The organism is Ruegeria profundi, from assembly GCF_049800715.1.
Classification (GTDB): domain Bacteria; phylum Pseudomonadota; class Alphaproteobacteria; order Rhodobacterales; family Rhodobacteraceae; genus Ruegeria; species Ruegeria profundi_A.
The window spans coordinates 7501-118214 of sequence record NZ_JBNAFO010000005.1; the positions used below are offsets into that span (position 1 = coordinate 7501).

Below are 110714 nucleotides of genomic sequence, written 5' to 3' on the forward strand. Positions count from 1 at the left end.
TCCCACTTTGTTGGGTTGGCCGTCCACGCGCCCTCGATCCCCGAGGTGGTGGTGTCGTCACCCTTGCCCGAGCCGAACTTGTTGATCCAGCCAAAGCCCATCTCTTCAATCGGAGCAGCCTCTGGATCGGGACCAACCAGATCGGGATCACCCGCACCATGCGCCTTACCAAAGGTGTGGCCACCTGCGACCAGAGCGACGGTTTCCTCGTCATTCATCGCCATACGACCAAAGGTGTCGCGGATATCACGGCCTGAGGCAAGCGCGTCGGGCTGTCCGTCCGGACCTTCTGGGTTCACATAGATCAGACCCATCTGCACGGCGGCCAATGGGTTTTCCAGATCACGCTCGCCCGAGTAACGGCTATGTGGGTTGTTCGTCGGGGCCAGCCATTCGGTTTCCGAACCCCAATAGATGTCTTCCTCTGGGGCCCAGATGTCTTCGCGGCCACCTGCGAAACCAAAGGTCTTGCCGCCCATCGACTCGATGGCGCAGTTCCCCGCCAGGATCATCAGGTCGGCCCAGGAAATCTGGTTGCCGTATTTCTGCTTGATCGGCCACAGCAGGCGACGCGCTTTGTCGAGGTTGCCGTTATCCGGCCAGCTATTCAGCGGAGCAAAACGTTGGTTGCCGGTCGAGGCGCCGCCACGGCCATCTGCCGTCCGGTACGTACCAGCACTGTGCCACGCCATCCGAATGAAGAAACCACCATAGTGACCGTAGTCCGCTGGCCACCAGTCCTGAGAATCCGTCATCAGCGCATAGAGGTCTTCTTTCAGCGCTTTGTAGTCCAGCTTCTTGAACTCTTCTTCATAGTCGAAATCTGCGCCCATCGGATTCGATGCCGGTGCATGCTGGTGCAGGATCGAAAGCTTCAGCTGGTTGGGCCACCAGTCGCGATTCGAACGCGTGCCAGCGCCATGCATCACAGGGCAACCGCCTGCTTTGGGGTTATCACTTCCGTCCATATCGATCTCCAATCCTGGCTCAGGTCTTGCGGCTCAGCGCGGTATTAACTGTAACGAACAAGATTACAGAAAGATGTAGCCCTGATGGATTTCAAGGGTCGCTCGCCGAAATTGGCGCAGCCCCCACTCATCAGGGCGACTCTGCACCCTTGTGTCGGGGGAAATCTAGCAAACCAAAGGCATAGAGATAAGTTTTGTTTTCTCATAATAACCATAACCAAATCCTATGGTATACAGATCCTCCGACTCGTAACCTTGGGTCACAACCCCCACAGGCAGATTGTCTTCTTCCCTGTTCGCTTTCAGTCTGGCCCGAATATGCGGCCAAGGACCCCGAGCAGGACATAAGGACAGCAGGATGGAGTTTGACTATGTGATCGTCGGCGGAGGCTCGGCCGGATCGGTTCTGGCCGGTCGCCTGAGCGAGGACCCGAACATCAGCGTCTGCCTGCTTGAGGCCGGTGGTCCCGGAAAACATATCGCCATCCGTATGCCCGCCGCCGTAGTGTCGACCCTTCCCGGACGCCCCAAGATCAGCAATTGGGCGTTCGAGACAGTCCCGCAACCGGGCCTGAACGGGCGGAAAGGATATCAGCCGCGCGGCAAAGCCTTGGGAGGCTCCAGCGCGATCAATGCCATGCTCTATATACGCGGGCAGCGACAGGACTATGACGGTTGGGCCGATCTGGGCTGCGACGGTTGGGATTGGGACAGCGTTCTGCCTTACTTCAAACGCTCGGAAAACAACGAGCAGGGTGCAGATGACCTACATGGCGATAGTGGCCCCCTGCAAGTGTCGGATCAGAAGGAGCCGCGCCCGATCACCAATGCCTTCATCGATGCCGCCAGCCAGATGCAGCACCGCCGCGTCGAGGATTTCAATCGCGGCGATAACGAGGGCGTTGGACTCTATCAGGTGACGCAATTCCACGACCAAGCCCGTAACGGGGAAAGATGTTCAGCCGCAGCGGCCTATGTGCATCCGGTCATGGATCGTCCGAACCTGACCGTCATCACTCATGCCCATGCCAAGGAGCTGACCTTCGACGGCAAACGCGCGACCGGAGTGATCTATAAGAAGAGAGCAAAAGGCGCGGATATCTCGGTCTCGGCCAGACGAGAGGTGTTGATCTGTGCGGGCGCGCTTCAATCACCGCAAATTTTGCAGCTGTCCGGTATCGGCGACGGGGAAGAGTTGCGCCAACACGGAATAGCAGTCCGTCATGACCTGCCTGGCGTTGGTAAAAACCTGCAAGATCATCTGGATTTCATTCTGGCTTATAAAACCAAGGACACCGACAATTTCGGTATCGGCCTGACGGCAGGCATGCGCCTGATGGGGCACCTGTTGCGCTGGCGCAAAAACGGGTCGTCGATGGCCTCGACCCCGTTTGCTGAAGGGGCCGCGTTCTTGAAGACCTCTCCTGAACTGGATCGTCCCGACATTCAGATCCATTTCGCCATTGCTCTGGTCGATGATCACGCCCGCAAGCTGCACTATGGCCATGGTTATAGTTGCCACATCTGCAAGCTAAGGCCCGAAAGCCGGGGCACCGTCGGTCTGCATAGTGCCGATCCTTTCGCCGCACCCGCCATTGATCCCAAGTTTCTATCCGATGACCGCGATCTGCAAACCATGATCAAAGGTGCGCGGATGATGCGCGACATCATGCAGGCCCCCGCCCTCGCCCCTTACCAGTACAAAGAGATGTTCGGGACTGAAACCGCCGAAACCGACGCGGATTGGGAACGCCATATCCGCGCCCGCGCCGATACGATCTATCACCCGGTTGGCACCTGCAAGATGGGGCTGGATGAGATGGCTGTGGTCGACCCAGAGCTAAAGGTTCACGGGATCGAAGGATTGCGTGTCGTCGATGCCTCAGTCATGCCAACTCTGATCTCGGGCAACACCAATGCGCCCACGATCATGATTGCCGAGAAAGCGGCGGACATGATCAAGGCTGCTCAGTGACCTTCATCAGGGCCTCCAGCCCAACGCGGTAATTGGGGTAGAGCAGTTTGACCCCAAGCTCATCCTTGATCCGGTTGTTTCGAACCCGCTTGTTCTCACTGTAGAAACTGCGCGCCATCGGAGTCATTTCGGCCTCTTCAAACGGAACGGCGGGCGGTAGCGGCAGGCCCTGCAGTTCGGCTGCGTAGCCGATTACATCCTGTGGCGGCACCGGCTCATCATCGCAGACGTTATATACAGCGCCGGGATTGGGGGCCGCCATCGAGGCTGCCAGAACCTGCGCGATATCCTCCACATGGATGCGCGAGAACACCTGACCCGGTTTGATGATCCGCCGGGTCCCACCGCCCTTGAGCTTGGAGAACGGCCCGCGACCGGGGCCGTAGATGCCCGCCAGTCGGAAGATATGGATCGGCAGTTTGGGAATGGCCGACCATTGCTCCTCGGCCAGCAAACGCCAGCGCCCGCGCTTGGCTGTTGGCGCAGGTGGCGTGGTCTCATCCACCCAGTTGCCCTGATGATCGCCATAGATCGCCGTGGTCGACAGATATCCAACCCATTTGAACTGCTCCGCGCGCGCGGCGATCTCGGCGCCCAGCGCCGCCAGAACCGGATCGCCATCCTCCTTCGGTGCGGTTGAGATCAGCAGATGCGAGACCCCGTCCAGATTCGGCACTTGTCCGGGCCAGATCAACGGCTCGGCACCCGAGGCGCGAATGGCGTCAGTCCCCTCGGCATCCCGCGTGGTGCCGACAACGCGCCAGCCCTCGGGCGTCAGGCGGCGCGACAGGGCCTGGGCAGAGTATCCGTGGCCAAAGGAAAACAGTGTGTTCGTCATGCCCTTTAGATGATCCGAGCAGACCGGGGATGCAAGCGCCACGTCGACACACTTGATTCGAATCTCGCGATGCGCCTTTCTTTTAGGCATGACCGAGAAAACCCCAGACCTGCACGCGGCCTATGCGCTGACCTCTCCCGACGACAACAAGCGCCTCTATGCCGAATGGGCGGGCGATTATGATGACGGTTTTGCCGCGCGCGAGGACTATCAGCTGCATATCCACACCGCCCGCGCCTTTGTGCGGGCCGGGGGGCAAGGCCCGGTGCTGGATGTCGGCGCAGGCACCGGTCTGTGTGGCGCGGTTTTGGCCGGTCTTGGGGTTGGGCCAATCGACGCCACGGATATCAGCGCCGAAATGCTGGATCAGGCCATGCGCAAGGACACCTATCGCGACGCGATCGAGGCCGACCTGACCCAAGGCATCCCTGTGCCGCGCCATAGCTATTCGGGTATCGTGTCCTCTGGCACCTTCACCCATGGCCATCTGGGCCCAGAGGTCCTGCCCGCCTTGCTGCGCGTCGCGCGCCCGGGTGCGCAATTTGCCATCTCAATTAACGCCAAACATTATGAGGAACTAGGCTTTGCCGACGCCTTCAGGCAGCTTGAGCAGGGTCAGATCATCAACCTGTCCCTGCCCGAGGTCCGCATCTACGGAGACCTCGCCGCTGGTCCGAACAAGGACGACACGGCCTATGTCGCCTTGTTCGAGAGGACCTGATCAGGTCTTCGCCCCGAAACGCTAGGTGTACATCTGTTTCTTGAACGCCCGCGTGCGCGTCGTCGCCTCGGCCGAACCGTCGTGATAAGTGCCGAACCACTTGTCGAACGGGATTTCCGAGGTGCCGTAGTTGCACTCGAAATAGCGGTGGTGCAGCTGATGGAAGAAATCGCCAGCGCGGGCGGCATCCGTTTCTTTCGCCCTCAGCTTTTCGAAACCGGAATGGGATAGAACCGGGCTGATCTGCTGAAAGTAGGTATGGAACAGAAGGTGCAGCGGGTGCGATGGGATGACCAGGTGAATGAAATAGGTCGTGAAGTAGAGGATGTTCTCATACCAATGGTTTGAGATTCCCGACCAGGGCCCGATATTGACATTGCGGTGGTGCACCGCGTGGACGTGTTTGTAGAGCTTCGGGTGATGCTCCAACCGATGCACCCAATAGAAGTGCAGGCCGGACCACATGGGGATCAGCAACATCCACAGGACAAACCAAACCGGCGCGCTGGACCATGTCACGGTGGGCACATAGTCGTTAGCCATCGCCCAAAAGATCACCCAATGATAAACGGTCGCCACTGTCATCGCGCTGCCCAAGGTCCACCAAATGTTGTCGAGGACCTGATTGCGGAAGGTGAAGTTGCCGTTGTCCCGGGTCAGATCACGGCGATCAAACTTTTTGTACATGCCCTGCCCTTTGCGCATGTAAAGCCACCAGTGCAAACCGCCCGCGACCAGAATCTGAGGCACCATGTTCAGCAGCCAAATCCGGAACATCCACCCCGCCGAGAAGCTCTTCATCGCGTCCAATCCGGGGAAGAACAGGACATAAGCGATCACGGCCAGTGTCATGCACAGGGTCAGCGAGGTGATCTGCAACCACGCCCCGCCATACCATTTCACAACCGCCGCGGGGCGGGGCGGCCAAGTGAATAGAGGGTTCAAACCCACCGGTCCTTCGGGGTGATAGTTCCAACGAGCGGCTTCCGGGTCCTGAGCAGTGTCGGTCATAGCAGTCACTTCTGTCTGATGGGTCACGTTGCGTAGTCCGAGCCTTCGGCGTCGAGCAGGGCTTTGATCTCACGAAGATGCGCCTGGGCTTGATCGGGGTAGTCATCCAGCTCTTGCGCGGTCTTTTCGGCGATTTCATCCGACAGCACGCGCAACGGCTGGCCCGTTTGCAGCGCACGGATGTAGGTTTCGGCGGCGCGTTCGAAATAGTAGAGTCTATTAAAGGCATCTGCAGGGTCGCTGCCGATGATCAGAACACCATGGTTGCCCATGATCATGACCTTCTTCTTCGGGTCCGACAGCATTGAGGCGCAGCGTTCCCCCTCGCTTTCAAAAGCCAGACCGCCGAATTCCTCATCAATCACATAACGGTTGTAGAACGTGGCCGTGTTCTGGTCGATCGGGGGCATGTTGCTGTCCGCAAGCGACGCCAACACGGTGGCAAAGATCGAATGTACATGCATGACGCACCGCGCATGCGGGCAATGGCGATGGATTGACCCATGAAGACCCCACGCCGTTGGGTCAGGCGCGCCGGGTTGGCTCATGACATCCGGATCATTGGCATCCAGCAACAACAGGTCCGAGGCCCGGATTCGCCCGAAATACATCTGATTGGGGTTCATCAGGAACTGCGTGCCGTCCTCGTTCACCGCAAGGCTGAAATGGTTGGCAACGGCCTCGTGCAGGTTCAGACGCTCGGTCCAGCGGAACGTCGCGGCCATGTCCACACGCTCGGACCAATGGTCGATATTGGGGCGAAGATTGGCGACACTCATGAGAACGCTCCTTAGGGCAATTGGTTTGAACAAAGCCTGCCTTGGTCCCCTGGATTTGACCAACGAAAAAAACGCATCTATCCCATTAGTAGAACTTATGGTGAGGTTATGCAGATGCAGAATTCCCTGCCTCCTCTGGGCTGGCTGCGCACCTTCGAGGCAGCGGCACGTCATCTGTCATTCACCGGCGCCGCCCGCGATCTGAACATGACGCAAAGCGCTGTAAGCCAGCAGATCAAGTCGCTCGAGGGTCATCTGGGCCAACCCTTGTTCTTGCGACGCCCCAAGGCGCTGGAACTGACCGAGGCCGGAATCACCTATCTGCCCGTCGTGCGAGAGGCATTTCGCACGCTGGTGCGTGGCACACAGGCCGTAACCGGCGCTCAGCAAAACGCGGTTCAGGTTCAGTGCAACATCACCTTTGCCGTAAACTGGCTGGCCCCGCGCCTGCCGGCCTTTCGGGCTGAGCACCCGGATGTCCAACTAAACATCTTCACAGAGCTCTGGGAGCCGCAGGAAATGGCCGAAGGCGCTGCCGTCGAGATTCGCTTTTCCCTGAGGCCCGCCGATACGGTCCGAACCGAGCTGCTGCGGCGTGAACACTATTATCCTGTCTGCGCGCCCGGTTTCAGTGTGGACCTGGAGACGTTGCAGGAAAAGCCTCTGTATAATTGCTCCAACCTGCTTTCAAATTGGGCCAGTTGGGCGGATGATCAGGCTCTAACATGGGGAAAACCGAACATCACTTACGCCACGACCTATCTGGTTTGTTTGTCAGCGGCGATGGCCGGGGGCGGCTTGTGCCTTGCGCATGACACGATCGCAGACAGGTTAATCGAGCAGGGTTTGCTGGTGGCCCCTTTTAAGCATCGCGCAGAGATGCCCGAGGCCTATTACCTGCTGCTTTCCCCTCAAGCAGAGGAAACGCCCGGAGCAGTTGCCTTTGCTAATTGGATTCGGCGCGAGATTGGGTGAGAGGGCTTCTCCCGCCCATTGTCGCGGCCCCTTGCGGGGCAGCTTCTCTGGTTGGGTCGGGCAGCGCTGGCGCGCTGCGGGCGGGATTTATGATGATTTCATGATACGGGATTACCGGGGTTGCACCTGACAACACATTCGGGAAAGTTGAGCCATGGAATACACACCCTTCCCAAGCTGGCCCGATGTCGCCCCCCGTTTAATCGCCGTTGCCGCAGGTCGCGAACCCGCGGATTTGGTGATCCGCGGTGGTATCTGGGTCAATGTTCACAGCCGAGAGCTGCTGCCCGATCACTCCGTCGCCATTGCCGAGGGGCGGATCGCCTTTGTCGGGCCTGACGCCAGCCACTGCATCGGTCCCGACACGCAGATCATTGACGCCAACGGGCGCTACATTCTGCCCGGCCTGTGCGACGCGCACATGCACATCGAATCGGGCATGCTGACACCGGCCGAATTCGCTCGGGCCGTGATCCCGCATGGTACGACCTCGATGTTCACCGACCCGCATGAGATCGCAAATGTGCTGGGTCTCGAAGGCGTGCGCATGATGCATGACGAAGCGATGATGCAGCCGGTGAATATCTTCACTCAGATGCCCTCCTGCGCGCCATCGGCCCCGGGATTGGAGACGACCGGCTATGAAATCTCGCCCGAGGATGTGGCACAGGCGATGAGCTGGCCGGGTATCATCGGGCTGGGTGAGATGATGAATTTCCCCGGTGTGATCAACGGCGACCCGAAGATGTTGGCCGAGATTGCAGCCACTCAACGGGCCGGAAAAACGGTCGGCGGACACTATGCTTCGCCTGATTTAGGGTCTGATTTCTCGGCTTATGTAGCTGGCGGCCCGGCGGATGACCACGAAGGCACCTGTGAGGCTGACGCCATTGCACGGGTTCGGCAGGGGATGCGCTCGATGATGCGGCTGGGGTCTGCCTGGTACGATGTGGAGACCCAGATCACGGCTGTCACTGAGAAAGGTCTGGACCCGCGAAACTTCATTTTGTGTACCGACGATTGCCACTCTGGCACCTTGGTCAATGAGGGCCATATGAACCGGGTGGTGCGCCATGCCATCGCCTGTGGGTGTGAGCCTTTGGTCGCGTTACAAATGGCCACGATCAACACAGCAACGCATTTCGGGCTGGAGCGCGAGATCGGCTCGGTCACGCCGGGGCGGCGCGCGGATATCTTCCTCAGCTCGGATTTGGCCGATTTGCCAATCGAGACGGTCATTGCACGCGGTCAGGTAGTTGCTGAGAACGGCGCTATCACCGTCGAATGCCCGCATCTGAACTGGCCGGACAACGCGCGCAATACGGTGCATCTGGGACATGAGCTGACAGAAAGCGACTTTGAAATCCAGGCCCCCGCAGGCGCGAACCGGGTTCAGGCCAATGTCATCGGTGTAGTCGAAAACCAGGCCCCGACCAAGGCGCTCAAGGCCGAATTGCCGATCATCGGTGGGCTGGTCGAGGGGGAGGGCGAGGTCTGTCAAATCGCTCTGGTGGAACGCCATCGCGCGACCGGAGGGGTTACGAACGCGTTCGTCTCAGGCTTTGGCTATCAGGGCAACATAGCGATGGCCTCAACCGTAGCCCATGACAGCCACCATATGATCGTCGTCGGCACCGACCGCACACAGATGGCGCTGGCTGCCAATCGTCTGGCCGAGGTCGGCGGTGGTATAACTCTGTTTCGAGACGGTCAGGAACTTGCGCTGGTGGAACTGCCCATCGCTGGCCTGATGTCCGACAGCCCTGCCGCCGAGGTCGCGGCCAAAGCCGAAAAAATGGTCGAGGCGATGGAGGCCTGCGGCTGTCACCTGAACAACGCTTACATGCAACACTCTCTGCTGGCCCTCGTCGTGATCCCCGAATTGCGGATCTCGGACCTTGGGCTGGTGGATGTTCGTACGTTTGAAAAGATAGACCTTCTGGAACCCCTGGCATGACAATAATAAAAACACCTGACACACCTGCTGCGGAAGACTTCACCGATCCCGAGGCTGCCGTCGCGCGGCTTGAACTTCTCTACAATCAGGCCACCGAGTTCCTGTGCGAGGGCTTTTCGGCGGCCATGCAGGACGGAGCGCCTTCGGCCCGTATTAGAGCCTATTACCCGGAAATTCGCATCAAGACCTCAAGCTACGCGCAGGTCGATAGCCGCCTGAGTTTCGGGCATGTCTCGGAACCTGGCATCCATGCAACCACCGTAACGCGACCTGACCTCTTCCGCTCTTACCTGACGCAGCAGATCGCGTTGCTAATCAAGAACCACGACCAGCCGGTGACCATCGGAGCATCAGATACGCCGATTCCGGTTCATTTTGCAGTCGCCAACAACCCAGATCTAGTGGTGCCGCATCAAGGTGCTGCTGGTTTCACCTTGCGCGATGTGTTCGACGTGCCCGATCTCACAACAACCAATGACGACATCGTCAATGGCGTGCATGATCATACCGAGGTCGGGCCGCTCGCTTTGTTCACCGCCCAGCGCGTCGACTACTCTCTGGCGCGGCTAGCGCACTATACCGCGACGGATGCGGGGCATTTCCAGAACCACGTTCTGTTCACCAATTACCAGTTCTACGTATCCGAGTTCGAAAACTACGCGCGTGAACAACTCGCCGACCCAGATAGCGGCTACACCAGCTTTGTCTCGACCGGGAATGTCGAGATCACCGAGGCAGATGCAGCGCTGGAGCAGCCGATGAAGCTGCCCCAGATGCCGACCTATCACCTGAAGCGGGCGGATGGATCCGGCATCACTCTGGTCAATATCGGCGTAGGACCGTCGAACGCCAAAACCGCCACCGACCATATCGCGGTCCTGCGCCCGCATGCCTGGTTGATGGTTGGGCACTGCGCCGGTCTGCGCAATACGCAAGCCTTGGGCGATTTCGTACTGGCCCATGCCTACCTGCGCGAAGACAAGGTTCTGGACGATGACCTGCCGGTCTGGGTCCCGATCCCACCGCTGGCTGAGATTCAGGTGGCGCTGGAACGCGCCGTGGCCGAGGTCACCGAACTTGAAGGGTATGAGCTGAAGCGGATCATGCGGACGGGCACTGTCGCATCGGTCGATAACCGCAATTGGGAGCTGCGCGATCAATCCGGCCCGGTGCAGCGGCTTAGCCAATCCCGTGCGATTGCGCTGGATATGGAAAGTGCCACGATTGCTGCAAATGGCTACAGATTCAGGGTTCCCTACGGAACTTTGCTCTGCGTCTCCGACAAACCGCTGCATGGTGAATTGAAGCTTCCCGGCATGGCGTCGTCCTTTTATACAACTCAGGTCAGCCGCCATCTGGCGATCGGAATAAAGGCGATGGAGCATCTGCGCGGCATGCCGTTGGAACGCTTACACAGCCGGAAATTGCGTTCATTTGACGAAACGGCCTTCCTCTGACGTAAAAAAGCAACGTTTTCCCCATATTTTTAGGGTTTTCCGCGCTACTATTCGTTGTGTTCGTCCACAATATCCCGTTACAGTTACGCGGTGAGGCCCTATAGATCGGGCACGTTAAGGAGACCAAGAAATGGCAAAGCCTATGACAAAGACTCAGCTGGTGGCTGCTCTCGCTGAGGAAATGGGAACCGACAAGAAATCCGCGAACGCGGCGCTGGAGGCTGTGACCGGCCTGATCACCCGCGAAGTTTCGGCCGGTGGCGCAGTAACCCTTCCCGGCGTCGGCAAAATCTACTGCCGCGAACGCCCCGAGCGTCAGGTTCGCAACCCGGCCACTGGTGAGACCTTCACCAAAGAAGCCGACAAGGTTGTGAAGATGACCATTGCAAAAGCTCTGAAAGACAGCGTGAACGGCTAAGCCGCTACGTCATGTTGACAGAATGTGGGGCTGCCGGAAGGTGGCCCCTTTTTCTTGTCGGACGACCCGTTTAAGAAAAGCACACCGCCCACCCAAGGAGATGGAAATGGATCTGCGCGCCATCGCAATGGGGCTGACCTTTGCCCTGATCTGGTCGTCGGCTTTTACGTCGGCGCGGATCATCGTTGCGGATGCATCGCCTCTGTTTTCGCTGGCGTTGCGCTTTTTGATTTCCGGCATCATCGGCGTCGCGATCGCGCGGGCCATGGGCCAATCCTGGCACCTCACACGTGAGCAGTGGCGCGCGACCATACTGTTCGGAGTTTGCCAAAATGCCCTTTATTTGGGTCTGAATTTCTATGCGATGCAAACCGTCGAGGCCTCGGTCGCGGCGATCATCGCATCCACCATGCCGCTGCTTGTTGCACTGGCGGGCTGGGCATTCCTGGGGGAGCGTTTGCGCCCCTTGGGGATTATTGGGCTACTGGCTGGATTTGTTGGCGTTGCCCTCATCATGGGCAATCGCATCGGCGCAGGTGTCGATCTGTTCGGAGTGGCCCTTTGTGGAATCGCAGCCCTCGCCCTGACCTTCGCGACTCTCTCCGTGCGCGGGGCCACGTCGGGCGGCAATTTCATGATGGTGGTCGGATTGCAGATGTTCGTGGGTGCTGCGGTTCTGTTTGTCGCAGCCCCGATTTTTGAAACGATCCGCATTCACCTGACAGTGCCGCTGGTTCTGGCGTTTAGCTACACAACGCTGTTCCCCGGCCTTCTGGCGACGTTGATCTGGTTCATGCTACTCAACCGGATCGGGGCGACTCGCGCAGCCACGTTCCACTTCCTCAACCCCGTGTTCGGCGTCGCTATTGCCGCCGTCCTGCTGGGTGAGAAATTGGGGCCTCTGGATGCGCTGGGTGTTGTGATCACCACGCTTGGCATTCTGGCGGTGCAACTGTCGCGTCAGCCTGGTCAGGGTAGCAGCGCCTCGACCTGACGGGTTAGTTTCGGCGATGTCGGCTTGACGCCAGACCCGAAGGTCGCCACGACCTCACCTTCAGAATCCAACAGGATTTTGTTGAAGTTCCACTGCGGCACAAAACCGGTTTGGTCCGCAACGGCCTTGTAGAACGCATGCGCCTTTGGCCCCTTGACTGGCGTGATATCAGCCATCGGCAGTGTCAGGCCGTAGTTCATCTCACAGAAGGCTTTGACTTCGCTTGCCGTTTCCAATTCCTGATTGAAGGAATCCGATGGGACCGCAAGCACCACCAAACCGCGTTTGCCATAGGTTTCATGCATTTCTTGCAAATCCGCGTATTGACCGGTGAAGCCGCATTGCGATGCAGTATTGACCACCAGAACCGGCTGACCGCGCCATGCCTCAAGGGACAAAACACCCCCGTCGATCGACGCAAACTCAGCCGTCAAGGGCGCGGCTTGTACAGCACGGCCGATTAACAAAAGAACGCTCAGCAGCAACATACGAAACATGGCAAAACCTCCTTGGTATGTAAGGTACGGTCAAAACCACCTTCCGGATCAACTGCACATGCGCGCGAGGGGTTTGAAATATGATTTTGATTTCCGAAATTTTATGCCCAAATACTACTCAACCATTCCAATTGATCGGAGGAGCCATGTCCCGCTACACCAAGGACCCCGCGGTCGTTGCCGCTCTGTCCCCCGAGGCGTTTCACGTCACCCAGCGCAGCGGCACCGAACGCCCCGGAACCGGCGCATATCTGGGCAACAAAGAGCCCGGCATCTACGTGGATATCGTATCGGGCGAGCCGCTATTTGCCTCGACGCACAAATACGAATCCGGCTGCGGCTGGCCCAGTTTCACAAAGCCAATCATCCATGAACATGTGGAAGAGTTTCGCGACACCACTCATGGTATGATCCGCACCGAGGTCCGCTCAAAACACGGCGATAGCCATCTGGGCCACGTCTTCCCGGACGGCCCGCGCGAACAAGGTGGTCTGCGCTATTGCATTAACTCCGCCGCCCTGCGGTTCATCCATCGCGACGAGATGGAGGACCAAGGTTACGGCGAATACCTGATCCACGTGGAGGACATCCAATGAGTATCGAACGCGCTGTTCTGGCCGGTGGCTGCTTTTGGGGCATGCAGGATTTGATCCGCAAACTGCCCGGCGTGTCCCGCACGCGTGTCGGATATACCGGCGGCGACGTGCCGAACGCCACCTATCGCAACCACGGCACCCATGCCGAAGGGATCGAGATTTTCTTTGATCCCTCTCAGATCACCTATCGCGATCTGCTGGAGTTCTTCTTTCAGATCCACGACCCGACGACACCGAATCGTCAGGGCAATGATCTTGGCATGAGCTACCGTTCTGCGATCTACTATGTGGATGACGCGCAAAAGCAGGTGGCTCTGGACACAATCGCGGATGTGAACGCCAGCGGATTGTGGCCCGGCAAGGTCGTCACCGAACTTGAACCCGTAGGTGACTTCTGGGACGCCGAACCCGAGCATCAGGATTATCTGGAACGCATTCCAAACGGCTATACCTGCCACTTCCCGCGCCCCGATTGGGTCCTACCCAAACGCGACGCGGCTGAATAACGCTTGGCCCCTTCGGTCTCCGAAGGGGGTTAACCCGTGGCGACCCGAGGTCGACCGCTGGCCTCGACAGTCAACATCGCCTCAACAAACACCTCACGCTCTTCCACGCAGGCGGTTCGGATATCGCGGTCGACAACCACTCGGATGTCTTCAGCACCCGCTTCGCGCACGGCACCTTCCGCCTCATCACGCAGGGTTTGTTCCAACAGCGCCAAAGCCTCATCCGAGGCGTTGAAGTCCTTCGGGCCGTCTTCCAGATGAACACGGTACTGCCCTTCGGCAGGCGAGGTAATGGTTCCCGACCGCCGCAGAGTCAGCCGCCCAACCACCGCCCCGATAGCGTTGGCCACACCAGCATGTTCGGGCAGAACTATTTTGCAACGCAGCCGCTCCCCAACCGCCGGATAGTAGCTTGGGGCCGAGGCACCCAGACCCACCACATCCACATTTAACGCCGCATCCAGCGCCAGCAATCCTCGGTGCTGTGTCAAACCGCGTTGGGTCAGGACATGCCGGGCAAGCTCCTTCGGGGGTAGACCGAAATCTTCTGCCTCTTCGGCAAAAGCGGTCTCTAACAAGGTTAAACTGGTCTGTTCGGTCAGTTGGTCGATGATCATCTGCGCCAGGTGTTCCGGTGTCACCGCAAGCATGTCACCCGATCCAACCCGTTTGCGCGCCACCAGTTCCAGCGCTTTGCGTGCGGCATCTGCATCCCATGCCTCGACCCGACCCAGAACATGGCTGGCATCAGACGGCGTGATCCCCGAAACCTGTAGGATTCCGCGATCCACCAGCCGGGTCAGCGCGCCATTCTCCATCCGCGTCCGTAGCAGACCACTGAGCGGTAGGACCTGATCGCCTAACCTGTCCAGCAACGCCTCCTCTCGCGCGCCAATCCCATCTGCACGCACCCCCGGAACGCGGCGAGCGAACCGTGTGTCATGCTCACCCACTGTGGTTGAGCGAAGTTGCTCGTCCAGTATCGCATGTACCACTTCGGGCGCCTCGGAGGCGATGAGGGAAACCGGCAGCACCCGCCGTGGCCCAAGGAAGACGCCGCCCTTCAAGCCTTCGGTCATGACATGAACCTGGCTGTCGCCGCCCAAACCATGGGTCCGCATCGCGACGGCCTCAACCATTGTGCGGAACCCACCAACCTGTGCGCCCGCCGGATCAATCGCGGGTTTCCCATCGCGGATCAGCGCCACATCGGTCGTCGTACCGCCAATATCCGAGACCAGGGCGTTCTCGGCCCCCGTCAGCCACCGCGCCCCGACGATCGAGGCTGCGGGACCGCTCAGAATCGTTTCAATCGGCCGCTCCCGCGCCTGTTCCGCGCTCATCAAAGCCCCGTCCCCGCGCACGACCATCATCGGAGCGGTAATGTCCAAAGAAAGCAACTGATCCTGAGCGCGCCCGATCAGCCGATCAATCATCCCGATCAACCGCGCATTCAAAACGGCAGTGACGGCGCGCTTTGGCCCGTTCAACTTGGCGGACAATTGGTGCGAGCAGGTAACCGGCGCTCCGGTCTTTTCGGTTATGATCCGCGCCGCTTCCAGCTCATGCGTCGGGTTGCGCGTTGCGAACTGAGCCGCCACGGCAAAGCCGGAAACCCCTGTGTGAGAGTCTAAAAAGGCCTCTAAGGCTTCAACATCCAGCTTTGTGACCTCACCGCCCGCATGGCTGTGTCCACCTGCCACGACAAGCGCCGGATCGCCTTTCAAAGCATCCCTCAGACCATGCTTCTCAAGATCGCTTTCCTTGAACCCGATATAGATCAAGGCCACGCGACCGCCCTGCCCCTCGACCAGAGCATTGGTGGCCAGCGTCGTGGACAGAGACGCCATCGAGATCTGATCCGGCGTCACCTGCGCCTCGTCCAAAACGGCCGAGATCGCCTTACCCACCCCAATCGCCAGATCCGCCCGAGTGGTCAGGGACTTGGCCGAGGCGATCACCTCACGCTCATCCCGGATCAACACCGCATCGGTATAGGTTCCGCCTGTATCTACCCCCAAAGCCAGCGCCATCGGGTCCTCCATCTGTTCGCTGCAGATGGGTGTAGCGGTTTGGACCGACACGTCCAGCCTGTTTGCGGCATTTCAAGCGTTTCGGGTTTTACCTGAATTACCAAGTGACACGAATGTCCCGAGAACGCTGAAAGCGTGACAGGGTATTCGCGTCACAGGTTCAACCCGAAGCGCCATTACTCAGCTGTTCCACAGCCCAGCGCGCGGCGTCAGCCACAGCCGGATCGGGATCATCCGCCAAGCCCTGCGCCACAGCCCGCAGTTCGGCCCTGCCCGAGTTGCCAATGGCATAGAGAACATTGCGAACAAACCGGTCGCGCCCAATCCGCTTGATCGGAGAACCCGAGAATTTCGCCCGAAACGCAGCATCATCCAAAACCGCCAGATCAGCCAGGGCCGGAGCCTTCAGATCCTCCCGCGCTGCATATCGAATGTCGCTGGCCGCCACAGCAAACTTATTCCAAGGGCACGCTGCCAGACAATCATCGCAGCCGTAAATCCGGTTTCCCAGCTTGCCACGCAAGCCTTCGTCAACCGGGCCTCTATGTTCGATGGTCAGGTAGGAAATACACCGCCGCGCATCCAGCTGATAGGGCGCGGGGAAGGCATCCGTCGGACAGACCTCCAGACAGGCCCGGCACGACCCACAATGATCCACCTCGGCCTCATCCGACGGCAGCTCCAAAGTCGTAAAAACAGACCCTATAAAGGCCCAATTGCCCCAATCCCGGCTGACAAGATTGGTGTGCTTGCCCTGCCAGCCCAACCCCGCCGCATGGCCCAACGCCTTTTCCGGCACCGGCGCGGTATCGACGAATACCTTCACCTCGCCCCCGGCCTCGGCAATCAGCCACCGCGCCAGCCGCTTGAGCCGCTTTTTGACCAGGTCATGATAATCCTTGTTCTGCGCATAGACCGAAATCGCCGCGCGGTCCGGATGCTGCAAAACTTCGGTCGGATCATGCTCGGGCGTGTAACTCTCGGCCAACATGATCACCGACCGCGCCTCGGGCCACAGTGCCGCCGGATCTCCGCGCCAATGGGTCCGTTCGGCCATCCACCCCATCTGCCCGTGATACCCGGCCTGCAAAAAGGCTTCCAAGCGCGCAGGCACCTGCGGCACATCCCATGGCCGACACACCCGGCACGAGACAAACCCCTCGGCCAAAGCCTGCGCCACCAGTTTTTCCTTTAAACCCGATCCGCTCTTCATCTGGCCAAAAATATCCTCGGGGGGAATCGCGCCTCTGGCGCGATGGGGGGCAGACAGCCCCCCTTTGCCACCCTATCAGAAATCCAGATCGGCGTAATGGGGCGGAGGTCGAAACCCCGGCACCTGATCAGCCAGAATCGACCGGAACGCCGGCCGCGATTTGATCTTGGCGTACCAATCCTTCACCGCCGCGCTGCGATTCCAATCCACGTCCGAGATATAGTCCAGCGCCGATAAATGCGCCGCGGCCGCGAAATCCGCCAGCGTCATCTGATCCCCGGCCAACCAGCGACGATGATCCAGCAACCATGCCATGTAGTCCAAGTGATACTTGATCGCCCGCGCGCCTTCCTTGACGTTCTTACTGTCCGGATAGCCCTGCCCGGTCATCTTCTTGTTGACCCGCTCATACAGAAGTTTCGAGGTCACCTCGTGATGAAACTTGTCATCGAACCAGCCCACCAAGCGCCGCACCTCATACCGCGCTTCGGCGGTCTTGGGCATCAAGGGCGGTTCTGGGCGCGTGTCCTCGATATACTCACAAATCGCCGCGCTCTCGGACATGATCTGCCCGTCTAACCGCAACACCGGCACTTTGCCAGCCGGGTTTCGGCGCAGAAAATCCGGATCTTGTTCCCAATAACGCTCTTCGACCAGCTCAACTTCGATCTTCTTCTCGGCCAGAGACAGCCGAACCTTGCGACAGTAGGGAGAGAGGGGAACGTGAAACAAACGCGCCATGGACTTCCAATCAAACCAATGAGTACCCCTCAGCTTTAGCCTTGGCAGGGCGTGGGATTCAATCCTCGAAACAATCCGCGCGACCATCTGCGCGGATGGTAGCCGCCCCTTGCAGGATGGCCGCCGCCCGCCTGCGGGTGAAAACCGACGGGTCCGTTACAGATCGCTTGCGGGGTGAGGGCAGGATCGCCGCAAGTCGTGCCGCCTGTGTCGGGGTCAGTTGCGCCGCGCTGACGCCAAAGTTCCGCTGCGCCGCGGCCTCAACCCCGAACAGTCCCGTCCCAGTTTCAGCGACATTCAGATAAACCTCAAGAATGCGCTGTTTGCTCCAGAAAATTTCAACCACTGGCGTGATCGTAGTTTCCATCGCCTTTCGCACCCAACTGCGCCCTTGCCACAGAAAGACATTCTTCACCACCTGCTGCGTGATGGTTGAGGCCCCCCGGGTCCCGCCTCCCTCCAAAGCGTCGCGAATAGCTTCGACGTCAAAACCCCAATGCAGGCAGAAATTTGCATCTTCAGCCGCCACGACCGAACGCGCCATGATCGGAGCGATATCCTCAATCGGAACCCACTCGCGCTCGACCTTTCCATGACGTCGCCATTCAGACCAGATCGTATGCGTGATCGGAGGGTTCACGACCGAATACAGCAGCACCAAGGCCACCAGAAACGCCGCAACGCCCAGCGCGGAATAGATCATCCATCGCCGGATACGGGACCAGAGCGACCGTGTCTTTTGCCCCTTGCCTGCCTTACTTTTTCTGCCGCTTTTCTTGCGGGCTGCTTTCTTTGCCATGGTTTTGCTATACGCCGCCGCGCCGGTCATGGGAACGGCGGAATTCCTGATAGGCGGATTGGGCCGCGCGACTGTGTCCGCCGCGAAATACAAAAAGACCCGCGTTCCACCTCAGAAACGCGGGTCCTTCTTGTTTATCTCTGCACCCGACTTATTCGGCCGGAACCGCAGCCACTTCGTTTGTCAGAGGATGGCTGAGCTTGTTCAGCATTTCTTTCGGGCAGACCTGCAGGAAGTTCGCCTTTTCCACATCCCAATGCTGCAGGATGTCCGAGGCCTTCCGGCTGAAGGTTTCCACCGCGTGACGCTCGATCAGGGATTTCAACTGATCTTCCCAATGATCGACTGTCACCGGACAGGTCACCAGCGTTTCCATGTTCATCAACGCCTGCGCCTTGCCCTCCGGATCATACAGATAGGCCATACCGCCGGTCATACCCGCACCAAAATTGGCCCCGATATCACCCAGGATCACCGCGACACCGCCGGTCATGTATTCACACCCGTTCGATCCACAGCCCTCGATCACCACTTTGGCGCCCGAGTTCCGCACCGCGAACCGCTCACCCGCGCGACCAGCGGCAAACAGCTGCCCATCGGTTGCGCCGTACAGAACGGTGTTACCGATGATCGTGTTGTCATCTGCCTTCAGCGGGCTGACCTGCGGTGGGCGGACAACGATCATGCCTCCCGACAGACCTTTGCCGACATAGTCGTTGGCGTCACCCGACACTTCCAGCTTCAGACCCGGTGCCGCAAAGGCCCCCAGCGACTGACCTGCCGAGCCCTGCAGTTTCACATGCAGGTGGTCGTCTTGGAACGTGTTCCGCATACCGAAGTTCTGAACGATATGGCTGGAGACGCGAGTCCCCACAGTCCGGTGCGTGTTCTGGATCGCGTAAGACAGCTGCATCTTTTCACCGTCTTTCAGGAACCGCGCCGCATCGCGCACGATCTCGGCGTCCAGCGTATCCGGCACCGCATTGCGGTCCTTGCGGCGGTCATAGACGATGTCATGCGCACCATCGACAGTGATCAGCAGCGGGTTCAGATCCAGATCGTCCAGATGCGCCGAGCCGCGGCTGACCTGATCCAGCAGATCGGCCCGACCGATGATCTCATCAATCGAACGCGCGCCGAGGCTGGCCAGCAACTCGCGCACTTCCTGCGCGTAGAAGGTGATCAGGTTGACGACTTTGTCCGCGTTGCCCGTAAACTTGGCGCGCAGGCTTTCGTCCTGCGTACAGACGCCAACCGGGCAGGTGTTCGACTGGCACTGACGCACCATGATACAGCCCATCGCGATCAAGGCGGCGGTGCCGATGCCATACTCCTCGGCCCCCATCATCGCGGCCATGACGATGTCACGACCGGTCCGCAGGCCACCATCGGTCCGCAGGGTTACACGGTCGCGCAGGTTGTTCATCGCCAGAACCTGATGCGCCTCGGTCAGGCCCATTTCCCACGGCAGACCGGCATATTTGATCGATGTCGCAGGCGATGCGCCCGTGCCTCCATTGTGGCCCGAAATCAGGATGATATCCGCCTTCGCCTTGGCCACACCTGCAGCAATCGTACCAACGCCCGAGGACGCCACCAGTTTCACCGTCACCTTGCAGCGCGGGTTGATCTGTTTGAGGTCATAGATCAGCTGCGCCAGATCCTCGATCGAGTAGATGTCGTGGTGCGGCGGTGGCGAGATCAGGGTCACGCCTTTGGTCGAATGCCGCAGACGCGCGATCAAGTCGGTGACCTTCATACCGGGCAGCTGACCGCCTTCACCCGGTTTCGCACCCTGGGCGACCTTGATCTCAAGCTCTTCACACTGGTTCAGGTACTCGGCAGTCACACCGAACCGGCCAGAGGCCACCTGTTTGATCTTGGCCGACGGATTGTCACCATTCGGCTCCGGCACGAAGTGTGCGGGATCTTCCCCACCTTCACCCGAGTCAGACTTTGCGCCAATCCGGTTCATCGCCACGTTCAGCGTCTTATGCGCTTCGGGCGACAACGCGCCCAGCGACATGCCCGGCGTGACGAAGCGTTTGCGGATCGAGGTGATCGATTCGACCTCTTCAATCGGCACCGGTTTGCCCAGCGGTTTGAAATCCATCAGATCACGCAGGTGGATCGGCGGGTTCGACTGCATCTTAGCCGAATACTGCTTCCACAACTCGTAAGACGCCTTGTTACACGCCATCTGCATCATATGCATCGAGGTCGCTTCCCACGCATGGGTCTCGCCCGATTGCCGGGCTTTATAGAACCCACCGATGGGCAGCACGTCCAAGCCGTTGTCCCACGCCTTGGCATGGATTTCCTCTACCTTGGCCTGAATACCCGTGACACCGATGCCGGAAATCCGGCTGGTCATACCGGGGAAGTATTCGGCAACCATGGCACGGCTAAGACCAACAGCCTCGAAGTTCAGACCGCCGCGATAGGATGAGATCACCGAGATGCCCATCTTGGCCATGATCTTCAGCAGACCCTGATCGATGGCCTCGCGATAGCGCACGACGTTTTCCGTCAACGTGCCTTCCAGCAGACCACGGTCAATCCGATCGGCCAGTGAATCCTCGGCCAGATAGGCGTTCACAACGGTTGCACCACAGCCGATCAGAACCGCAAAATAATGCGGATCAACACATTCGGCCGAACGCACGTTCAGCGAGCAGAAGGTCCGAAGTCCTTGCCGCGTCAGATGTGAGTGCACCGCACTTGTCGCCAGGATCATCGGCATGGCCACACGGCCCTGGCCCGAGTTCATGTCGGACAGCACCAGATGCCCAGCGCCCGAGCGCACGGCCTCCTCTGCTTCGGCCCTAACACGAGCCAAAGCGGCGCTCAGCGCGCCACGACCGGGCTCAAAGCTGCAGTCGATTTCTGCCAGAGGAGAGCCAAAGGTCTCAACCAGTTTGTCCCACTGTGCGTTACCAACGAAGGGGCTGCCCAGCACCACGATTTCGGTTTGGCTGCTGTCTTCGTCCAGCACGTTTTTCAGGTTACCGAACCGTGTTTTCAGCGACATCACGCGGTATTCCCGCAGGCTGTCGATGGGCGGGTTTGTCACCTGGCTAAAGTTCTGGCGGAAGAAATGGCTCAGCGGGCGGTACTGTTTGGACAGCACGGCCGAGGGCGTGTCATCCCCCATCGAAGCCAGTGACTCCTTACCATCCTCGGCCATCGGCGCGAGGATCTGCTCCAGCTCTTCGATCGAGTATCCCGCCGCGATCTGACGCTTGCGCAGCTCTTCTCCGCGGAACATGGCTGTCTCGGTCACGCCGGCCAGGGCGTCATCCAGATCATTGATCTTATTGACCCACTCACCAAACGGCAGGGCGCGGGCCAGTTTGTCCTTGATCTGTTTGTCGCGGTAAAGCTTGCCGCGCTTCATATCCACGGCCAGCATCTGACCCGGACCCAGAGCGCCTTTTTCAGTCACCGAGGCCTCATCAATCGGCACCATTCCGGCCTCAGAGCCCGCGATGACCAGACCATCGCCCGTCACCACATAGCGCATCGGGCGCAGACCATTTCGGTCGAGACCGGCACAGACCCAGCGGCCATCGGTCATGGCCAGAGCGGCGGGGCCGTCCCATGGCTCCATCACTGAGTTGCAGTAGGAATACATGTCGCGCCACGCCTGCGGCAGCTCAACTGCCTGCTTAGACCAGCTTTCCGGCACCAGCATGGTTTTCGCCATAGGCGCCGAGCGGCCCGCGCGCACCAGAACCTCAAAAACCGAGTCTAATGCGGCCGAGTCGGACGATCCGCCTGCGATGATCGGCTTGATATCTTCGGCATAGTCACCAAAGGTCGAGGACGCCATGCGGATCTCATGGCTCTTCATCCAGTTGATGTTGCCCTTCAGCGTGTTGATCTCACCGTTATGGGCCAACATCCGGAAAGGCTGGGCCAGCCACCATTGCGGGAAGGTGTTGGTCGAATAGCGCTGATGATAGATCGCAAACGCCGACTCAAAGCGTTCGTCCATCAAGTCGGGGTAGAAGACGGCAACCTGTTCGGCCAGCATCATTCCCTTGTAGATGATCGAGCGGCAGGAGAGCGACGCCAGATAAAGGCCGGAAATCCCTGCAGCCGCAGCCGCTTTTTCGATGCGACGACGGATCACATAAAGCTCACGCTCAAAAGTCTCTTCGTCAACGCCTTTCGAGTTCGAGATCAGGATTTGCTCAATCTCAGGACGGGTCGCGTTGGCCTTGTCGCCCAGACAGGTGACATCAACCGGCACGTGACGCCAGCCATAGATATAGTAGCCCATCCGCAAAACTTCGGTTTCCACGATGGTCCGGCAGCTTTCCTGCGCGCCAAAATCGGTGCGAGGCAGAAAGACCTGACCAACCGCGATCAGCTCATCCAGGTTGGGTTCATGGCCGGTACGGCGGATTTGGTCGTAGAAGAATGGAACCGGGATCTGAACATGGATACCCGCGCCGTCACCTGTCTTGCCATCCGCATCGACAGCGCCCCGGTGCCAGATCGCCTTCAGGGCATCGATCCCCGCATCAACAACCTTACGCGAAGGCTTACCATCGACGGACACCACAAGGCCCACACCGCATGAGGAATGCTCTTCCTCTTCGGAATAAAGACCGTTTTCCGCCATCCACTTGCGCTTGGTTTCCTCGGCGCGCACCCAATCGGCATCAAATTTGGTCATTCGCTGTCTCCTGCTTCCAAGGGGGCACGGATTGCCGGATCCCTGGTTTTGGTCTTTGGCTGGCGTTCTGGATCGAACGCGTATCCCTTCGGGAAGATGTTGAACTTCAACGATGGCGAGGCTTATTCAGCTGCGACCACCGCCTTGGCATTGAACCGCTCGATGATGGCATCGGCGCAGTCACGCCCATCCCGGATCGCCCAGACGACCAGAGAGGCACCGCGCACGATGTCACCAATGGCGTAGACGCCATCCATCTCGGTCTCACCGGTCTGGAATGCCGCTTTGATGGTGCCCCAGCGCGTGACCGGCAGATCGGGCTGACCGAACAGGGTTGGCAAGTCTTCGGGCTCAAAACCCAGCGCCTTGATCACCAGATCGGCGTCCTCGACATAGTCGGCACCTTCGATCACCTCAGGGGCCTGACGGCCCGACGCATCCGGTTGTCCCAGGCGCATCTTCTGCACCATCACGCCGGACACCTTGTCATCACCGACAAAACCTTTTGGCGCGCTGAGCCATTCAAACACCACGCCTTCTTCCTCGGCATTCTGCGTTTCTCGCTGCGAGCCAGGCATGTTGGCACGGTCACGGCGGTACAGACATTTGACCGAGGTCGCGCCCTGTCGGATCGAGGTGCGCACACAGTCCATCGCCGTGTCGCCACCACCGATAACGACAACTTTCTTGCCGTCGGCGTTCAGGCGACCATTGTCGAAATCTTCGACCGCGTCACCAAAGCTTTTGCGGTTCGAGGCGGTCAGGAAGTCGATCGCCTTCTCGATGCCCGTCAATCCGCTGCCCGGCATGGACAGATCACGCGACTTGTAAACGCCGGTTGCGATGATCACGGCGTCATGCTTGGCGCGAATTTCGTCAAATTTGGCGGCGTCCACGTCGCAGTTCAGAACGAACTCCACCCCGCCTTCGGCCAACAGGTCATTGCGGCGCTGGACGATGTCTTTCTCGAGCTTGAAGCCAGGGATACCGTACATCAACAGGCCGCCCGCACGATCATAGCGGTCATAGACTGTGACTTGGATACCGGCACGGCGTAGCATGTCGGCTGCGGCCAGACCACCCGGGCCTCCGCCGATGATGCCGACGCTTTCGCTGCGTTCAGCAGTCGGAACGACAGGCTTTACCCAGCCTTTGTCCCATGCGGTGTCGGTGATGTATTTCTCAATCGTCCCGATGGTGACCGTACCGTGACCCGACTGTTCAATCACACAATTACCCTCACACAAGCGATCCTGAGGGCAGATACGGCCACAGATCTCGGGGAATGTGTTGGTGGCCTGACTGGTCGCGTAGGCCTCTTCCAGACGACCTGTCGCCGTCAGGCGCAGCCAGTCGGGGATGTTGTTGTGCAATGGGCAATGCGATTGGCAATAGGGCACACCACATTGGCTGCATCGACTGGCTTGTTCTGCAGCCTTGGCCGATGCGAATTCCGCGTAGATTTCGTCAAAGTCTTCTTTTCGGTCATCGGCGGCACGCTTTTCAGGCATGACACGGTCAATCTGCACAAATTTCAACATCGGTTGCTTTGCCACGGGTCCGACTCCATGAATTGGCTAGGAAGCATCTCTTTATGAGATCGTCCAGGATATGAAAAGTCATATATACTGACCTAATTGAGAAAAATATCGACTGGCGCGCGAAATATTTGCTTTTTTCTTCTATTTTTATGTCCGATACGGACCTATCTATCATCTTTCCTTTTCGACACCACCAGAATACCCATGAACTCAAAGCAATTTGATGGCAGTGCGGCAGGGTAAATGAGTCTCTTTCACTTGATTCTCGTGGCGATCATTCAGGGGCTTACTGAATTTCTGCCTGTCTCTTCGTCCGGCCATCTGATTTTGCTGCCCAACCTGACCGGGATGCAGGATCAGGGCCAAACCATCGACGTCGCCGTTCATGTGGGCACGCTGGGCGCGGTTGTTTTGTACTTCTGGTCCGACGTCAAACAAGCAATCCGCGGGCTGCCTGCGGCACTGACGGGGCGCATTGACACAGCACAGGCCCGGCTGGCGCTAGGCCTGATCGTGGCAACGATTCCGACAGTCCTCGCTGGGCTGGTCCTTTTCCTGACCGGCCTGACCGAGGCGCTGCGATCCATAGCCGTCATCGGTTGGACAATGCTGCTATTCGGGCTGCTGCTCTATTGGATGGACCAGAAAGGCCCCCAGACCAAGATCGCCGCCGATTGGACCCTGCGTGACGCAGCAATCATGGGCCTTTGGCAGGCTATCGCCTTAATTCCTGGAACATCTCGGTCGGGCATCACCATCACCGGGGCACGGCATCTGGGTTATACGCGGGAAGAAGGCGCACGCCTCGCCATGCTTATGTCGATCCCGACCATCATCGCCTCGGGCGTGTTGCTATCCCTTGACGTAGCCCACGAGGCCGACGCGCAGCTGGCCAAAGACGGAGCGATCGCCGCCCTCTTTGCCTTTGTGTCAGCCCTGCTGGCCCTCAGCCTGATGATGCGCCTGCTGCGTAGTGTCAGCTTCACGCCCTATGTCATCTATCGCGTCATTCTGGGCGCGATCCTGCTGGTGATCGCCTATAGCTGATCAGGTCCGCAGGTTTTTGGCCGAGTTCTGAATGTCGTCATACTGACCTGAAGGTCGGAATTTCCACAGGTATTCCGGCAGAACAGCGTCCAGCGTCGTAGGCACAATCCCCAGATCGGCAAAGCCCTTGGCGCTGTCACCAACCAAATTGTCCTGTGGAAGGTTCTTGAGCTGATCCCGCGTCAGGATCGGGTTCGAGAACAGCTGGAAGCTGACGAACTTCAAGATGTCCAACACGCCGGCCATGAACTTAGCGACAAAGAACGGCACGCCCAGAATCACACGGCGCCGATGAATGACCTCTAGCATTTGCTGCATCAAAGCCCGGAAGGTTTTCACCTCAGGACCGCCCAGCTCATAAATGCCCGAGGCCGCTTTCCCCAAGACACCCTGCTCGGCCGCCTGCGCCACATCATCCACATAGACCGGTTGAAACCGCGTCTCGGCCCCGACCAGAGGCAAAAACGGCCCGAACCGCGTCATCGCGGCGAACCGGTTGAAGAACTGATCCTCGGTCCCAAAAATGATCGAAGGGCGCAGGATTACTGCATCGGGCATATGAGCCAGAACTCCGGCCTCACCCGCAGCTTTGGTGCGGGAATAAGCGCTGGCCGACTCGGCATCTGCACCAATGGCCGAGATATGAACCATCCGCTCCACGCCATTCTCGGACGCAAGACGCGCGATGCGTTCGGCCCCTTCGGCCTGCACTGCATCAAACCCGTTCTTTCCCAGTTCGTTCAGAACACCCACGCAATTCACAACAGCGTCTGCACCCTGCATGGCCAACTGCACCGAGGCATCATCCCGGATGTTGCAAAAAACCGGTTCAACCTGACCCACAACGCCATAGGGTTTCACGAACATGGCCTCGTTCGGGCGTCGCACGGCGACTCGGACACGCCATCCTTTGGCCGCCATACGGCGCGCGATGTAGCGCCCGACAAACCCTGACCCTCCGTAGATCGTGACCAGTTTCGACATTCGATGGCTCCTGCTGCGTGGCTCTGACGTAGAAGTAGCGCCCGAACCCCTTTGAAACAAGGCATCAAATCGCCGCGTGTCTTGCATCGAGACCCGCTGTGAAAAGGGGCCGAGCGGCATGGTTCAAAAAACTTTTAAAAATCTGCCCGAATCTGGTTGACCCTCCCCGCCGCTGGGCTTAAACGCCCCCTCACGACACCTGCCCAGGTGGCGGAATTGGTAGACGCGCTAGCTTCAGGTGCTAGTGTCCGTATGGACGTGGAGGTTCGAGTCCTCTCCTGGGCACCAAATCCCCAAAATAAATGTAATATATTCAGAATCTTGCCCCACATGGCCCTCGTTCAACCCACCCTTTCATCCACCTAAGCAGGTTTGGATGGTTTAATTAATTTCGCGCGCTGAGCGATGTATGTTGTTACGAGTGTTGGTTCACCTGCAGTCAAAAGAATGCCTTGTTGGCGTTGACTAAGTTTGCAAGCAAAGGCAACTGCGATTTTCGAAGGTACAGAACGTATTCGCCAAAAACCAAATCGCGTTTTTGCTGGTGTGCGCGAAGGACTGGAAACGCTTCGTAAGGGAACAGATCAACTGTGCCGGATAGGAATTGGTCTGCAGTTCCAGCCTCCATGTCATATTTTTCGAGAATTTCTGTTGGAAAGTGCTTTATGTTATTGGTGACGAGGTAGTGTGCTCCACATTTGATAGCGGCGGCAAGAACATGGCGGTCGTTCGAGTCGGGTAGTTCCAAGGAATCGATCAGGTCTTCGTAGTCAAATATCCATGCATCGTCGAACTTTTCGCGCATGGTCGCTTCGGTTCTGTCTATACCTTTCTCAAGTTCTGGCCGTTTCCGTTTTAAGTTGAAGGTCCACTCTTCCATAATTTTGTCGGTCCAGCGCGCCTTGAAAAGGTCCGCGTGATAGAAACGCAAAAGAAGGTCTTTCGACGCTAGTGGATACAATACGCTGGCGTCCAACACGGCCAGAAACCTGTTGGACGCAGGGATCACTCGGCTTCGAACTCCTTGGTAAAGTCAAGCAAATCATCGAGCGCTTCACTACGCGCCGCAGAGCGCTGCTCTTTGTAGTTCATCAATTCAATGAAGGGTACACGGCGATGTGTACCGACCATCTCATGATACAACTCCTGGCGCTCGATCAGTTTTAGTACATAAGACCGGCTTACATTTAAGATATCAGCCGCCTGCTGGGTTGATAGCATTCGACCTTGCGGCATGTATGTGACTGTTTCACCTCTTGAAACGATACCCAGCAGTCCCCGGATCAAATCGGTCAACGCAGGCGACAAGTACACTTCTCCAATCGGCAACTGACCTTCGCCGTTCATTACGCTTTCTATCGCGGCTAATCCGTCACCCGCGTTTTGAATCTCTTCTCGCGTCGGCATCCTCTTTGTGATGTCGACGACTTCAGCAGTGTTTCCCGACATGGATACCCTCACTTTTTCAGTTTTTTACCAATATTGGCGTAAACTTCTTATGTTTTACTTGGTGCTAGATTACATAGCAGACAAGTATTTCCAAATGATTTATTCGGTTTAAACGATTTATTCGATTCAGTGCGTCATACATTCCATACTCTAAATTGCTGTCAAGTCTCACTTTTTTACTGAACTACGCGCGTGGTATTGCGCGACCATTTGACTCAGGCATATTTCCCTGGAGCACTAACCTCTAGCCACCACCAACGGTGGCTCTTTCGGAAACGACCTGATGTCGAACCACTTGAAGCAAGTCCCATCCGGATTGCGTTTGTCACCCATATGCAAGAACGCCCCAGCAGTTCTGTGACGTATTAGCGCCGCTCTGAAGGCCTTTAGGTCAATCAGCCACCAATGCAGGATAGTCTGCCCGTCCGGTCCCGCATGGCCGTAGAACATCCAGTCTCCATGGCCGTTCACTATCTTGGATAGTTCCGTCTCAGCGCCTGTGGGCAACTTCGCTCTGATGGTGAATTGATGCGGGTATCTCGCGGCATATCCGTGGCGTCTCACCCTAGCTGCAATACGCATGTCTTTGGCGTCCAGCATCAACAGGTCTGTGGCCTGAAAGTGATCCAGTGGATCTGGCGCGGCCTGTAGGATGTGGCTGCCGATGATGCTCTTTATCTCGGGCAAGAATTGATCCGACCAATGCCGATTGACGCTATAGAAACTCATATTCAATCTCACAAAAAAATGGGCGCAGAGAATGCTGCGCCCAGTAGAGTTGCTAGTTTATGCGGCTTCTTCTTTGACTTCCTTCAATGCTTTTTTTGCCGCTTCGATTGTCTGCTCCATCGGGGCGAAGCCACTGATGTAGGCCTTCATGCCAATCTCGATTGCGCGCATTTGTTGGTCGTCGAGCAGTTTCAGATCCTCTGCGAATTGCTGCTCGTTTCTCCAAGATTTCCGGAACGCAACAGCCATGCCCTTCGGATCGCCACACGCCAGCCAGTCGATGGAGATACCCTCTTCTTTGCACCAGCTTAGAAGCACTTCGTCGACCAAGATATCGCCGTCTTCGTCGTAGCGCAGTCCAGGGTCGGGTAGGTCGAACCATCGACAGAATGCGGCTACGCGCTTCTGCAAGGTATTAAGGTCTGAAAAGTCCGTGACAAAGAAGTCCGCGTTTGCGTCCAACTCAGTTGCCTTGGTCTCAGCGTTCATTGCATTTCTCCTTTCTCAGGTGGTTCGAAGCCGGGCTGCATGTCGAGGATGTCAGAAGCTAGCTCCCCAATCACTTCGAGCAGTTCACCGTATCCTCTCGCTGTTAGGTCGATGTTCATTGCGGTATCGGAGGCAGCAACACCCATACGAGAGAGAGCCAATATCTTAAGTGCCTTGTCGTAAGTGTCAGGCTTTGTCGCGACGTCGAAGACTGGGCCGGTCACACTTTCCCCGTTCGCGCAAACGCGTTGTTCAGTCATTGCTGTTTCCTCCGGTTGTGGTATTGATAGAAATCATATCATAACGAGCAGAGTAAATGTCAATAGAAATTCTATCAATTAGACAAATCAAAGCCGCTAGGGCTCTATTGGCTTGGTCTCAAGTAGACTTGGCGGAAAGGTCAGGTGTGTCCTACCCAACAATAGCCAGACTTGAGACAAACGATGGTCCGATGGGCGGTAGAAGGGAAACTGCACAAGCCATTCGAGCTGCATTCGAAGCTCAAGGCATCCAGTTCGTTGACGAAGGCGACACGGCGAATGGGGTTGGGGTGGTTTTGTTGAAACGAACCAATTGATGAAGTTTTTCAGAAAATGGCTTCTACCTAAGGAGGGAAGGATTGGTTGATCTATTAGTCAAAGCATTTCCGTTCGCTGTCGGCGCGCTCATCGGTGCACTTGCAAGTTTTGTTGTCTCAACAAGGGTGGTGCCCAATCTTCGAAATAAGGAAAAAGCCACAATGGTGCTTGCAGAATTGGCAAACGCCATCCGCCATTTTGAGCGAAGCATTCAAAACCTAGAGAGTTTCCAATCTGAAAAGCGGCTTGGTCGCCGCGCAGACTATGAGAAGTGCAAATACTCAAGTTCAGGTTTTGTTGGTCTCAGTTTCGCAGACCTAATGGGACTGCCCGACAAGCTCAGTAGAGATGTAATGCAAATGGGTCTCGTCTACAGGAACCAAAACTTGGAAGTCGACTACGTTATTGGGATACTGGATCGTTCGTCAGAAAATGACCAAGAACGAACTGCAAAGTTTGAAGCGATGGCAGGGCTGATAGAGCGGATGCGTATGATTATTGATATGTCAGAAGCGCTGCGAAGGAACGTTGTGTTTTTTTCAGAAAACACGACGGCTTTAAGCGCAAACAAAGAAATCCCTTGGTCAGATGACTTTTACGAAAGCGGGAAGCGATACGATTTTGACTAAATGTTGACGGAATTCTTCGTCTTTTCTGAAAGGCAGGTTTTATTGCCTTTGGGATGCGCAAACCATCAAGCAGCCTACTGGCCCCAGGTTTACCTAGCTGATGCAGGCTAAGGCAGCTAGCTGCCTTTATTAAGATTGAGTTAATGTCAGGTCCTCAGTCGATTGAAAGCTTGTCAGAAAAGCGGCCCGGGACCAACTAGAGGGTCATCTGAATGGTGGTTCGAAAGGCAATCGAGATGAAGAAGACATTTATAGCGTGCGCTCTTGGCGGCTCTCTACTCGTGGCTGCTTGCGGAGCACCGACTACGCCAACACAGGCCCAAGTACAGCATGACGCTCGCTGCGCGGCGGGTGTCCTTGGTGGCGCTGCGCTTGGCGGAGTAGTTGGAAACCGGTTTGGTGGTGGAACAGGCAATAAGCTGGCAACTGCAGCCGGTGCTGGACTAGGGATGTATGCTGGTCAATCAGCTTGCAACTAGCAGCGCCCAGCCAGAGGGGACCTTTACTACAGAAATTTATGGCTTGCGTGACCAACTTCACTGCACTCCTCGGCAGATCCGTCCAAGGTCAGTATATTGATGAACTAGCGTTGGTGTATTTGAGAACGCGAGTTTTTCTCCTCCCTGTTGTACTGGGCGCGCTTGTATTAGGTGCGCCCCTTTTTTCGTTTTGATTGCTTCGCTTGATTTCGATTCAAAGCGTTTCGCGACCTTGTAGGCGACCGAGAATCAAACCAAGCTAAGGCTATGTGACAAAGTTATTGATTGGATGGCTTGCGTAGATGCTTACTGCAAACATAGACGGAAACCGAAGCAGACCTTTACCAGGGGCTATTGGAACCTGTCCCTTTTGCCACTCTGAAATGATACCTCGCTGTGGCGAGGTCAGAGTTCATCATTGGGCTCACAAAAGCATAGCGAACTGCGACCCTTGGCGGGAGCCCGAAACCGACTGGCACAGGGAATGGAAAAATGAGTTTCCGTTGAGGTGGCAGGAAAAGATCCTCAACGACAAAAAAACGGGGGAAAGACACATTGCCGACGTGCATACACTTTCTGGTCTGACCGTTGAGGTACAGCACTCTCGCCTAGACCCGAAGGAGCGCCGAGCAAGAGAGAGCTTTTATCAGGACATGATTTGGATCGTTGACGCGTCGCGGCTTGCCGGAAATCGGAAGAAAATTCTGAACTGGCGTCAATTCATGGCTCGGATAATTCAGGGGAGAACTAAAACAAACCTGTATCTGTCCAAGGAAGCACAGAACATTTTCCCGGATGATTGGCTTTCGAGCCCAGTTCCTGTGTGCTTTGACTACATGGGCCCAAAGTCTGACCCGGCTTTAGACGGACTTCCCCTGTTCTTGCTTTACCCAGGAAGCATCGGCGACAAACGTCTTGTCGAGCCTCTGCCGCGTGATGGGCTTCTGCGATCCATTCTATCAGAACAAGTTAGTATGAACTCAGTTCGCGACATTATGCACAATGTCTCAAGGTTGCGGATAAGGTAGAGTTTTGCCTGGGTTTAGTCTGCTTTCCAAAGGTGAAGAAGAGCGGCGCACGGTGTGCCGAAAGTGTCCTCTAATTTGAGTGCCATGGTCAGCCCCTTAGACCGCCTCGGAAACGGTTCAAACGTAGTGGCCTGGGTTCATTGCGGGTCTGAGAAAACACATGATGCTACATGGCAAGGTGTTGAAATCATTACGTCCAGCTTCTTGCGGTTTTGCGTTCGCGCCGTTTCCGTGCCGCCCGCTTCCTGCACCCCTCAGAGCAATACTGCGCATCTACTCTGAGATAGTCCGGCAGTTCATCACCGCACCAACGACAAACCCATGTGCCCTGTTTGACGCGCCGTAGCATGACCTTTGCCCGCTCGATCCGGTTCCCGAGGTTTCCGGTCCAGAAATAGCACTCTACCATTGCAACAAAGCCGCCTTCCTGTTCCTCTATCCAAACTGTTCCCGGTTCCGGTCCCGGCATTTTGCACCTCGTTTTTTCCGCACTCACAGACGGGTCAACCTGTTGAATTTCCGCCTCTGTTAGAGGCTAACTCCCCAGCGGACTTTACAGCCTGCGCCCCAGTGCCCATCTTTGTCGTATGACAGTTGCCGACCTATCCATTTTTCAACTCTACTGCGTGATTGCTGCATCTGCCTCGATAGTTGGAGCTATTGCCTTTTCGTTGTGGAGTGTGGCGACTGACTCAAGCCAACAATTGTCTTGGCTAGGATATGTGTTCATCGGGTGGGCCGCTTTGTGCGGAATAGTCGGTCCAGTATTGTACGGGGTTTGGATACTTTACTCTGCCCTCTATTGACGCTTCACCATTGATTGCGCGAACCTCAGATATTCGGTCATAGATACGTTAGTTTGCGTTGGGTTGCGTAGTGATTGTGTTGAGCATCAGCGCGCGGGCAAGAATGCCCGTCATTGGGCTAGATCCCGATTGCGCCGCACTCTTGATTTGAGCCGGTAAAATCCCTCCGGTCAGCATTTCAGCTACAACCGGGGCAACACGTGCCTCTCGGCCTGCGGTCGCCTTTCTGAGAACGGCACCGCCACCATGTCTTGCAGCCAAGAGGCCCGCCGCACCCATGCCAGCGCCTTGCAGGTCGCCCGTTGTCACGTAGCCAGCGCCACCCCCAATCCCTGACAATATGCCATGCTCAATCAACTGACGCGCTGTGGTGGAGTTGCCAGTAAGCGCCCGGTGCGTGCCTGCAAAGATGCGCTCATTGGCAATCTGCTGTTGAACCGTTGCTGCACCATCTGGACCTAGAGCGGCTTGCATGGCGTCCTGCTGGCGGCGTGGCCCAAAGAGGGTATCAACAACACCCGGCGTTTCCCTGCGGTTCTGAAGCTGGTCAATCTTGCCGGACGCATAACCCTGGGCAACCTCGTCGGGGTGAGCCATTGCAGCCTTTTCCGCACGGCGGGCGTAGTCCGCTGGTACGCGCGGTTTTGCACCCTCTGCGCCTGTGTTTACCGCTTTCATACGGGTGTGCGCGCTTGCCGCCAACTCTCGCGCGCCGCCATATTCGGGCATCAGTTCATCAATGCGCTGACGGACTTGCTTGGACAGCATTCCTGCGATTGCCTGCTCATTGGTCTGACTCTGACCCAGAGCAGGCCGCGCCATGTCATCCAGCGCTTTCTTGGCTTCGTCGAGAATGGCCAGCGCTGACGGCTCACCCTTTACACCCTCTGCCGCCAAGCGGTCTCTGGCTAGGCGTTCGCCTTGCTTCAGTGCTTTGCGACCCATATCGGTGTTGAACAGGTCATCAAAGGCGCTCATGTCGATATCGTGGCCCAGCGACCGGGCCTCATCATAGGCCGCGTTGATAGCGGGGCGGGTTTGCTTGCGAATACCAGACACCAAGTCATCAACCGATTGCGGGGCATCCATGCGGGAAGCTGTCAGCAGGCTATCCGTCAAACGGTCGCTCTGACCCGCCATGCGGGCGTGTGAGGCTGTCTCCAGCATCTCGCGGGCCTCTGGGCTGGAATTGGCCGCAGCACGCCCCAGAGCGCGCCCACGCTCTCCCAGAGCGTCAATAACCATGCCGTCGGGGCCGAGGTCATCCAGCTTGGCCGCGACATCTGGTGTTAGTGCCTGCTTTACCCGTGCCGCCGCCTGTGACGTTGGCGCTCCAAACCGGCGGGAGAGGTAGCCGTGCATTGCGGGAATACTCGAAAGAATGCCGGAGGCTACGCCACCTGTGACTGCGCCGATCCCGGCGCTCGTCGCTGCGCCTCTAGCGCGCTCATCGAGACTGCCATCGGTGTGACCAAAGCCAGCCAATCCACCGTACCCGATTCCATCAGCCATTGAGCCAACAACCACCTTGCCCGGCGTCGACGCCTTTGCGGCCAAACTCAACCCAGCTTTGCCGATCCCTGCTACGCCGGTTGCAAGGCCCGCTACATCGCCAATAGTCGAGGCCGTAGGGTTTTGAACCCGAGCCGACTTTGAGCGCGCCTGTTCCTCGGCAAGGTTTTCGCTGAAGCTTTCCGGCTCGTGCCCGAACAACCCAAGTGGCAAGCCGTAGGCCGCAGGACCGGCGCTTTTGACCAGTGCCTGCGCTTCATCGCCAAACCCGAACAAGGCCGTATCTGCCGCTGCACGCGCACCAGCTCCGATGGCCTCGAAGTCCCGGATGTTGGCACGAGGAACAATTCCACTTTGACGCAGGCCGGTCATTGCCCGTTCAAACAGTGACTGTTCATAGGGGGCGACGGTGGAGCCATCGCCCAAAGGGTGCCCACCCTTTTTCCCGGCATGTTTCTCCCAAGGTTTGCCTTTGTTTTTGGCTTTGCGTTTTTCGTATTTCTCCCATGGTCCAGCCATCAGTTCACTTCCTCCCAATTGCTGGGGTCACTCGGATCACCGCCAAGGAAGCGAAAACCATCCTCAACCACCCCGGCTTGTGGTGCCTCCGGGGTTGCGTCCGTTGAACTGGAACCGCCGCTTACAAGGTCGCCAAGCTCGATTTCTCGATACATTTTGCGCGCCTCATCATCGGGAATACCCTGATGAATGATGCGGTTGTAAATCGCCTCAAGCCGGTCGAGGTTATACATGATGTCTTTTGCGCTCTGCGCCTGTTCCAGACTACCGAACACAGCTTGTAGCAGGCGGTTCTCAAATTCTGACACCTGACCCAAAGCGCCACCTGTCGGGGAGGCGTCACGCATGGATTGCAGTTTATCAAAGCCGATGTTTGCCTTGATGGTTGATAGGCGGTTCTTCACGGCCCCGGCGCGGGTGCTGTCGATATTGGACATTAAGCCCCCGGTCACGCCGGTTGCAGGTGAGAGCATGGACTCATCGCCAATCAGTTCTTTGACCATGCCAATTTCATCTAAGACGATATGGGCGGACGTGGATTTTGCCTGTTCCGCCTTGGCGTCAGCAGCCTCAGCCGCTTGCGCCTCCATTGCGGCAGGCCCGCCGGGAATAACGCTGGCGGTTTGTGTATCAACATCCAGCCGCCACCCTTGCGGCAAACCAGCGTCGGACCCGTAAAGATATCTGCCGGAACCATCTACGCCTGTATGAACGGTGACATTTGTGCCATTGCCACCGACTTCGGCAATTTTGCCCTTGTTCGCGCCAGAGACGCCAACCTGATAGGATTTGTTCGGGTCCAGATTTGGCAGGGATTGCCTTTCGTCGGGCGTCAGAGCGCGCCAGCCTTCCTGCTGAGCCTCAACATCCGGCAGAACCCGCGAACCATCCTCATAGTATTGGAAACCGTCAGCGCCGGTGATGATGCGGCGGGGCTTTTCGCTAGAGTAGTCCCCCATCACATCGCCGGTGACGGGATTCACCAGCCGATTGCCAACCACAACGCCTTTCTGCGGGGCTTCCGGCTGCATCAGTTTCATGATGTACGGCGCTGCCAGTGCGGGCGGCATGGAAGCTAGGACTTGCCGATATGCCGGATCCATGCGTTCCAACGCTGGACCAATAGCCTCCTGCATTTGCTTTTGCCTGTCCTGCTCTTGCATTCGTGAGTAAACCGGCGAAAGGTTGGGCATCCGGCCCGCATCGAGTTGCGACAGCCCGAGACCGATACCTTGCATGATATTGGCAGTGCGGGGAGACATATTGCCGAACAGCCCGCGTTTCTGCCCTTCTTTTGCTTCTCTGAACAACATATCGAATTCCTTTTAGTGTGGCCCGAACACGGAAGAATGGACCTCTAGCTGCCAATACAGTTGAGCGTAGACACGCAAAGCGGCCACGCGCATCTGCGGGTCAAAATCAGGTTCTAGAAATGGCTCCAGCCAAGGCGACAAATCCACCAGGTCAGGGGGAAATCGCTGCATCGCCATAGCCACCAAGTGGCCAGCAGCGGCTTGCGTTCTTTGGCTGTCAGACAGTCTATGCTGAAACTCAACTTTGTTTTGCATCGCCAGCCTCCTGCGCTTTGTAGGCTGTTAGTGCAGCGTGAAGAATGCCCCAGCGCTGAACCTGGGCGTCTGCAATGCGTTTGCGTCCCTCCGCTGTTTTCGGGCCAGTAGAAGCGCCGCCATGCAAGCGACAGCGGCCAGTGCCGTTGACTGGCAGTTCCTGACACGGGCCGTCAGGCGTGCGGGCACCGCAGCGCTTAACCGTAAGAGTTTTCATGCCTTCCATGCCGCTATCTCTCTGCCAGTATCAATGCTCCAATGGTATCATATTACCCCAAAAAAAGCAAGAACAAGATAGGAACATCCTCGTGCTAAATAGCTATCAGTCACGCCGCACTCGTTTCCGAGTTTGGGCAACCTCCGCTTGATATGGCCAATGAGTTGACCGAGTTGCCCACATGCGCCTTATGTTGCGTCACCAATGGTTTGGATCGTCAAGCGGGCCAACGCATCTCGACGGACCTCTAAGCGGGAGGAATGACCCGGATTTCAGGGTCTGGCCCAACCATCCTTCTGGATACTGTAAAGGCAAGGGCGGTTGCGCATCGGCTTCCGTTATGTGAGCGAAGCCCACTTTTGAATAGAAGTTGATGTCGCCATAGGTCAGGGCAACATCCACCCCACGATCCTGTAGTGCTTGCAGTGCATGTTTAATCAATCGTTGCCCTAGTCCTTTACCCTGTTGAGCGGTTGCCACCGCCACGGGCGCAAGAATGAACACCGTCCGATTATCATCGGCATAGGCCATGCGTGTGAAAATGATACCGGCCAAAACCTCCTCGTTCTCAATTGCCGAGAAAACGTGCAGGTCGTCAGATGCAAGCGAAGTCAGCATGTCGGCTACCAACGCCTTAATCAACGCTCCAGCCTCGGGTCCTTCCGATGCGACAAAGGTGTCGAAGAACATCGCAATGATGGCGTCGGCTTTGTCTACGTAGTCAGTCGTAAATTCCATCGTTTATTCCTACTGGGTCCGACTTCTCACCCTCGCCAAACCGAACAATTTGCATCTCGTCTGAATTGTAGGGATTTAACAGTTCGAATGCGTCATCCGCGTTGCCATCCATCCATTGCTCATAGTCCTCCGGCTTGAGGATGACGGGCATTCTCTGCGGGTGGATGGGCTTCACCAGTTGATTGGCCGTCGTGGTGATGACGGTGTAGGTTTCAACCTCCTCGGGTCCTTCTTTGCCCTGGTACCGCGAGGCTTGCCACATGCCCGCAAATGCGAATGGCGGGCGGTCCTCATCGCCTTTTAGAGCGAACCAGTGGTAAGTGGCCGGGTTTCTTCCTTGGGCCTCACAGAACGAACTAGCCGGAACGAGGCAGCGCCGCTCCGCAAAGCTCTGTTTCCACAAGCCGTTTGAGCGCACCTTGTCATCACGTGCGTTATTCCAGGCACCCGGTTGGACAATAGCACCGGTTTTCTTTGACTTCTTTGTCGTACGAAATCCCCAACTCAGCGAGACCAGCTCACGCTTACCTTCGTCGCCTTTCCTGACCACAGGAGCTAAGTGCTTTGGGTAGATGGCTGGCAATGGTTCCGCATTCCCGAGCCTGTCACGTTCAACGGCCACATCAAACAGTTGGCGCATCGCTGTGGCCGGGATGGTGTTGGAGTATAGGTTGCACATAGCCAGAAAGGCTAAGCACAAGAACCGAATTGGACAAGGCAGTGTGTTTTGACCGTTCCCCAGATCCGGCCAGAGGATTGCTGCGAAATACCAATACCCGCTGAATCTATAGGTCTTTCGAAATCTTGGAGCTTTTGGTGATGTGAGGGGCTGGTTGAGGGGGTATGGACCAGCCCCTTTTTCTCACCCGTGAGTAAGTGGAGGTGTGTGTAGTCTGGACTACTGTGACACCAATGCTTGTTGGTTAAAATTGGGGAAACCCCGTATCGCCCAGTTTTATGGCGAAACGATTTGTTTCTCGGTCCGAAACGGAAAGTTTCACAATGAATCGTGGACACAATTTGGCCACAATGCGATCCTCTGACCGTGGGTGACATGCTTGTATTTTAGAACGTTCTGGTTTTTCCGACTGGATTTGAGGGGGTTAATTGGTTCGGTGTGTCACCCAACGATGCCCTGAAGCAACCAACGATAGCAAAGAAGTGCTTTCCGTTACGTCAGCGAGCTTCCCGCCTTTCTTTCATTAATCTGTCACAATTCAAACATTCAGATTCGATAGCGGGTAAGTGCGGCGCGTCTTGAATGGGGTTTGCGATTGTAAATGAGGGGGTACGAGTTCGGCGCGTCGTACCCCAAAACGGTAAAATCAAATCCACTTCACATCCCATCGTAGTGTTACAGTCGCACCTACCTTTTTGCCGATAAGGATACCCATTTGCTCGAAACGGTGCATGAATTCCGCGCCTGTCTCACCATCTTTTCGCTCTAAGGTCTCTGCTTCTTTCGAACCGGATACACTAACAATGGCACGATGAACGTTCTCCACCAGATTTCGCGGGTATTCGCCTTCTGTTGAGATGGAAGCACCGTGTCTGTCAAACAACTGGCCTTCCGTGACAACGACCTTGAATTCGTTTTCTGATACTGTTTCTAGTTTTTTGATACGCTTTCTCATGCTCATTTTGCTGCCTCCAATGCCGTGATCCGGCGTTCCAGTTCGGTTGTTTCCAGCACCCGTCTGTACTGCTCCACCAGCCCCATGACTGTTGCGCCCTCCAATGGTGTCACTTCGCCCTGAGAAACCGCCTGTAAGACCGCCTGAGCGGCCTCGGAGGCGTCCTCAGCGGATTTGATAGGCGGGAGGTCGAAACTAACCGGTGCGTCCTTCCTCGTAGGCGCTATCCGCTCCAGACAGAGGCGCAGGGCAGTGCTGTCACCCTCTAGCGCCATTTCGACAGCCTTTTGCGTGATTGCTTCTGACTGCCCCTCAAGCAGCTCCTCAACCGCGCGTGTGACCTTATGACGTGCTCCTCTAGGTCGTCCTGAGTTACCAACTGCGAAAGTGCCGTCCGGGTTTCGCTCGTCCCTTGTCATGCCGTTTTTTCGGTCTGGTTCATGCGTCATTGCTCATACCTCGTTTGTTGGATTGTTGGTGCAGGAGGTGTCCGTTTCCCCCAGACCCCCTGGTAGATTAAGGATGTCTTAAAAGTTGCGACGGGAGACCTGCCGAAATCGGGTGTTTTCGTCGCAAATATTGATACGGCCCGTCGCATTTATTGCGTCGCTTCCGATTTTCTCGTCGCAAATTCTATGACGGTCTCGTCGCAGTTTTTGAGACAGGGTTTTGTTTTTCCTCCCTTGCCAGTTGGGTTGTGAATCGGGGCTTTGACGACTGCGAAATCTGAGCCCTTCGACCACTGCTTGTACAACCTTCTGCCGGACTCGCCGCGTGCGGTTGGCAGTGAAATCTCGGTGAGTTCAAAAAGCGGAGAAGATGCGACGCCGCTGGTGCCCAGTTTTGGTGGACGCGTAACGGCAATGAAACCCTTTGCTTGAAGCTCTCTAAACGCTTTGGCAGCTGTGTTGTATGACACTCCCAAACGTTCAGCGGCTTGTCTGACGCTTAGGCAAATCTTGCCGTTATTGTTGTATTCCACACCGTGCCATTCCAGCCTGAGCCAAGGGTAAAGTGCCTGCGCCGTTGACGAGAGGGCCCGCCAAGCGGGCTCCTCCATCATGTTTCTGACAAGCTTGGTCCAATGCTCGCCGCGTTTTTCGTTCTTCCTGTCGCGCCCCATCTAGGCCACCTCCGCCCTGCTGAGCGCATCAATGAACTCAGGCAGCAATTCAGCCTTGAAGGCGACTCCTTGTTTGCCGGGTAGCATCTCTCCATCTTTCGAGACGAAGAACACGCGGATGTTGATGAGATCGTACCCTTGGAAGTCATCCCGGCTGACGCGGAATTCCTCACGGCTGTTTTTCGGGATCTGGGAAATGAGGGCCATTAGCGGCCCTCCCCATAATGCAGGGTTGCGACAAGACGGGCTGCGGTCTCTGAGAGACCATGCTTGCGGCGGAGGATGCGGGTTTGCAAGTCGATGGGTCTCATGCTGCCACCCCGTTTGCTGCGATTGGCGTCACATTATCATCGAGAAAATAGACACCGAACCGCATCCGATCAGTTTCCTTGTCGTTCGAATACGTCTCCGTGCGAATGCTTAAACCGTAGTCCCGCTTCAGCAATAGAACTCGGTCGCTGATACGAACCGGACTTGCGCAATACAGGGGGCCGTCGATAAGGGCCAAAAGAACACGGATCGTGCCGCGTCCACTAATGCATACGAGACGTTCACCGGCGTCAGAGTTGCGGACCTTGAAGTTTTGGATTTTTGCGGCATTTGGGAAGTCAGCCCAACGGTTCTTACGCTGTGCGTTTGACGGTGGGAGTTCGAGTTCCTGTTTCTGCTCAATACTCAAGTTTCTTCTCCTCGGTTCTTGCACCAAGGGCGAAAAGCGGTTACATTTGTAACTATCCTACTAGCCGCAATTGTATTCCGCCCGCGCCCTGTTCCTGGGTGCGGGTTTTTAGGTGGCAATTGCCTGCTCTAGTGCGTTTTCAACATCGGCCTCGTTCCAATACAAACGCGACCCAAGTTTGACCGGTTTAGGAAGGCGGCCATTTTCAACATCACGATAGATGGTGGTGCGGCCTCGACCGCCCAGCTTGTCCTGCAGTTCGCGAAACGAAAGATATTTCATTTGCGTCCCCTATATTGGGGTGCGCGGCCCATTCGAATTCCACAGTGCGCACCGGTGAGCCGTGGTACACACACACTGAAGGATCTTTATTTGTCAGTCATTTGCGGTTAAATAGCATCGATTTTTTCGCAAATCTCAGAATTCCAATCGCTGTCAATCTCTAGAATTTTCTTTCCCCTAGAAATCGAAGATGCATAGCTTCCGCTTGGTGGAAAAGCTCTTGCTTGCATGGGCAAATTTAAGCGTTCTTCTACAGCTATTGCCATGCTCACCAGGGTGCCTATAGAACAATTCAGCTTAGTTCCGCCGATGGTTTGATTGACCATTTTCCAAAGGAGAAATGCTCTGTAGGCGTCTTTGGATGCCAGAGGATCTTTTGCAGGGCGGCCCTTGGGGTTGGTTAAAGCACATTGAATGAAATGCTCCCTTTCCACGCAATAACCTATGTAAGCCCAGCGAATTGCCTGCCGGGTTGCACCCGTTCCCATACCGGGGACGTAATTCTCGCTGGGTTCTTCCCATTGCTGTTCGAAATTGTCGTGGTCTGACTGACCAGTGTCCAAAATTCCGCGCATCTTTCTTTCACTCATTCCGCGCTCCAAACTGCACCAAGTTATTGTCATCATTGATAAAGTTTAATTGCAGATGGACGGCCCATCGATCCATCAGCGCGCGCCGTTGTTCCAAGAAATCGGTGCGTTTGTAGGCTCGTTCAACTGAACCACCGACAACATGACCCAGACAGGTTTCCGCAACCTCGAAAGGCACGTTTTGCGTTTCTGCTACCCAATCCCTAAAGGATGACCGGAAGCCATGTGGGCGCTCAACCAATTCGCGCCGCTTCATTAAAGCCCCCATCGACATGTCCGATATGACACCGCGCCGAACGCCAGGGAAAAGCAATCCATCCCGCGCCATTGGTTTGGCCCGTTCGATTGCCGCCAGAGCTTCAACCGATAGAGGCACGCGGAATTCTTCAGTTGCATCCCTGCGCCCTTTCATCGCTTCTGCGGGAATGGTCCAAACATCGCCTTCAATCTGATCCAGATGCAGGTTTCGAAGAGGAAATGACCGAACTGCAGTGAGGATAAGCAGGCGCAGCGCAAGCTCAGTTATCGTTCCGCCATCCAGGCTTTGATAGAAGGCCGGAACTTCCTTCCACGGCATGGCAGGGATGTTCTGCGGTTTGTGACGTTGCTTGCCTAGCAGTGCTTTTGCCTTGTCTGTCGCTTGCAGATCCACATCGAGCCCCAACGCTGCCGCGTGTCGCATCACAATGGATAGACGGTTCATAGCCTTTCGTGCGGTATCGGCTTTGTCATGCCAGATAGGGGCAAGAGTGTCGCGGATGTCCTTTTGGTCCAGTTCGACAACAGGCACCTTTCCCAGCTTGGAGAGAACATGCAGTTCCAGTGGCGAAAACCAGCGACCAGCTTTACCGTCGCCTTTCAACTCCGCTTTCCGGCTTTCGAATGCGTCTTCAGCAATGTCTTTCAACAAATGAAGCTTGCTCGCTTCTTCACGCTTAAGGCGCTCCCGTTCCTTGATTGGGTCGACACCCTTCCTCGCAACAGCCCGCCAGTTGTCTGCTTCCTGGCGAACTTCTTTCAGTGAAACTTCTGGAAACGAACCTAAGCCCATCTCTCGCCGCCTACCGTGGACAGTTACCCGCAAGAACCATTGCGCTCCGCCGTCCTCACGCCGATGGAACCAGAGCCCGCCGCCGTCGGAGTATTTCCCCGGCGGTACAGACTTCAGGGTCGATGCGCTCAGCTTATTCAAAGGACGTGACATTCGTCCACCTCTCTATCCACCCTCTACATATAGTATAAGGTGGGGCATAGTGGAACACGGTGGCACAGTTAAATCACTGAAAAACAATCATCATGTGAAATTCTGGGGCATGATGAAACACCCTGAAACAAGAATTAGATGCCTCTCCTGGGCACCAACTCCCCCTAATTTGTATTGATTACTCGCATTTGCGGCGTGGAAATAGCCCGTGTGTTTGGGGAATTCAGTCTCAGATTCCAATCACACGCACAGCATTTCATGCCTTGAGCGTCGAGGTCAGGGCCTCGCAAAGCACTTCTCTGCGTAGGCCCCGACCTTTGTCCCAGACTTACTTGGCTTTCTTTTCAAGGTTTTGCCAGAACTTCAGCTTTTCGTCGAAGGTCTTTTCCATCTGCTTCGGCTTCGCTTTCGGGACGGCCTGTTGCACCACATGCGTCGCCTCGTGACCGATCAATTTCTTGGCCGCCGATGCAGTCTTGGCAGCTTTCGAAACCTGAACCAGAAGGTCTTTGTTGGCCTTTTCGTCCATACACTTTTTCTTCTTGGCAGTCGAAATGGCCTTCTGCGCAGCTTTGCCTTGCTTCATCGCCACTACAATTGCCTTTTTCAACGGTGCCAGTGTTTTCTTCGCGACAGGAGACGCCTTTTCCGCCTGGTCGATGATTTTGGATTGCTGGACAATCGCCGCCGCGAGTTTGTCCGCCTCTTTTTCAAATTTATCCAGGCCTTTTTCATCAATTTTCATTGTGTTTCTCCTCAATCTAAAACGCTTGGTCGATTCATCGAGAGAATGCGGCAAATGCTACCGGTAAGTCAGTGAAACCCGTCACACTGGCGTTAAACACACCAAAGCAGCGCCCCTTGGGGGCGGAGCCAAAAACTTTTGTCTATTGCAAGGCCGCTGTGGGCCGGAAAAGTTCAGCCCTTTGGATCAGGCCTGCTTCTCTACGGTCTCATCCACCGCGTCGGCGTTCAGCTCGATCACTTCGGCAGACGCTTCCTTTTCTGGCTCCTCGCTAGGCGAGGTTTGATCTTCTAGGGCGCCCACAATCAACGGCAACATATGCACACCTGTGGCCGTGGCGATCTCGGGCGTCTGAGGTGTCTGCCAGCTGAGCGTATCGAAGCTGCCGCAATTCTGGCAGACCGGGCCCCATTCGGGCTGAATGTCGTGACAGTTCTCGCAGACCCATTGCGGCCCACGCGGAGCGGTCAAGGCCTTGGCCAGCCAACCCTGCACAACGGCGTCCGAGGCACCCTCACCGCGTTCGATCGCCGCCATCAACGTGTACCCACGGGCATCAGCCTGTTTTTCGACCACATCCCCCAGCGCGCGACGCGCTTCAGGGAAGTCCTCGGCGACGATGTTCAATTCGGCCAGAATCAGGCGGGTTTCCATGTTCTCAGGGTGGATACGGGTCAGCGCGGTGAACCGCTTGATCCGGTCCTGAGCCGACTCCTCCGGTGCAATCTCGGCAAAGGCATGGGCGAGATCGGGGTGGGGCTGAACCTCCCACGCTTTCTTGAGGATCTTGGTCGCCGCGCGCGGTTTACCCTTTTCGATATAGGCCCGCGCAGCCATGGCGGCGGCGGGCACCAGATCGGGTGACAGGCGGTTGGCCTCGATGGCTTGTTCTTGTTGCTCGACGCTTGCGCCATCGTCCAGAATACCCTTGGCCTCGGACAGGGCCAGAACCGCGTCGCGCCGTTTGAACACATCGCGCGGCAGGTACCCGGCTTTCAGCTTCGATGTCAGAGTCGACCGCGCTCCGGCCCAATCCTGCGCTTTGGTCTGCAGGTTCAGCAAAACATCTTGCGTTTCCTCATGGCGCGGTTTCAGCGCGAGGGCCTTCTCAGCCAGTTTCCGCGCCGTTTCGTCATCGCCTTCGGCCAGCTTCTGTTTCATGATACCGCGCACACCGACAAAGCGCGTGGCGCTATTGGTCACCAGCTTTTTGTAGGTTTCCGAGGCCTTTTTGGTGTCGCCCGTCATCTCCGCCGCTTGTGCGACCAGCAAATTGGTCAGTTCCGGCTTGTTCAGCAGCTTTTCCGCTTTGGAAGCCTTGGCCATCGCCATGCGACCCTCGCCCGACGCCAACGCCATGAGACCGTCGGACAGCGCCTCATACCCGCGCCGTTCGCGACTGCGATCGAAATGGCGCGACAGGGCGGTTTCATCACCGTTGAGGAATTTCAGCGTCGCGATCAGCAAGCTCAGCAGCTTGAAGAACAACCAGACGCCAAAGACCAGCACGCCCAGGGCGATCACCGATTGCAGCGGCCCCAGCGTGTATTCCACTCCGGCGACGGTGATCTGAACCCCGCCACTGGTTTGCATAAGGAAGTGACCACCCAAAGCCAGAAGGCCGATAATCGCAACAAAAACAAGGATCTTAAACAATGACCACAGCATGGCAGGTCCTTCAGTTCGAGTTCAGGTCGGAAGCAAGCGTATCGGCGGCCTCAACCGCCGCGACCCGGGTCTGGGCGGCTTGTTCCCAATCGGCCATTGCGGTCTGCGCCGCCTCTGGCAGGGATTTCAACTCAGTCAGGGCAGTAGCGACGTCACCATCGGCCAAGGCCGCCTGAGCACGCGACAGCACAGCATCCGGACCATCCCCATCCTGAGGGGTCACCGATCGCGCGCCGGTCTGGCGTTGCAAAAAGGCGATCACGCCCGTGCCTTTGTCCGCATCCCGCGCATCCGCCAAAGCGGTACGCGCCGCCGCAGGGAATGAGGCCCGCAAGGACGACAGCGTCTCAACCCCTTTATCTGCAGGCATTGAGAGCGCATCAGGCACCGTCACACCCCCCGCTTGCAATTCGCCCAAAAGGTCCGAATAGGGCTGACCCGCATCCAATTGCCCGTGTAGGCGGGACAGGATGGCGAGGTTGGTCGCGGCTTGCGCTTCGGCCGTTGCTTTCGCCTCAAGCGCCTGCGCATCGGCGACCATCTTTTCGACCTCACCGCGCTGCGCCGCCAGTGAGTCCTGCAACTTTTTCAATTCGGCCTCAAAAGCAGCGGTCGCTTCGGGCGAGGTGCTTGCCGTGATGGGCGCCTTCTCAAGCTCGGCTAGCCGGTCGGCCAGGGGCGCGATCTGACCCGTCAGAGAGTCGACACTGGATTTCACGGCGGTCAGATCTGCATCAACCGGGTCCAGCTTTTGCGACAGCGCCTGAACCTGTTCCGTCAGGCCCGACACGTCCGGCGCATCCGAGAGCTTCTTGGTCAGCGCTTCGATCTGGTCTGATTGTTCCGAGAGCTTCGATTCAAGCGCCGCAATTACGTCCGAGTTATCCGACCCACCAGACGAGATCAGCCCCGTTTGGGCCGCCGCGAAGCCAAGGCCCGCGGCAATCACACCACCTATCAGGGCCGGAACAAATCCGCCGCGTTGTTCCTGGGTCGGTTCGGCGGGTTTCTCATCGGCCTGCATAGGTTCCGACGGCTCGACGGACGCTTCGGCTTCGGCTTCGGCTTCGGCTTCGGCTTCGGCTTCGGCTTCGGCTTCGGCTTCGGCTTCGGCTTCGGCTTCGGCTTCGGCTTCGGCTTCGGCTTCGGCTTCGGCTTCGGCTTCGGCTTCGGAAATCAGGTCCTCATTCGGCGCATCTTCGTCAACAGGCGACCCTTCAGTTTCACCGCTAGGTTCAACGCTTACATCTTCGACCACATCGTCTGTTTTCGGGGTTTCCACCGGTTCCTGATCGGATTTCTTTTTGCCCGCCACCGTCAAATTCCCCTTATCGATTCTAAAATCACCAGAACTACAGACTGTTCCAAGTTAATCTGCACCCGGCTCTCTCTCAACCCGCAACGCGTGTTTCACAAGCTTTTTAACGGCCTTACGCATCTTCTTGGGCGTCGGTTCCTTGGCGATCCTCAGGCGCTCATACCCCAAGGATTTAAGGGGTTCCGCCGTTGCCTCGCTGATTGCGGCCAGCCATAGCGGGGCAGTGCCCGCCCAGATGTCGGCAAATTGTCGCGCGGTGCGGGGTGAGAAAATAGGCGCGATCACTGGCCTGTCGCCCTCGGATGCGGCCTTTGCCTCGGGGCTGAGCGGCAGCAGAAGTTGCTGGTACACCGCCTGTTCGCGCGTGGTTACGCCCATCTCCGTCAGACGCTCGGCGATGTTGCCCCGGCTGTGTTCGCCGCGCAGATGCAACAGCGGGCTGGTTGGTCTGATTTGCAAAAGACCGGCCACAAGCTCTTCAGCCTTACCACCGACCATACGCGCATCCCAGCCCGCGCTTTCGGCGGTTGCGGTCGTGGTCGGACCCACGCAATAGGCGGGCAAATCCCGGCGCACACCCGCCGAGGCCGCCGCATTCACCGCATTGGAGGACGTGAAGATCAGCCCCTGCGTCTCAGCCGTGCAGATCGGAACCGCCAGAGGTTTAATTTCCAGAATGGGGGAATGGATGACCTCAACACGCGATCTGACGCGAGTGGGAAGCTGCGCAACGAACCTCTCTGAGGCGGCGCGAGGGCGGGTCATCAACAAATACAACTATCGGCGCCTTCGGCCTTGGGATTGTTTGCGTCCGCGCAGGGTGGTACCCCGCTTGGCAATCATGATGCAACGGATCACGCCAATGGTGCAAACACTTACCGTCCTTGGATTGGAAAGCAGCTGTGACGACACAGCCGCCGCCGTCGTGCGCCAAACCGACGGCGAAGGAGCCGAAGTGCTGTCGTCGATTGTCCATGGCCAAACCGAGCTGCACAGCGCTTATGGGGGTGTCGTCCCTGAGATCGCTGCACGTGCCCATGCCGAGAAACTGGATAGCTGCGTCGTTCAGGCGCTAGACGATGCGGGTCTAACACTGGCCGATATGGATGCCATCGCCGTCACCTCCGGGCCCGGCCTGATCGGAGGGGTCATGTCCGGCGTCATGTGTGCTAAGGGGATCAGTGCGGCGACCGGCCTGCCTCTGATCGGGGTAAACCATCTGGCCGGTCACGCTCTGACTCCGCGTCTGACAGATGGAATTGCGTTTCCGTACCTGATGCTGCTGGTCTCGGGCGGGCACTGCCAATACTTGATCGCCCACGGACCCGAGCAATTCACCCGTTTGGGCGGCACCATCGACGATGCCCCCGGTGAGGCTTTTGACAAAACCGCGCGTCTTCTGGGCCTGCCGCAACCCGGTGGACCCTCGGTCGAGGCCGAGGCGCGCCAAGGCGATCCCAAACGGTTCCGTTTTCCCCGGCCCCTGCTGGATCGACCTGGATGTGATCTGTCTTTCTCGGGACTGAAAACCGCGCTGATGCGGATGCGGGATCAGATCGTCGCCGAAAAAACCGGCCTGACCCGTCAGGATCGCGCCGATCTATGTGCCGGGTTTCAGCAGGCCGTCGTGGACACTTTGGCCGAGAAAACACGACGCGCCATGGATCTGTATCTGGCCGAGGTTCCCTCGGACCCGGTCATTGCCGTTGCGGGCGGTGTGGCTGCCAATTCGGCCATTCGCCTCGCGTTAGAGTCTGTTTGTGCCGAAAAAGGCGCACGTTTCACCGCCCCGCCCCTTGCACTTTGCACCGACAATGCCGCCATGATCGCCTATGCGGGGATGGAGCGTTTTCGCACCGGTGCGCGCGACGGTTTGGATCTGACAGCGCGACCCCGTTGGCCTTTGGACCAGACCAGCCCCGCCATGCTGGGTAGAGGAAAGAAGGGCGCAAAGGCATGAGCGTTTCGGTTCTCGGATCAGGGGCGTTTGGCACGGCTCTGGCGATTTCGCTGGCCGATAACGGGCCGGTAAAGCTTTGGTCGCGTAGCGCCGAGCAGGCGAAAGCCATGCAGGATAGTCGGATCAACAAGAGCCGATTGCCCGATGTGATCTTGCCCGATGCCATCACCGTCACTCATGATATCGAAGCAGCGGCGGCAAACGATGTCCTTCTGGTGTCTGTGCCGATGCAACAGTTGCGCCATGCACTGCAGGAACACGTAGCGGTGCTGGCCGGAAAAACGCTGGTTGCGTGCTGCAAGGGGATAGAACTGTCCTCGGGCCTCGGTCCGATTTCCGTGATCCGCGAAACCATTCCGGATGCACGACCAGCGCTTCTGACTGGCCCCAGCTTTGCGGATGACATCGCGCGTGGCCTGCCGACAGCGCTGACCCTGGCCTGTGCAGATGCCGATCTGCTGGAAACACTTCAATCCGAGTTGACCACCGCGAATCTGCGCCTCTACCGCACCACCGATGTGATCGGTGCGGAACTTGGCGGCGCATTGAAAAACGTTATGGCCATCGGATGTGGCGCTGCCATCGGGGCCGGTCTAGGCGACAGCGCCCGTGCTGCCCTGATGACCCGTGGATTTGCGGAAATGCAGCGCTTTGCCCTGATGCGCGGCGCGCAACCAGAGACGCTGATGGGGCTCTCTGGACTGGGTGATCTGGTGCTGACTTGCTCATCCGAGCTGTCCCGAAACTACCGTTTTGGCCTGTGTTTGGGTCGAAACGAACCCTTTGACACCACAACAACCGTCGAAGGTGTCGCCACCGCCCGTGCCATGGCTGACATCGCCAAAGCCGAAGGTCTGGACATGCCCATCAGCGGCACTGTGGCCGACCTGAGCCAAGGCGCCTACAGTGTTGCTCAAGCCATCGAAACCCTGCTCAACCGACCCCTCAAGGAGGAATAACATGCTCATCGCCCTCATCGCCCGTGACAAACCCGGCGCGCTGCAAACCCGTCTGGACAACCGCTCGGCCCATTTGGCCTATATCGAGGAAACCGGCGTTGTATCGCAGGCCGGCCCGCTGCTGGACGGGGACGCGATGATCGGCTCGCTGGTTGTTCTCGATGTCGAAGATTTGGCCGCAGCGCAAAGCTGGGCCGACAATGACCCCTATGCCAAGGCAGGCCTGTTCCAGTCTGTCGAACTGATCCCTTGGAAAAAGGTGATCGGCTGATGGCATACTGGCTGTTCAAATCCGAGCCATCGACCTGGAGCTGGGACCAGCAGGTTGCCAAGGGCGAGGCAGGCGAAGAATGGGACGGCGTGCGCAACTACCAGGCGCGCAATTTCATGCGGCAAATGGCAATCGGCGATCGCGGATTCTTTTACCACTCGCAAAAGGACAAGGCGATCGTCGGCATCGTTGAGGTCTGCGCCGAGGCCCATCCCGACAGCACCACCGATGACGAACGTTGGGAATGCGTGGACATCAAGGCGGTAAGGCCGTTTGAAGTTCACGTCACGCTGGATCAGATCAAAGCGAATGAACGTCTGGGTGAAATGGTGCTGGTGAAAAACTCTCGCCTGTCGGTGCAACCAGTCACCGAGGCGGAATGGCAGGCGATCTGCGCCCTGGGCTCGACTGAGGCCGACTAGATCGCTTTGCGTTTGATTTGAACCGAAATGCGCTGCCTCTCCCTGCGGTCGAACGCGCATTTCGATGACCTTGCCTAGGGCAAAACGCAAAACGCTTTAAAATAGAGGGAAGGCCCTGCACGGTGCAGAACCTTCCCTACCCCACGTGCTCCCTACTCACCACACGCGTATTGGAATCTGTTGGTTCTGACCGTCCTGGCCACATAAGGACCATAGTCTGTTTTCTCAGGCCGCTTCAAACACCAAGTCCTTAAAATATAACTCAAAACAAAAACGCCCGCCGATGGGGAGGCGGGCGTTTGGGTGGAAAACGTTACGTTTAGCCGTAAACGGATTCTTTGCCGAAATGCTTGGTCAGCATGTAGTAGACCACGGCGCGGTACTTGTTGCGCTCGGACATGCCATAGGTTTCCAGCACCGAGTTGATGGCTTCCATCAGCTCGGGCCCGTCGGCCAGACCCAGTTTTTTGATGAGGAAGTTGTTTTTGACAGTCTCCAGCTCTCCGTCCTGGCTGGCTGCCACGGTCGACGCGTCGGCGTCATAGATCGCCGGACCGCACCCGATGGTGACCTTGGTCAGCAGGTCCATATCGGCATCCATGCCGCATTTGTTTTTCAGATCATCTGCGTATTTGGCGATCAGATCGTCGCGTTTTCCCATAAAACAGTCTCCCTATCAGCAGTCCTGGCTGCGGTTACTCAAATCCTAAAAACAGGTGTCGGAAGCCTAGCCATTCCTCTTATTCCCACAAAGGGAAAAATTCCGCGCTTTCCCCCTAAGCGGAGGAGCGCCTTTGTCGCGCGCTTTGAAAGGCTCGATCTGCAAGGTCCGAAAACACGCGAACCTTGCGCCCCGGCGTGCTGCTGCCCGCGTGAACAAAGGCAATCGGCGCAGAGGGGGATTTCAAAACTCCGGGCAAAACCTCGACCAGCGTACCCTGCTGCAGCTCTCGCTGAACGGCCAGACGGGACTTGACCGCCAGCCCCAGCCCCTGCACAGCAGCTTCGGTCAACATGTCCGAGTTGGAAACAGCAATACGCCGCGTGACGGACAGTTGCCCCTCATGGGTGTCGAAACGCGTCTGCCAAGGCAAACACGCCCAGCGCATCTTGCGCAGGTCTTCGACGGATTTGGGCATCTCGTATCGTGCAATGAAACCCGGCGCGGCGCAGATGATCCGGTCGTTGTCGCAGAGCTTGCGCGCCTTCAGTGTGCTGTCGGGCAACTGTCCGACGCGAATGGCGCAATCAACGCCCTCATCGACCAGAGAGACATAGCGGTCGACGGCCAGAAACTCGATCGTAAGATCCGGATGGTCCTCTTGGAAACTGTCCATCGACGGCATGATGAACCGGGACAGGATCCACGGTGACAGCGTCACACGCAGATGGCCGCGGAGCGCTCCCTTGCCGCTTCCGGCCTCCAACTCGGCCTCTCGCAGATCGGATAGGACAGGTTCGATTCGATCCAGAAAGATCAGGCCTTCATTGGTCAACTGCACCCGGCGGCTGTTGCGGTGAAAGAGTTTGAGGTTCAGCACCTCTTCTAACTTCCCGATCCGGTGGCTGACCGTCGCCGCCGAAATGCCCAGCGCCTTTGCAGCCGATCCGACCCCTCCAGTTTTGGCGACAGAGACAAAGGTCAGAAGATCGTTCACATGGTACATTCGAAAATTCCTAACACTGGTTTCGAAATTGAGCCAGTTATCCGCGAAAATTTCAAATGGTATCTGATCGGGCACATCAGAGGAGGACCCGATGAAATCGCTCTATGCAGCTACATGCGCCTTGGCGCTGGCCTTGCCCGCCGCGGCAGCCGAATTGGAAACGTATCTTGAGTTCGAGAAGGCCATGCCTCCGGGCAATCTGGCGATTGGACCGGATGGGCGCATGTTCATGTCGGTGCATGAATTCTACGGGCCTGAATTGCGCGTGGTCGAAGTGATGCCCGACGGATCAACTAAGCCCTACCCGACCGAGGATTGGGCCCGCGCCCCGCAAGACGATGCCGATGGCTTGAACGGCGTTTTAGGCCTGCGGGCAGATCGCGATGGTATCCTGTGGATGCTGGACGGACAGGGTGAAAACCAGACCGGGCGCATTGTCGGTTGGGACACCAAGACCGAGACGCTGCACGCTATCCACTATATCGGCGCCCCTGTTGCGCGGCCGACCTCGTTCCTGAACGATCTGGCTGTGGACCGCGATCATGGGGCGATTTACATCTCGGATACGGGCGACGGTCAGAACTCGGCCATCATCGTGGTTGATCTTGAGACGGGCCGCGCGCGGCGCGTTCTGGAGGGGTCAAAATATACTATTCCCGAGGATACCCCGATGGTGATCGACGGGCGCGAGATCACGCTGGGCGGCAATCCGGCCAAGATCGGCATCAACCCGATCACTGTCGATCCGACCAATACGTGGGTCTACTTCGCGCCCATGACGGCCAGTGCGATGTACCGCATCCCCACTGCAGCATTGCTGGATGAAAGCCTGTCGGATGCCGAGCTTGAGGCGCAGGTCGAACGCTATGGCGATAAACCGATCTCGGATGGCTCGACCGTCGATACCGGCGGCAATGTCTATATCACCGCGATGACGTACAATGCGCTGGGCGTCACCAAGCCGGATGGCACCTATGAGGTACTGTTCCAGTCGGATGACGAATTGCCGTGGCCAGACGGGTTCTCGATCGGTGCGGATGGGTATGTCTATGCCACGATCAACGAGTTGCACCGCTCACCCGTGCTGAACAATGGCGAGGATGCCTCCAAGGGGATCTACAAGATTGTCCGGTTCAAGTCGTTGGCGGATGCGGTCAGCGGACGCTGATCCTGGCCCGGCCCTGTTCTGCGGGGCCGGGATACTCATCGGCAATAGCCCCAGCCGGGGCCTTGCAGATGAAAATGATCCGCGTGCAGGCGATTGAAATTTGGTCCTAAAACCACGCGGAACCAGTCACATGCCCCCTTCCCGATCCGGTGTAGAAACGCACTCTCGGGTCCCGGCGCGGACCAATCCTGAAGCAGGCTGAGCGTCCGCCCATCCGCCAGTTCCACCCCGATGATGTCAATCGAATCCGCTGTTGCGTGGCTGCTCCACCCACTGTTTTCGCCCTGAGCGGTCCGCATGCGACGGCAATTGTAGCTGCCCAGATGCCGCAAGGCGCGCACTTGAGTACCCAACAGGTCCTGCGCGGCGGGTTGGACGACGTGATGCTCCCACATCGCCAGACGCAGGGCCGTTGTACAGCGGGTCTCGACCCCGCCCACCCGGGCACTGACCAAGCGGGACAGCTCACCCCGGCCGGAGATACCGCAGTTCTGGTCGACCACCAGATCCACCATCTCTGAAAACGCGACACCGGCCTCAGACAGCGTGGCCCGACACTGCGCCTCATCCGCCAATGCCCGGTTCAACTGATACTTGGTGACGAGCGTAACCGGCGCGGTCACGGTCAGGTCCCGCAGAGGGTTCCAGTGATCCGGCAGAGGTGATTTGGGATGCGACAGCAGCACATACCCGGCCGATCCAACAAGAAATAGAAATACGATGATCGAAAAGAAAGACGCCGCCAGATACAAGATCCGGCGGCGTCCTGAACGTTTGGTCATACCCGATCCGCGATCAGTAGCGGTAGTGCTCGGGCTTGTAAGGGCCTTCCGGCGCAACACCGATATAAGCCGCTTGTTCGTTGTCCATCTTGGTCAGCTTCACGCCGATACGATCCAGATGCAGGCGGGCCACTTTCTCATCCAGATGCTTGGGCAGGATGTAGACCTTGTTTTCGTACTGATCACCCTTGGTGAACAGCTCGATCTGCGCCAGAACCTGGTTGGTGAACGAGGCCGACATCACGAAGGACGGGTGACCGGTGGCGTTGCCGAGGTTCAGCAGACGGCCTTCGGACAGCAGAATGATACGGTTGCCCGAGGGCATCTCGATCATGTCTACCTGTTCCTTGATGTTGGTCCATTTGTGGTTCTTCAGGCTGGCCACCTGAATTTCGTTGTCGAAGTGACCGATATTGCCGACGATGGCCATATCCTTCATCTCGCGCATATGCTCGATGCGGATCACGTCCTTGTTGCCGGTGGTGGTGATGAACACATCCGCCGTTGCAACTTCGTCTTCAAGCAGGGTGACTTCATAGCCGTCCATCGCAGCCTGAAGCGCGCAAATCGGATCTACCTCGGTCACTTTCACACGCGCACCCGCGCCGGACAGCGAAGCAGCCGATCCTTTGCCCACGTCGCCATAGCCGCAGACCACGGCAACCTTACCGGCCAGCATCGTGTCCGTTGCGCGGCGGATGCCGTCAACCAGCGACTCTTTACAGCCATATTTGTTGTCAAACTTCGACTTGGTAACCGAGTCGTTCACGTTGATAGCCGGGAATGGCAGGTGGCCGTCTTTCACCAGTTGATACAGACGGTTCACACCGGTGGTGGTTTCCTCGGACACGCCTTGGATCTGGTCATGCATCTTGGTAAACCAGCCCGGGCTGGCCGCCATACGCTTGGCGATCTGCTTCTTGATCACCTCTTCCTCTTCCGAACCCGGAACGGGGATGATGTCTTCGCCCGCCTCCGCGCGTGCGCCCAGCAGGATGTAGAGCGTCGCGTCGCCGCCATCGTCCAGGATCATGTTCGGGCCTTCGTCGAACAGGAAGGATTTGTCCAGGTAATCCCAATGCTCTTCAAGCGTCTGGCCTTTGATGGCGAAGACAGGGATACCCGCCTCGGCAATCGCAGCGGCTGCGTGGTCCTGAGTCGAGAAGATATTGCACGACGCCCAGCGCACATCCGCGCCCAGGGCAACCAGCGTTTCGATCAGAACGGCGGTCTGGATGGTCATGTGCAACGACCCAACGATCCGCGCACCGCTCAGAGGCTTGCTTTCACCATATTCCGAACGCAGCGCCATCAGGCCCGGCATTTCAGTTTCGGCGATATCCAGTTCCTTGCGGCCGAACCCGGCCAGCGAAATGTCTTTGACGATATAGTCCCCGGCCATAAGGCGCTCCATTTTTGCGGTCAATCACAGTTCCGGCTGCCCCTAGCATCCCTTGGGGCAGGTGGCAATGTGGATGACCGAAAACGGGATTTTACGCCGCAAAAATCAGCTGGGCGTGCCGTCAACCTTGACCTTCGGAATCGCTTCGAAAAAATCGGTGCCAACGGCGACAATACAACTTAAGCCGTTCGCGTGGGTCACCAAAACGGTGTAGCTACCCGTTTCTCGTGAGGTCCAGACCTCCATGACCGACTGCGCGCCGCGTGTTTTCTGCAAACCCCCAAAAACCAGCTCTTCCGAGTAGCTTTTCTGCAGTTTGTCAACAACATGCTCGCGCTCTGCACAATTCTGGGCAAAGGCGGGAGGGGCCGTGGCGGCCATACCAAAGGTCAGGGCGACTGCGAATATGCGTTTGAACATAGCAAACTCCTTTCGTTTCACTTTGTGAGAGGAGCGCACCGGGAGAAGCCAGTGCCCCCTCGGTTTAAATGTCGGGATCAGTTGGTGTGGTTTCAAAGCACGAATGCTCAAGAAAACGTTGGCAGCTGGTGATCCTGACAGGTACATCATAGCAGAAACAATTTGGTTTTATTGTGTCCCACTTCACAAGGCATGGCAGAATGGCAACACAACCCCGCGCATGGCAGAGGATGCTGTCGGGCCGCAGGCTAGACTTGCTGGATCCGACCCCTGTCGATATCGAGATCGAGGATATCGCCCATGGTCTGGCATTCGTGGCGCGCTGGAACGGGCAAACGGCCGGCGATTTCGCCTATTCCGTGGCCGAGCATTCCCTTCTGGTCGAAGAGCTTTTTGGCCGCATCGCACCCAAATCGCCCGTGAAATGGCGGCTGGCGGCTTTGCTGCACGACGCGCCGGAATACGTGATCGGAGACATGATTTCCCCCGTCAAATCCGCAGTAGGCCCGGGCTATGGCGCGCTAGATGACCGTCTGGCGGCAGCGATCCATATTCGCTTTGGACTTCCTGCCGAGGTGCCGAAATCGGTAAAACGGCAGATCAAGAAAGCCGACAAGATCAGCGCCTGGATGGAAGCCACCCAGATCGCAGGTTTTTCCGAGGCTGAGGCGACGAAGTTCTTTGGTCGTCCGGACAAAACCGTGATTGAGGGACTGGAGATCAACCTGCGCCCGCCGGTCGAGGTTAGGCGGGCGTATCTGGCGAGGCATGCAGAATTGATGACGCGACTATAGGGTTTTCTGCCGCATTAGATCGGGCACCACAACGGTGAGAAGACAGGCGAGGACTGTTTCAACGAAGAGACCAGCCCTACGCAAATTTACCACTAATTACAGAATCGGGAAAGAAATCCGCTTGTTTGCGAAGTGCCGCATTGTGTTGTTCGCATAGGCATCAAGGAAGGACTGGTGAACATAAAAGCTGTCCAGACCTGGAACCTCTTTCACTTTCTCATATCCAGCTACCTCGAACTCTTTTCGCAGAGCCTCTGACGGTCGTTCGATCGTAAAACAGGTGAATTGATACTTGTCGAAATCAAATCCACCTAAGACCCGTTCTTCGGCACCTTCAACATCAATTGAAAGATATTCTATCTTCCGTGGCGCCGACTGCTCATCAAGGATTTCGACAAAGCGCCTGGCAGAAATGGTTACGGTTTTTTTACCCGCAGCGACGTTGTCAGTATCACTCGATACGATACCTCCCAGAACGTCATCCATCTCGAACTGAACCTCACCGTTTTCGCGGTCCAAGCAGATGTTCAAAGATTTAGCATTCCGCGTATTGCGGCACATTTCATAACTTTTCGGGTTTGCCTCAATCAACAGTCCGTCCCAAGCAAGACGTTTTTCCAGAAGGTAAGTGTTTGATATCGTTATTCCATCATGCGCACCGATATCAACGAAATAGCCCGATCTTTTGTGATTGAAGACTTCGCCCATAACCCATGCGTCCTGACCGGCCTGGCTGATGGAATCACATTTTCCAAGCGCAAACTTTCGATAGGCTCGATACAAAGCTCGTCTAATCGTCTCTACTCCAACAGAGAATCCCAAATGCTAGCATGATCGGGACGGTGGTTCACTTGCGGTCAGCGTTAGAGTCGACACATCAGATTGTCAATCTGGCTGCTAAACGCGCCAGAACCATGGACGGACTGAGAATTACCCTCCGGCCTCCGTTAGAAGTACGGCAGGCTTGTAACCAGCGCCACGAACACCTACTGTCTTTAGTGTTGCAACGAGTTTTCGATGAAAATGGAGGCTCGGTTTCCGAGAAACGCGCTGATGTATCTCGGGTAGTTGTACCAATCCGCCTAGATCGAAAACATCAGACGGTAAAACGGCTGCAGGAATCTCGATATCCGCCATCGCATTCTTGGGCAATGAAATGTCAAGTAACACTGGTGCCTCAAGAGGAAAAACACTTGCAGGAATTTCCAGGAAGTTAGGAGCTTCGGCGCTTTCAGGAATATCCAAATCTGAAAACGCCAAATCAAGCTCAAGAAGTTTGTCGATAGCTTTCTGCAATGGGTTCGGAAGTTTTTTAGTTTTCATATTGATTAGCCCTACCTTCTTCCAAGTATTGTCAGTTTGATTTTCGGAACGATCAGAAAAGACTACTTCAGAGAATCTGAACATTAATAGAACGCAGTGATCACTCTGTGTAAATTTTGCTCACTATTTTTGAAAAATGATTGTCTCAGCAGATGTGCAAACCACCAACGATACAGATTTGCCGGTGATATCTAGAGAATTTTTTACCTCGGGCTACGCTTCGCCAAAATACGCTGCAACGTCCGGCGGTGCATGTTCAGGCGACGCGCGGACTTGGACAAACGGTCGACGCCCAATGAACAACACTTCAGTAATTTAGTCGTATTCCGGAACGGTTATTGTCTTACTTGTTTAACAAAGAATCGGCGAAATCTTGCCGTGTGCTGGCAAGCCTCTTTTCACAGCCCGTCAGATGCCCCTAAAACTTGCGTGTCTTCAAAATGGGCAGTGAAGATTCTTGAATACGGGCAAACGCAAAACGGACATCACTTGGCCGCGCTTATCCGGCGGCGCGCGAACCGCAGTTGCGGTAGGGCTTTTGAGTCTGGTCTCTGCCTGCGCCCACGGCCCGACCGACGCGCAACTTGATCCGGAACGTCAGTCAATGGCCCTGCAAGAGGTCTCGCAAAAGCAGGCTCGGGGACAAAGGGTGTGGTGCGTGCCTTACGCTCGTAGCCTTAGCGGTATCCAAATTCGCGGCAATGCCAAGGACTGGTGGGGCAAGGCGCGCAGTACGTTTCAGCGAGGCAACGAACCGGCTGTCGGTTCGGTCATGTCGTTTCGGGCAACGCGTGGCATGCCGCTGGGCCATGTGGCTGTCGTGTCCGATGTTGTTAGCGACCGGGTCGTCATCGTGAACCACGCCAATTGGCACCGCAACAAAGTGTCGTTGAAAATGGGCGTGAAAGATGTCTCCAAGAACAATGACTGGACACTGGTTCGGGTCGAGAGCGTTCCGGGGCAATACGGCAGTTTGTACCCGGTAAACGGGTTCATCTATCCTAAGTCTGGCGAGTAGCCTGAAAGACTACTCTCTGATCAGACGAGTGAAAGCTCTGCTTTTTAGCGCGGGCTGCGCTTCGCCAAAATACGCTGCAATGTCCGACGGTGCATGTTCAGGCGCCGCGCGGTTTCCGAGACGTTGCGGTCGCACAGCTCGTAGACCCGCTGGATATGCTCCCAGCGCACACGGTCGGCACTCATGGGGTTTTCCGGCGGCGGGGGCAGTTCGTCGCCCTTGGCCAGCAATGCGTTTGTGATATCTGTGGCATCAGCGGGTTTGGACAGGTAGTCGGTCGCGCCGATCTTGACGGCGGCGACGGCTGTGGCAATGGCCCCGTAGCCGGTCAGCACTACGACCCGGCTGTCGGGGCGCTTTTCACGCAGCACTTCGACGACATCCAAACCGTTGCCATCCTCTAGCCGGAGATCGACAACCGCATAGGCCGGCGGACGCGCGGTGGAAATGGCACGGCCTGCGGCGACAGAACCTGCGGTTTCAACCTCGAAACCGCGTTTTTCCATAGCTTTGGCAAGGCGTCTCAGGAACGGCTCGTCATCATCCACCAAAAGCAGAGATTTATCGGGGCCGATATCAAGCTGGGAACTGTCTGCCATCGTTGAGTCTTTCCGCTATTTCATGCCTTTGGCTTTACCTAGAAGTAATAGCAGCGCGGGGCCAAAGGTCAAACCGGCTTGTCAGGAGCCGGCTTGGCCCAAAAAGCAGCCGACCTTTTCAGCCATTTGCTGCGCTGTGTCTTCACGTTTGAAGAACTCAAGAAACCCATCTTCGGGTGTGACCAGATAGGTGAAGGTGGAATGGTCGACCAGATAGTATTCGTCGCTTTTGTCGTGGGCCTTGTAGTAGGTCTTGTAGGCCTGGCTGGCGGCCTTGACCTGCTCGGGTGAACCGGTCAGGGCGATCAGACGTTCATGCAGGTTGAAGGCGTAGTCTCCGACCACTTCAGGCGTGTCGCGATCGGGGTCGATCGAGATGAACAGAGGCGTCACGGATTGCCCGCGCTCGGCCAGAATGTCCACGGCCTCGGCGTTGCGGGACATGTCAAACGGGCAGACATCGGGACAGAACGTATAGCCGAAATAGACGAGCGTCGGCTCGGTGATCACATCCTTGTCAGTGACCGTCTCGCCCTTACCATTAACCAACTCGAACGGCCCGCCAATTGTCGCAGTTCCGCCCGCGATCTGGCTGGACCGGCATTGCGCGTATTTGTCATCCGACCCGGACCCCAGTGTCAGAAGCCACATGGCGCCGAGGCCGATGGCAAGAACGACAGCTGCGAGAATAGCATACAGGCGGGTCATGATCGTTTTCCGTTTGCAAGGGGTTGTTGATCGTATCAGCCGGGACACCTATCAAGATGATCAGCCGATGCAACAGGACATAAGTGACCAATGGCAGAATCCAACCAAAGTTTATGGGGCGGCCCGGAACGCAGCAGCTGGATCAGGCTGCGCACCCTTATCCTGCTGCGCTGGGTGGCCATCTTTGGCCAGATCACGGCCATCACCGTGGCTCAACACAGCTATCATGTGCAGCTTGAGGTCACCCTGTGTTATCTGGCGATCGGCGTTTCGGTGATCGGCAACCTGACGGCCAGCTTCCTGTTCCCGCAGAACAAACGCCTGACTGAGTTTCAGAACTTCCTGATGGTGCTGTTCGACCTGTTTCAACTTGCGATCCTGCTGTATCTGACCGGCGGATTGAACAATCCCTTTGCCCTGCTGTTGCTGGGTCCGGTCACGATCTCGGCCAATGTCATGAGTACCCGCTCAACGCTCATCGTGGGGGCCGTGGCAATTGCGCTGGCCACCCTTCTGGCTGAGTTTCACCTGCCCCTGCGGACCGAGATTGGCCTGGTCCTGCAAATCCCCGACATTCTTCTGTTCGGCAACTGGGCCGCGATCATCATCGCAATTGTCTTTATCGGGGCCTACTCGCACCGGGTCAGCTCCGAGGCGCGCTCAATGTCCGAAGCGCTGGCGGCCACGCATATGGCGCTGGCGCGCGAACAGAAGCTGACCGATCTGGGAGGAGTTGTCGCCGCTGCCGCGCATGAGCTGGGGACCCCTCTGGCGACGATCAAACTGGCCAGTTCCGAATTGATCGAGGAGCTCGACGACCGCCCCGAACTGAAAGAAGACGCCGCCCTGATCCGCGAGCAGGCGGACAGATGCCGGGACATCCTGCGCGATATGGGACGTGCCGGCAAGGACGATCTGCATCTGCGCCAAGCGCCCTTGTCCACTGTAGTGCATGAGGCCGCCGAGCCGCATATCGACCGGGGTAAAACCGTGCATTTCGCCGAAGGCCCGGTTCTGGATGGGGACGTGCAACAACCCTCAATCCTGCGCAAACCCGAGATCATTCACGGGCTGCGCAACCTGATCCAGAACGCGGTGGATTTCTCGCGCGCGAATGTCTGGGTCGAGGCGGAGTGGACCTCGGACAAAATCACCGTCTGTATCATGGATGACGGGCGCGGTTACCCCTCGCATCTGATCGGGCGGATTGGTGATCCCTTGATGCGGCGTAGACGGGCCGAGACCGACCAGCGCGCGCGCCCTGAGTACGAAGGTATGGGGCTTGGCCTGTTCATCGCCAAAACCCTATTGGAGCGCAGCGGGGCGGATCTGGAATTTGCCAACGGCTCGGACCCGTATCAGCACCTCTCGGACAAACCCGACCGCCGGGGAGCAATCGTCAAGGTCGAATGGCCGCGCAAACGCATCGACGCGCAACAGGGCGATACCCCGGTACCCTCCGGGCGCAACCAGCCTATCCAGGTCTGAGTTAAGACACCGTTAACCATTCTCGCCTTAGGTTGCGTTGGGGTTCCGCAGTCGTAAGGGGAGAAGATGGCAGACTGGATCATTCTGGCCGCGATCAGCCTGGTCTCGTGCTGCTTTGCGATCCTGTGGCTGCTGCCGCGTCGCGCCCGGCGGGACAACAGCTATGGCATGTTTACCGCAAGTTCCCTGTTCGACGCCGTTTTTCTGTTCGATGGCGACCGCCTGATCAGCCACTCTGACATAGCGCTGGCCGGTTTCGAACATGTCGCGGACTGGAACGATTTGCGACGTTTGTTGCAGCGCGACTTTCCGACCTTCCCGGAAACGCCCGATCTCGTGCGCGATCAGGGCAATCTGGTTGTCTCAGCCATCGACTGCACGGTTGAGCGTGAGGTTCTGTGCGAATGGATTGACGGGATCGTTCGAATTCAACTGCACGAACCGGCAAGAGAAAAGAAAACCAAGCTGCGCGACCCGAATGATCCGATCCGGCTGGCGATGGATCAGGCGCCGTACCCGGTCTGGCTGCTGGATCAGAACGCAAGCGTGCGCTGGTGCAACGCGGCTTATGTCGCCCTTGTCCGCAAGGCGCGCGGGCTGGATGCCGACCTGACCCTGCCCCTGTTCCCGGACACCGGGGCCGAGCCGCGGCGCGGCGGGAAATCCCGCGTCTCGATAGACGTGGCAGGAAGTGAAAGCAAATTGTGGTTTGATTTGACCCAGGTGGACCATGCGGAAGGCCGCCTGTTCTATGCGGTCGATATCAATGCGATTGTGCAGGCAGAAACCGCCCAGCGCAAATTCGTGCAGACGATGACCAAGACCTTCGCGCAGCTGTCGATCGGCTTGGCTATTTTCGACCGCAACCGTCAACTGGCCCTGTTCAACCCGGCATTGATTGACCTGACCACTCTGCCGCCGGATTTCCTCAGCTGCCGTCCCAATATTTCCAGCTTTTTTGACCGGCTAAGGGATCAGCACATGATGCCCGAGCCCAAAAACTATCGGTCATGGCGCAATCAGATGAACGATTTACTCGAAGCGGCTGAAGACGGGAACTATCAGGAGACATGGTCCCTGCCCTCGGGCTCGGTCTATTCGGTCAGCGGCCGCCCGCATCCCGATGGCGCCGTAGCATTTCTGTTCGAAGACATCACCGCCGAGATCACCCTGACTCGGCGCTTCCGGTCCGAGATGGACCTGATGCAATCCATCCTCGACAAGCTGGCCGACGCAATCGCGGTCTTCTCCGAGGACGGCACATTGGCCCTGACCAACTACGCCTATCAGAGGCTCTGGGGAACCCAGGACGAGGCCGGATTTCACAGTGAGACAGTGACCGAAGTCACGCGCATCTGGCAGGATCATTGCGTCGCCACTCCGGTCCTGGGTGAGATCCGCGATTTCGTGGATATGCGCGATGACCGCACCGAATGGAGCGCCGAGATCCAGATGCGCAACGGCACCGCGCTAGACTGTACCGTTATGCCCATGCAGAACGGTGCCACAATCGTGCGCTTTGCGACGGCAAGCAATTCTCTGACCGCCGAACCCATGGCGCAGATCAGCGCCTAAACCGGGTTGCAGCCGCTGGGGCGCAGGTCCATTGTGGCGCCATGACTTCGGCACCTGTCACCCTCACACTACAAAGCCCTCAGGACACGGCAGATTTTGCGGCGCGTCTTGGTGCGACCCTGAGACCTGCGGATGTGTTGCTGCTGCAAGGTGAGATCGGCAGCGGCAAGACCCACTTTGCCCGTAGCCTCATCCAATCGCTGATGAACCCGCCCGAGGATGTGCCCTCGCCCACCTTCACACTGGTGCAGGCTTATGACACGCAGATCGGCGAGATTTGGCATTGTGACCTCTACCGGCTGACCTCGGTGGATGAGGTGGACGAGCTGGGCCTGACCGAAGCCTTTGACACTGCGCTCTGTCTTGTGGAATGGCCCGACAAACTTGGGCCGCTGACCCCCGACACTGCATTGACGCTTGCCTTCCAAACCGACCCGGTTGAAACCGAGACACGTCACCTGACCCTGTCCTGGTCTGATCCGAAATGGCTTGGGAAACTGGAGAATACTCTATGACAGATCGTACTGTGCTGGCCGAGGCCCTGATTGCACAGACGCCATGGGCCAATGCCACGCGCGCGCCCTTGGCCGGGGATGCCTCGAACCGCAGGTATGAGCGTCTGACAGATCCGGCGACCGGTCGCACGGCGGTTCTGATGGATGCGCCGCCGGATCGGGGAGAGGATGTCGAACCCTTCGTCCGGATCGCGAACCATCTGCGCGCGGTGGGCCTCAGCGCACCCGAGATTTACGCCGAAGACAATCGGAACGGGTTTCTGGTTCTGGAGGATCTGGGCGATGATCTATTTTCACGCGTTCTGATCAAGGACCCGAGCCAGGAACGCCTCTTATATGAGGCGGCAACGGATGTTCTTTTGCATCTGCATGAGGCCCCGATCCTAACCCTGCCCTCATACGATCCCACATTGATGACCGAGCTGGCCGCTCTGGCCTTCACCAAATACGCGCAGGCCATTCTGGGCGACCACGATGAAGACGCGCAGGAGAGGTTCGAGCTGCGCTTTGCCGATATCCTGCTGCAGGAGACCTCGGGCACCAAAGTCGTCGTTCAGCGGGACTACCACGCCGAAAACCTGATCTGGCTGCCAGAACGCGAGGGCGTGCAGCGCGTCGGTCTTCTGGACTTCCAACTGGCGATGCTGGGGCACCCAGCCTATGATCTGGTCTCGCTCTTGCAGGATGTGCGCCGGACCGTGCCGACCGGAATCGAAATGCAGATGGTCAATCGCTATATCGCGGCCTCTGGTATGGATGACCATGACTTCCGGACCGCCTACAGCGTTCTAGGCACGCAGCGGAACCTACGTATTCTGGGTGTTTTTGCCCGGCTGGCCACGGATTATGGCAAGCCACATTACGTCGATCTGATACCCGCCACATGGGCGCATCTGATGCGCGATCTGGAGCATCCTGCGCTGATCCCGGTTGCCGGTATCCTGCGCGACGCCCTGCCTGAACCAACCGCCGAAAACCTCGCAAGGCTGAAAGCATCATGAGCCAATCCCCCGATGCCGTGATGCTGTTTGCCGCCGGATTCGGCACCCGGATGGGCGCGTTGACCAAGGACCGGCCAAAACCTTTGATCGAGGTCACCGGACGCCCGCTGATCGACCACGCGCTTGCGCTAGTGGATGCCGTTCAACCAGCCCGTGTGGTTGCAAACCTGCACTATCACGCCGATCAGTTGCAGGCGCATCTAGCGCCTAAAGGCATTCTGCTCTCACATGAAACGCCCGAGATTCTGGAAACCGGCGGCGGTTTGCGGGCGGCTTTGCCTCTACTGGGCGCAGGCCCGGTTTTCACCATGAACACCGATGCAATCTGGGCCGGACCCAACCCGCTGAGCCTGCTGCAAGAGGCATGGGACCCGGACCGGATGGATGCGCTTTTGATGTGCGTCCCGATTGGTCAAACCATCGGGCATGCGGGCGAAGGGGATTTTACCGCCGATACCGAGGGTCGGATCACGCGCGGGCCAGGTCTGGTGTATGGCGGCGTGCAGATTCTGAAAACCGATGGGCTGCAGAATATCCCGGAACAGGCGTTTTCGCTAAACCTATTGTGGAACCAGATGCACGACCGGCAACGCCTGTTCGCACTGGAATATCCCGGCCGTTGGTGTGATGTCGGACGCCCCGAAGGGATCGCTCTGGCTGAGGGGATGCTGGCGGATGTTTGACCCCAGCACTCATCCACGGGTGTTCGCCGTTCCGCCGGGCACGGATTTTCCCAAAGTGCTTGTTGACGGGCTACGACAGCGTGCCTCTGGCCCTCCGCACGCGCTCGCCCGCGCGCAATTAGTGGTCAACACGCGCCGCATGGCCCGACGAGTGCGTGACCTGTTCGATCAGGGGCCGCCCTGCCTGTTGCCCAGGCTTTCTCTGGTCACCGATCTGGGCGAAAGCGTTGATCTGGCACAGATTCCGCCCGCAATTCCCCCGCTGAGACGGCGGCTGGAACTGACCCAGCTAATCTCAAAACTGCTGGACCAACAGCCTGATCTGGCCGCACGGGCCTCCCTGTTCGACCTTTCCGACAGCCTGGCCGCCTTGATTGATGAGATGCAGGGTGAGGGCGTGTCGCCAGAGGCGATCCGCCAATTGGATGTCAGCGATATGTCCGGCCATTGGGCTCGCGCGCAGGCGTTTATTGGCATCGCGGATCATTTTGTTGATGCAAGCGATCAGGCGATGGATGCACAGGCGCGGCAACGTCGGGTGGTCGAAAGCCTGATCGGCCGCTGGCAGGAGGCTCCGCCGCAACATCCCGTCATTTTGGCCGGCTCGACCGGATCGCGCGGCACGACGCTGATGCTGATGCAAGCTGTCGCGCGCCTGCCGCAAGGGGCCTTGATCCTGCCGGGCTATGATTTCGACCAGCCGCGCGCCGTTTGGGACCGCCTGGACGAGGCGCTGACCTCGGAGGACCACCCGCAGTATCGGTTCCGCAAATTGGTGCGAGAGCTGGGGTTGGAGCATGATCAGATCCTGCCCTGGACGGATGAACAACCGCCCTCACCCGCACGTAACCGATTGGTTTCGCTGGCTTTGCGCCCTGCCCCCATCACCGACGCGTGGATGTCCGAAGGCCCAAAGCTGACCGAGTTGGATCAGGCCACGCGCGACCTGACACTGGTCGAGGCAGACTCACCCCGGTCCGAGGCCCTTGCCATCGCCCTTCGCCTGAGACAGGCGGCTGAGACGGGCCAGACCGCCGCTTTGATTACACCCGATCGGATGCTGACCCGGCAGGTCAGCGCGGCATTGGATCGCTGGAACATCCTACCCGATGATAGTGCTGGTCTTCCGCTGCAATTGTCTCCGCCCGGCCGGTTTCTGCGCCATGTGGCGGGCCTTTTTGCGCGCCGTCTGGAGGGTGAGGCGCTGCTGACGCTGCTGAAACATCCGCTGTGCCATGACGGGGGTGAACGCGGTGCCCATCTGCTGCATACCCGCGATCTCGAACTGGACCTGCGCCGCCATGGCCCTCCATTCCCGGACCAAGCCAGCCTGACCGCATCCGCGAACCGCACCGAAGCGCCCGAAGGATGGTTAAGCTGGGTCAGCGCGCATTTCTGCGATCAGCAAATCACCGGGGAACTGCCCCTCACCGAATGGGTCGACCGATTGCTGTCTCTGGCCGAGTCGATCTCGGCCGGAAATGCGGGCGACCAAGGCACACTGTGGGACAAGAACGCGGGCCAAAAGGCCCTGTCAGTGTTGACCAATCTGCGCGATGAGGCCCATCACGGCGGCCCCATGACCGCCCATGACTTCGCCGATCTTCTGGGCGCGCTTCTGGCCGGAGAAGAAGTCCGCGACCGCGACGCCCCGCACCCGCATATCATGATCTGGGGCACGCTCGAGGCCCGCGTTCAGGGTGCAGATCTGCTGATCCTCGGTGGTTTGAACGAGGGCAGCTGGCCCGAAGCGCCAGCGCCGGACCCTTGGCTGAACCGCCAGATGCGCGACAAGGCGGGCTTGTTGCTGCCCGAACGGCGGATCGGGCTTTCGGCGCACGATTTCCAACAGGCCATCGGCGCGCCCGAGGTCTGGCTGACCCGCGCCACCCGCTCGGACGATGCGGAAACTGTACCCTCGCGCTGGCTGAACCGTCTGACGAACCTATTGCAAGGCCTGCCCGACCAAGGCGGCCAGACGGCGCTAGCAGATATGCGCGCGCGGGGTCGGACCTATCTCAACTGGGCCAAAACACTGGAGCAAGCGCCTCGGATAAAGGCAGCGCATCGCCCCTCGCCCAAACCTCCGGTCGCCGCCCGACCGCGGCGCCTTTCGGTCACTGAGATCAAGCGCCTGATCCGAGACCCTTATGCGATTTACGCGAAGCATGTGCTGCGTCTGAAACCACTCGATCCGCTGGTGCAGGCCCCCGATGCGTTACTGCGCGGGATCGTGATTCATGAAATCCTTGAGCATTTCGTTAAGGACAGCGTGCTGGATACCGCCTTACTAACCCGCGAAAACTTCCTGAAACGCTCCCATGACATGCTTGAGGCTCATGTCGCCTGGCCGACTGCCCGCAAACTGTGGCTGGCGCGGCTGGAACGGATCGCCGACGACTTTCTGAGTGCCGAAATCAATCGCCGGGGCGACGGTGGCCCGGTTGCGTTTGAGGCCGCGATGAAACTGGTGTTGGAGCCTCTGGACTTCACCATCGCCGGACGCGCCGACCGGATCGATTGCAACAGCCGAGATGCGTTGCGGATTGTGGACTACAAAACCGGTGCGCCGCCGACCGAAAGCCAGCAGGCGAAGTTCGACAAACAGTTGCTGATCGAAGCCGCCATGGCCGAGCAGGGCGCCATCGAAGGGATCGACCCCACCGACGTGGCCGAGGCGATTTTCATCGGTATGGGCGGCAGTTACAAAGAGGTCGCGGCTCCGCTTGCAAAAGAACCCACCGACAAGGTGTTGGCTGAGCTGAAAGAGCTGATTTCTGCCTATTTAGAGCCTGATCAGGGCTTTTCCTCTCGCCGCATGTTACACAAAGACACCGATATCGGCGACTACGATCATCTGGCCCGATTCGGCGAATGGGACCGCACATCCGAAACCCTCCCCGAGGATCTGACATGAGCGCCCGCAACGACGCCACCGAGCGGCAGGTGCAGGCCGCGCGCCCCGATGCCTCGACCTGGTTGGCGGCGAATGCCGGGTCGGGCAAGACCCGCGTGCTGACTGACCGCGTGGCGCGGCTTCTGCTGAGCGGGGTGCAACCGCAGCACATTCTCTGCCTGACCTACACCAAGGCCGCCGCCAGCGAGATGCAGAACCGGCTGTTCAAGCGGCTTGGGGAATGGGCGATGCTGGGGGACGCGCCGTTGCTGGCGCAACTGACGGATCTGGGCGTCGAAGGAGCTATCGACCCCGGCCGTCTCGCGCAGGCCCGTACCCTTTTTGCCCGCGCGATAGAAACGCCGGGTGGGTTGAAAATCCAAACCATCCACTCTTTCTGTGCTTCACTGCTGCGCCGCTTCCCGCTTGAGGCCGGTGTCAGCCCTCAGTTTTCAGAAATGGAGGACCGCGCCGCCGCTTTGCTGCGCGAAGAGATCATCGAGGATTTCGCCGAGGGCCCTCAGGCCGGTTTGATCGAAGACATCGCGCGGTTCGTCACCGATACCGGGTTCGACAAGCTGACTGCGGCGGTGACCCAGAAACGAAACCTGTTCGCCCAGCCTTTGCAGCGCTCGGATCTGCTGCAGCGATTTGGACTGCCCGAGGGTTTTGACGACGACACCCTATCAGCGCAGGTGTTTCTGGGCGGTGAGGTTGATCTGATCCAATCCATGTTGCCTGCCCTGATTGAGAGCGGCGGCAACAATGCCAAGGCCGCCGCGAAACTCGCAGCATTCACCGAGGCAAAACTGACCCATCTGCTTACGCTGGAAGGCGTATTGCTGACGGGAAAGGGCGCGAAGGAGCCGTTCACCGCCAAGATCAACAATTTCCCGACCAAAGCCCTGCGCGAAGGCGCTCTGGCGGACCGCATGCCACAGCTGGAATCGCTGATGTTGCGGGTTGAGGCCGCGCGCGAACAACGGCTGGCGCTGGTCGCTGCGCAAAAAACCACCGTTTTGCATCGCTTCGCTGCAGCCTTCCTGCCGGAATATGAACGCCGTAAGCAGCTGCGTGGGTGGCTGGACTTTGACGATCTAATCCTCCGCGCGCGGCAGGTTCTGAACGACCCGGCGGTGGCCGAATGGGTTTTGTACCGGTTGGACGGCGGCATCGACCACATTCTGGTGGACGAGGCACAAGACACCAGTCCGGATCAATGGGACGTGGTCGAGAAGCTGGCACAGGAATTCACCAGCGGGGAAGGGGCCAGATCCGAGGTTGAACGCACAATCTTTGTGGTCGGCGACAAGAAACAGTCGATCTATTCCTTCCAGGGCGCCGACCCGCAGGCCTTTGACCGAATGCAGGCCGAGTTTGGGCGAAAGCTGGAAGAGTCAGGCTCTAAACTGTGGGATTCGACGATTGAATACTCATTCCGGTCCTCCAGCGCGATCCTGTCATTGGTTGATCTGCTCTTCGAAAATCAGGCCGAGGCGGGGTTTCACAAGGAAAGCCAACACCGTGCGTTCAAGGGAGACCTGCCGGGACGCGTAGACCTCTGGCCCGTGGTGGAAAAGGTCGAGGATGACGAGGATGGCGATTGGACTGATCCGGTGGATCGGCCCGGGTCGCGCCACCACACCGTCATTCTGGCCGAGCAGGTGGCGCAGTCTATCAAGCACATGATCGACACCGGGGCCACGATCCCGGAAGATGGCGAAACGCCCGGTACATTCGTGCGCCGCAAGGTTCAGCCGGGGGATTTCCTGATCCTGGTCCAGCGCCGCTCGGACCTGTTTGCCGAGATCATCCGCGCCTGCAAAGCCCTGCATCTGCCCATCGCCGGGGCCGACCGTTTGAAAGTCGGCGCGGAACTAGCGGTGAAGGACCTGGCGGCGCTGCTGAGCTTTCTGGCCACGCCCGAAGACAGCCTGTCGCTTGCGACGGTCCTGAAATCCCCTCTGTTCGGCTGGTCCGAGCAGGCTCTGTTCGATCTGGCCCATCGCCGGCAAGAGAAATTCCTGTGGGCCGCGCTGCGCAATCGCTCGGACGAGTTTCCCGAAACGCTTATGATCCTCAACGATCTGCGCGGACAGATCGACTTTCTTCGGCCCTATGACCTGATCGAGCGCATCCTGACCCGCCATGACGGACGGCGAAAGCTGCTGGGTCGGCTGGGGGCCGAGGCCGAGGATGGGATCAACGCGCTGCTCTCGCAGGCATTGGCCTATGAGCGGACCGATATTCCCAGCCTGACCGGGTTTCTGGTCTGGATGCAGACCGACGACCTGGAGATCAAACGCCAGATGAGCGGCGTGGGTAACATGATCCGCGTGATGACCGTGCATGGCTCAAAAGGGTTGGAAGCGCCCATCGTGATCCTGCCGGATACCGGCAAACGGCAGGCCCCACGCGATGCCGAGATCATGGTCGCGGGTGGAACGCCCCTGTGGAAGGTTCCCGCCGATGTCTCGCCCAAGCTGATCTCCAGCGCCCGCGAGGAGGCCCGAAACCGTGAGGAGAATGAACGCCTTCGACTGCTATATGTGGCTCTAACACGTGCCGAAAAGTGGCTGATTGTGGCCGCTGCTGGGGATGTCGGAAAGGACGGAACCAGCTGGTATCAGATGGTCGAGGCCGCAATGGAGCGCGCGGGCGCGACACAGATAGAGGGGTCGCTGACACGGCGACTGGCCCATGGCGATTGGGAGGGATTGCCGCTGGTCGAACGCAGCGAACACGCCGAGCCAAGTCAGGACCTGCCCGCGTACTTCCAGCATCCCGCCGAGGATCCACCCTCGGAACCAGAAACCCTCAGCCCCTCAGATCTTGGCGGAGCAAAAGCGCTGCCGGGTGATGCGGGGCAGGATGAAGAGGCCGCAAAGCTGCGCGGTACCCGATTGCACCTGCTGCTGGAACATCTTCCCAGCGCACCTCGGGATGACTGGCCCATGCTGTGCGCGCGGGTTCTACCCGATATGCAGGATCAGGCTAGGGCCGAGTTGTTGTCTGAGGTCACCAAGGTCCTGACAGCGGATCACCTGAAACCAGTCTTCGCGGCGGATGCGCTGGCCGAGGTCCCGGTGTCAGCGGAACTGAACGGGCGGCGCATGCATGGTATAATCGACCGGCTGATCATAACGGATACCGAAGTGCATGTGATTGATTTCAAAACAAATGCCAAGGTACCCGAGCAGCCAGAAGCCTGCCCCGAAGGCCTGTTGCGACAGATGGGGGCCTATGCGCAGGCTTTAAGTCAGATTTACCCGGACAAGACCATCCGTACCGCCATCCTGTGGACGCGGACGGCCGCGTTGATGTGGCTGCCACACGATCTTGTGACGCAAGCACTGACCCGCGCCCAGATATCTTGACCTTACCCGACGCGGCACCTACGTTCCTTTCCCGAGTTTACCCCATTCAGGAGACAGAATATGTCGACCGTAGCCGTTACCGACGATACCTTTGATGCCGAAGTCAAGAACTCGACCGTTCCCGTGGTTGTGGACTTCTGGGCGGAATGGTGTGGTCCTTGCAAACAGATCGGCCCCGCACTGGAAGAACTGGCCGCTGAGTATGGCGACAAGGTGAAAATCGCCAAGGTGGACGTGGACAGCAACCCGAACGCAGCCGCTGCGATGGGCGTGCGCGGCATCCCCGCGCTGTTCATCTTCAAGGACGGTCAGGTTGTCTCGAACCGCGCGGGCGCAGCACCCAAAGCGGCGCTGCAAAGCTGGATCGACGAATCCATCTGATCAGGATTGGAATGCGAATATTCAAAGGCGCCCCGAACCGGGCGCCTTTTTTATGACCCTTTTTTGACCCTGAGGTTTTGATGGCAAAAACACGAGTACTTGTGGAATTTGGTATGGGCACGTCCCTGCGGCGTGAGGACTATACCGAGGCCGCCGTGCGCGCGATCAAGGATGCGCTGTGGCACAACTCGGTCAATATGGCTGAGCTGTTCGATTTTCCCAAAGAGGCAATGATCATTGATGCCGAGATCGGCGTGCAGCAACCCGATAAAGTGGACCGCGAGGCGTTGAAGGCCGTGTTCCCATACGGTCAGCCGAACATCACGGTCACCCGCGGTGGGCTAGACATCGAGAAACCGCATGCCGAAGGCCACACGGTGATCGCAAACGCCGCCATCGTCGTCTCATTCGATATGGAGCCCGCGGCATGAGTGAGAAACGTATCATTCTTGAGATGGGCACCGGCAACGACCTCTACGGTCAGGACTATACCAAGGCCGCACAGCGGGCGGTGCAGGACGCGCTGCATCATTCCTCGATTACTCTGTTTTCGCGCTTGGGCGTGGACCACAAAGAGATGCGCGTCGTGGTGACGATTGGCGTGCATCAGCCCGAGGCCGTGGATTGCGATCTGGTTGCGCAGGATCTGCCGCGGGGCAGGGCCGAGGTGCGGGCTGTGTTTGGTGGGCTGGACGTCGAGGATAGCGATGCAGGCACCCGTCACGTTATCGCAACCGCAGCGGTTGAGGCCTATCTGCCTGATATGTCGGGGAAATACAGGCTAGTATGAAAAAGAAAAAGCCGCTCGGACGAGCGGCTCATCCTTACTACGGCTGATCTGAAACGGATCAGATGGTGATGATGTCTTTGCGGGTCAGACCGATATCTTCCAGCTGAGCGTCGCTCAGTTGCGACAACGCCTTGCGTGTCTTACGAGTTTCGTTCCACTCAACCGCTTTTTCGAAAGCCACAGTGAACGCGTCCACTACGTGCAGGATGGTAGCTGCTCCGAGCGGCGCAGTGTTTTGTGCAGTATTTGCCATTTGCGCAGTCCTTCAAACTGAAACAGCCGACCCAATGTCGGTTGTAAGCCTCATGTAGTGCAGGGGTCTGAGTCTCACAATTGCCAGTCTGGTAGACCCGATCTGCGTTTCTTGCATATCTTTTGGGCAGTTTGTGAACAGTTGCGTTGGCGCTGGCTCCGGCCCATATAGGGTCCCAGTGATGAACGGAGGCCCTGATGGCAGACAGCGATTTTCCCGGTTGGCATGGCACAACGATCATTGGCGTCAAGAAAGACGGCCAGGTGGTGATTGCCGGGGACGGACAGGTCAGCCTGGGTCAGACCGTGATCAAGGGCACCGCCCGCAAGGTCCGCCGCCTGTCACCCGGTGGATTCGAGGTTGTGGCAGGCTTTGCCGGATCGACGGCGGATGCGTTCACTCTGCTCGAGCGGCTGGAGGCCAAGCTTGAGGCCACCCCGGGCCAACTGGCCCGTGCCTCGGTCGAGCTGGCCAAGGATTGGCGCACCGACAAATACCTGCAAAAGCTCGAAGCGATGCTGATCGTCACCGATGGCAAGGACCTGCTGGTGATCACCGGGGCAGGGGACGTGTTGGAGCCGGAACACAACGTGGCCGCCATCGGATCGGGCGGAAACTTTGCCCTCGCCGCTGCGCGCGCGATGATGGACAGCGACAAGCCCGCTGAAACGGTTGCACGTGAAGCCATGGCGATTGCTGCCGACATCTGCGTCTATACCAACGGCAATCTGACGGTCGAGACGATCTAGGGCGTTCTGCGTTTCACCAAAACACTGTATCGAAATGCGCGCTCGACCGAAGGGAAAAGCAGCGTATTTCGACTCAAATCAAACGCAAAGCTGCCTCAAGCTAACAGCGCCTTGATCTCTTTGCCTTTCCAGCGACGGTGCATTCCGATCAGGCCGAAGATCGCCGCGATGATCACGATGTAGTAGGGCACGCGGATGTCGACGCTCATCAGCCCGCCGCCGATCAGGGACATAACCCCTCCGGCAAGGCAGAAGACTGCCGTGGTCACGCCCATGACCCAACCTTGATCCGCCTCACTGACGCTCGATGAAAACAGGCCCAGAAGGGTCGGGTATGAAACACCGAAAAAGAAGTAAAAGAAGAAGACCGGAATGTAACTCAGCGCGCCGCTGGGGCTGAAAGCGAAGGCAAGCCCGCAGATCACCATCGTGATCAGTGAGACATAGATGATCTTGTGCTTGCTGAACCTCTCTTGCGCGGGTTTCACAAGGAAGGTGCTGGAAAAGGCCAGCGCAAAGCCGATGACGACCATGGCCATGCTGCCTCCGATTACGCCATAGCCGAACCGGCTGGTCAGGAAATTGTCGACGAACACATAAAAGGTGACGTTGGCGATCATGAAGAACGAATAGACCGGCAGAATTTTCAGAACCATCGGATGGCCGCGCACGGCGATCAGGCTGTCGGTGATATCGCGCGGACGAAAAACAAAGGGCGCGCGTTCGCTACGGGTGTCCTTGAAGAAAGCCAACACGAGGAAAATGGCGATCAGCACCAGAACAAAGGCGCCATAGAAGGGTGTCCTGAGCGTGGCAAAACTACCCAACAGGGCGGAATCCGACAGTACGGCGCCGATGATCGGCCCTCCGACAAGGCCAAAGCTGACGCCGGTCACGATATACCCCATATTGCGGTCACGATCGGCAGCATCGGTGCTACCGTCAATCATCGCCGCTTGCGCGATAGGCTGGTTGCCAGCCGTAAAACCAGTGATCGACCGACCCAGGATCAGCAGCAACAGACTGTCGAGGTAGAGCGAGGCGATGGTAATGGCGTAGCCTGCCAGTGCTCCGCCGAGACAAACCAGAAGCGCGTTCTTGCGCCCGATGGAATCCGAGACTTTCGAGACATAAACGACCCCCAGAAACCACGACAGGAAGAAACACCCGATCACCAGCCCATAGTAGAAATGGCGACGGCCGTCGGGTGTGCCTTCGGGCAGGAACCCGGATTTCGTCTCCATGATCAGAGAGTTGATGATCGGAAAGACGAGCCCCTGTCCGATCAGGTCCACAAACACCACAAACAGAAGGGTGATCTTGGCAATCTTGGTCATAAAAAACGCCCCCGGTTCCAATAGCTTGGGGCGAGTGTAACAGACAGTTGTGCCGTTACCTAACAGTGTGCCAGAGGCCGGAGAACCCGACCTCTGACGGCGTGATTACTTCAGCGATGCTACACCCAGAGGCACTCCAGCAACCTCGCACCAGATGTATACTTCGTTGTATCCCGACACATCCATGGTCGGTGGGACGGCATAGGATTGCTTACCTGCAAGGTGCAACAGCGCGCCGAGTTTGCTGTCCGGGGCGTAAGTGCCGTCTTTCCCAAATGCGACGCGCGGGTCGGGGCCGTTGTCCAGCGAAAAGTCTTTGCCCAGTTCAACAATGTAGCGATCGCCATCCTTGACCAGTTTCACCGAACCGGTGGTGATGTGGTTCGAACGGCCCTCGAACGTGCCTTTCTTTTTGGCTCCACCGGCCACAGCAGCAGTGGTGCCGGCCAGGGTCAGGGCAGCGCCGGTGGCAGCAGCTTTCACAAAAAGAGAACGACGAGTCATCATGATGCGGTATCTCCATAAGATAGATGCGGGCCTGTGTGCCCGTCGCCATTTTTTATGCCGCACGCGACCCTCGCATGGCGATTCACATCACTACGAATATCCGTGTGTCTTCTGTGAGTTGTCGTGATGTTTTCGTGATCGGCTTGTGTTTTCGCGACGTATGATTAGGTTCCGCTTCGAAACAGACGGATAAAACACATATGACCGACCTGACCCCGCGCGAGATTGTCTCGGAACTGGACCGCTTCATCATCGGGCAAAAAGACGCCAAACGCGCCGTGGCCGTGGCTCTGCGCAACCGCTGGCGACGCAAGCAGTTGGCCGATGATATCCGGGATGAGGTCTACCCCAAGAACATCCTGATGATCGGCCCCACCGGCGTCGGAAAAACCGAAATCAGCCGCCGTCTGGCCAAACTGGCCCGTGCGCCCTTCATCAAAGTCGAGGCCACCAAGTTCACCGAAGTCGGATATGTCGGCCGTGACGTTGAACAGATCGTGCGCGATCTGGCCGACGCAGCGATCATCCAGACCCGCGAATACATGCGTGAGGATGTGAAAGCCCGCGCCCATCAGGCCGCAGAGGATCGCGTGATCGAAGCGATCGCCGGCTCCGATGCCCGCGAAGCGACTCGCGAGATGTTCCGCAAGAAGCTGAAATCAGGTGAGCTGGACGACACAGAGATCGAGCTGGAGCTGTCTGACACCTCAAACCCGATGCCAATGTTCGACGTACCCGGCCAGCCCGGCAGCCAGATGGGCATGATGAATCTGGGCGATATCTTCGGCAAGGCCTTCGGCGGCCGCACGGTGAAAAAGAAAGTAACCGTGGCCGAAAGCTATGACCTGCTGATCGGGGAAGAGGCCGACAAGCTGCTGGATGACGAAACCGTCAACCGAGTGGCGCTGGAGTCGGTCGAACAGAACGGCATCGTGTTTCTGGACGAGATCGACAAGGTTTGCGCGCGCGCGGAAGCGCGTGGCGGCGATGTCAGCCGTGAAGGGGTCCAGCGCGACCTGCTGCCTCTTATCGAGGGCACGACGGTGTCCACCAAACATGGCCCTGTGAAAACCGACCACATCCTGTTCATCGCCTCGGGTGCGTTCCACATTGCCAAACCCTCGGACCTGCTGCCCGAGCTTCAGGGCCGTCTGCCGATCCGAGTGGAGCTGCGCGCGCTGACAGAAGAAGATTTCGTGCGCATCCTGACCGAGACGGACAACGCGCTGACCCTCCAATACACCGCCCTTATGGGTACCGAAGAGGTCACCGTCAGTTTCACCGATGACGGCATCGCGGCGCTGGCCAAGATTGCGGCGGATGTGAACCAGAGTGTTGAAAACATCGGCGCCCGGCGGCTTTACACGGTGATGGAGCGTGTGTTCGAAGAACTCTCGTTCACCGCGCCTGATCAGGCTGGGACCGAGATCACGGTGAACGCGCAATTCGTGGATGACAATCTGGGTGAGTTGACGAAATCAACCGACCTCAGCCGTTACGTATTGTAACAAATCCAGCTGTATTTCGCCGCCGATTTGGCGGCGAATTTTCGTTCCGGCTGGACCTTGCACCAGAAACTGGTAACCGTGACTCAAACTCTGTTTCTTTGAGGGTTGAGCCGTGTTGCGTTTGAGTATTGCCTTTCTTGCTGTTGCTACACTGAGCGCTTGCGTCGACAGAACTGCGCAGGTGACAGTGCCATCCGCGTTGAATGTGGGATCCGCAGAAACCGTCTACGCGGCCACAACCCGGGGGCGGAACCCCGACGGAACGTTTAACGCCGACCGGGGCGAGCGGGTTCAGTACCACAAAATGACGGTCTCAATCCCGCCAAACCACACGCCAGGCACGTTGGAGTTTTCTTACGCAAACCCCAATCCGGAGAAGCAGTTTGTTTTGGCCAACACAACGGACCTATCCGGCCCGCGTGAGTTGGCAAACCAACTGCGCGGAGAGGATGATGTGTCGATCTTCGTGCACGGGTATAACTCGACCCATACCGAGACCGCGTTTCGCGCGGCGCAGTTGGCGCATGATCTGGACATTCCCGGATCGGTCCTGATTTACTCCTGGCCCAGTCAGGCGCGCGGGGCAGGGTATGCCTATGATCTGGACAGCATGCTGTTTGCCCGCGACGGGTTGGAGAAGACAATCCGGGACCTGAAATCCATCGGCGTGAAACGGGTTGTGCTGGTCGCCCACTCCATGGGCGGCGCCCTTTCGATGGAGATGATGCGTCAGGCAGAACTACGCTCGCCCGGCTGGTCGCGGCGCAACCTTGATGGCGTATTCCTGATCTCACCCGATCTGGATATTGACGTGTTTCGCTCGCAAATGGACAGCATCAAAACTCCGCCTGATCCCTTTGTCGTGATGGTATCGCAAAAGGACAAAATCCTGAATATCTCGGCCCGGATTCGCGGTACACCGGGGAGTGAACGGCTGGGCAATATCAGCACCATCGAGGCGTTGGCCGAGTATCCGATCGAGGTGATCGACGCGACCGCGTTCAACAGCGATGCCGAGTCCTCGCATTTCGTTGCTGCAACCTCACCCGCCTTGCTGTCGCTGCTCAGTTCGGCGCGGCGTGTTGGAAACACCCTTGGAAACCGACGCCGGGGCATCGACTATTTGATCCCCAACAGTCAACGCAACCCCTCGGGTGCGACCGAGGTTGTTCTGTCTGAGACCGGACAGGCGCAGGTCGCTACTCAGTAGGATTCAAGGGTTTGCCAGAGGGTCTCTTACTATTTCGGTCGGTGGGCGAAGCCTAGCGGACACGTCTGAGATAAACGTAGTAGGCACCATCCCCGCCGTGACTGATATGCGCAGGTGTCACCTGCATCACCGCCTGCGCCAGAGGCGGGATCGATAGCCAATGCGGCACCTGATTGCGCAACACACCGCGCGGGGTCGGGATCGGCCCTGGCTCGTCGCGGTCTTTCCCCTTGCCCGTGATTACCAGAACCAGGCGTTTGCCCTGCGCTTGCGCCGTAAGCACAAAGCGCACAAGCGCCGGATGAGCGGTGTCTATGCGCATCCCATGCAGGTCCAGCTTCCCCTCGGGTTTGAGCTTGCCACGCTTCATGCGGCCAAAGGCCTTGGTATCCATCTGAACCGGGGCGGCGCGCAGCGTCTCGGTGATCGACGGCTTCAAGCGATTGGCAGACGGCTTGGAAGGTTGGTTCTGCCCCAGCTCAAACGCTTCAATCCGGGGTTTTGGCAGTTTCTTGGGCGTGGGTTTGGGCAGAGTTGTCGGATGTACGGTCTGAGGGATCTCAGGGTGCAGCCGCTCAGCCTGTTTGGCGACCTTGCGCCACAGCTCGATCTCATCGCTGGTCAGTTTGCGCCGGGTCATTAGTAGTCATCCGTCGCCATGGCATAGGCACGCTGGATCGGTAGTAGAACAATCATGCGTCCGGGGTCCTTCAACCGACCGGCAGCTTGCCCGGCCTCATCGCCGGTTCCAAAGAAGATATCAGCGCGTTGCGCGCCCTTGATCGCCGCGCCGGTATCCTGCGCGATCATCAGGCGGCGCAAGGGCTTCTTGCCGTCTTTCTCAACCCAGACTGGAGCACCTAGCGGCGTATAGGCAGGATCGGCCGCGATGCTACGCATGGTCGTGATTGAGCGGTTCATAGCACCTAAAGGCCCCAGTTCCGGCGCAACCCGGCTAACCTCGCGGAAGAACACGTAAGACGGGTTGTGGAACAAGAGCTCGGCCCCAGCTTCGGGGTTCTTGCGTACCCAGGCCTGGATCATCTGCGCGCTGACCGCATGGGCGCCCAAAGCGCCGCGCCGGACCAGCTCAACCCCGATCGATCGGTAGGGCTGCCCGTTCGCGCCGCCATATCCCACACGCAAGGCACCGCCATCAGGCAGGCGTACCCGGCCAGAACCCTGAATTTGCAGAAAGAACAGCTCAACCGGGTCATCGACCCAAGCGATCTCGAGCCCCCGGCCCTGCATCACGTCGCTGGTCAGGATCTCGCGCCGGCTGAGCCACGGCCCGTCCCGCGCCTCGGGCGGCATCTTGTAGATCGGATACTTGAAACGATCCGTCCGGGTTCTGGAGCCGTCGAGCTCGGGTTCAAAATACCCGGTAAAAAGACCGTCCTTACCATCTTCGACCAAAACGGGCCGGAAGAAGAGTTCAAAGAAAGACCGCGCGGCATCCCCCTCATAGGTCCGGGCGACACCGCAAAGCGCACGCCAATCCGGGTCGTTCAGATCACCGCACGTGTTCAGAAAAACGGAAAGGGCCGCGCCGTGGTCATCCTCGGCCCAGCCCTGCAAGTCGTCAAACGAAAGGACGGATCGCGTCGCCTCGGCTCCGGCGGCGCTGGCAGTGGTCATCGCACCCACCAGAATAAGCGACCGGAGCGTGGCAATCATGCGTCCGTGGCAACAAGCAGCCAGTTTGGATCGTCCTTGCCCATCACGCGGGCAAAGGTCCAGCTGTCCTTTTGGCGTTTCACGGTATTCGGGTTGCCTTCGATGATATCACCACCACGATCCCGCACGACCGAGGTCAGCTCACCAATGAACTTCATGGTGATTTCGGCCTCATTCGTATCCTTGTCAAAGGACACATCGGTCAGGGTGGTTTCGCGCACGCCGATGAACTCGGCCTCGATCGTCAGGCCTTGATCTTCGCGCGCGGATACAACCGAGACGAAGGTTTCGAAAACGTCTTCGGCCAGGAAGGGCTGGATTTCGTCCAAATTGCCCTTCTCAAAACCCATCACGATCATTTCATAAGCGCCACGGGCACCCTGAACAAATTCACTGACCGAGAAGCTGGGCTCGACCCGCTTCATCGCAGCCAAGGTCTGCGCTTGCTCGCTGTCTTCGGGGACGTGGTCAGTGATGTCATGATCCGGACCACCTTCGATCACCTCGAAATCACGACGGGACGCACCCGCATCGGGCTGATGCGGAACAGGGGGTTTTTCGAAACCTTCACGCGTTCCCAGCACGCTTTTCAAACGCAGGATCAGGAAAACGGCAATTCCGGCCAGTACCAGCAGCTGGATCATGGGTTCGTTCATTTCATCCTCTTTTCAGAACCGAGACTTTGTGTACGCGGCCTCCTGCCACTATGTAGGTGACAGTTGGTGGCAAGTCCACAGTTCGGCCATAGGTAAAGGATAACGCAAATGTACCTGTTCTTGGCATTTTTATTGGTTCCGATCCTTGAGATAGCCCTGTTCATCCAGGTTGGCGGTCTAATCGGCCTGTGGCCAACCCTTGCCATCGTGGTTCTGACGGCGGTTCTGGGCACCACATTGGTACGGACACAAGGTCGCATGGCGCTGGGGCAATTGCAGCAATCCTTCGCCACTCTGGACGATCCAACCGAGCCTTTGGCCCATGGCGCAATGATCCTTTTGTCCGGCGCGCTGTTGCTGACACCCGGCTTTTTCACCGATGCCGTTGGGTTTGCACTGTTAATCCCCAGCGTGCGGATCGCCGTTTTCCGCTATCTGAAAACCAAGGTGACCGTGACCCAGTTCCAGATGGGGCCGGGCGCGGGCTTCCAACAACCACGCAGACCCTATGATCAGGGCGACGTGATTGACGGCGAGTTTACCGAGGTTCGCCCACGCAAGGACCCCTCGAAACCGTCAAAATGGGTGGAAGGTCCCCACCAGCATTGAGGTGCCGCGCGCAACTTGCTAAGCAGTGTCGAATTTCATTTTTGGAGTAGATCCATGGCCGAAGAAAACGCTGCAGAAAACACTGCGGCTCAAGCCGCCCCTCAGGTTCAGATGCGCGTTCTGGGACAGTTCATTCGTGATATGTCCTTTGAAAACGTCATGGCGCAAAAAGGCGTGTCCGGTGACGTACAGCCCGAGATTCAGGTTCAGGTGAACCTGGACGCGAAAAAGCGTCAGGTCGAGCATCAGTATGAAGTTTCGATCAAGCTGAAGCTGACCTCGAAAGCCAAGGGCATGGACGATGTTCTGTTCCTGTGCGAGCTGGATTATTGCGGGCTGTTCCACGTGGAAGGCGTGCCAGAAGATCAGCTGCACCCGTTCCTGATGATCGAATGCCCGCGCATGCTGTTCCCGTTCCTGCGCCGTATCGTCAGCGACGTCACCCGTGACGGTGGCTATCCGCCGGTGAACCTGGACAACATTGATTTTGTAGCGCTTTACCGCAATGAGCTGATGCGCCGTCAGGCCGCTCAGGCGGAACAGGCCGAGCAGACCGACGCCTAAATCCCTTGAGCCCCGTGCCTGACAGGATCAGGCGCGGGTCCACAGGGCGCTTTCGCCCAGTTTCTCGACAAATGCCTCATGCGCTGCGCGTTCATCCTCGGTGATCCGGGATGGCAGCGGTGTTGCGCGCGGTGTCGGACGCCAGTCATCTGCCCCACCCACGCCGGACGCGGCTGAGGTGGACAGGCCGAAATCCGGTTGGCGTCCGCCGATCAGCTCAAGATAGACCTCGGCCAGGATCTCCGAGTCCAAAAGCGCGCCGTGCAGCACTCGGTTCGAGTTGTCGATATTGAACCGCCGACACAGCGCATCCAACGACGCCGGAGAGCCCGGAAACCGTTTGCGCGCAATGGCGAGCGTATCGAGCGCCTGATCCATCGGAATCGGCGGCAGGCCCATCCATTTCAGCTCGGCGTTCAGGAACTTCATGTCGAAAGAGGCGTTGTGGATCACCAGTTTCGCGTCGCCAACAAAATCGCGAAACCCTTGACCCACTTTGGCAAAAACCGGTTTGTCTTTCAGCGTCACCTCACCCTTTTCGGGCGGGCGCGGGGTTTCCAGCAGGTCGGGGCCGATGCCATGTACGCCAAATGCCTCTTCCGGCATGCCGCGTTCGGGGTTGATATAGACATGATAGGTCTCGCCCGTCGCCACATGGTTCCACAGCTCAACCGCGCCGATCTCGACAATCCGATCACCGCTTTCAGGATCAAAGCCCGTGGTTTCGGTATCGAGTACAATCTCACGCATCTGCCATCCCCGCCCGTATCTGCCTGACCACATCCTGCACCTGCGCGCGGGCATGGTCCAGAGTGTTGGTTTCAATCACATAGTCAGAGCGCGCGCATTTCTCGTCATTCGGCATCTGCTTGGCGCGGATTTGTTCGAACTGAGCCTCGGACATCGTGCCGCGTTCCATCACCCGGCGTTTTTGTTCGTCAGGCGATACCCGAACGCAGGCGACCGCATCCATCGCGGCCTCACCGCCCGTTTCGAACAGAAGGGGGATGTCGAACACCAGAATATCGGCCGCGGCACTTTCGCGGAATGCCGCGCGATCTGCGGCAACCAGAGGGTGAACGATCCCCTCGATCCTTTTCAAAGCAGAACTGTCTTCGGAAATAATCCGTTTCAGTGCCTCGCGGCTGACCGCGCCCTCTACGATAGCCGACGGAAAACCCTCACCCATCGGCCCAACTGCCGCGCCGTCTTTAGAATAGAGACGATGTACCGCTGCATCTGCATCCCAAAGCGCGCAGCCTTCATCGACGAACATCTGCGCCGTGGTGCTTTTGCCCATCCCGATTGAGCCTGTCAGGCCAAGCGCAAACCTCATGCCAGAACGGCCGCGCGCAAATCGTCATTGACCTCCGGGCGCACGCCGAACCAACGTTCAAAGCCCGGAACTGCCTGATGCAGCAACATGCCCAGCCCATCGACCACGGTGCATCCGGCCTCTTCCGCCGTTTTCAACAGGTTGGTCTTGAGCGGCGCGTAGACCAGATCGGTCACCACGGCGCCCGGCTGCAATCCATCCAATGGCACCCGCAGTTCGGGCTGACCTTGCATGCCCAGAGATGTCGTGTTGACCACAAGCTCGGCGTTTTCGATCACGTTTCCGGCCTGAACCCAATCCACAACGGTGATGCGCTGGCCGAATTCTTCTTTCAGATGATCGGCACGGGTGCGGGTGCGGTTGGTCAGCAGAATCTCGGGCACACCCGCATCCGCCAGCGCCTGCAACACCGCGCGTGCTGCTCCGCCTGCACCAAAGACAACGGCTGGGCCATCCTTGGCGTTCCAATCCGGTGCGCCGGCGCGCAGGTTCTCCATGAACCCGTATCCATCGGTGTTGTCCGCATGGATCGAGCCGTCCTCGCGGAAAACCAGCGTATTCGCGGCCCCGATCACGGTCGCCCGGTCCGAGGCATGGTCTGCAATACGCAAGGCAGCCTCTTTATGCGGTACCGTCACGTTTGTTCCCACAAAACCGGCCTTGGGCAGGGTGCGCAAAACGGTCTCCAGATCAGCCGGGGCGACGTCCATGGGAACATAGTGCCCATCCAGCCCGTAGGTCTTCAGCCAATGCCCATGCAATTTAGGCGAGCGGGAATGGCCCACCGGGTGCCCGATCACTCCGGCCAGAGGAATCTTGTGGTCCGTCATTGATCAATCACCCCTTTGACAGCCAGATAGTTGAGCAGCTCCAACAGTGGCATACCCAAAACGTTAAAGTAATCTCCGTCAATGGTGGCGAACAGGCGGACGCCTTCTTCCTCGAGCTTATATGCACCCACCGCGTGGCGGATGCTGTCCCAATTGCGGTCGATATAGTCTCGCAGGTAGGCATCCGAGCTCATCCGCATCCGCAGGCGCACCTGACCGACATGGCGCCAGATCGGCTCTCCATCCTGATAGATCACCGCCGCAGACAACAGCATGTGCCGCTTACCACGCATCATCTTCAACTGGGCAAAGGCGTCCTCAGGCGTCTGAGGTTTCGACAGCAACTGCCCGTCAAAATCCAGCACCTGATCGCAGCCCAGCACCATCGCTCCGGGTGCCTTGTCACTGACCCTGCGCGCTTTCATTTCCGCCAACGCATCGGCAATATCACGCGGCGAGGCGCCTTCGGCCAACAAGGCACGCTTTATGCTATCCTCGTCCACGCGCGCGATCTGAACAGAGAAAGGCACGCCTGCATTTTCCAGCAACTGCGCGCGAATAGAGGATCCTGAGGCCAGGACGATGGGGACAGACATGTGGACAACCCCGTGGGCAAATCGTTGAGCGGTCTTGGACGCTTTGTATGGTTTTCAGATTGACACGCAAGCCCGGGAATTTCGCGAAAAACTTCCCTGAGTCGCTCAAACATCATCCAGCCGGGGTAAGGATAACTTCGAAACAGCGGATAACCGGGAAATCTGGATTTATTCAAGGTGTTATCCCCAGATACACCCTCAGATCTCAGAACTAAATATATGTTTTAATTTGATTATTTTTGAAATTCACAGAATCACTCAAATCTCGTGCGAAACTGTCCACTTGGGGAAAACCAAAGGGTAAAAAAGTAATCCACGGATTTTACCCACCCTACAAAACCATCTTCCTTTCTTCTTTCTTATTTTTTTATTAGGGAGAGTTCCGAGAAGCACCCGGAGCTAAAATGACTGATCTTCTTTTCACGATCTACCCGTGGGTGAAGTCCCTTCATATCATGGCGGTGATTTCGTGGATGGCAGGACTGTTCTACCTTCCCCGTCTGTTCGTCTATCACGTAGAAAAGGCACAATCGGTTAACGGGGCCGAGACCATCTTCTTTGAAATGGAAGAGAAGCTGCTGCGCGTAATCATGCGCCCCGCGATGATCGTAGCCTGGGTATGTGGTCTGATCATGGTGTTCACGCCCGGTATCGTCGGCTGGGATTTTGTATGGCCTTGGGCCAAAGGCGCGGCCGTGATTGGCATGACCTGGTTTCATCATTGGCTGTTGGCTCGCCGCAAGGATTTCGCAGAGGGGCGAAATAAGCTTACTGGGCGGCAGTATCGCATGATGAACGAGGTTCCGACCGTTCTGATGGTTATCATCGTTCTGGCGGTCATTCTGAAGTTCTGAAGGCCATTCCAGCAAGGGCCTGTTTGACTCCGCAGATCGACGCAACTATGTAGGGGTCAACACGCCCGTCCGGGCGGCGTATTTTCCGTACTGAAATTCCACTTCGAACCGCAGTCCGCGGTGAAGGTATGCATCATGTCCAATGAATCCCTGAATCTGGCCGACCTAAAAGCCAAAAGCCCCAAAGACCTTCTGGCAATGGCCGAAGAGCTGGAGATCGAAAACGCCTCGACCATGCGTAAAGGCGAGATGATGTTCCAGATCCTGCGCGAACGAGCGGATGAAGGCTGGACTGTTGGCGGTGACGGCGTTCTTGAGGTCCTGCAAGACGGCTTCGGCTTCCTGCGCTCGCCCGAGGCGAACTATCTGCCGGGTCCAGACGATATCTATGTCTCGCCTGACATGATCCGTCTGCACTCGCTGCGTACGGGGGATACGGTCGAGGGTGAAATCAAAGCGCCCGACGATAGCGAGCGGTATTTTGCGCTGACCAAGGTCACCAAGATCAACTTCGAAGATCCTGAGAAGGCCAAGCACAAGATCCTGTTCGATAACCTGACGCCGCTCTACCCGGATGAGCGTCTGAAGATGGAGATCGAAGATCCCACCATTAAGGACAAGTCGGCCCGTGTGATCGACCTGGTCTCTCCTATCGGTAAAGGCCAGCGGTCGCTGATCGTGGCGCCTCCGCGGACCGGTAAAACGGTGATCCTGCAGAACATCGCGCACTCGATCGAACAGAACCACCCGGAGTGTTATCTGATTGTCCTGCTGATCGACGAACGCCCGGAAGAGGTGACCGACATGCAGCGCTCGGTGAAGGGTGAGGTTGTGTCCTCAACCTTCGACGAACCTGCAACGCGCCACGTGGCCGTGTCCGAGATGGTGATCGAAAAAGCTAAGCGGTTGGTCGAACATAAACGAGATGTTGTTATTCTTCTCGACTCGATCACAAGACTTGGTAGGGCGTTTAACACTGTGGTCCCATCCTCGGGTAAAGTTCTGACCGGTGGTGTGGATGCAAATGCTCTGCAACGGCCTAAGCGGTTCTTTGGTGCGGCGCGGAACATCGAAGAAGGTGGTTCACTGACTATTATCGCGACTGCTCTGATCGATACCGGCAGCCGGATGGACGAAGTCATCTTCGAAGAATTCAAAGGCACTGGTAACTCGGAAATTGTTCTGGATCGTAAGATCGCAGACAAACGCGTGTTCCCGGCCATCGATATTCTCAAATCCGGTACCCGGAAAGAGGATCTGCTGGTCGACAAGGGCGATCTGGCCAAAACCTTCGTTCTGCGCCGCATCCTCAACCCGATGGGGACCACCGATGCAATCGAGTTCCTGTTGTCCAAGTTGAAACAGACGAAGACAAACGGCGAGTTCTTCGATTCGATGAACACCTGACTCAGGTCTTAACTGGCGCGAGGCCTTCGAATGGATACGATATTCGCCTTGGCCAGCGCGCAAGGCAAAGCAGGGGTGGCGGTCATCCGCCTCTCTGGTCCTGACGCGCATCGTGCGGCGGCTGGGATGACCGGCGGCGCGCTTCCGGCGCGTGGGATGTCACTGCGGGTTTTGCGGGATGCTGACGGGGCTCGTCTGGATGATGGGCTGGTTTTGACGTTTAAGGCTCCGGCCAGCTTCACCGGTGAAGATGTGGCAGAGCTTCAGATTCACGGAAGTACGGCCTCGGTCAATGCTGTCATGCGCTGCTTGTCGGAAACGGACGGTCTGCGCCTTGCTGATCCGGGAGAGTTCACCCGCCGCGCGTTGGAAAACGGCAAGATGGATTTGGCCCAGGTCGAAGGCCTTGCCGATTTGATCGACGCCGAGACAGAAGCCCAACGGAAACAGGCGCAAACGATTCTCTCTGGTGAGTTGGGAAACCTGGCCGAGCGATGGAGGAGGGACCTGATCCGAGCCGCCTCTCTGTTGGAGGCCGTAATCGACTTTGCCGATGAAGAGATTCCAACCGACGTCACCCCTGAGGTGCGCGAGCTGATCTCGGGCGTCATGGCTGATTTGAAGCGCGAAGCAGATGGGGTTCAGATCGCGGAACGCATCCGAACTGGGTTCGAAGTTGCAATCGTCGGCCTTCCCAACGCGGGCAAGTCTACCTTGCTGAATGCTTTGGCTGGGCGAGACGCTGCAATTACATCAGAATATGCAGGTACAACTCGGGACGTCATTGAAGTCCGAATGGATCTGGCAGGACTTCCGGTGACACTTCTGGACACCGCCGGGCTACGCGACACCGATGACCACGTCGAAAGCCTCGGTATCGCACTGGCTAAGAAACGCGCTGAAGCTGCCGATCTGCGTGTGTTCCTGTCTGACGAACCGTTGCATCTTGGTGTAGATATTCAGCCGGATGATATTCAGGTGGCACCGAAAGCTGATCTTCGTAGTCCCCAAGTCGGTGGTGTTTCCGGGAAAACGGGTCAGGGGATTGATCAGCTGATATCCAACATATCGCGTGTGCTGAGTAATCGTACCACTAGCCATGGTATAGCGACACGAGAACGCCATCGCATTGCATTGACTAAAGCACTGGACGCTCTGATTGCGGCAATGTCGGTTCTGGAATCAGGTCCGGACCTGTATGATATAGCAGCAGAAGAGATGCGCACTGCGATCCGCGCACTTGAATCTTTGGTGGGCAGAATAGGTGTCGAGGATCTGTTAGATGAAATATTCTCGAGCTTCTGTCTGGGAAAATAAGGAGTGTTTCACGTGAAACATTCAGACTTCGATGTAGTCGTCATTGGCGCGGGGCACGCGGGCACCGAGGCTGCACATGCTGCGGCCAGAATGGGCGTTTCGACAGCATTGGTCACGCTATCTGCAGCAGATATCGGTGTGATGTCGTGCAATCCTGCAATCGGAGGATTGGGTAAAGGCCACTTGGTTCGCGAGATAGATGCTTTGGACGGCGTCATGGGACGTGTTGCAGACCAAGCAGGGATCCAGTTCCGGCTACTAAACCGCCGAAAAGGGCCAGCGGTTCAAGGCCCAAGGACGCAAGCGGACAGGTCGCTTTACCGAGCAGCGATGCAAAAGGAAACGGATAGGCAAGGGAACCTGTCAGTTATTGTTGGCGAAGTCGTAGACTTTCTGATGAATCAGGATCGAGTAGCAGGCGTTAGGTTGGGCGACGGATCAGAAATCTCGGCAAAGTCGGTCATTCTTACTTCCGGCACGTTCCTTCGAGGCGTGATTCACATCGGAGACGTCTCACGACCCGGAGGTCGCATGGGAGATCGCCCTTCCGTGAGACTGGCGGAACGTTTGGACGCATATGATCTTCCGACGGGACGATTGAAGACGGGAACCCCACCGAGGCTAGATGGACGTACCATAGATTGGTCAGGGTTGGAACGTCAGGACGGTGACGACGAACCAACCTTGTTCTCGTTCCTGTCGACTTCAGTTGTTGCGCCGCAGATTTCGTGTGGGATTACCCATACGAACGCTCAGACACATGAAATAATTGAAAAGAACCTAAGCAAGTCAGCGATGTATGGTGGGCATATAGATGGCGTTGGCCCAAGATATTGCCCGTCGATCGAAGACAAGATTGTTCGGTTTGCAGAGAAAGACTCGCATCAGATCTTTCTTGAACCCGAAGGGGTGAATGATCACACGATTTACCCCAACGGTATTTCAACGTCTCTGCCGCAGGATGTGCAGCTACAATATGTTCGTTCGATAAAAGGTCTGGAGAATGCTGATATTCTTCAACCCGGTTACGCCATCGAGTACGACTATATAGACCCCCGTGTCCTATCAGAGACTTTGGCCTTGCCCGAGATTCCAGGCCTATATTTAGCGGGTCAGATCAACGGAACCACAGGATATGAGGAAGCTGCCGCTCAGGGTATGGTTGCTGGTCTCAATGCGGCTTTGGCTGTTCAAGGTAAAGACCCGGTCCATTTCACCCGCGCCGATAGCTATATCGGTGTCATGATAGATGATCTTACCACCCGAGGCGTTGCTGAACCGTATCGAATGTTCACCTCTCGCGCTGAATTCAGATTGTCGCTTCGAGCAGATAATGCTGATCAGCGTTTGACGCCTATCGGATTGCAGTTGAGTTGCGTTGGAAGCAGGCGTCGACAAGCTTTCACAGAAAAGATGGATCAATTGAGCGACGCGAAATCGCTTTTGAGCGAAAAAACCTATACGCCAAAAGAGGTTTTGGCCGCTGGCATCAGTGTTAATCAGGACGGCAATAGGCGTGATGGCATGGCGATTCTGGCTTTTCCGGATGTGGCTTTTGAGGACCTGCTGCCCTTGATACCCGAGCTGGATATGGTGACGCCAGATATCCGGCTTCAGGTCGCTAGGGATGCGCTTTACGCAAACTACATCGCACGGCAGCAGCGGGATGTCGAAGCGATGAAGAGGGATGAATCCTATCAGATTCCCAGGGATTTCGACTATTTTGCTTTAGATGGCCTTTCATCTGAAATGAAGCAAAAGCTGTCTCAGACAAAACCCGGAAATATTGCTCAGGCCAGTAGGGTAGAAGGCGTTACACCCGCGGCCTTGACCTTGGTTTTGGCAAAACTTCGGCGCGATCAAAAAGTTAAACAAGCATGAAGCCTGAATTTTCCAAGTTCGATGTTTCACGTGAAACATTCGACCGGCTGGATACGTATGTGGAGCTGCTGAAGCGTTGGAATCCCAAGATCAATCTAGTCTCAAGGAACAGTCTGGAGGATATCTGGGATCGACATATTCTGGATTCCGTCCAGGTATTCCGATGTGCAATGGCCACAGATACCTGGGTTGATATCGGAACTGGAGGCGGATTTCCGGGGATGGTGTGTGCAATTATGGCACTGGAAGAGTCGCCAAACACCCGTTTCCAATTTGTTGAAAGTGATCAGAGAAAATCAGCATTCCTGAGGAACGTTGCTCGCGAATGCGGGGTGACGTGTCAGGTCATCTCAAAGCGAATCGAATCCGTTGAGCCACTTGAAGCGGATATTCTATCGGCCCGTGCTTTGGCAGATCTGCGCACATTATTGTCCTTTTGTGACAGGCATTTAAGCGAAAACGGCACTGCTTTGTTGCCGAAAGGCGCGAACTGGAAAAAAGAACTGTCAGAGGCTCAGGAAGAATGGAAATTCGATGTTGAGCCGATTACAAGTTTAACAGAGCCCCAAGCCGTAATCCTTAAAATCAAAGGAGTATCTCGTGGTTGATCTTTCTCGTCCTTCAGGGCCCCGAATAATTGCGGTTGCCAATCAGAAGGGCGGAGTTGGGAAAACTACGACGGCGATAAATCTGGCTGCGGGTCTGGCCGAAGCCGGCTGTCGGGTTCTGGTTGTTGATCTCGATCCGCAGGGCAATGCGTCGACTGGATTGGGTGTCGAAGACCGGGATTGGACCACGTATGATCTTATTTTGGACGACGCACCGCTAGAGGCGGTCATACAAGAGACAGAAATAGGTGGTCTTTTCGTCATTCCGGCCACTGTCGATTTGAGTTCGGCGGATATCGAACTCATTTCAAACGAAAAACGCAGCTACTTGTTGCATGACGCGTTGCGACAAACCTCAATAGATGGGTTTGAGCTGGATTTTGTATTGATTGACTGCCCTCCGTCCTTGAACCTGCTGACGGTGAACGCGATGGTAGCCTCGCATTCGGTTCTTGTTCCATTGCAGAGTGAATTCTTTGCTCTGGAGGGTTTGTCTCAGCTGATGCTGACGATCCGAGAGGTTCGCCAAACGGCGAATCCAGATCTGAGAATCGAAGGTATTGTGTTGACCATGTATGACAACCGCAACAACTTGTCCCGTCAGGTCGAGAAAGACGCACGTGACAATTTGGGTGAGATGGTTTTTAAGACCAAGATACCCAGAAATGTGCGGGTCAGTGAGGCGCCGTCTTACGCGTTGCCAGTTTTGCAATATGACTCGGGCTCGCTTGGGGCGATGGCATATCGTCATCTGGCCCGCGAAGTCATGCAAAAGAACAACAAAGTCGCCGCTTAAGCGACAATGAGGAGGGCGACATGAGCGCCAAAAAAGCGAAACCCAGGGGTCTTGGCCGCGGTCTTTCGGCCCTTATGGCGGATGTCACGCAGGAAACCGATGGACGCTCACCGGCTGAGCCGCGTCGGCCGGATATGACTGTTCCAATCGAAAAGCTGAAGGCAAACCCGAACCAGCCGCGCCGGACTTTCCAGCCGGAGCAGTTGGATGAATTGGCATCCTCGGTCAAGGAAAAGGGAATCATCCAACCATTGATCGTGCGGTCGATCGGTGCCGGAGAGTATGAAATCGTTGCGGGGGAACGCCGTTGGCGCGCCGCGCAAATGGCGCAACTGCATGATATTCCAGTCATTGTTCGCGATTTTGATGATACCGAGGTTCTGGAAGTCGCGATTATCGAGAACATCCAGCGGGCGGACCTGAATTCCGTCGAAGAAGCGGCTGGTTACAAGCAGCTCATGGATCGTTTCGGCCACACGCAGGAGAAACTGGCCGAGGCTTTGGGTAAAAGTCGCAGCCATATCGCTAACCTCTTGCGGCTTTTATCTCTGCCGATGGATGTGCAAGCCCTTGTGATAGAAGGGAAATTGTCCGCGGGCCACGCAAGGGCTTTGATCACGGCCGAGAATCCATCGGAACTGGCCAAACAAGTCGTGAAAGACGGGCTTTCGGTACGGGCGACAGAAGCCCTGGTGAAAAAGCAACAGCAGGGCTCAGGTGATCGTCCCGTTCCGAAGTCTCGGGATCTGAATGCAGGCAAAGATGCAGATACCCGCGCGTTGGAGAAAGACCTTTCAGCCATTTTGGCTATGAAGGTTGCAATCAACCATAAGGCCGGGACAGAAACGGGTCAGGTTGTTTTGACCTATGAGAACCTGGATCAGTTGGACGATCTTTGCGCCAAACTCAACCGCTAGGGCGGGTCCAGATAAAGATCATGACGCCGCTCAGAACCACGGCCTGAATAATCAGGACGTAGGAAGGTAAAGACAGCAGAACCGAGATGCCAAATACCGCGGCGACCGAAACGGTGGCCGCCTTTTTTGCGCTCGGACGGATCGCGCCGGATCTCTGCCAATCAATAATCATCGGACCAAAGACCTGGTGGGTCAGAAGCCAGTTGTGCAGTCGGGAGGACGAACGGGCAAAGAAAAACGCGGCCAGCAGTAGAAAGGGAACGGTTGGGAGCAGGGGCAAGACCACACCGACCATGGCGAGTGCGACGCAGAGCAAACCAAGACCGGCCCAAAGATATTGCATCGGCTACTCCAACAACTCGCGGATCACTGCGTTCAGAACGGCACGCCCGTCTTTGGTTGCCTTCAGCTGCGTGTCTGACATCTCGATCATGCCAAGGACCGACAGAGAGTCGAGCTTGTTTTTGGAGAGAGGGTGCCCAGAGAGAGTTCCGAACCTCTCCATATCTAGGCCTTCAGTCAACCGTAGACACATCATAAGGTATTCAGCTGCCTGTTCGACCGGAAGAACCTCGATTCGATCACTTTCTCCGGATCCGTGGGAGACCGCATCTAGCCAGGTATTTGGGGACAAATGGGTTTCCGTCGCGAATTTACGTCCGTTCAAAGTGACACGACCATGCGCGCCGGGCCCGATTCCAACATAGTCGCCATAGCGCCAATAGATCTGGTTGTGCTGCGACTCGGCCCCGGGGCGGGCATGGTTGGAGACCTCATAGGCTGGCAGGCCGTGCGCCTCGCAAATCTCTTGCGTGGCCAGATACATGTCGGCGGCGTGGTCATCCTCGGGCAAACCGCGCAATTTACCGACCGCATAGCGATCGCCGAATGCGGTGCCTTCTTCGATCGTCAACTGATAGAGCGACAGGTGATCGACGGCCATCGATAAGGCCTCGGTCAACTCTGCCTGCCAAGCTTCAAGGGTTTGGTGCTGGCGTGCGTAGATCAAATCAAAACTGACGCGGTCAAAACAGGTGCGGGCGATATCGAAAGCGGCGCGTGCTTCGGAGACGGTGTGGATGCGACCCAAGCGGCGGAGGTCTTCATCGTTCAGCGCCTGCACACCCATCGATATCCGATTGACGCCAGCATCACGATAGGCGCCAAAGCGCCCGGCCTCGACCGAGCCGGGGTTGGCCTCGAGCGATATCTCCATGTCGTTGGCGGGCCGCCAGAGGCTGCGGGCTTCGTCAATGACGGCTGCAACGGTGTCGGGGTTCATCAATGACGGGGTACCACCACCAAAGAAGATCGTATTGAGAACCCTGTCGGGCGTTTCACTGGCCGATCGGCGCAGTTCGGCTAGATAGGCCTCAAGCCATTGTTTTTGATTAATATTTTTAGAAACATGGCTGTTGAAATCGCAATAGGGGCACTTGGCCTCGCAAAAGGGCCAATGCACATACAGGCCAAAGCCCCCATTGCGCCAATCATCCGCCAAAGCAGCCCTTCACGAACATCTCAACCGCGCGGCCGCGATGGCTAATCTTGTTCTTTTCCCAACGATCCATCTCGGCAAAGGTAATGTCGTGGCCTTCAGGGACAAACATCGGGTCGTAGCCGAAGCCATCCTTGCCACGAATTGGCCAAGTCAGATGACCGGGCGCGATGCCCTCGAACACTTCGTCATGACCATCGGGCCAGGCCAGAACCAATGTGCAGCGGAACTGCGCGGTGCGCGGGTGAGGAGCGTTCTTGGCCTCCAACTCGTTGTTGGCACGGGTCATGGCCATCATGAAATCGCGGCCCTCGCCGGTTTCGGCCCAGTCGGCCGTGTATACGCCCGGCGCGCCATTCAGCGCGTCGATGGTGATCCCGGAATCGTCCGACAGGGCAGGCAGGCCAGTGGCCTTGGCGGCAGCATGCGCCTTGATCCGGGCATTGCCAACGAAGGTATCCTCGGTCTCGTCCGGTTCGGGCAGGTTCATCTCAGCCGCGCCGACCACCGTAACGCCAAAGGGGGTGAGGAGATGTGCCATCTCCTCAAGCTTGCCTTTGTTATGCGTAGCGACCAACAGCCTGTCCCCGTCGAACTTGCGGGTCATGCGGCGGCTGCCTTTTGAGCGGCGGCCAGTTCACTTACGCCTTTTTCGGCAAGGTCCATCAGTTGATCCATTTGCGCGCGGCTGAAAACGGAGCCTTCGGCGCTCATCTGTACTTCGATCAGCTTACCCGAGCCGGTCATGATGAAGTTGCCGTCCACGCCCGCCTCACTGTCTTCTGGGTAGTCGAGGTCCAAAACCGGCTGACCGGCGTAAATACCGCAAGAAACGGCTGCAACAGGGTCTACCAAGGGGTCTGAGATCACGTCGCCTGCCTTCATCAGCTTGTTCACGGCCAGCCGCAGCGCCACCCAGCCACCGGTGATCGAGGCGCAGCGGGTGCCGCCATCCGCCTGGATGACATCGCAATCGACGGTGATCTGACGCTCACCCAAAGCAACCCGGTCGACGCCGGCGCGCAGGGCGCGACCAATCAAGCGCTGGATTTCTACGGTACGACCGCCTTGCTTGCCCGAGGCCGCCTCACGCCGCATCCGGGTGTTGGTTGCGCGGGGCAGCATACCGTATTCGGCAGTGACCCAACCCAGGCCCGAACCTTTGATGAAGGGCGGCACGCGATCCTCGATCGTGGCAGTACACAGCACGTGGGTGTCGCCCATCTTGATCAGGCAAGACCCTTCGGCATGTTTGGTGAAGCCCGTCTCGATTGAAACGGCGCGCATTTCGTTTAGATCACGTCCTGAGGGTCGCATGGGAATTCCTTTGTTTGCTGGGTTGGGGATAACGTCCTGCGGCATTACGATGCAACCCCGATTGACCTTTCATTTACCTGCGATTTAATGGCAGTCCAGCAGGGGACCGAGAATGAGCGAAGCCAGCAGAATTCTGTCAGAGATGAACGACCGGTCGCGTGAGGTGTTTCGGCTGATCGTCGAAAGCTATCTGGAAAGCGGTGAGCCAGTGGGAAGCCGCACCCTGACGCGGACATTGTCAGAAAAAGTCAGCGCAGCGACCGTGCGCAATGTGATGCAGGATCTTGAGTTTCTGGGTCTGCTGGACAGCCCTCACGTGTCTGCAGGGCGGATTCCGACGCAGCAGGGGCTGCGGATGTTTGTGGACGGTTTGCTTGAGGTCGGCGATCTTGGCGCCGACGATCGGCAGAAGCTGGATGAGACTTTAGGCTCTAACGCAGGTGATGTTGGCGGAATGCTGGATCGCGTGGGCTCGGCCTTGTCACACGTGACACATGGCGCGTCGCTGGTTCTGACGCCAAAACACGAGGCCGAGATCAAGCATATCGAGTTTGTCTCATTGGCGCATGACCGGGCGCTGGTGGTTCTGGTTTTCTCGGATGGACATGTTGAAAACCGGCTGTTCACGCCGCCACCGGGTCAGACGCCCAGTTCGATGCGAGAGGCCGCAAATTTCCTGAATGCGCTGATAGAGGGGCGAACGCTCAGCGAAGTGCGCCGTCAAATGCTGTCGCAGATTGATGCGCGTCGGCAAGAGATCGACGTTTTGGCCCGCGAGATGGTGGAAAGCGGGATTGCGGCCTGGGACGGGGATGGAAGCGACTCAGCCCGCCTAATCGTGCGCGGTCGGGCGAATCTTTTGGCGGATTCGGGTGAGGTCGAGGAGTTGGACCGCATTCGCACCCTGTTCGATGATCTTGAACGCAAGCGCGACATTGCCGAATTCCTTGAATTGACCGAGGAAGGCGAGGGTGTGCGCATTTTTATTGGCTCCGAGAACAAACTTTTCTCACTTTCGGGTTCCTCTTTGGTGGTGTCTCCTTATATGAACGCTGATCGTAAGATAATTGGTGCGGTTGGGGTCATCGGGCCCACACGTTTGAATTATGGACGGATCGTACCGATCGTGGATTATACGGCGCAACTGGTCGGCAAGCTGATATCCGACCGGAGCTAGAGGGTAAGAGATGGCAGAGCCCAAGAACGAAGAATTTCTGGACGACATCATGGCGGCCGAAGCGGAAGAACTGGCCGAAGAGTTCGCTGAGATCAGCGATGAGGCGCTGGAACTGGATGAGTTGCGCGCCGAGCGGGATGACTACAAAGACAAGTTCATGCGCGCTTTGGCTGACGCGGAAAACGCGCGCAAGCGTGGCGACAAGGCCCGCCGGGACGCGGAGCAATATGGTGGGTCGAAACTGGCCCGCGACATGTTGCCGGTTTATGACAACATGAAGCGCGCGCTTGAAGCAGCGACCGATGAGCAGAAAGAAGTGGCTGCTGGGTTGCTGGAAGGTGTTGAGCTGACCATGCGCGCGCTTAAGGACGTATTTCAGAAGCACGGGATCGAAGTGATCACGCCCGAGGTTGGGGATCGGTTCGACCCGAATGTGCATGAGGCGATGTTTGAAGCGCCAGTGCCTGGAACCCGCGCAGGGGACATCATTCAGGTCTCTGCAGAAGGGTTTATGTTGCACGACCGTTTGCTGCGCCCGGCGCAGGTCGGTGTGTCGTCGACACCTGCGAGCTGATTGGCCTCTGCAAGGCCAAGCCTCCGGCGGAGGTATTTTTGAACAGAAGAAGGGGCGGTCAGGATTTGGCCGCCTCTTTCAGTTTGTAGATCAAGTCGAGTGCTTCGCGGGGGGTCAGCTCGTCTGGCAGGATGTCGTTCAGCATGTCTGCGACTGGTGAGGCTTTCGGCGCAGGCGGCGGCGGTGGTGGAGCGGCGGAGAAGAGCGGAAGGTCGTCGATCAGGGATTTTTGTTTACCGCCCTCACGCTCGGTTTTTTCCAGTTGATCCAACACGATGCGGGCACGTTCAACGACTGAGGCGGGCAGACCCGCCAGTTGGGCGACCTGCACGCCATAGGATCGGTCGGCGGCGCCTTTGTGAACTTCATGAAGAAAGATGACCTCACCTTCCCATTCCTTCACGGCGACGGTGGCGTTTTCGACGCCTTTAAGCTTTCCGGCCAGCGCGGTGAGTTCGTGGTAGTGCGTGGCAAACAAGGCACGACATTGGTTGGCGGCGTGCAGATGCTCCAGCGTGGCCCAGGCGATGGAGAGGCCGTCATAGGTGGCGGTCCCGCGGCCGATTTCGTCCAGAATGACGAGTGCGCGGTCATCGGCCTGGTTCAGAATGGCGGCAGTTTCGACCATTTCGACCATGAAGGTCGAGCGGCCTCGGGCGAGATCGTCTGATGCTCCGACACGGCTGAAAAGCTGGCTGACAAGGCCGATATGGGCCTGTTCCGCAGGGACGTAGCTGCCCATTTGGGCCAGTAGGGCGATCAGAGCGTTCTGGCGGAGGAAGGTTGATTTACCGGCCATGTTGGGACCGGTCAACAACCAAATGGCGGCTCCGTCTTCGGCACTGAGATCGCAGTCATTTGCGACGAAGGCATCGCCGCTTTGCTGGCGCAGCGCGTGTTCGACCACCGGGTGGCGTCCTCCCTGAACCTCAAAGGCGCGCGAAGTGTCGACTTGTGGGCGGCACCAGTTCTCACCACGCGCAAGGTCGGCAAGGGCTGTGGTCAGATCCAGCTCGGCCAGTCCTCGGGCGGCTTGGTTCAGTCGGGCGGCAAGGGTCAGAGTTTCGTCAGAAAGCCTTTTATAGAGCCGCTTTTCGACCTCCAAAGCCAGATTTCCAGCATTCAGGATACGGGTTTCGATTTCCGAGAGTTCGACGGTGGTAAACCGCACCTGATTGGCGGTGGTTTGGCGATGGATATAGGTCTCGGAGAATGGCGGGTTCAACATCTTCTCGGCATGGGTGGCCGTTGTTTCGATGAAATAGCCCAGGACATTGTTGTGCTTGATCTTCAGCGAGGTGATGCCGGTGTGTTCCGCATATTTCTGCTGAAACCCGGCAATGACAGATCGGCCTTCGTCGCGCAGGGTGCGCGCTTCGTCCAGTTCGGGGTCAAAACTGGGAGCGATGAAACCTCCGTCGCGGGCCAGCAGGGGCGGTTCGGCCACCAAAGCCTCATCTAGCAGGCTCAGGAGGTCGTCGAAGCCAACAAGGTTTTGCAAGGCAGTTCCCAGCAGGACCGGAAGATTCTGCCCTTCGCAAATGCCCGCAATTGCAGCGGCTTGGGTCAGGCCGTTGCGGATGGCGGCCAGATCGCGAGGCCCGCCACGTTCAAGCGACAGGCGAGACAGGGCGCGGTCCAGATCGGGGGTTTTGCGCAGGGCCTCGCGCAGGTCCGAGACGATCAGGCTGTCTTCGGCGGCAAAGCTGACGGCGTCGAGACGGGAGTGGATCACATCCAGATTGCGAGACGGGCTTGAGAGGCGCTGTTCCAGCAATCGTGCCCCGCCGGGTGTGACGGTGCGGTCGACCACCGACAACAACGATCCGACACGACCGCCCGACAGAGACCGGGTCAGCTCCAGATTGCGGCGCGTGGCGGCGTCGATCTGTACCACGCGGTCTTCGGATTCCTTCAAGGGCGTTTGCAGGAGGGGCAGTTTGCCCTTCTGCGTGATCTCAAGATAGTCGATCAGGGCGCCCATGGCGGAAATCTCTGCCCGGCCAAAAGACCCGAACGCCTCCAGCGCGCCCACGTGAAACAGCCCGCAGATGCGTTTTTCCGCCGCGGTACTGTCGAAACTGGCTCGCCCGACAGGCGTCAGAGAAATCCCAAGGTCGCGGACGGTTTCGTTCAGCGACTGCTCCATCCCGTCGGCGACGATCAGCTCGGATGGGGCGAGTCGAGCTAGCTCGGGGCTGAGGCGAACGGAGGTCAAAGGCATCACGTGAAACGCCCCAGTCGAGATATCGGCCCAGGCGAGTGCGGCCTCATCCCGGACCTCGGCATAAGTGGCCAGAAAGTTGTGGCGGCGGGCTTCCAGCAGGACGTCTTCGGTCAGCGTGCCGGGCGTCACCAGTCGCACGACATCGCGCTTTACCACCGATTTAGAGCCTCTTTTCTTCGCTTCAGCCGGGCTTTCCATCTGTTCGCAAACGGCCACGCGAAACCCTTTGCGGATGAGGGTCAGCAAATAGCCCTCAGCCGCGTGAACCGGGACACCGCACATCGGGATATCGTCGCCATTGTGTTTGCCGCGCTTGGTCAGAGCGATGTCCAGCGCTTCGGCGGCGTTGACGGCGTCCTCAAAAAACATCTCGTAGAAATCGCCCATGCGGTAGAACAGCAGGGCGTCGGCATGGGCCTCCTTGATCTCGAGATACTGCGCCATCATCGGCGTGACTGTGGACAAAAGCGGCCCCCTTCTGGCGTGTTCCGGACGTGACCTTACAAATCCCCCATCTTCTGTAAAAGCCGAAAACTCATTCTCGTTGAGGCCCGCGCGTGGCTGCGCTATGACGCATCAGCCCCGAAGTCATGGAAACGACATTTAAGATGCCCAAAGCGAAGATCACCAAAGAAGAGGCGTTGGCCTTTCACCTTGACCCGACCCCAGGCAAGTGGGAGGTGCAGGCCACCGTTCCCATGACCACACAGCGCGATCTTTCGCTGGCCTATAGCCCCGGCGTTGCTGTTCCATGTGAAGCAATCGCCGAAGCGCCCGAGACCGCTTATGACTATACCAACAAGGGCAATCTGGTTGCTGTGATCTCGAACGGGACCGCCGTGCTGGGTCTTGGCAATCTTGGCGCGCTCGGCTCGAAACCTGTGATGGAAGGGAAATCCGTACTGTTCAAACGGTTCGCCGATGTGAACTCGATCGATATCGAGTTGGACACCGAAGACCCGGATGAGTTCTGCCGCGCGGTGCGTCTAATGGGGCCGACCTTTGGTGGCATCAACCTCGAAGACATCAAAGCGCCTGAATGTTTCATCATCGAACAGCGCCTCAAGGAAGAGATGGATATTCCGGTCTTCCATGACGACCAGCACGGCACGGCGGTGATTTGTGCGGCGGGTCTGCTGAATGCGCTGCATATTTCGGGCAAAAAGATAGAAGACGTTAAGATTGTTCTGAACGGCGCGGGTGCTGCGGGGATTGCTTGTATCGAGCTGCTCAAGTCGATGGGTGCGCGGCATGAGAACTGCATTGTCTGTGACACCAAAGGCGTGATCTACCAGGGCCGGACCGAGGGGATGAACCAGTGGAAGTCGGCTCATGCGATCACCACGGATCTACGCAGCCTCGAAGACGCCATGAAAGGCGCAGACGTTTTCCTGGGCGTTTCGGTCAAGGGTGCCGTGACGCAGGATATGGTTGCCAGCATGGCCGATAATCCGGTGATTTTCGCTATGGCGAACCCGGATCCTGAGATCACGCCGGAAGAGGCGCATGAGGTTCGCGTTGATGCGATTGTTGCCACAGGCCGCAGCGACTATCCGAACCAGGTGAACAACGTTCTGGGCTTCCCCTACCTGTTCCGCGGTGCGCTGGATATTCACGCGCGCGCCATCAATGACGAGATGAAGATCGCTTGTGCCCATGCTCTGGCCCGTCTGGCGCGTGAGGATGTGCCGGATGAGGTCGCCATGGCCTATGGCAAATCGCTGACCTTTGGTCGCGACTATATCATCCCAACGCCGTTTGACCCACGTCTGATCCACCGTATCCCTCCGGCGGTCGCAAAGGCTGGGATGGATACCGGAGCGGCCCGCCGTCCGATCATCGACATGGAGGCTTATGAACTGAGCCTCAAGTCCCGCATGGACCCGACCGCCAGCATCCTGCGCGGCCTGAACGCCCGTGCCCGTCAGGCGCAAAGCCGCATGATATTTGCCGAGGGTGACGATCCGCGCGTGTTGCGCGCTGCCGTGACCTATCAACGCTCGGGCTTTGGCAAGGCGCTGGTCGTGGGCCGTCCAGATGATGTGAAAACCAAGCTGGAAGAGGCTGGTCTGGGCGACGCCGTGCGCGAGCTTGAGGTGGTGAACGCCGCCAACACCTCGCATCTCGAGACCTATTCGAATTTCCTGTATAACCGTTTGCAACGCAAAGGTTTTGACCCCAAGGATATCCACCGTTTGGCGGCCCGGGACCGGCATGTGTTCTCATCCCTGATGCTGGCGCATGGGCATGGCGACGGCCTTGTGACGGGGGCGACACGCAAATCGGCCCACGTGCTGGACCGGATCAACCATGTCTTCGACGCGGACGCTGCTCATGGCGCAGCTGGCGTGACGGCGTTGCTGCACAAGGGGCGCATTGTTCTGATTGGTGATACTCTGGTGCATGAATGGCCGGATGAAAACGACTTGGCCAATATCGCTGAACGCTCGGCCGACGTGGCCCGCCATATGGGACTTGAACCTCGCGTGGCTTTTGTCAGCTTCTCGACCTTTGGCTACCCGGTTTCAGAGCGGGCCGAAAAGATGCACCGTGCGCCAGCGGTTCTGGACCAGCGTGGCGTAGATTTCGAATACGAAGGCGAGATGACCGTCGATGTTGCCCTGAACGTGGATCAGCAGGTCGGATACCCGTTCCAGCGCCTGACCGGCCCGGCCAATATCCTGATCGTGCCCGCACGGCACTCGGCCTCGATCTCGACCAAACTGATGCAGGAAATGGGCGGAGCCACAGTGATCGGCCCGATCCTGTCTGGCGTCGACAAGCCGATTCAGATCTGCTCGACCGTGTCGACGGCCAATGATATCCTGAACATGGCCATTCTGGCCTCCTGCGATATTGGCAAGTCATGACGATCTGGAACCTGGGCTCGATCAATGCCGACATGGTTTACGGCCTGCCGCACCTGCCTGCGGCGGGTGAGACCTTGGCGGCAGACGGTCTTGAGCGTTTTCTGGGCGGCAAAGGGGCCAATATGTCCGTTGCCGGATCGCGCGCGGGATCCCGGGTCAGCCATATCGGTGCTGTCGGTCCGGATGGGCGCTGGGCCAAGGATCGGCTGACGGAATATGGCGTCGACACGCGGTTCATCGCTGAGGTGGATGTGCCGACCGGTCACGCGATCATTGCTGTGGACGCGCAGGGCGAGAACCTTATCATCCTCTACCCCGGCGCTAACCACGCGTTGGACAGCGCGCAGATCGGGAAGGCGCTGGCCTCGGCCAATACCGGAGATATTCTGGTTTTGCAGAACGAAACCAACGCTCAGGTCGAAGCGGCCCGTCTGGGGCATGAGCTTGGCCTGACCGTTTGCTACGCCGCCGCGCCGTTTCAGGCGCAATCGGTGCAAGAGGTTCTGCCTTATCTGGATTTCCTGATCCTCAACGAGGTCGAGGCCGAGCAATTGCGGCAGGAAACCGGGTTGGATGCAGCGGAACTGCCGGTGCGCCATGTGATCGTTACGCTTGGGTCGAGGGGCGCGCGGTATCTGCAGCAGGGTTGTGATCCCGTGGATTTCGCCGCGCATAAGGTGCAGGCGGTGGATACAACGGGCGCAGGGGATACGTTTACCGGCTACGTTCTGGCCGGGATGGACCGTGGCATGCCGATGGAGCAGGCCATTCTACAAGCGAACCGCGCCGCGGCCCTGATGGTCACGCGGCACGGCACTGCAGATGTCATTCCGGATCTGAGGGAAGTCCGTGACGCGCAGTTGGATTAAGATCCGGCAAAGGGCGCGTCACTTCCCCAAAGCTGCTTCACCCGTGCATCCCGACCGCAGGCATTGCGGTAGGCTTTATAGGCGTTCTTCTGGCGTTTGGGGCCAAAGCGGGTGAACACCAGCTTGTCGCCTTTGTAGTAGTCCTGATGGTATGCCTCGGCCGGATAAAACGCGCCCTCCTGCAGGATCGGGGTTACGACCGTTTGGCCAAGCGCTCGTTGCGCGTTGGTCTTTGCCTGTTGCGCAAGCGCTTTTTCCCCTGCGTTAGACACGAAAATTGCCGTTCGGTAGCTCTCTCCACGGTCGCAAAACTGACCGCCTGCATCTGTGGGGTCGACCGAGCGGAAGAACATGTTCAGAAGCGTTTCACGTGAGACGCGCGCGGGATCAAACGTGATCTGAACCGCCTCGTAGTGGCCCGTGCCGCCTTTGGTCACCTGATCATATGTCGGGTTCGAGACAGAACCACCCGTGAACCCGGACACAGCGCCTATGACGCCGGGTACGGATTCGAAATCGGATTCAACACACCAGAAGCATCCGCCGGCAACCGTCAGGGTCTCGGTCCCTGCAGCCGGGGCCGGAACGGCGCGCAAGGTTGCGGCCAGTGCAATCAAGGTGAACAACAGGGCAGGTTTGAGGTAGTCGAGATATGCAGTCCGGGTCATGGTATGTCTCCTTCCGAGACTCAAGGTGACCGGTGTTCTAACAAGTTGCAATTACCTGACATGGAATGTCACGCGCTGGTGACCTGAGTTTATTGACCGACCTGTTTACCCACTTACCCCCGCGACCGGCAAGAAAACGCCCGGCCGTGGGGCCGGGCGTTGGCAGGATCACAGACCCCATTTCTTTTGGTTTTCCTCAAAGAAGCCCTGGGCTTTCTTCACCTCGATCCAGTTGTTCACATAGTTGATCCAGACCTGATCGTCCTGCGGCAGGATCATTGCGATGGGTGAAGGGGAACGTGGTCCGGCGTTCTTCACACGCTCGATCGGGAACTTCTCTTCCAGGGTGGAGCCTTCGATGTTCGATGTGATGAACACATCGGCCCGTCCGGCGATCACCTCTTGAAAACCACGTGCGGGGGCTTCGACAACTTTGATCTCGGCATTCGGGAACCACTCGCGGACGCGCTTTTCAAAGGTGGTGCCCAGCGTTGTTGCGACCGTCACACCCGGCTGGTTGATCGACTCGTACCCGTCGAATTTGTCGGCCTTGTCCTTGGTCGTGTAAGGGAACAGCTCAACCGAGATATAACTGTCCGAGAATCCGGCGACCTTCATGCGCGGCGGCGAGATCGAGGCCGAGCCAGTCAGGTGGTATTTCTTCGCCACAACGCCATTCACTAGAGTTTTCCAATCGGTCGGGACGTATTCGACCTCAACCCCCAAATCGGCGGCGAGTTCGTTCATGATGTCGATGTCATAGCCTTTGTAGCTGTTCGTGGCCGGATCCCGCAGGGACATCGGGTTCCAATCACCGGTCGTGCCGACCTTCAACACACCGGAATCCAGGATTTCGTTCAGTGCCGATTGCGCCTGGGCTGCGCCTGACAAGACCAGACCAAGCGCAGCGGCTGCGGCTGCTCTCCAGATTGTGTTCATTTAATTCTCCTGTTGGTGGCAGCTGGGACTTGCTGCCATATATAGTTCGTTGTTTTAAGCGGGATAGGGGGCGCAGGCCCAATAAATCAATCCACCCGCGCAAACTAGGGACAGATCGACCAATGCCAGACCCCGCCATCGAGCTTGTCGATGTGAACAAGTGGTTCGATACGTTCCATGTCCTCAAGAATATCAACCTTACGGTCAATAGTGGTGAAAAGGTTGTGATCTGCGGGCCATCTGGCTCGGGCAAATCCACGGTCGTGCGCTGTATCAACCAGCTAGAGAAACACCAGAAAGGCACCATCCGCATTGACGGCGTCGAGCTGAAGGATGACGCCAGATCCGCAGCCACGATCCGGTCCGAGGTCGGCATGGTGTTTCAGCAGTTCAACCTGTTCCCGCATCTGAGCGTTCTAGACAACTTGACACTTGGCCCCATCAAGGCGAGGGGCCTGAGCCGAGCGCAGGCCGAAGAGCGCGCGCGCCATTATCTTGAGCGTGTTCACATCCCCGATCAGGCCGACAAACGCCCCATCCAACTGTCCGGCGGTCAGCAACAACGCGTCGCCATTGCCCGATCCCTTTGCATGGAGCCGAAAGTTCTTTTGTTTGATGAGCCGACTTCGGCCCTCGATCCAGAAATGATCGCCGAGGTGCTGGACGTTATGGTTGAGCTGGCGCATGAAGGCATGACCATGGTCGTGGTCACTCATGAAATGGGGTTTGCCCGCAAGGTCGCGGACAAGATGATATTCATGGATGAGGGCGAGATCGTGGAGCAGGGCAGGCCCGAGCATTTCTTCACCAATCCAACCTCGGAGCGGTGCCGCAAGTTCCTCAGCCAGATATTGCAGCACTGAGTGGGTATGATGAAAAAAGCACTTCTCCTCATACCGCTTCTGCTGCTGGCAGGCTGTTCCTCATCCCAGACATGGGGCTGGTATGTTATCGACCCGCGAACTGACTCGGGCTGGACCAATGTGAAATTCCTGATCTCAGGCATGGGCGCGACGATCCTGATCTCTCTGATCGCGGCGGCGCTGTCGATTGTGATTGGCCTGTTGGTTGCCTTGCCCGGATTGTCCGAGAAACGCGGCTGGCGGCTGCTGAACAGGGTCTATGTCGAGTTCATTCGCGCAATTCCACTGCTGCCCATGCTGTTTTGGGTGTTCTATGGCCTGCCGATCGTATTCCAGTCGATGGGCCTGAACATCCCGATTGACCCATTCTGGGGCGCGATCATCACCCTGGCGATTTCCGACAGTGCCTTTACTGCCGAGATCTACCGCGCCGGCATCCAATCCATCGCACGCGGCCAGCGCGAGGCGGCCCAGACCATCGGGCTGAACTACGTGCAAACGATGCGCTACGTGATTCTGCCGCAAGCGATCCGACGTATCCTGCCGCCCTTGGCCAACCAGTTCATCTACATCGTCAAGATGAGCGCCTTTGCCAGTGTCATCGGCATGCAGGAACTGACCCGCCGCGCGAATGAGCTGGTGGTGACGGAATACCGCCCGCTGGAAATCTACACCTTGCTGATATTTGAATACCTGATCCTGGTTCTGATCATCAGCGCCGGGGTACGCTGGCTGGAACGTCGCATGGGCGCGGTCGAACGCGGATAAGGAGGCACAGTATGGACTGGAAAGACTTCATGGCCGAGACCGAGGCCAATATCGGCACCCTCTCGAAAGAGGTCCTCGAAACGGTGCGCGGTTTCGGGATGATGGGCAAGGCGGCCAAAACCGACGGTGCCCTGAGCGAAAAAACCAAAGAGTTCATCGCGCTGGGCATTGCCATCGCCACACGTTGCGACAGCTGCATCGGGTTTCACGTGAAATCACTGGTGCGTCTTGGCGCCACTCGCGAGGAACTGTGCGAGGCGCTCTCAATGGCGACCTATATGGGCGGAGGCCCGTCTTTTGCCTACAGCGCAAAGGCGCTGAAGGCGTTTGATGTGTTCTCGGAAGGCGACTAACCCAGCAGCTGCCCCAGCTTCATCGCCACACCCATATTGCCCGAGATTTTGAGCTTACCCATAGCAACACCGGTCATCGGGTTCAGCTTGCCGGTGAGCAGCTTGGTCAGGTTGTCCTGCGAGATGCGGATGGTGCAATCGGTATCCTGATCCTGCGTGGTAGCCTGATTGTCAGCCAGCACGATCACGCCCGCATCGCCGCAATCGAACTTGAGCGATCCGTCAAAGCATTTGCCATTCAGCCCTTTTTGAATTCCGTCGGCGATCTCTTGCAGCATGGTCTGTCCTTTCAAACTTGACGTATGCGTAAAGACATGGCCCCACATCCGGCAAGCATGACGCTGGGTCCGTTGAGCAAAAGAAAACCCCGGCAACCGTGTGATTGCCGGGGTTTTGAGTTCTAAACTGTTTGCCAGGTTACTTAGACAGACGTTTGTCGCGTGCCGCCAACAGTTTCAAACGCAACGCGTTCAGCTGGATAAAGCCTGCGGCGTCGGTTTGATCATAGGCACCGGCGTCTTCCTCGAAGGTCACATGTGCCTCGGAATACAGCGAATGATCGGACCAGCGGCCAACGGTCGAGGCCAGACCTTTATACAGTTTCACGCGCACGGTGCCGGTGACGTGCTCTTGGCTTTTGTCGATGGCGGCCTGCAGCATTTCGCGTTCGGGCGAGTACCAGAAGCCGTTATAGATCAGCTCGGCATATTGCGGCATCAGCTGGTCTTTCAGGTGCATCGCGCCACGGTCCATGGTGATGGATTCGATCCCACGGTGTGCTTCCAGTAGGATGGTGCCGCCCGGAGTTTCGTAGATACCGCGCGACTTCATGCCAACAAAACGGCCTTCGACCAAGTCCAGACGACCGATGCCGTGCTTGCCGCCATACTCGTTCAGCTTGGTCAGGATGGTGGCCGGGCTCATCGCCTCGCCATTGATGCTGACTGCGTCGCCTTTCTCAAAACCGATCTCGATGAATTCGGGCTCGTTCGGCGCGTCCTCAGGGTGGACGGTGCGCTGGTAGACGTAGTCGGGCGCCATATCGGCGGGGTCTTCCAGAACCTTGCCCTCGGAGGAGGTGTGCAGCAGGTTGGCATCGACCGAGAAGGGTGCCTCGCCGCGCTTGTCCTTGGCGATCGGGATCTGATGCGCTTCGGCCCATTCGATCAGTCGAGTACGGCTGGTCAAATCCCACTCGCGCCACGGGGCGATGACCTTGATTTCGGGGTTCAGTGCGTAGGCGGCCAATTCAAAGCGAACCTGATCGTTGCCCTTGCCGGTTGCGCCATGTGCTACGGCATCGGCACCGGTTTCCTGAGCGATCTCAACCAGACGTTTCGAGATCAGAGGCCGCGCGATCGAGGTGCCCAGCAGGTACAGACCTTCATACTGCGCATTTGCACGGAACATCGGGAAAACGAAGTCGCGCACGAACTCTTCGCGGATGTCCTCGATATAGATGTTTTCAGGTTTGATCCCCAGCATCTCAGCCTTTTGGCGGGCGGGTTCCAGTTCCTCACCCTGACCCAGATCAGCGGTGAAGGTGACGACCTCACAGCCATACTCGGTCTGCAACCATTTCAGAATGATCGAGGTATCAAGGCCACCGGAATAGGCCAGAACAACTTTCTTAGGCGCGGACATCTGACTTCCCCTTATTCGCAAGACGATTGGCCCCTAACGGGTTTTGTGGGCGGGGGCAAGCTGTGTGGATTGACGCAGGCTGGGAATTGGGGTGAAACGGCCTGACAAAGAACAAGAGATGGTTGAGCAAGGGCATTTCCACATGTTGGCGTTCGAGATTTTCATGCATTCGATCAAGATGGTTTTGCGGAACCTGAAACAGGCGATTCAGATCACGCTGATCCCTGCGCTGATCGGCGGTCTGGTCATCATCGCATTCAGCCTACTGTTTGGTATTTCGTTCGAAGATATCTCGACCGAGCCAAACGGTCTGCCGGATGCTGCATCGCCGGGAGCGGTCACAGCTTTCTTGTTCTGCGTGCTGGCATCCCTATTTGCGATCATGGTTTGGATTGTCGTGTCCTGGCATCGCTTTGTCCTGCTCGAAGAATACCCTGCCGGTTTTCTGCCCGCGTTCAGATCGGATCGAATGCTCGCTTACATTGGGCGGATGGTGATGCTGGCCTTGCTGGGCGTGATCGTCCTGATCCCGACGATGCTCGTCATCGGATTTTTGACGCAGGCCTCGGCCGCGATGGGCATATTGGCGTGGCTTCTGGTTGTTGTGGGTCTTTCCGTGGCCTTTTACAGGGTGTCTCCGATCATGCCTGCCGCAGCAATAGGTGAACCGCTGAAACTGACTGACGCGTGGCGGGCAACTGACGGAGCGAACGGAACCATAGTGGCACTGGTTGTGTTGCTGGTGTTGTTCCAGATGGGGCTTCAGCTTCTGTTCGCGATACTTCTGATCATCCCGGTGATTGGAGCATTGGTGGTGGTTTTCGCCAGCATGCTGATCGTGCCACTGATCAACGTCAGCATCCTGACAACGTTCTATGGCGTCTTCATCGAAAAACGCGCGCTGTCGTAATTCGTACACACATGTATTCCTTGCCCTTTTGCTTAGGATAAGCCACTGAAACCGGCATGAGCGATTTCATGACCCGTGCCCGCGCTGCCGAACAGGCGATGCGCTCTGTGTTTCCGGCAACGCCTTTGCAGCGGAATGCCCATCTGTCTGACCGCTACAGTGCTGATATCTGGCTCAAGCGAGAGGACCTCAGCCCGGTACGCTCCTACAAGATCCGAGGCGCCTTCAATGCCATGCGCAAGCAGCAGGGGCAGGATCTGTTCGTCTGTGCCAGCGCCGGCAACCACGCGCAGGGCGTGGCCTTCATGTGCAAGCATCTGGATGTGAAGGGGGTGATCTTCATGCCGGTCACCACGCCTCAGCAGAAGATCCAGAAGACCCGTATCTTCGGCGGCGACAATATCGATGTTCACCTCAGCGGCGACTATTTCGACGATACGCTTGCCGCAGCACAAGCGTGGTGCGCAAAAGAAGGCGGGCATTTCTTGTCGCCGTTCGATGATGAGGATGTAATCGAGGGGCAGGCCTCGCTAGCTGTCGAGATCGAGGAACAGCTGGGCCGTGTGCCTGATCATGTCATCTTGCCGGTCGGCGGGGGTGGCATGTCGTCCGGCGTTGCAACCTGGTTCGGCGATCGGACCCACTGTTTGTTTGTCGAACCCAAAGGTGGGGCCTGTCTGCACGCGGCAATGGCCGCGGGACATCCGGTTGCCTTGGATCACGTGGACAATTTCGTCGATGGCGCGGCGGTCGGCAAGATCGGGGCAAAGCCCTTTGAGCTTTTGAAAGACCGTCACCTGTCGGACGTTCTGGTCCTGTCTGAGGATCGCATCTGCGCCACAATGATCGAGATGCTGAACGTGGAAGGCATCGTGCTGGAACCCGCTGGCGCATTGGCGATTGAGGCGGTTGCTGATGTGCAGAGCTTCATCCGCGGCAAAACGGTTGTCTGCGTAACCTCTGGCGGCAACTTCGATTTTGAGCGTCTGCCCGAAGTCAAAGAGCGTGCGCAGCGCTATTCTGGGGTCAAGAAATACTTCATCCTGCGTCTGCCACAGCGTCCCGGCGCGTTGAAAGAGTTCCTGGGCATCCTCGGCCCCGAAGACGATATCGCCCGGTTCGAATATATGAAGAAATCGGCGCGCAATTTCGGCTCGGTACTGATCGGGATCGAAACCCGCAAGCCCGAGAACTTCGCCCGCCTCTTTGCGCACCTAGATGAGGCCGGGTTCACCTATAACGACATCACCGAGGATGAGACGCTGGCACAGTTTGTTATTTAGGGCAGATTGTCGTTCAGTTCGGCCTGAAACACTGATTTCGAGGCAGCAAACGCGGCGAGGATTTCCGGCAGACCGACTTTTGCCGCCTCACCTTGTGCCGCTAGCCTTTCGCCATCCTGACAGAGCTTGGAGAACACCTCGAACCCAAGGCTCAGAGCGCTGCCTTTCAGGAAATGCAGGTTTTGTTCAAGATCCTGCCGCGCGGTGTCTGCATGCACGCGGGCG

General features: G+C 57.6%; 115 protein-coding genes, 1 tRNA gene and 2 pseudogenes (2 of these 118 only partly in view). 53 read left to right on the forward strand and 65 right to left on the reverse strand.

Features of this window, described 5'->3' with window-relative positions; all coding sequences use genetic code 11:
• Positions 1-968 carry the 5' end (the start) of a catalase/peroxidase HPI gene (gene katG / locus ACP15L_RS09655; protein WP_425083993.1) on the reverse strand. The gene continues 1234 nt to the left of window position 1, outside the view, so 968 of the gene's 2202 nt are visible here — the first part of the coding sequence; its start codon is at positions 966-968; its stop codon lies beyond the left edge, outside the window.
• 358 nt (positions 969-1326) lie between these two features.
• On the opposite strand from katG, the gene ACP15L_RS09660 reads away from it, so the two are divergent.
• Positions 1327-2943: a GMC family oxidoreductase gene (locus tag ACP15L_RS09660; protein ID WP_425083994.1), complete on the forward strand. Its 1617-nt coding sequence runs from the start codon at positions 1327-1329 to the stop codon at positions 2941-2943.
• Here the strand turns inward: ACP15L_RS09660 and ACP15L_RS09665 are convergent.
• Positions 2927-3781, reverse strand: a complete 855-nt coding sequence (locus tag ACP15L_RS09665) for an SDR family oxidoreductase (protein ID WP_425084200.1) — start codon at positions 3779-3781, stop codon at positions 2927-2929. The genes ACP15L_RS09660 and ACP15L_RS09665 overlap by 17 nt on opposite strands.
• An 88-nt stretch (positions 3782-3869) precedes the next feature.
• Here ACP15L_RS09665 and ACP15L_RS09670 point away from each other — a divergent pair, with 88 nt between their 5' ends.
• Positions 3870-4502: a class I SAM-dependent DNA methyltransferase gene (locus tag ACP15L_RS09670; RefSeq protein WP_425083995.1), complete on the forward strand. Its 633-nt coding sequence runs from the start codon at positions 3870-3872 to the stop codon at positions 4500-4502.
• 21 nt (positions 4503-4523) lie between these two features.
• On the opposite strand, the gene ACP15L_RS09675 is transcribed toward ACP15L_RS09670, so the two are convergent.
• Together ACP15L_RS09675 and ACP15L_RS09680 are read right to left on the reverse strand one after the other, a co-directional pair.
• Positions 4524-5513 (reverse strand): sterol desaturase family protein, encoded by a 990-nt coding sequence (locus tag ACP15L_RS09675; RefSeq protein WP_425083996.1) that lies wholly within the window; start codon positions 5511-5513, stop codon positions 4524-4526.
• A 23-nt stretch (positions 5514-5536) separates the two neighbouring features.
• A complete protein-coding gene (locus ACP15L_RS09680; protein ID WP_170661057.1) occupies positions 5537-6292 on the reverse strand; it encodes a class II aldolase and adducin N-terminal domain-containing protein in 756 nt (251 codons plus the stop codon).
• A 114-nt stretch (positions 6293-6406) separates the two neighbouring features.
• Here ACP15L_RS09680 and ACP15L_RS09685 point away from each other — a divergent pair, with 114 nt between their 5' ends.
• The 5 genes from ACP15L_RS09685 (at position 6407) to ACP15L_RS09705 (ending at position 12093) form a co-directional block, all read left to right on the forward strand.
• A complete protein-coding gene (locus ACP15L_RS09685) occupies positions 6407-7267 on the forward strand; it encodes a LysR family transcriptional regulator (protein ID WP_425083997.1) in 861 nt (286 codons plus the stop codon).
• 154 nt (positions 7268-7421) lie between these two features.
• On the forward strand, positions 7422-9224 hold the full coding sequence (ade, locus tag ACP15L_RS09690) for an adenine deaminase (RefSeq protein ID WP_425083998.1): 1803 nt from the start codon (positions 7422-7424) through the stop codon (positions 9222-9224).
• On the forward strand, positions 9221-10681 hold the full coding sequence (locus ACP15L_RS09695; protein ID WP_425083999.1) for an AMP nucleosidase: 1461 nt from the start codon (positions 9221-9223) through the stop codon (positions 10679-10681). The genes ade and ACP15L_RS09695 overlap by 4 nt, the downstream gene beginning before the upstream one ends.
• Before the next feature lie 130 nt (positions 10682-10811).
• Positions 10812-11099, forward strand: coding sequence for an HU family DNA-binding protein (locus tag ACP15L_RS09700; protein WP_050605937.1), 288 nt, complete (start codon positions 10812-10814; stop codon positions 11097-11099).
• A 106-nt stretch (positions 11100-11205) separates the two neighbouring features.
• Positions 11206-12093, forward strand: coding sequence for a DMT family transporter (locus ACP15L_RS09705; RefSeq protein WP_170480176.1), 888 nt, complete (start codon positions 11206-11208; stop codon positions 12091-12093).
• Here the strand turns inward: ACP15L_RS09705 and ACP15L_RS09710 are convergent.
• Positions 12069-12590 (reverse strand): glutathione peroxidase, encoded by a 522-nt coding sequence (locus ACP15L_RS09710; protein WP_425084000.1) that lies wholly within the window; start codon positions 12588-12590, stop codon positions 12069-12071. The two genes, ACP15L_RS09705 and ACP15L_RS09710, sit on opposite strands and share 25 nt — an antisense overlap.
• Before the next feature lie 146 nt (positions 12591-12736).
• Here ACP15L_RS09710 and msrB point away from each other — a divergent pair, with 146 nt between their 5' ends.
• Together msrB and msrA (ACP15L_RS09720) are read left to right on the forward strand one after the other, a co-directional pair.
• The gene (gene msrB / locus ACP15L_RS09715; protein ID WP_170470592.1) at positions 12737-13186 is read left to right on the forward strand and encodes a peptide-methionine (R)-S-oxide reductase MsrB; all 450 of its coding nucleotides are present in this window, start codon (positions 12737-12739) and stop codon (positions 13184-13186) included.
• A complete protein-coding gene (msrA, locus tag ACP15L_RS09720) occupies positions 13183-13692 on the forward strand; it encodes a peptide-methionine (S)-S-oxide reductase MsrA (RefSeq protein ID WP_170480172.1) in 510 nt (169 codons plus the stop codon). Before msrB ends, msrA (ACP15L_RS09720) begins: the two co-directional genes overlap by 4 nt.
• 29 nt (positions 13693-13721) lie before the next feature.
• Here the strand turns inward: msrA (ACP15L_RS09720) and ACP15L_RS09725 are convergent, their stop codons facing one another.
• The 6 genes from ACP15L_RS09725 to ACP15L_RS09750 all read right to left on the reverse strand — a co-directional run bounded on the left by ACP15L_RS09725 (position 13722) and on the right by ACP15L_RS09750 (position 24718).
• Entirely contained in the window at positions 13722-15725 is a 2004-nt protein-coding gene (locus ACP15L_RS09725) for a hydantoinase/oxoprolinase family protein (RefSeq protein ID WP_425084201.1), read from the reverse strand.
• A 160-nt stretch (positions 15726-15885) separates the two neighbouring features.
• Positions 15886-16938 carry a tRNA epoxyqueuosine(34) reductase QueG gene (queG, locus tag ACP15L_RS09730; protein WP_425084001.1) on the reverse strand — a complete coding sequence of 351 codons (1053 nt, stop codon included), beginning with the start codon at positions 16936-16938 and terminating at the stop codon, positions 15886-15888.
• A gap of 75 nt (positions 16939-17013) precedes the next feature.
• On the reverse strand, positions 17014-17679 hold the full coding sequence (locus ACP15L_RS09735; protein ID WP_170380156.1) for a glutathione S-transferase family protein: 666 nt from the start codon (positions 17677-17679) through the stop codon (positions 17014-17016).
• Positions 17680-17737: 58 nt separating this feature from the next.
• Positions 17738-18478 (reverse strand): monofunctional biosynthetic peptidoglycan transglycosylase, encoded by a 741-nt coding sequence (mtgA, locus tag ACP15L_RS09740; RefSeq protein WP_425084002.1) that lies wholly within the window; start codon positions 18476-18478, stop codon positions 17738-17740.
• A gap of 151 nt (positions 18479-18629) precedes the next feature.
• Positions 18630-23162 carry a glutamate synthase large subunit gene (gene gltB, locus ACP15L_RS09745; protein WP_425084003.1) on the reverse strand — a complete coding sequence of 1511 codons (4533 nt, stop codon included), beginning with the start codon at positions 23160-23162 and terminating at the stop codon, positions 18630-18632.
• 122 nt (positions 23163-23284) lie between these two features.
• A complete protein-coding gene (locus tag ACP15L_RS09750) occupies positions 23285-24718 on the reverse strand; it encodes an NAD(P)-dependent oxidoreductase (protein ID WP_170689612.1) in 1434 nt (477 codons plus the stop codon).
• A gap of 228 nt (positions 24719-24946) precedes the next feature.
• Between ACP15L_RS09750 and ACP15L_RS09755 the strand changes: the two genes are divergently transcribed.
• Positions 24947-25750: an undecaprenyl-diphosphate phosphatase gene (locus ACP15L_RS09755; RefSeq protein ID WP_425084004.1), complete on the forward strand. Its 804-nt coding sequence runs from the start codon at positions 24947-24949 to the stop codon at positions 25748-25750.
• Here ACP15L_RS09755 and ACP15L_RS09760 read toward each other — a convergent pair whose 3' ends face one another.
• Positions 25751-26734: a complex I NDUFA9 subunit family protein gene (locus ACP15L_RS09760; RefSeq protein ID WP_425084005.1), complete on the reverse strand. Its 984-nt coding sequence runs from the start codon at positions 26732-26734 to the stop codon at positions 25751-25753.
• Positions 26735-26935: 201 nt separating this feature from the next.
• Here ACP15L_RS09760 and ACP15L_RS09765 point away from each other — a divergent pair.
• Positions 26936-27022 (forward strand) — tRNA-Leu (locus ACP15L_RS09765).
• A 151-nt stretch (positions 27023-27173) separates the two neighbouring features.
• Here the strand turns inward: ACP15L_RS09765 and ACP15L_RS09770 are convergent.
• From ACP15L_RS09770 to ACP15L_RS09790, 5 genes are all read right to left on the reverse strand, one after another.
• The gene (locus ACP15L_RS09770) at positions 27174-27713 is read right to left on the reverse strand and encodes a PIN domain-containing protein (RefSeq protein ID WP_425084006.1); all 540 of its coding nucleotides are present in this window, start codon (positions 27711-27713) and stop codon (positions 27174-27176) included.
• Positions 27714-27739: 26 nt separating this feature from the next.
• On the reverse strand, positions 27740-28183 hold the full coding sequence (locus tag ACP15L_RS09775; protein WP_425084007.1) for an excisionase family DNA-binding protein: 444 nt from the start codon (positions 28181-28183) through the stop codon (positions 27740-27742).
• 237 nt (positions 28184-28420) lie between these two features.
• Positions 28421-28912, reverse strand: a complete 492-nt coding sequence (locus tag ACP15L_RS09780; RefSeq protein WP_425084008.1) for a hypothetical protein — start codon at positions 28910-28912, stop codon at positions 28421-28423.
• 57 nt (positions 28913-28969) lie between these two features.
• The gene (locus ACP15L_RS09785; protein WP_425084009.1) at positions 28970-29401 is read right to left on the reverse strand and encodes a hypothetical protein; all 432 of its coding nucleotides are present in this window, start codon (positions 29399-29401) and stop codon (positions 28970-28972) included.
• Positions 29398-29661 carry a hypothetical protein gene (locus ACP15L_RS09790; RefSeq protein WP_425084010.1) on the reverse strand — a complete coding sequence of 88 codons (264 nt, stop codon included), beginning with the start codon at positions 29659-29661 and terminating at the stop codon, positions 29398-29400. The genes ACP15L_RS09785 and ACP15L_RS09790 overlap by 4 nt, the downstream gene beginning before the upstream one ends.
• Positions 29662-29717: 56 nt before the next feature.
• On the opposite strand from ACP15L_RS09790, the gene ACP15L_RS09795 reads away from it, so the two are divergent.
• From ACP15L_RS09795 to ACP15L_RS09810, 4 genes are all read left to right on the forward strand, one after another.
• Entirely contained in the window at positions 29718-29978 is a 261-nt protein-coding gene (locus ACP15L_RS09795; protein WP_425084011.1) for a helix-turn-helix transcriptional regulator, read from the forward strand.
• Positions 29979-30020: 42 nt separating this feature from the next.
• Complete coding sequence (locus ACP15L_RS09800; protein ID WP_425084012.1) at positions 30021-30608, forward strand: hypothetical protein; 588 nt, start codon at positions 30021-30023, stop codon at positions 30606-30608.
• 236 nt (positions 30609-30844) lie between these two features.
• On the forward strand, positions 30845-31087 hold the full coding sequence (locus ACP15L_RS09805; RefSeq protein ID WP_425084013.1) for a glycine zipper 2TM domain-containing protein: 243 nt from the start codon (positions 30845-30847) through the stop codon (positions 31085-31087).
• 302 nt (positions 31088-31389) lie between these two features.
• Complete coding sequence (locus ACP15L_RS09810; protein WP_425084014.1) at positions 31390-32115, forward strand: competence protein CoiA family protein; 726 nt, start codon at positions 31390-31392, stop codon at positions 32113-32115.
• An 854-nt stretch (positions 32116-32969) separates the two neighbouring features.
• Here the strand turns inward: ACP15L_RS09810 and ACP15L_RS09815 are convergent.
• The 18 genes from ACP15L_RS09815 to ACP15L_RS09900 form a co-directional block, all read right to left on the reverse strand.
• On the reverse strand, positions 32970-34952 hold the full coding sequence (locus tag ACP15L_RS09815; RefSeq protein WP_425084015.1) for a hypothetical protein: 1983 nt from the start codon (positions 34950-34952) through the stop codon (positions 32970-32972).
• Positions 34952-36265, reverse strand: coding sequence for a hypothetical protein (locus ACP15L_RS09820; protein ID WP_425084016.1), 1314 nt, complete (start codon positions 36263-36265; stop codon positions 34952-34954). The genes ACP15L_RS09815 and ACP15L_RS09820 overlap by 1 nt, the downstream gene beginning before the upstream one ends.
• A gap of 12 nt (positions 36266-36277) precedes the next feature.
• Entirely contained in the window at positions 36278-36520 is a 243-nt protein-coding gene (locus tag ACP15L_RS09825) for a hypothetical protein (protein WP_425084017.1), read from the reverse strand.
• Positions 36504-36746: an HGGxSTG domain-containing protein gene (locus ACP15L_RS09830; protein ID WP_425084018.1), complete on the reverse strand. Its 243-nt coding sequence runs from the start codon at positions 36744-36746 to the stop codon at positions 36504-36506. Before ACP15L_RS09830 ends, ACP15L_RS09825 begins: the two co-directional genes overlap by 17 nt.
• 189 nt (positions 36747-36935) lie before the next feature.
• Complete coding sequence (locus ACP15L_RS09835) at positions 36936-37475, reverse strand: GNAT family N-acetyltransferase (protein WP_425084019.1); 540 nt, start codon at positions 37473-37475, stop codon at positions 36936-36938.
• On the reverse strand, positions 37459-38154 hold the full coding sequence (locus tag ACP15L_RS09840) for an SOS response-associated peptidase (RefSeq protein WP_425084020.1): 696 nt from the start codon (positions 38152-38154) through the stop codon (positions 37459-37461). The genes ACP15L_RS09835 and ACP15L_RS09840 overlap by 17 nt, the downstream gene beginning before the upstream one ends.
• 646 nt (positions 38155-38800) lie before the next feature.
• Positions 38801-39115 (reverse strand): hypothetical protein, encoded by a 315-nt coding sequence (locus ACP15L_RS09845; protein ID WP_425084021.1) that lies wholly within the window; start codon positions 39113-39115, stop codon positions 38801-38803.
• Positions 39112-39558: a DUF5681 domain-containing protein gene (locus ACP15L_RS09850; protein ID WP_425084022.1), complete on the reverse strand. Its 447-nt coding sequence runs from the start codon at positions 39556-39558 to the stop codon at positions 39112-39114. The genes ACP15L_RS09845 and ACP15L_RS09850 overlap by 4 nt, the downstream gene beginning before the upstream one ends.
• 149 nt (positions 39559-39707) lie before the next feature.
• The gene (locus ACP15L_RS09855) at positions 39708-40232 is read right to left on the reverse strand and encodes a hypothetical protein (RefSeq protein ID WP_425084023.1); all 525 of its coding nucleotides are present in this window, start codon (positions 40230-40232) and stop codon (positions 39708-39710) included.
• A complete protein-coding gene (locus ACP15L_RS09860) occupies positions 40233-40439 on the reverse strand; it encodes a transcriptional coactivator p15/PC4 family protein (protein ID WP_425084024.1) in 207 nt (68 codons plus the stop codon).
• A gap of 100 nt (positions 40440-40539) precedes the next feature.
• Positions 40540-40911 carry a hypothetical protein gene (locus ACP15L_RS09865; RefSeq protein WP_425084025.1) on the reverse strand — a complete coding sequence of 124 codons (372 nt, stop codon included), beginning with the start codon at positions 40909-40911 and terminating at the stop codon, positions 40540-40542.
• A 108-nt stretch (positions 40912-41019) separates the two neighbouring features.
• Positions 41020-41193: a helix-turn-helix transcriptional regulator gene (locus tag ACP15L_RS09870; protein WP_425084026.1), complete on the reverse strand. Its 174-nt coding sequence runs from the start codon at positions 41191-41193 to the stop codon at positions 41020-41022.
• Between the two features lie 107 nt (positions 41194-41300).
• Positions 41301-41783, reverse strand: coding sequence for a hypothetical protein (locus tag ACP15L_RS09875; protein WP_425084027.1), 483 nt, complete (start codon positions 41781-41783; stop codon positions 41301-41303).
• Positions 41776-42987 (reverse strand): tyrosine-type recombinase/integrase, encoded by a 1212-nt coding sequence (locus tag ACP15L_RS09880; RefSeq protein ID WP_425084028.1) that lies wholly within the window; start codon positions 42985-42987, stop codon positions 41776-41778. Before ACP15L_RS09880 ends, ACP15L_RS09875 begins: the two co-directional genes overlap by 8 nt.
• Positions 42988-43315: 328 nt before the next feature.
• Entirely contained in the window at positions 43316-43786 is a 471-nt protein-coding gene (locus ACP15L_RS09885; protein ID WP_425084029.1) for a hypothetical protein, read from the reverse strand.
• Between the two features lie 132 nt (positions 43787-43918).
• Complete coding sequence (locus ACP15L_RS09890) at positions 43919-45400, reverse strand: heme biosynthesis protein HemY (protein ID WP_425084030.1); 1482 nt, start codon at positions 45398-45400, stop codon at positions 43919-43921.
• 10 nt (positions 45401-45410) lie between these two features.
• Positions 45411-46715, reverse strand: a complete 1305-nt coding sequence (locus tag ACP15L_RS09895; RefSeq protein ID WP_425084031.1) for a COG4223 family protein — start codon at positions 46713-46715, stop codon at positions 45411-45413.
• A 54-nt stretch (positions 46716-46769) separates the two neighbouring features.
• The gene (locus tag ACP15L_RS09900) at positions 46770-47483 is read right to left on the reverse strand and encodes a uroporphyrinogen-III synthase (protein ID WP_425084032.1); all 714 of its coding nucleotides are present in this window, start codon (positions 47481-47483) and stop codon (positions 46770-46772) included.
• Positions 47484-47580: 97 nt separating this feature from the next.
• On the opposite strand from ACP15L_RS09900, the gene tsaD reads away from it, so the two are divergent.
• From tsaD to ACP15L_RS09920, 4 genes are read left to right on the forward strand one after another with little or no spacing between them, the layout of a single operon-like run.
• The gene (gene tsaD / locus ACP15L_RS09905) at positions 47581-48678 is read left to right on the forward strand and encodes a tRNA (adenosine(37)-N6)-threonylcarbamoyltransferase complex transferase subunit TsaD (RefSeq protein ID WP_425084033.1); all 1098 of its coding nucleotides are present in this window, start codon (positions 47581-47583) and stop codon (positions 48676-48678) included.
• Positions 48675-49637, forward strand: a complete 963-nt coding sequence (locus ACP15L_RS09910) for an NAD(P)H-dependent glycerol-3-phosphate dehydrogenase (protein ID WP_425084034.1) — start codon at positions 48675-48677, stop codon at positions 49635-49637. Before tsaD ends, ACP15L_RS09910 begins: the two co-directional genes overlap by 4 nt.
• Position 49638: 1 nt before the next feature.
• Positions 49639-49908, forward strand: a complete 270-nt coding sequence (locus ACP15L_RS09915) for a YciI family protein (protein ID WP_170380168.1) — start codon at positions 49639-49641, stop codon at positions 49906-49908.
• Positions 49908-50330, forward strand: a complete 423-nt coding sequence (locus ACP15L_RS09920) for an EVE domain-containing protein (RefSeq protein ID WP_425084035.1) — start codon at positions 49908-49910, stop codon at positions 50328-50330. The genes ACP15L_RS09915 and ACP15L_RS09920 overlap by 1 nt, the downstream gene beginning before the upstream one ends.
• A 319-nt stretch (positions 50331-50649) precedes the next feature.
• Here ACP15L_RS09920 and ACP15L_RS09925 read toward each other — a convergent pair whose 3' ends face one another.
• Together ACP15L_RS09925 and ACP15L_RS09930 are read right to left on the reverse strand one after the other, a co-directional pair.
• On the reverse strand, positions 50650-50991 hold the full coding sequence (locus ACP15L_RS09925) for a DUF2853 family protein (RefSeq protein ID WP_170380170.1): 342 nt from the start codon (positions 50989-50991) through the stop codon (positions 50650-50652).
• A 115-nt stretch (positions 50992-51106) separates the two neighbouring features.
• Positions 51107-51997, reverse strand: coding sequence for a LysR family transcriptional regulator (locus ACP15L_RS09930; protein ID WP_425084036.1), 891 nt, complete (start codon positions 51995-51997; stop codon positions 51107-51109).
• Between the two features lie 91 nt (positions 51998-52088).
• Here ACP15L_RS09930 and ACP15L_RS09935 point away from each other — a divergent pair, with 91 nt between their 5' ends.
• A complete protein-coding gene (locus ACP15L_RS09935) occupies positions 52089-53165 on the forward strand; it encodes an L-dopachrome tautomerase-related protein (protein ID WP_425084037.1) in 1077 nt (358 codons plus the stop codon).
• A gap of 35 nt (positions 53166-53200) precedes the next feature.
• On the opposite strand, the gene ACP15L_RS09940 is transcribed toward ACP15L_RS09935, so the two are convergent.
• From ACP15L_RS09940 to ACP15L_RS09950, 3 genes are all read right to left on the reverse strand, one after another.
• On the reverse strand, positions 53201-53947 hold the full coding sequence (locus ACP15L_RS09940; RefSeq protein ID WP_170550928.1) for an extensin family protein: 747 nt from the start codon (positions 53945-53947) through the stop codon (positions 53201-53203).
• Between the two features lie 13 nt (positions 53948-53960).
• Positions 53961-55349, reverse strand: a complete 1389-nt coding sequence (gene ahcY, locus ACP15L_RS09945; protein WP_425084202.1) for an adenosylhomocysteinase — start codon at positions 55347-55349, stop codon at positions 53961-53963.
• 105 nt (positions 55350-55454) lie between these two features.
• On the reverse strand, positions 55455-55769 hold the full coding sequence (locus ACP15L_RS09950; protein WP_170380174.1) for a hypothetical protein: 315 nt from the start codon (positions 55767-55769) through the stop codon (positions 55455-55457).
• Between the two features lie 200 nt (positions 55770-55969).
• Here ACP15L_RS09950 and ACP15L_RS09955 point away from each other — a divergent pair, with 200 nt between their 5' ends.
• Positions 55970-56563, forward strand: a complete 594-nt coding sequence (locus ACP15L_RS09955; protein WP_425084038.1) for an HD domain-containing protein — start codon at positions 55970-55972, stop codon at positions 56561-56563.
• 96 nt (positions 56564-56659) lie between these two features.
• Here the strand turns inward: ACP15L_RS09955 and ACP15L_RS09960 are convergent, their stop codons facing one another.
• From ACP15L_RS09960 to ACP15L_RS09970, 3 genes and pseudogenes are all read right to left on the reverse strand, one after another.
• Entirely contained in the window at positions 56660-57271 is a 612-nt protein-coding gene (locus ACP15L_RS09960; protein ID WP_425084039.1) for an FkbM family methyltransferase, read from the reverse strand.
• 222 nt (positions 57272-57493) lie between these two features.
• Positions 57494-57886 carry a hypothetical protein gene (locus tag ACP15L_RS09965; RefSeq protein ID WP_425084040.1) on the reverse strand — a complete coding sequence of 131 codons (393 nt, stop codon included), beginning with the start codon at positions 57884-57886 and terminating at the stop codon, positions 57494-57496.
• A 203-nt stretch (positions 57887-58089) separates the two neighbouring features.
• A pseudogene (locus ACP15L_RS09970) lies at positions 58090-58167 on the reverse strand (two-component system response regulator); the annotation flags it as partial.
• Positions 58168-58424: 257 nt separating this feature from the next.
• Here ACP15L_RS09970 and ACP15L_RS09975 point away from each other — a divergent pair.
• The gene (locus ACP15L_RS09975) at positions 58425-58904 is read left to right on the forward strand and encodes a CHAP domain-containing protein (protein WP_425084041.1); all 480 of its coding nucleotides are present in this window, start codon (positions 58425-58427) and stop codon (positions 58902-58904) included.
• A gap of 44 nt (positions 58905-58948) precedes the next feature.
• Here the strand turns inward: ACP15L_RS09975 and ACP15L_RS09980 are convergent, their stop codons facing one another.
• Together ACP15L_RS09980 and ACP15L_RS09985 are read right to left on the reverse strand one after the other, a co-directional pair.
• Positions 58949-59503 (reverse strand): ActR/PrrA/RegA family redox response regulator transcription factor, encoded by a 555-nt coding sequence (locus ACP15L_RS09980; protein ID WP_050604676.1) that lies wholly within the window; start codon positions 59501-59503, stop codon positions 58949-58951.
• 81 nt (positions 59504-59584) lie between these two features.
• On the reverse strand, positions 59585-60211 hold the full coding sequence (locus ACP15L_RS09985) for an SCO family protein (RefSeq protein WP_425084042.1): 627 nt from the start codon (positions 60209-60211) through the stop codon (positions 59585-59587).
• A 90-nt stretch (positions 60212-60301) separates the two neighbouring features.
• Here ACP15L_RS09985 and regB point away from each other — a divergent pair, with 90 nt between their 5' ends.
• The 10 genes and pseudogenes from regB (at position 60302) to ACP15L_RS10035 (ending at position 72917) form a co-directional block, all read left to right on the forward strand.
• Entirely contained in the window at positions 60302-61699 is a 1398-nt protein-coding gene (gene regB, locus ACP15L_RS09990; protein ID WP_425084043.1) for a sensor histidine kinase RegB, read from the forward strand.
• Between the two features lie 66 nt (positions 61700-61765).
• Positions 61766-63274, forward strand: a complete 1509-nt coding sequence (locus ACP15L_RS09995) for a PAS-domain containing protein (protein WP_425084044.1) — start codon at positions 61766-61768, stop codon at positions 63272-63274.
• A gap of 41 nt (positions 63275-63315) precedes the next feature.
• Positions 63316-63789: a tRNA (adenosine(37)-N6)-threonylcarbamoyltransferase complex ATPase subunit type 1 TsaE gene (tsaE, locus tag ACP15L_RS10000; RefSeq protein ID WP_170480111.1), complete on the forward strand. Its 474-nt coding sequence runs from the start codon at positions 63316-63318 to the stop codon at positions 63787-63789.
• Positions 63786-64790, forward strand: a complete 1005-nt coding sequence (locus ACP15L_RS10005; protein WP_425084045.1) for an aminoglycoside phosphotransferase family protein — start codon at positions 63786-63788, stop codon at positions 64788-64790. Before tsaE ends, ACP15L_RS10005 begins: the two co-directional genes overlap by 4 nt.
• Positions 64787-65473, forward strand: coding sequence for a nucleotidyltransferase family protein (locus tag ACP15L_RS10010; RefSeq protein ID WP_425084046.1), 687 nt, complete (start codon positions 64787-64789; stop codon positions 65471-65473). Before ACP15L_RS10005 ends, ACP15L_RS10010 begins: the two co-directional genes overlap by 4 nt.
• Positions 65466-68390, forward strand: coding sequence for a double-strand break repair protein AddB (gene addB, locus ACP15L_RS10015; protein WP_425084047.1), 2925 nt, complete (start codon positions 65466-65468; stop codon positions 68388-68390). Before ACP15L_RS10010 ends, addB begins: the two co-directional genes overlap by 8 nt.
• Positions 68387-71746 carry a double-strand break repair helicase AddA gene (addA, locus tag ACP15L_RS10020; protein WP_425084048.1) on the forward strand — a complete coding sequence of 1120 codons (3360 nt, stop codon included), beginning with the start codon at positions 68387-68389 and terminating at the stop codon, positions 71744-71746. The genes addB and addA overlap by 4 nt, the downstream gene beginning before the upstream one ends.
• Positions 71747-71785: 39 nt before the next feature.
• A pseudogene (gene trxA, locus ACP15L_RS10025) lies at positions 71786-72127 on the forward strand (thioredoxin); the annotation flags it as partial.
• A gap of 80 nt (positions 72128-72207) precedes the next feature.
• Entirely contained in the window at positions 72208-72558 is a 351-nt protein-coding gene (locus tag ACP15L_RS10030) for a Lin0512 family protein (protein ID WP_425084049.1), read from the forward strand.
• A complete protein-coding gene (locus ACP15L_RS10035) occupies positions 72555-72917 on the forward strand; it encodes a Lin0512 family protein (protein ID WP_425084050.1) in 363 nt (120 codons plus the stop codon). Before ACP15L_RS10030 ends, ACP15L_RS10035 begins: the two co-directional genes overlap by 4 nt.
• 58 nt (positions 72918-72975) lie before the next feature.
• Here ACP15L_RS10035 and ACP15L_RS10040 read toward each other — a convergent pair whose 3' ends face one another.
• The gene (locus ACP15L_RS10040) at positions 72976-73170 is read right to left on the reverse strand and encodes a DUF1127 domain-containing protein (protein WP_170380185.1); all 195 of its coding nucleotides are present in this window, start codon (positions 73168-73170) and stop codon (positions 72976-72978) included.
• A 197-nt stretch (positions 73171-73367) separates the two neighbouring features.
• Between ACP15L_RS10040 and hslV the strand changes: the two genes are divergently transcribed.
• Entirely contained in the window at positions 73368-73919 is a 552-nt protein-coding gene (gene hslV / locus ACP15L_RS10045) for an ATP-dependent protease subunit HslV (RefSeq protein ID WP_170462831.1), read from the forward strand.
• 95 nt (positions 73920-74014) lie between these two features.
• Here hslV and ACP15L_RS10050 read toward each other — a convergent pair whose 3' ends face one another.
• Together ACP15L_RS10050 and ACP15L_RS10055 are read right to left on the reverse strand one after the other, a co-directional pair.
• Entirely contained in the window at positions 74015-75256 is a 1242-nt protein-coding gene (locus ACP15L_RS10050; protein ID WP_425084051.1) for an MFS transporter, read from the reverse strand.
• A gap of 105 nt (positions 75257-75361) precedes the next feature.
• Positions 75362-75763: a DM13 domain-containing protein gene (locus tag ACP15L_RS10055; protein ID WP_425084052.1), complete on the reverse strand. Its 402-nt coding sequence runs from the start codon at positions 75761-75763 to the stop codon at positions 75362-75364.
• 200 nt (positions 75764-75963) lie between these two features.
• On the opposite strand from ACP15L_RS10055, the gene hslU reads away from it, so the two are divergent.
• Positions 75964-77271, forward strand: a complete 1308-nt coding sequence (gene hslU, locus ACP15L_RS10060; RefSeq protein WP_425084053.1) for an ATP-dependent protease ATPase subunit HslU — start codon at positions 75964-75966, stop codon at positions 77269-77271.
• 181 nt (positions 77272-77452) lie between these two features.
• The gene (locus tag ACP15L_RS10065; protein WP_425084054.1) at positions 77453-78481 is read left to right on the forward strand and encodes an alpha/beta hydrolase; all 1029 of its coding nucleotides are present in this window, start codon (positions 77453-77455) and stop codon (positions 78479-78481) included.
• Positions 78482-78533: 52 nt separating this feature from the next.
• On the opposite strand, the gene ACP15L_RS10070 is transcribed toward ACP15L_RS10065, so the two are convergent.
• Genes ACP15L_RS10070 through ACP15L_RS10080 form a run of 3 tightly spaced genes read right to left on the reverse strand, consistent with a single transcriptional unit; the run spans position 78534 to position 80814 of the window.
• Positions 78534-79121 carry a Smr/MutS family protein gene (locus tag ACP15L_RS10070; protein ID WP_425084055.1) on the reverse strand — a complete coding sequence of 196 codons (588 nt, stop codon included), beginning with the start codon at positions 79119-79121 and terminating at the stop codon, positions 78534-78536.
• Entirely contained in the window at positions 79121-80158 is a 1038-nt protein-coding gene (locus ACP15L_RS10075; protein ID WP_425084056.1) for a murein transglycosylase A, read from the reverse strand. Before ACP15L_RS10075 ends, ACP15L_RS10070 begins: the two co-directional genes overlap by 1 nt.
• Positions 80155-80814, reverse strand: a complete 660-nt coding sequence (locus ACP15L_RS10080; RefSeq protein ID WP_170380193.1) for a Tim44/TimA family putative adaptor protein — start codon at positions 80812-80814, stop codon at positions 80155-80157. The genes ACP15L_RS10075 and ACP15L_RS10080 overlap by 4 nt, the downstream gene beginning before the upstream one ends.
• 108 nt (positions 80815-80922) lie before the next feature.
• Between ACP15L_RS10080 and ACP15L_RS10085 the strand changes: the two genes are divergently transcribed.
• Positions 80923-81423 (forward strand): FxsA family protein, encoded by a 501-nt coding sequence (locus tag ACP15L_RS10085; protein WP_425084057.1) that lies wholly within the window; start codon positions 80923-80925, stop codon positions 81421-81423.
• A gap of 54 nt (positions 81424-81477) precedes the next feature.
• Positions 81478-81987 carry a protein-export chaperone SecB gene (gene secB / locus ACP15L_RS10090; protein ID WP_170380195.1) on the forward strand — a complete coding sequence of 170 codons (510 nt, stop codon included), beginning with the start codon at positions 81478-81480 and terminating at the stop codon, positions 81985-81987.
• 27 nt (positions 81988-82014) lie between these two features.
• On the opposite strand, the gene dnaQ is transcribed toward secB, so the two are convergent.
• From dnaQ to ACP15L_RS10110, 4 genes are read right to left on the reverse strand one after another with little or no spacing between them, the layout of a single operon-like run.
• Entirely contained in the window at positions 82015-82737 is a 723-nt protein-coding gene (gene dnaQ / locus ACP15L_RS10095) for a DNA polymerase III subunit epsilon (RefSeq protein ID WP_425084058.1), read from the reverse strand.
• On the reverse strand, positions 82730-83323 hold the full coding sequence (coaE, locus tag ACP15L_RS10100) for a dephospho-CoA kinase (protein WP_425084059.1): 594 nt from the start codon (positions 83321-83323) through the stop codon (positions 82730-82732). The genes dnaQ and coaE overlap by 8 nt, the downstream gene beginning before the upstream one ends.
• On the reverse strand, positions 83320-84153 hold the full coding sequence (locus ACP15L_RS10105; protein ID WP_425084060.1) for a shikimate dehydrogenase: 834 nt from the start codon (positions 84151-84153) through the stop codon (positions 83320-83322). Before ACP15L_RS10105 ends, coaE begins: the two co-directional genes overlap by 4 nt.
• Positions 84150-84749: a Maf family protein gene (locus ACP15L_RS10110; RefSeq protein ID WP_425084061.1), complete on the reverse strand. Its 600-nt coding sequence runs from the start codon at positions 84747-84749 to the stop codon at positions 84150-84152. Before ACP15L_RS10110 ends, ACP15L_RS10105 begins: the two co-directional genes overlap by 4 nt.
• 404 nt (positions 84750-85153) lie before the next feature.
• On the opposite strand from ACP15L_RS10110, the gene ACP15L_RS10115 reads away from it, so the two are divergent.
• From ACP15L_RS10115 to ACP15L_RS10145, 7 genes are all read left to right on the forward strand, one after another.
• Positions 85154-85603: a CopD family protein gene (locus ACP15L_RS10115; protein ID WP_170380200.1), complete on the forward strand. Its 450-nt coding sequence runs from the start codon at positions 85154-85156 to the stop codon at positions 85601-85603.
• 135 nt (positions 85604-85738) lie between these two features.
• On the forward strand, positions 85739-87010 hold the full coding sequence (gene rho, locus ACP15L_RS10120) for a transcription termination factor Rho (RefSeq protein WP_170765196.1): 1272 nt from the start codon (positions 85739-85741) through the stop codon (positions 87008-87010).
• A gap of 30 nt (positions 87011-87040) precedes the next feature.
• A complete protein-coding gene (gene mnmE, locus ACP15L_RS10125; protein ID WP_425084062.1) occupies positions 87041-88327 on the forward strand; it encodes a tRNA uridine-5-carboxymethylaminomethyl(34) synthesis GTPase MnmE in 1287 nt (428 codons plus the stop codon).
• Between the two features lie 12 nt (positions 88328-88339).
• Positions 88340-90208: a tRNA uridine-5-carboxymethylaminomethyl(34) synthesis enzyme MnmG gene (gene mnmG, locus ACP15L_RS10130; protein ID WP_425084063.1), complete on the forward strand. Its 1869-nt coding sequence runs from the start codon at positions 88340-88342 to the stop codon at positions 90206-90208.
• Positions 90205-90816, forward strand: a complete 612-nt coding sequence (rsmG, locus tag ACP15L_RS10135) for a 16S rRNA (guanine(527)-N(7))-methyltransferase RsmG (protein ID WP_425084064.1) — start codon at positions 90205-90207, stop codon at positions 90814-90816. Before mnmG ends, rsmG begins: the two co-directional genes overlap by 4 nt.
• On the forward strand, positions 90809-91612 hold the full coding sequence (locus ACP15L_RS10140; protein ID WP_170643419.1) for an AAA family ATPase: 804 nt from the start codon (positions 90809-90811) through the stop codon (positions 91610-91612). Before rsmG ends, ACP15L_RS10140 begins: the two co-directional genes overlap by 8 nt.
• Before the next feature lie 20 nt (positions 91613-91632).
• On the forward strand, positions 91633-92529 hold the full coding sequence (locus ACP15L_RS10145; protein WP_425084065.1) for a ParB/RepB/Spo0J family partition protein: 897 nt from the start codon (positions 91633-91635) through the stop codon (positions 92527-92529).
• Here ACP15L_RS10145 and ACP15L_RS10150 read toward each other — a convergent pair.
• Genes ACP15L_RS10150 through rph form a run of 4 tightly spaced genes read right to left on the reverse strand, consistent with a single transcriptional unit; the run spans position 92519 to position 95344 of the window.
• The gene (locus ACP15L_RS10150; RefSeq protein ID WP_425084066.1) at positions 92519-92872 is read right to left on the reverse strand and encodes a YbaN family protein; all 354 of its coding nucleotides are present in this window, start codon (positions 92870-92872) and stop codon (positions 92519-92521) included. The two genes, ACP15L_RS10145 and ACP15L_RS10150, sit on opposite strands and share 11 nt — an antisense overlap.
• Before the next feature lie 3 nt (positions 92873-92875).
• On the reverse strand, positions 92876-94030 hold the full coding sequence (hemW, locus tag ACP15L_RS10155; RefSeq protein WP_425084067.1) for a radical SAM family heme chaperone HemW: 1155 nt from the start codon (positions 94028-94030) through the stop codon (positions 92876-92878).
• A complete protein-coding gene (gene rdgB, locus ACP15L_RS10160) occupies positions 94020-94634 on the reverse strand; it encodes an RdgB/HAM1 family non-canonical purine NTP pyrophosphatase (RefSeq protein WP_425084068.1) in 615 nt (204 codons plus the stop codon). Before rdgB ends, hemW begins: the two co-directional genes overlap by 11 nt.
• Complete coding sequence (rph, locus tag ACP15L_RS10165; protein ID WP_425084069.1) at positions 94631-95344, reverse strand: ribonuclease PH; 714 nt, start codon at positions 95342-95344, stop codon at positions 94631-94633. Before rph ends, rdgB begins: the two co-directional genes overlap by 4 nt.
• Positions 95345-95456: 112 nt before the next feature.
• On the opposite strand from rph, the gene hrcA reads away from it, so the two are divergent.
• Both hrcA and ACP15L_RS10175 read left to right on the forward strand, forming a co-directional pair.
• The gene (gene hrcA / locus ACP15L_RS10170) at positions 95457-96521 is read left to right on the forward strand and encodes a heat-inducible transcriptional repressor HrcA (protein ID WP_170550810.1); all 1065 of its coding nucleotides are present in this window, start codon (positions 95457-95459) and stop codon (positions 96519-96521) included.
• A gap of 10 nt (positions 96522-96531) precedes the next feature.
• Complete coding sequence (locus ACP15L_RS10175) at positions 96532-97095, forward strand: nucleotide exchange factor GrpE (protein ID WP_170470713.1); 564 nt, start codon at positions 96532-96534, stop codon at positions 97093-97095.
• Between the two features lie 58 nt (positions 97096-97153).
• On the opposite strand, the gene mutS is transcribed toward ACP15L_RS10175, so the two are convergent.
• Positions 97154-99769, reverse strand: a complete 2616-nt coding sequence (mutS, locus tag ACP15L_RS10180) for a DNA mismatch repair protein MutS (RefSeq protein WP_425084203.1) — start codon at positions 99767-99769, stop codon at positions 97154-97156.
• A 161-nt stretch (positions 99770-99930) separates the two neighbouring features.
• On the opposite strand from mutS, the gene ACP15L_RS10185 reads away from it, so the two are divergent.
• Together ACP15L_RS10185 and ACP15L_RS10190 are read left to right on the forward strand one after the other, a co-directional pair.
• The gene (locus tag ACP15L_RS10185) at positions 99931-102192 is read left to right on the forward strand and encodes an NADP-dependent malic enzyme (protein WP_425084070.1); all 2262 of its coding nucleotides are present in this window, start codon (positions 99931-99933) and stop codon (positions 102190-102192) included.
• Complete coding sequence (locus ACP15L_RS10190; RefSeq protein ID WP_425084071.1) at positions 102189-103061, forward strand: ribokinase; 873 nt, start codon at positions 102189-102191, stop codon at positions 103059-103061. Before ACP15L_RS10185 ends, ACP15L_RS10190 begins: the two co-directional genes overlap by 4 nt.
• On the opposite strand, the gene msrA (ACP15L_RS10195) is transcribed toward ACP15L_RS10190, so the two are convergent.
• Together msrA (ACP15L_RS10195) and ACP15L_RS10200 are read right to left on the reverse strand one after the other, a co-directional pair.
• Positions 103058-103729, reverse strand: coding sequence for a peptide-methionine (S)-S-oxide reductase MsrA (gene msrA / locus ACP15L_RS10195; RefSeq protein WP_170643425.1), 672 nt, complete (start codon positions 103727-103729; stop codon positions 103058-103060). The two genes, ACP15L_RS10190 and msrA (ACP15L_RS10195), sit on opposite strands and share 4 nt — an antisense overlap.
• A gap of 168 nt (positions 103730-103897) precedes the next feature.
• Entirely contained in the window at positions 103898-104668 is a 771-nt protein-coding gene (locus ACP15L_RS10200; RefSeq protein ID WP_170380216.1) for a transporter substrate-binding domain-containing protein, read from the reverse strand.
• A 122-nt stretch (positions 104669-104790) separates the two neighbouring features.
• Between ACP15L_RS10200 and ACP15L_RS10205 the strand changes: the two genes are divergently transcribed.
• The 3 genes from ACP15L_RS10205 to ACP15L_RS10215 are packed head-to-tail and all read left to right on the forward strand — an operon-like array spanning position 104791 to position 106652.
• Positions 104791-105531: an amino acid ABC transporter ATP-binding protein gene (locus ACP15L_RS10205; protein WP_425084072.1), complete on the forward strand. Its 741-nt coding sequence runs from the start codon at positions 104791-104793 to the stop codon at positions 105529-105531.
• Positions 105532-105540: 9 nt separating this feature from the next.
• Entirely contained in the window at positions 105541-106299 is a 759-nt protein-coding gene (locus tag ACP15L_RS10210) for an amino acid ABC transporter permease (protein WP_425084073.1), read from the forward strand.
• Between the two features lie 11 nt (positions 106300-106310).
• Positions 106311-106652, forward strand: a complete 342-nt coding sequence (locus ACP15L_RS10215) for a carboxymuconolactone decarboxylase family protein (protein WP_425084074.1) — start codon at positions 106311-106313, stop codon at positions 106650-106652.
• Here the strand turns inward: ACP15L_RS10215 and ACP15L_RS10220 are convergent.
• Together ACP15L_RS10220 and ACP15L_RS10225 are read right to left on the reverse strand one after the other, a co-directional pair.
• On the reverse strand, positions 106649-106930 hold the full coding sequence (locus ACP15L_RS10220; protein ID WP_425084075.1) for an SCP2 sterol-binding domain-containing protein: 282 nt from the start codon (positions 106928-106930) through the stop codon (positions 106649-106651). The genes ACP15L_RS10215 and ACP15L_RS10220 overlap by 4 nt on opposite strands.
• Before the next feature lie 139 nt (positions 106931-107069).
• Positions 107070-108296: an argininosuccinate synthase gene (locus tag ACP15L_RS10225; protein WP_170470725.1), complete on the reverse strand. Its 1227-nt coding sequence runs from the start codon at positions 108294-108296 to the stop codon at positions 107070-107072.
• A gap of 91 nt (positions 108297-108387) precedes the next feature.
• Between ACP15L_RS10225 and ACP15L_RS10230 the strand changes: the two genes are divergently transcribed.
• Entirely contained in the window at positions 108388-109206 is an 819-nt protein-coding gene (locus ACP15L_RS10230; protein ID WP_425084076.1) for a hypothetical protein, read from the forward strand.
• A gap of 56 nt (positions 109207-109262) precedes the next feature.
• Positions 109263-110489 (forward strand): threonine ammonia-lyase IlvA, encoded by a 1227-nt coding sequence (ilvA, locus tag ACP15L_RS10235; protein WP_425084077.1) that lies wholly within the window; start codon positions 109263-109265, stop codon positions 110487-110489.
• Here the strand turns inward: ilvA and ACP15L_RS10240 are convergent.
• Positions 110486-110714, reverse strand: partial view of an Hpt domain-containing protein gene (locus ACP15L_RS10240; protein ID WP_425084078.1) — the 3' portion only. It continues 101 nt past the right edge of the window; 229 of the gene's 330 nt are visible here — the last part of the coding sequence; the start codon falls outside the window, past its right edge; it ends in the stop codon at positions 110486-110488. The two genes, ilvA and ACP15L_RS10240, sit on opposite strands and share 4 nt — an antisense overlap.

Excerpts from the sequence above, each read along its gene's own strand:
- ACP15L_RS10115 (WP_170380200.1), top strand. The coding sequence starts at position 85,154 with ATGACTGATCTTCTTTTCACGATCTACCCGTGGGTGAAGTCCCTTCAT.
- dnaQ (WP_425084058.1), bottom strand. The coding sequence starts at position 82,737 with ATGCGTGAGATTGTACTCGATACCGAAACCACGGGCTTTGATCCTGAA.
- ACP15L_RS09760 (WP_425084005.1), bottom strand. The coding sequence starts at position 26,734 with ATGTCGAAACTGGTCACGATCTACGGAGGGTCAGGGTTTGTCGGGCGC.
- ACP15L_RS09695 (WP_425083999.1), top strand. The coding sequence starts at position 9,221 with ATGACAATAATAAAAACACCTGACACACCTGCTGCGGAAGACTTCACC.
- rph (WP_425084069.1), bottom strand. The coding sequence starts at position 95,344 with ATGCGACCCTCAGGACGTGATCTAAACGAAATGCGCGCCGTTTCAATC.
- rsmG (WP_425084064.1), top strand. The coding sequence starts at position 90,205 with ATGAAGCCTGAATTTTCCAAGTTCGATGTTTCACGTGAAACATTCGAC.
- ACP15L_RS09915 (WP_170380168.1), top strand. The coding sequence starts at position 49,639 with ATGCTCATCGCCCTCATCGCCCGTGACAAACCCGGCGCGCTGCAAACC.
- ACP15L_RS10205 (WP_425084072.1), top strand. The coding sequence starts at position 104,791 with ATGCCAGACCCCGCCATCGAGCTTGTCGATGTGAACAAGTGGTTCGAT.
- ACP15L_RS09795 (WP_425084011.1), top strand. The coding sequence starts at position 29,718 with ATGTCAATAGAAATTCTATCAATTAGACAAATCAAAGCCGCTAGGGCT.
- ACP15L_RS09855 (WP_425084023.1), bottom strand. The coding sequence starts at position 40,232 with ATGGGGCGCGACAGGAAGAACGAAAAACGCGGCGAGCATTGGACCAAG.
- ACP15L_RS09850 (WP_425084022.1), bottom strand. The coding sequence starts at position 39,558 with ATGACGCATGAACCAGACCGAAAAAACGGCATGACAAGGGACGAGCGA.
- ACP15L_RS09940 (WP_170550928.1), bottom strand. The coding sequence starts at position 53,947 with ATGACCAAACGTTCAGGACGCCGCCGGATCTTGTATCTGGCGGCGTCT.
- tsaD (WP_425084033.1), top strand. The coding sequence starts at position 47,581 with ATGGTGCAAACACTTACCGTCCTTGGATTGGAAAGCAGCTGTGACGAC.
- addB (WP_425084047.1), top strand. The coding sequence starts at position 65,466 with ATGTTTGACCCCAGCACTCATCCACGGGTGTTCGCCGTTCCGCCGGGC.
- ACP15L_RS09845 (WP_425084021.1), bottom strand. The coding sequence starts at position 39,115 with ATGAGCATGAGAAAGCGTATCAAAAAACTAGAAACAGTATCAGAAAAC.
- ACP15L_RS09910 (WP_425084034.1), top strand. The coding sequence starts at position 48,675 with ATGAGCGTTTCGGTTCTCGGATCAGGGGCGTTTGGCACGGCTCTGGCG.
- ACP15L_RS09835 (WP_425084019.1), bottom strand. The coding sequence starts at position 37,475 with ATGGAATTTACGACTGACTACGTAGACAAAGCCGACGCCATCATTGCG.
- ACP15L_RS09710 (WP_425084000.1), bottom strand. The coding sequence starts at position 12,590 with ATGTTTCGTATGTTGCTGCTGAGCGTTCTTTTGTTAATCGGCCGTGCT.
- ACP15L_RS09790 (WP_425084010.1), bottom strand. The coding sequence starts at position 29,661 with ATGACTGAACAACGCGTTTGCGCGAACGGGGAAAGTGTGACCGGCCCA.
- ACP15L_RS10110 (WP_425084061.1), bottom strand. The coding sequence starts at position 84,749 with ATGTCTGTCCCCATCGTCCTGGCCTCAGGATCCTCTATTCGCGCGCAG.
- ACP15L_RS09920 (WP_425084035.1), top strand. The coding sequence starts at position 49,908 with ATGGCATACTGGCTGTTCAAATCCGAGCCATCGACCTGGAGCTGGGAC.
- ACP15L_RS09825 (WP_425084017.1), bottom strand. The coding sequence starts at position 36,520 with ATGCAAAACAAAGTTGAGTTTCAGCATAGACTGTCTGACAGCCAAAGA.
- ACP15L_RS09965 (WP_425084040.1), bottom strand. The coding sequence starts at position 57,886 with ATGAAAACTAAAAAACTTCCGAACCCATTGCAGAAAGCTATCGACAAA.
- ACP15L_RS10150 (WP_425084066.1), bottom strand. The coding sequence starts at position 92,872 with ATGCAATATCTTTGGGCCGGTCTTGGTTTGCTCTGCGTCGCACTCGCC.
- ACP15L_RS09805 (WP_425084013.1), top strand. The coding sequence starts at position 30,845 with ATGAAGAAGACATTTATAGCGTGCGCTCTTGGCGGCTCTCTACTCGTG.
- ACP15L_RS09830 (WP_425084018.1), bottom strand. The coding sequence starts at position 36,746 with ATGGAAGGCATGAAAACTCTTACGGTTAAGCGCTGCGGTGCCCGCACG.
- ACP15L_RS10055 (WP_425084052.1), bottom strand. The coding sequence starts at position 75,763 with ATGATGACTCGTCGTTCTCTTTTTGTGAAAGCTGCTGCCACCGGCGCT.
- ACP15L_RS09755 (WP_425084004.1), top strand. The coding sequence starts at position 24,947 with ATGAGTCTCTTTCACTTGATTCTCGTGGCGATCATTCAGGGGCTTACT.
- ACP15L_RS09735 (WP_170380156.1), bottom strand. The coding sequence starts at position 17,679 with ATGGCGCGTTTGTTTCACGTTCCCCTCTCTCCCTACTGTCGCAAGGTT.
- ACP15L_RS09785 (WP_425084009.1), bottom strand. The coding sequence starts at position 29,401 with ATGAACGCTGAGACCAAGGCAACTGAGTTGGACGCAAACGCGGACTTC.
- mnmE (WP_425084062.1), top strand. The coding sequence starts at position 87,041 with ATGGATACGATATTCGCCTTGGCCAGCGCGCAAGGCAAAGCAGGGGTG.
- ACP15L_RS09985 (WP_425084042.1), bottom strand. The coding sequence starts at position 60,211 with ATGACCCGCCTGTATGCTATTCTCGCAGCTGTCGTTCTTGCCATCGGC.
- ACP15L_RS09665 (WP_425084200.1), bottom strand. The coding sequence starts at position 3,781 with ATGACGAACACACTGTTTTCCTTTGGCCACGGATACTCTGCCCAGGCC.
- ACP15L_RS10035 (WP_425084050.1), top strand. The coding sequence starts at position 72,555 with ATGAGTGAGAAACGTATCATTCTTGAGATGGGCACCGGCAACGACCTC.
- ACP15L_RS09925 (WP_170380170.1), bottom strand. The coding sequence starts at position 50,991 with ATGGGAAAACGCGACGATCTGATCGCCAAATACGCAGATGATCTGAAA.
- ilvA (WP_425084077.1), top strand. The coding sequence starts at position 109,263 with ATGAGCGATTTCATGACCCGTGCCCGCGCTGCCGAACAGGCGATGCGC.
- ACP15L_RS09860 (WP_425084024.1), bottom strand. The coding sequence starts at position 40,439 with ATGGCCCTCATTTCCCAGATCCCGAAAAACAGCCGTGAGGAATTCCGC.
- ACP15L_RS10200 (WP_170380216.1), bottom strand. The coding sequence starts at position 104,668 with ATGAACACAATCTGGAGAGCAGCCGCAGCCGCTGCGCTTGGTCTGGTC.
- msrA (WP_170480172.1), top strand. The coding sequence starts at position 13,183 with ATGAGTATCGAACGCGCTGTTCTGGCCGGTGGCTGCTTTTGGGGCATG.
- queG (WP_425084001.1), bottom strand. The coding sequence starts at position 16,938 with ATGAAGAGCGGATCGGGTTTAAAGGAAAAACTGGTGGCGCAGGCTTTG.
- ACP15L_RS10225 (WP_170470725.1), bottom strand. The coding sequence starts at position 108,296 with ATGTCCGCGCCTAAGAAAGTTGTTCTGGCCTATTCCGGTGGCCTTGAT.
- ACP15L_RS10185 (WP_425084070.1), top strand. The coding sequence starts at position 99,931 with ATGCCCAAAGCGAAGATCACCAAAGAAGAGGCGTTGGCCTTTCACCTT.
- ahcY (WP_425084202.1), bottom strand. The coding sequence starts at position 55,349 with ATGGCCGGGGACTATATCGTCAAAGACATTTCGCTGGCCGGGTTCGGC.
- secB (WP_170380195.1), top strand. The coding sequence starts at position 81,478 with ATGGCCGAAGAAAACGCTGCAGAAAACACTGCGGCTCAAGCCGCCCCT.
- ACP15L_RS09950 (WP_170380174.1), bottom strand. The coding sequence starts at position 55,769 with ATGTTCAAACGCATATTCGCAGTCGCCCTGACCTTTGGTATGGCCGCC.
- ACP15L_RS09780 (WP_425084008.1), bottom strand. The coding sequence starts at position 28,912 with ATGAGTTTCTATAGCGTCAATCGGCATTGGTCGGATCAATTCTTGCCC.
- ACP15L_RS10085 (WP_425084057.1), top strand. The coding sequence starts at position 80,923 with ATGTACCTGTTCTTGGCATTTTTATTGGTTCCGATCCTTGAGATAGCC.
- ACP15L_RS10220 (WP_425084075.1), bottom strand. The coding sequence starts at position 106,930 with ATGCTGCAAGAGATCGCCGACGGAATTCAAAAAGGGCTGAATGGCAAA.
- ACP15L_RS09815 (WP_425084015.1), bottom strand. The coding sequence starts at position 34,952 with ATGGCTGGACCATGGGAGAAATACGAAAAACGCAAAGCCAAAAACAAA.
- mtgA (WP_425084002.1), bottom strand. The coding sequence starts at position 18,478 with ATGGCAAAGAAAGCAGCCCGCAAGAAAAGCGGCAGAAAAAGTAAGGCA.
- ACP15L_RS10080 (WP_170380193.1), bottom strand. The coding sequence starts at position 80,814 with ATGAACGAACCCATGATCCAGCTGCTGGTACTGGCCGGAATTGCCGTT.
- ACP15L_RS10030 (WP_425084049.1), top strand. The coding sequence starts at position 72,208 with ATGGCAAAAACACGAGTACTTGTGGAATTTGGTATGGGCACGTCCCTG.
- ACP15L_RS10210 (WP_425084073.1), top strand. The coding sequence starts at position 105,541 with ATGAAAAAAGCACTTCTCCTCATACCGCTTCTGCTGCTGGCAGGCTGT.
- ACP15L_RS09820 (WP_425084016.1), bottom strand. The coding sequence starts at position 36,265 with ATGTTGTTCAGAGAAGCAAAAGAAGGGCAGAAACGCGGGCTGTTCGGC.
- regB (WP_425084043.1), top strand. The coding sequence starts at position 60,302 with ATGGCAGAATCCAACCAAAGTTTATGGGGCGGCCCGGAACGCAGCAGC.
- ACP15L_RS09810 (WP_425084014.1), top strand. The coding sequence starts at position 31,390 with ATGCTTACTGCAAACATAGACGGAAACCGAAGCAGACCTTTACCAGGG.
- msrB (WP_170470592.1), top strand. The coding sequence starts at position 12,737 with ATGTCCCGCTACACCAAGGACCCCGCGGTCGTTGCCGCTCTGTCCCCC.
- ACP15L_RS10145 (WP_425084065.1), top strand. The coding sequence starts at position 91,633 with ATGAGCGCCAAAAAAGCGAAACCCAGGGGTCTTGGCCGCGGTCTTTCG.
- ACP15L_RS09840 (WP_425084020.1), bottom strand. The coding sequence starts at position 38,154 with ATGTGCAACCTATACTCCAACACCATCCCGGCCACAGCGATGCGCCAA.
- ACP15L_RS09955 (WP_425084038.1), top strand. The coding sequence starts at position 55,970 with ATGGCAACACAACCCCGCGCATGGCAGAGGATGCTGTCGGGCCGCAGG.
- ACP15L_RS09675 (WP_425083996.1), bottom strand. The coding sequence starts at position 5,513 with ATGACCGACACTGCTCAGGACCCGGAAGCCGCTCGTTGGAACTATCAC.
- ACP15L_RS09685 (WP_425083997.1), top strand. The coding sequence starts at position 6,407 with ATGCAGAATTCCCTGCCTCCTCTGGGCTGGCTGCGCACCTTCGAGGCA.
- ACP15L_RS09995 (WP_425084044.1), top strand. The coding sequence starts at position 61,766 with ATGGCAGACTGGATCATTCTGGCCGCGATCAGCCTGGTCTCGTGCTGC.
- tsaE (WP_170480111.1), top strand. The coding sequence starts at position 63,316 with ATGACTTCGGCACCTGTCACCCTCACACTACAAAGCCCTCAGGACACG.
- ACP15L_RS09930 (WP_425084036.1), bottom strand. The coding sequence starts at position 51,997 with ATGTACCATGTGAACGATCTTCTGACCTTTGTCTCTGTCGCCAAAACT.
- ACP15L_RS09680 (WP_170661057.1), bottom strand. The coding sequence starts at position 6,292 with ATGAGTGTCGCCAATCTTCGCCCCAATATCGACCATTGGTCCGAGCGT.
- ACP15L_RS09670 (WP_425083995.1), top strand. The coding sequence starts at position 3,870 with ATGACCGAGAAAACCCCAGACCTGCACGCGGCCTATGCGCTGACCTCT.
- ACP15L_RS10005 (WP_425084045.1), top strand. The coding sequence starts at position 63,786 with ATGACAGATCGTACTGTGCTGGCCGAGGCCCTGATTGCACAGACGCCA.
- ACP15L_RS09705 (WP_170480176.1), top strand. The coding sequence starts at position 11,206 with ATGGATCTGCGCGCCATCGCAATGGGGCTGACCTTTGCCCTGATCTGG.
- ACP15L_RS09870 (WP_425084026.1), bottom strand. The coding sequence starts at position 41,193 with ATGAAATATCTTTCGTTTCGCGAACTGCAGGACAAGCTGGGCGGTCGA.
- mutS (WP_425084203.1), bottom strand. The coding sequence starts at position 99,769 with ATGATGGCGCAGTATCTCGAGATCAAGGAGGCCCATGCCGACGCCCTG.
- ACP15L_RS09725 (WP_425084201.1), bottom strand. The coding sequence starts at position 15,725 with ATGGCGCTGGCTTTGGGGGTAGATACAGGCGGAACCTATACCGATGCG.
- ACP15L_RS09890 (WP_425084030.1), bottom strand. The coding sequence starts at position 45,400 with ATGCTGTGGTCATTGTTTAAGATCCTTGTTTTTGTTGCGATTATCGGC.
- hslV (WP_170462831.1), top strand. The coding sequence starts at position 73,368 with ATGGCAGACAGCGATTTTCCCGGTTGGCATGGCACAACGATCATTGGC.
- ACP15L_RS10215 (WP_425084074.1), top strand. The coding sequence starts at position 106,311 with ATGGACTGGAAAGACTTCATGGCCGAGACCGAGGCCAATATCGGCACC.
- ACP15L_RS09900 (WP_425084032.1), bottom strand. The coding sequence starts at position 47,483 with ATGACCCGCCCTCGCGCCGCCTCAGAGAGGTTCGTTGCGCAGCTTCCC.
- ACP15L_RS10105 (WP_425084060.1), bottom strand. The coding sequence starts at position 84,153 with ATGACGGACCACAAGATTCCTCTGGCCGGAGTGATCGGGCACCCGGTG.
- ACP15L_RS09660 (WP_425083994.1), top strand. The coding sequence starts at position 1,327 with ATGGAGTTTGACTATGTGATCGTCGGCGGAGGCTCGGCCGGATCGGTT.
- addA (WP_425084048.1), top strand. The coding sequence starts at position 68,387 with ATGAGCGCCCGCAACGACGCCACCGAGCGGCAGGTGCAGGCCGCGCGC.
- ade (WP_425083998.1), top strand. The coding sequence starts at position 7,422 with ATGGAATACACACCCTTCCCAAGCTGGCCCGATGTCGCCCCCCGTTTA.
- ACP15L_RS09775 (WP_425084007.1), bottom strand. The coding sequence starts at position 28,183 with ATGTCGGGAAACACTGCTGAAGTCGTCGACATCACAAAGAGGATGCCG.
- ACP15L_RS10010 (WP_425084046.1), top strand. The coding sequence starts at position 64,787 with ATGAGCCAATCCCCCGATGCCGTGATGCTGTTTGCCGCCGGATTCGGC.
- ACP15L_RS10075 (WP_425084056.1), bottom strand. The coding sequence starts at position 80,158 with ATGATTGCCACGCTCCGGTCGCTTATTCTGGTGGGTGCGATGACCACT.
- ACP15L_RS09875 (WP_425084027.1), bottom strand. The coding sequence starts at position 41,783 with ATGAGTGAAAGAAAGATGCGCGGAATTTTGGACACTGGTCAGTCAGAC.
- ACP15L_RS10070 (WP_425084055.1), bottom strand. The coding sequence starts at position 79,121 with ATGACCCGGCGCAAACTGACCAGCGATGAGATCGAGCTGTGGCGCAAG.
- ACP15L_RS09700 (WP_050605937.1), top strand. The coding sequence starts at position 10,812 with ATGGCAAAGCCTATGACAAAGACTCAGCTGGTGGCTGCTCTCGCTGAG.
- hrcA (WP_170550810.1), top strand. The coding sequence starts at position 95,457 with ATGAGCGAAGCCAGCAGAATTCTGTCAGAGATGAACGACCGGTCGCGT.
- msrA (WP_170643425.1), bottom strand. The coding sequence starts at position 103,729 with ATGACCCGGACTGCATATCTCGACTACCTCAAACCTGCCCTGTTGTTC.
- ACP15L_RS10190 (WP_425084071.1), top strand. The coding sequence starts at position 102,189 with ATGACGATCTGGAACCTGGGCTCGATCAATGCCGACATGGTTTACGGC.
- gltB (WP_425084003.1), bottom strand. The coding sequence starts at position 23,162 with ATGACCAAATTTGATGCCGATTGGGTGCGCGCCGAGGAAACCAAGCGC.
- rdgB (WP_425084068.1), bottom strand. The coding sequence starts at position 94,634 with ATGACCCGCAAGTTCGACGGGGACAGGCTGTTGGTCGCTACGCATAAC.
- ACP15L_RS09960 (WP_425084039.1), bottom strand. The coding sequence starts at position 57,271 with ATGGGCGAAGTCTTCAATCACAAAAGATCGGGCTATTTCGTTGATATC.
- ACP15L_RS09935 (WP_425084037.1), top strand. The coding sequence starts at position 52,089 with ATGAAATCGCTCTATGCAGCTACATGCGCCTTGGCGCTGGCCTTGCCC.
- ACP15L_RS10175 (WP_170470713.1), top strand. The coding sequence starts at position 96,532 with ATGGCAGAGCCCAAGAACGAAGAATTTCTGGACGACATCATGGCGGCC.
- ACP15L_RS09880 (WP_425084028.1), bottom strand. The coding sequence starts at position 42,987 with ATGTCACGTCCTTTGAATAAGCTGAGCGCATCGACCCTGAAGTCTGTA.
- rho (WP_170765196.1), top strand. The coding sequence starts at position 85,739 with ATGTCCAATGAATCCCTGAATCTGGCCGACCTAAAAGCCAAAAGCCCC.
- ACP15L_RS10050 (WP_425084051.1), bottom strand. The coding sequence starts at position 75,256 with ATGACCAAGATTGCCAAGATCACCCTTCTGTTTGTGGTGTTTGTGGAC.
- ACP15L_RS09980 (WP_050604676.1), bottom strand. The coding sequence starts at position 59,503 with ATGGCAGACAGTTCCCAGCTTGATATCGGCCCCGATAAATCTCTGCTT.
- hslU (WP_425084053.1), top strand. The coding sequence starts at position 75,964 with ATGACCGACCTGACCCCGCGCGAGATTGTCTCGGAACTGGACCGCTTC.
- coaE (WP_425084059.1), bottom strand. The coding sequence starts at position 83,323 with ATGAGGTTTGCGCTTGGCCTGACAGGCTCAATCGGGATGGGCAAAAGC.
- ACP15L_RS10040 (WP_170380185.1), bottom strand. The coding sequence starts at position 73,170 with ATGGCAAATACTGCACAAAACACTGCGCCGCTCGGAGCAGCTACCATC.